Origin of the sequence: Pseudomonas sp. Ag1 (assembly GCF_000278565.1) — a bacterium.
Taxonomy (GTDB): domain Bacteria; phylum Pseudomonadota; class Gammaproteobacteria; order Pseudomonadales; family Pseudomonadaceae; genus Aquipseudomonas.
Window position 1 is genome coordinate 1 of record NZ_AKVH01000087.1, and the last position, 87,786, is coordinate 87,786.

The 87,786-nt window shown below is 61.2% G+C and carries 81 protein-coding genes, 1 tRNA gene and 1 pseudogene; 46 read left to right on the plus strand and 37 right to left on the minus strand.

Annotated elements, in window-relative coordinates; all coding sequences use genetic code 11:
• The 5 genes and pseudogenes from A462_RS22895 to A462_RS22875 all read right to left on the minus strand — a co-directional run.
• Positions 1-177 (minus strand): annotated as a pseudogene (locus A462_RS22895) (glutaredoxin); the annotation flags it as partial.
• 103 nt (positions 178-280) lie between these two features.
• On the minus strand, positions 281-826 hold the full coding sequence (gene folE / locus A462_RS22890; RefSeq protein ID WP_003204506.1) for a GTP cyclohydrolase I FolE: 546 nt from the start codon (positions 824-826) through the stop codon (positions 281-283).
• A gap of 79 nt (positions 827-905) precedes the next feature.
• The gene (locus A462_RS22885; protein ID WP_003213135.1) at positions 906-1,463 is read right to left on the minus strand and encodes a Smr/MutS family protein; all 558 of its coding nucleotides are present in this window, start codon (positions 1,461-1,463) and stop codon (positions 906-908) included.
• Between the two features lie 75 nt (positions 1,464-1,538).
• Positions 1,539-1,859, minus strand: a complete 321-nt coding sequence (locus tag A462_RS22880) for a hypothetical protein (protein WP_003213133.1) — start codon at positions 1,857-1,859, stop codon at positions 1,539-1,541.
• 130 nt (positions 1,860-1,989) lie between these two features.
• Positions 1,990-2,580: a cysteine hydrolase family protein gene (locus A462_RS22875; RefSeq protein ID WP_008433198.1), complete on the minus strand. Its 591-nt coding sequence runs from the start codon at positions 2,578-2,580 to the stop codon at positions 1,990-1,992.
• A 240-nt stretch (positions 2,581-2,820) separates the two neighbouring features.
• Here A462_RS22875 and prmB point away from each other — a divergent pair, with 240 nt between their 5' ends.
• A complete protein-coding gene (prmB, locus tag A462_RS22870; RefSeq protein WP_008433201.1) occupies positions 2,821-3,729 on the plus strand; it encodes a 50S ribosomal protein L3 N(5)-glutamine methyltransferase in 909 nt (302 codons plus the stop codon).
• A 147-nt stretch (positions 3,730-3,876) separates the two neighbouring features.
• On the opposite strand, the gene A462_RS22865 is transcribed toward prmB, so the two are convergent.
• Together A462_RS22865 and A462_RS22860 are read right to left on the minus strand one after the other, a co-directional pair.
• Positions 3,877-4,680 carry a hypothetical protein gene (locus A462_RS22865; protein WP_003213127.1) on the minus strand — a complete coding sequence of 268 codons (804 nt, stop codon included), beginning with the start codon at positions 4,678-4,680 and terminating at the stop codon, positions 3,877-3,879.
• A gap of 99 nt (positions 4,681-4,779) precedes the next feature.
• On the minus strand, positions 4,780-5,742 hold the full coding sequence (locus A462_RS22860; protein ID WP_003213124.1) for an alpha/beta hydrolase: 963 nt from the start codon (positions 5,740-5,742) through the stop codon (positions 4,780-4,782).
• Positions 5,743-5,885: 143 nt separating this feature from the next.
• Between A462_RS22860 and aroC the strand changes: the two genes are divergently transcribed.
• The 4 genes from aroC to A462_RS22840 all read left to right on the plus strand — a co-directional run bounded on the left by aroC (position 5,886) and on the right by A462_RS22840 (position 9,371).
• Positions 5,886-6,977, plus strand: a complete 1,092-nt coding sequence (gene aroC, locus A462_RS22855; RefSeq protein WP_003213122.1) for a chorismate synthase — start codon at positions 5,886-5,888, stop codon at positions 6,975-6,977.
• A gap of 148 nt (positions 6,978-7,125) precedes the next feature.
• Positions 7,126-8,277 carry an MFS transporter gene (locus tag A462_RS22850; RefSeq protein WP_173883069.1) on the plus strand — a complete coding sequence of 384 codons (1,152 nt, stop codon included), beginning with the start codon at positions 7,126-7,128 and terminating at the stop codon, positions 8,275-8,277.
• Between the two features lie 28 nt (positions 8,278-8,305).
• Positions 8,306-8,851 carry a 1,2-dihydroxy-3-keto-5-methylthiopentene dioxygenase gene (locus A462_RS22845; protein WP_008433207.1) on the plus strand — a complete coding sequence of 182 codons (546 nt, stop codon included), beginning with the start codon at positions 8,306-8,308 and terminating at the stop codon, positions 8,849-8,851.
• Positions 8,852-9,086: 235 nt separating this feature from the next.
• On the plus strand, positions 9,087-9,371 hold the full coding sequence (locus A462_RS22840) for a response regulator transcription factor (RefSeq protein ID WP_003216779.1): 285 nt from the start codon (positions 9,087-9,089) through the stop codon (positions 9,369-9,371).
• Positions 9,372-9,425: 54 nt separating this feature from the next.
• On the opposite strand, the gene A462_RS22835 is transcribed toward A462_RS22840, so the two are convergent.
• The gene (locus tag A462_RS22835) at positions 9,426-9,704 is read right to left on the minus strand and encodes a DUF3509 domain-containing protein (RefSeq protein WP_003216777.1); all 279 of its coding nucleotides are present in this window, start codon (positions 9,702-9,704) and stop codon (positions 9,426-9,428) included.
• A 398-nt stretch (positions 9,705-10,102) separates the two neighbouring features.
• Here A462_RS22835 and A462_RS22830 point away from each other — a divergent pair, with 398 nt between their 5' ends.
• The 5 genes from A462_RS22830 to A462_RS22810 all read left to right on the plus strand — a co-directional run bounded on the left by A462_RS22830 (position 10,103) and on the right by A462_RS22810 (position 15,857).
• Positions 10,103-11,929: a long-chain-acyl-CoA synthetase gene (locus A462_RS22830; protein WP_008433211.1), complete on the plus strand. Its 1,827-nt coding sequence runs from the start codon at positions 10,103-10,105 to the stop codon at positions 11,927-11,929.
• Between the two features lie 96 nt (positions 11,930-12,025).
• Positions 12,026-12,541, plus strand: coding sequence for an ankyrin repeat domain-containing protein (locus A462_RS22825; protein ID WP_003216773.1), 516 nt, complete (start codon positions 12,026-12,028; stop codon positions 12,539-12,541).
• A 41-nt stretch (positions 12,542-12,582) separates the two neighbouring features.
• On the plus strand, positions 12,583-13,113 hold the full coding sequence (locus tag A462_RS22820; RefSeq protein ID WP_008433213.1) for a hypothetical protein: 531 nt from the start codon (positions 12,583-12,585) through the stop codon (positions 13,111-13,113).
• A 68-nt stretch (positions 13,114-13,181) separates the two neighbouring features.
• Positions 13,182-13,373: a PLDc N-terminal domain-containing protein gene (locus A462_RS22815; RefSeq protein WP_003172956.1), complete on the plus strand. Its 192-nt coding sequence runs from the start codon at positions 13,182-13,184 to the stop codon at positions 13,371-13,373.
• A 396-nt stretch (positions 13,374-13,769) separates the two neighbouring features.
• A complete protein-coding gene (locus A462_RS22810; protein ID WP_008433215.1) occupies positions 13,770-15,857 on the plus strand; it encodes an LTA synthase family protein in 2,088 nt (695 codons plus the stop codon).
• A gap of 60 nt (positions 15,858-15,917) precedes the next feature.
• Here A462_RS22810 and A462_RS33205 read toward each other — a convergent pair whose 3' ends face one another.
• Positions 15,918-16,070: a DUF3309 family protein gene (locus A462_RS33205; protein ID WP_003216767.1), complete on the minus strand. Its 153-nt coding sequence runs from the start codon at positions 16,068-16,070 to the stop codon at positions 15,918-15,920.
• Positions 16,071-16,399: 329 nt separating this feature from the next.
• Here A462_RS33205 and A462_RS22800 point away from each other — a divergent pair, with 329 nt between their 5' ends.
• Both A462_RS22800 and csrA read left to right on the plus strand, forming a co-directional pair.
• Positions 16,400-17,221 carry an SDR family oxidoreductase gene (locus A462_RS22800; RefSeq protein ID WP_008433217.1) on the plus strand — a complete coding sequence of 274 codons (822 nt, stop codon included), beginning with the start codon at positions 16,400-16,402 and terminating at the stop codon, positions 17,219-17,221.
• 386 nt (positions 17,222-17,607) lie between these two features.
• On the plus strand, positions 17,608-17,817 hold the full coding sequence (csrA, locus tag A462_RS22795) for a carbon storage regulator CsrA (RefSeq protein ID WP_008433220.1): 210 nt from the start codon (positions 17,608-17,610) through the stop codon (positions 17,815-17,817).
• Positions 17,818-17,820: 3 nt separating this feature from the next.
• Here the strand turns inward: csrA and A462_RS22790 are convergent, their stop codons facing one another.
• The 5 genes from A462_RS22790 to mnmC form a co-directional block, all read right to left on the minus strand.
• Positions 17,821-18,048 (minus strand): YheU family protein, encoded by a 228-nt coding sequence (locus A462_RS22790; RefSeq protein WP_003192759.1) that lies wholly within the window; start codon positions 18,046-18,048, stop codon positions 17,821-17,823.
• A gap of 59 nt (positions 18,049-18,107) precedes the next feature.
• Complete coding sequence (locus tag A462_RS22785) at positions 18,108-19,292, minus strand: osmoprotectant NAGGN system M42 family peptidase (RefSeq protein WP_003216760.1); 1,185 nt, start codon at positions 19,290-19,292, stop codon at positions 18,108-18,110.
• 133 nt (positions 19,293-19,425) lie between these two features.
• Positions 19,426-21,171 carry an N-acetylglutaminylglutamine synthetase gene (gene ngg, locus A462_RS22780; protein WP_008433224.1) on the minus strand — a complete coding sequence of 582 codons (1,746 nt, stop codon included), beginning with the start codon at positions 21,169-21,171 and terminating at the stop codon, positions 19,426-19,428.
• A gap of 3 nt (positions 21,172-21,174) precedes the next feature.
• Positions 21,175-22,947, minus strand: coding sequence for an N-acetylglutaminylglutamine amidotransferase (locus A462_RS22775; protein ID WP_008433226.1), 1,773 nt, complete (start codon positions 22,945-22,947; stop codon positions 21,175-21,177).
• 154 nt (positions 22,948-23,101) lie between these two features.
• Positions 23,102-25,090, minus strand: coding sequence for a bifunctional tRNA (5-methylaminomethyl-2-thiouridine)(34)-methyltransferase MnmD/FAD-dependent 5-carboxymethylaminomethyl-2-thiouridine(34) oxidoreductase MnmC (gene mnmC / locus A462_RS22770; protein ID WP_008433228.1), 1,989 nt, complete (start codon positions 25,088-25,090; stop codon positions 23,102-23,104).
• A gap of 141 nt (positions 25,091-25,231) precedes the next feature.
• Here mnmC and pap point away from each other — a divergent pair, with 141 nt between their 5' ends.
• The 3 genes from pap to A462_RS22755 all read left to right on the plus strand — a co-directional run bounded on the left by pap (position 25,232) and on the right by A462_RS22755 (position 29,171).
• The gene (gene pap, locus A462_RS22765; protein ID WP_008433230.1) at positions 25,232-26,740 is read left to right on the plus strand and encodes a polyphosphate:AMP phosphotransferase; all 1,509 of its coding nucleotides are present in this window, start codon (positions 25,232-25,234) and stop codon (positions 26,738-26,740) included.
• Positions 26,741-26,842: 102 nt separating this feature from the next.
• On the plus strand, positions 26,843-28,027 hold the full coding sequence (locus A462_RS22760; protein WP_003216747.1) for a thiolase family protein: 1,185 nt from the start codon (positions 26,843-26,845) through the stop codon (positions 28,025-28,027).
• Positions 28,028-28,214: 187 nt separating this feature from the next.
• Positions 28,215-29,171, plus strand: a complete 957-nt coding sequence (locus tag A462_RS22755; RefSeq protein ID WP_003216745.1) for a DMT family transporter — start codon at positions 28,215-28,217, stop codon at positions 29,169-29,171.
• Here the strand turns inward: A462_RS22755 and A462_RS22750 are convergent.
• Positions 29,168-30,556, minus strand: coding sequence for a class II fumarate hydratase (locus tag A462_RS22750; protein ID WP_003216744.1), 1,389 nt, complete (start codon positions 30,554-30,556; stop codon positions 29,168-29,170). The genes A462_RS22755 and A462_RS22750 overlap by 4 nt on opposite strands.
• A 193-nt stretch (positions 30,557-30,749) precedes the next feature.
• Here A462_RS22750 and A462_RS22745 point away from each other — a divergent pair, with 193 nt between their 5' ends.
• The 7 genes from A462_RS22745 (at position 30,750) to A462_RS22715 (ending at position 38,618) form a co-directional block, all read left to right on the plus strand.
• Positions 30,750-31,268 carry a DUF2059 domain-containing protein gene (locus A462_RS22745; RefSeq protein ID WP_003216742.1) on the plus strand — a complete coding sequence of 173 codons (519 nt, stop codon included), beginning with the start codon at positions 30,750-30,752 and terminating at the stop codon, positions 31,266-31,268.
• 6 nt (positions 31,269-31,274) lie between these two features.
• Positions 31,275-31,568 (plus strand): BolA family protein, encoded by a 294-nt coding sequence (locus A462_RS22740; RefSeq protein ID WP_003216739.1) that lies wholly within the window; start codon positions 31,275-31,277, stop codon positions 31,566-31,568.
• Between the two features lie 274 nt (positions 31,569-31,842).
• Entirely contained in the window at positions 31,843-32,787 is a 945-nt protein-coding gene (gene trhO / locus A462_RS22735; RefSeq protein ID WP_003216738.1) for an oxygen-dependent tRNA uridine(34) hydroxylase TrhO, read from the plus strand.
• A gap of 3 nt (positions 32,788-32,790) precedes the next feature.
• Positions 32,791-33,426, plus strand: a complete 636-nt coding sequence (locus tag A462_RS22730) for a DsbA family protein (RefSeq protein WP_008433236.1) — start codon at positions 32,791-32,793, stop codon at positions 33,424-33,426.
• A complete protein-coding gene (locus A462_RS22725) occupies positions 33,419-35,239 on the plus strand; it encodes an ABC transporter ATP-binding protein (RefSeq protein ID WP_003216734.1) in 1,821 nt (606 codons plus the stop codon). The genes A462_RS22730 and A462_RS22725 overlap by 8 nt, the downstream gene beginning before the upstream one ends.
• A gap of 75 nt (positions 35,240-35,314) precedes the next feature.
• Positions 35,315-37,777, plus strand: coding sequence for an EAL domain-containing protein (locus A462_RS22720; RefSeq protein ID WP_008433239.1), 2,463 nt, complete (start codon positions 35,315-35,317; stop codon positions 37,775-37,777).
• A 79-nt stretch (positions 37,778-37,856) separates the two neighbouring features.
• A complete protein-coding gene (locus A462_RS22715; RefSeq protein WP_218166164.1) occupies positions 37,857-38,618 on the plus strand; it encodes a TenA family transcriptional regulator in 762 nt (253 codons plus the stop codon).
• Between the two features lie 21 nt (positions 38,619-38,639).
• Here the strand turns inward: A462_RS22715 and A462_RS22710 are convergent, their stop codons facing one another.
• From A462_RS22710 to A462_RS22695, 4 genes are all read right to left on the minus strand, one after another.
• Entirely contained in the window at positions 38,640-39,566 is a 927-nt protein-coding gene (locus tag A462_RS22710; RefSeq protein ID WP_003216729.1) for a GGDEF domain-containing protein, read from the minus strand.
• A 168-nt stretch (positions 39,567-39,734) separates the two neighbouring features.
• Entirely contained in the window at positions 39,735-41,009 is a 1,275-nt protein-coding gene (locus tag A462_RS22705) for an MFS transporter (protein WP_003216727.1), read from the minus strand.
• 182 nt (positions 41,010-41,191) lie between these two features.
• Positions 41,192-42,346: an acyl-CoA dehydrogenase family protein gene (locus A462_RS22700; RefSeq protein WP_008433243.1), complete on the minus strand. Its 1,155-nt coding sequence runs from the start codon at positions 42,344-42,346 to the stop codon at positions 41,192-41,194.
• A 69-nt stretch (positions 42,347-42,415) separates the two neighbouring features.
• Complete coding sequence (locus A462_RS22695; RefSeq protein ID WP_008433245.1) at positions 42,416-43,273, minus strand: IclR family transcriptional regulator; 858 nt, start codon at positions 43,271-43,273, stop codon at positions 42,416-42,418.
• 263 nt (positions 43,274-43,536) lie between these two features.
• On the opposite strand from A462_RS22695, the gene A462_RS22690 reads away from it, so the two are divergent.
• Genes A462_RS22690 through A462_RS22680 form a run of 3 tightly spaced genes read left to right on the plus strand, consistent with a single transcriptional unit; the run spans position 43,537 to position 47,119 of the window.
• On the plus strand, positions 43,537-44,322 hold the full coding sequence (locus tag A462_RS22690) for an enoyl-CoA hydratase (RefSeq protein ID WP_008433246.1): 786 nt from the start codon (positions 43,537-43,539) through the stop codon (positions 44,320-44,322).
• Positions 44,323-44,324: 2 nt separating this feature from the next.
• On the plus strand, positions 44,325-45,860 hold the full coding sequence (locus A462_RS22685) for a 3-hydroxyacyl-CoA dehydrogenase (RefSeq protein ID WP_008433249.1): 1,536 nt from the start codon (positions 44,325-44,327) through the stop codon (positions 45,858-45,860).
• A 26-nt stretch (positions 45,861-45,886) separates the two neighbouring features.
• On the plus strand, positions 45,887-47,119 hold the full coding sequence (locus tag A462_RS22680) for a CaiB/BaiF CoA transferase family protein (RefSeq protein ID WP_003216714.1): 1,233 nt from the start codon (positions 45,887-45,889) through the stop codon (positions 47,117-47,119).
• 42 nt (positions 47,120-47,161) lie between these two features.
• On the opposite strand, the gene A462_RS22675 is transcribed toward A462_RS22680, so the two are convergent.
• Complete coding sequence (locus tag A462_RS22675) at positions 47,162-48,544, minus strand: glycerophosphodiester phosphodiesterase family protein (protein WP_008433251.1); 1,383 nt, start codon at positions 48,542-48,544, stop codon at positions 47,162-47,164.
• A gap of 176 nt (positions 48,545-48,720) precedes the next feature.
• On the opposite strand from A462_RS22675, the gene A462_RS22670 reads away from it, so the two are divergent.
• Positions 48,721-48,796 (plus strand) — tRNA-Asn (locus A462_RS22670).
• 65 nt (positions 48,797-48,861) lie between these two features.
• Here A462_RS22670 and A462_RS22665 read toward each other — a convergent pair.
• Positions 48,862-49,125, minus strand: a complete 264-nt coding sequence (locus A462_RS22665) for an Ada metal-binding domain-containing protein (protein WP_008433253.1) — start codon at positions 49,123-49,125, stop codon at positions 48,862-48,864.
• 152 nt (positions 49,126-49,277) lie between these two features.
• On the opposite strand from A462_RS22665, the gene A462_RS22660 reads away from it, so the two are divergent.
• Positions 49,278-51,323: a prolyl oligopeptidase family serine peptidase gene (locus tag A462_RS22660; protein WP_008433255.1), complete on the plus strand. Its 2,046-nt coding sequence runs from the start codon at positions 49,278-49,280 to the stop codon at positions 51,321-51,323.
• Here the strand turns inward: A462_RS22660 and mug are convergent.
• Both mug and A462_RS22650 read right to left on the minus strand, forming a co-directional pair.
• Positions 51,310-51,825, minus strand: coding sequence for a G/U mismatch-specific DNA glycosylase (mug, locus tag A462_RS22655; protein ID WP_008433256.1), 516 nt, complete (start codon positions 51,823-51,825; stop codon positions 51,310-51,312). The genes A462_RS22660 and mug overlap by 14 nt on opposite strands.
• Positions 51,826-52,186: 361 nt before the next feature.
• Positions 52,187-52,573, minus strand: coding sequence for a MarR family winged helix-turn-helix transcriptional regulator (locus A462_RS22650; protein ID WP_003207888.1), 387 nt, complete (start codon positions 52,571-52,573; stop codon positions 52,187-52,189).
• A gap of 309 nt (positions 52,574-52,882) precedes the next feature.
• Here A462_RS22650 and A462_RS22645 point away from each other — a divergent pair, with 309 nt between their 5' ends.
• The 4 genes from A462_RS22645 (at position 52,883) to yghU (ending at position 59,650) form a co-directional block, all read left to right on the plus strand.
• Positions 52,883-56,071, plus strand: coding sequence for an efflux RND transporter permease subunit (locus A462_RS22645; protein ID WP_008433261.1), 3,189 nt, complete (start codon positions 52,883-52,885; stop codon positions 56,069-56,071).
• Position 56,072: 1 nt separating this feature from the next.
• On the plus strand, positions 56,073-57,254 hold the full coding sequence (locus A462_RS22640) for an efflux RND transporter periplasmic adaptor subunit (protein ID WP_008433264.1): 1,182 nt from the start codon (positions 56,073-56,075) through the stop codon (positions 57,252-57,254).
• Positions 57,247-58,674, plus strand: coding sequence for an efflux transporter outer membrane subunit (locus A462_RS22635; RefSeq protein WP_008433267.1), 1,428 nt, complete (start codon positions 57,247-57,249; stop codon positions 58,672-58,674). Before A462_RS22640 ends, A462_RS22635 begins: the two co-directional genes overlap by 8 nt.
• A gap of 133 nt (positions 58,675-58,807) precedes the next feature.
• Positions 58,808-59,650, plus strand: a complete 843-nt coding sequence (gene yghU, locus A462_RS22630) for a glutathione-dependent disulfide-bond oxidoreductase (protein ID WP_008433268.1) — start codon at positions 58,808-58,810, stop codon at positions 59,648-59,650.
• 71 nt (positions 59,651-59,721) lie between these two features.
• Here the strand turns inward: yghU and A462_RS22625 are convergent, their stop codons facing one another.
• The 3 genes from A462_RS22625 to A462_RS22615 form a co-directional block, all read right to left on the minus strand.
• Positions 59,722-61,050 (minus strand): cation:dicarboxylate symporter family transporter, encoded by a 1,329-nt coding sequence (locus A462_RS22625; protein WP_008433270.1) that lies wholly within the window; start codon positions 61,048-61,050, stop codon positions 59,722-59,724.
• Between the two features lie 91 nt (positions 61,051-61,141).
• A complete protein-coding gene (locus A462_RS22620; RefSeq protein WP_008433272.1) occupies positions 61,142-62,350 on the minus strand; it encodes a pyridoxal phosphate-dependent aminotransferase in 1,209 nt (402 codons plus the stop codon).
• Between the two features lie 11 nt (positions 62,351-62,361).
• Positions 62,362-63,027, minus strand: coding sequence for an RraA family protein (locus A462_RS22615; protein WP_003207901.1), 666 nt, complete (start codon positions 63,025-63,027; stop codon positions 62,362-62,364).
• A 117-nt stretch (positions 63,028-63,144) separates the two neighbouring features.
• Here A462_RS22615 and A462_RS22610 point away from each other — a divergent pair, with 117 nt between their 5' ends.
• Positions 63,145-64,041 carry a LysR family transcriptional regulator gene (locus A462_RS22610; protein ID WP_008433274.1) on the plus strand — a complete coding sequence of 299 codons (897 nt, stop codon included), beginning with the start codon at positions 63,145-63,147 and terminating at the stop codon, positions 64,039-64,041.
• A gap of 51 nt (positions 64,042-64,092) precedes the next feature.
• Positions 64,093-65,016 carry a LysR family transcriptional regulator gene (locus tag A462_RS22605; protein WP_008433275.1) on the plus strand — a complete coding sequence of 308 codons (924 nt, stop codon included), beginning with the start codon at positions 64,093-64,095 and terminating at the stop codon, positions 65,014-65,016.
• Here A462_RS22605 and A462_RS33220 read toward each other — a convergent pair.
• Complete coding sequence (locus A462_RS33220; RefSeq protein WP_008433276.1) at positions 64,919-65,623, minus strand: TetR/AcrR family transcriptional regulator; 705 nt, start codon at positions 65,621-65,623, stop codon at positions 64,919-64,921. The two genes, A462_RS22605 and A462_RS33220, sit on opposite strands and share 98 nt — an antisense overlap.
• A 124-nt stretch (positions 65,624-65,747) precedes the next feature.
• Between A462_RS33220 and A462_RS22600 the strand changes: the two genes are divergently transcribed.
• The 4 genes from A462_RS22600 to A462_RS22585 all read left to right on the plus strand — a co-directional run bounded on the left by A462_RS22600 (position 65,748) and on the right by A462_RS22585 (position 69,501).
• On the plus strand, positions 65,748-66,971 hold the full coding sequence (locus A462_RS22600; protein WP_008433277.1) for an MFS transporter: 1,224 nt from the start codon (positions 65,748-65,750) through the stop codon (positions 66,969-66,971).
• 112 nt (positions 66,972-67,083) lie between these two features.
• Positions 67,084-67,464: a type 1 fimbrial protein gene (locus A462_RS22595; RefSeq protein WP_003207908.1), complete on the plus strand. Its 381-nt coding sequence runs from the start codon at positions 67,084-67,086 to the stop codon at positions 67,462-67,464.
• A 22-nt stretch (positions 67,465-67,486) separates the two neighbouring features.
• Positions 67,487-68,392, plus strand: a complete 906-nt coding sequence (locus tag A462_RS22590; RefSeq protein WP_003207910.1) for a LysR family transcriptional regulator — start codon at positions 67,487-67,489, stop codon at positions 68,390-68,392.
• 116 nt (positions 68,393-68,508) lie between these two features.
• Positions 68,509-69,501, plus strand: a complete 993-nt coding sequence (locus A462_RS22585) for an MBL fold metallo-hydrolase (RefSeq protein WP_003207912.1) — start codon at positions 68,509-68,511, stop codon at positions 69,499-69,501.
• Between the two features lie 7 nt (positions 69,502-69,508).
• Here A462_RS22585 and A462_RS22580 read toward each other — a convergent pair whose 3' ends face one another.
• Positions 69,509-70,432 (minus strand): LysR substrate-binding domain-containing protein, encoded by a 924-nt coding sequence (locus A462_RS22580; protein ID WP_003207914.1) that lies wholly within the window; start codon positions 70,430-70,432, stop codon positions 69,509-69,511.
• Positions 70,433-70,628: 196 nt separating this feature from the next.
• Here A462_RS22580 and A462_RS22575 point away from each other — a divergent pair, with 196 nt between their 5' ends.
• The 5 genes from A462_RS22575 to A462_RS22555 all read left to right on the plus strand — a co-directional run bounded on the left by A462_RS22575 (position 70,629) and on the right by A462_RS22555 (position 77,409).
• A complete protein-coding gene (locus A462_RS22575; RefSeq protein WP_008433278.1) occupies positions 70,629-71,549 on the plus strand; it encodes an ABC transporter permease in 921 nt (306 codons plus the stop codon).
• A gap of 7 nt (positions 71,550-71,556) precedes the next feature.
• On the plus strand, positions 71,557-72,420 hold the full coding sequence (locus A462_RS22570; protein ID WP_008433279.1) for an ABC transporter permease: 864 nt from the start codon (positions 71,557-71,559) through the stop codon (positions 72,418-72,420).
• 62 nt (positions 72,421-72,482) lie between these two features.
• Entirely contained in the window at positions 72,483-74,063 is a 1,581-nt protein-coding gene (locus A462_RS22565) for an ABC transporter substrate-binding protein (RefSeq protein WP_008433280.1), read from the plus strand.
• A 5-nt stretch (positions 74,064-74,068) separates the two neighbouring features.
• Positions 74,069-75,574, plus strand: coding sequence for an argininosuccinate lyase (gene argH, locus A462_RS22560; protein ID WP_023659030.1), 1,506 nt, complete (start codon positions 74,069-74,071; stop codon positions 75,572-75,574).
• A gap of 11 nt (positions 75,575-75,585) precedes the next feature.
• Positions 75,586-77,409, plus strand: a complete 1,824-nt coding sequence (locus tag A462_RS22555; RefSeq protein WP_008433281.1) for an ABC transporter ATP-binding protein — start codon at positions 75,586-75,588, stop codon at positions 77,407-77,409.
• Positions 77,410-77,453: 44 nt separating this feature from the next.
• Here A462_RS22555 and A462_RS22550 read toward each other — a convergent pair whose 3' ends face one another.
• From A462_RS22550 to A462_RS22525, 6 genes are all read right to left on the minus strand, one after another.
• Positions 77,454-77,750: a DUF3144 domain-containing protein gene (locus A462_RS22550; protein WP_008433282.1), complete on the minus strand. Its 297-nt coding sequence runs from the start codon at positions 77,748-77,750 to the stop codon at positions 77,454-77,456.
• Between the two features lie 82 nt (positions 77,751-77,832).
• Entirely contained in the window at positions 77,833-79,125 is a 1,293-nt protein-coding gene (locus A462_RS22545; protein WP_008433284.1) for a PQQ-dependent sugar dehydrogenase, read from the minus strand.
• Positions 79,122-79,550, minus strand: a complete 429-nt coding sequence (locus tag A462_RS22540) for a DUF2231 domain-containing protein (RefSeq protein ID WP_003207924.1) — start codon at positions 79,548-79,550, stop codon at positions 79,122-79,124. Before A462_RS22540 ends, A462_RS22545 begins: the two co-directional genes overlap by 4 nt.
• A 123-nt stretch (positions 79,551-79,673) precedes the next feature.
• On the minus strand, positions 79,674-81,176 hold the full coding sequence (gene proP, locus A462_RS22535) for a glycine betaine/L-proline transporter ProP (protein ID WP_003207926.1): 1,503 nt from the start codon (positions 81,174-81,176) through the stop codon (positions 79,674-79,676).
• 128 nt (positions 81,177-81,304) lie between these two features.
• The gene (locus A462_RS22530) at positions 81,305-82,195 is read right to left on the minus strand and encodes a bestrophin family protein (RefSeq protein WP_008433288.1); all 891 of its coding nucleotides are present in this window, start codon (positions 82,193-82,195) and stop codon (positions 81,305-81,307) included.
• A gap of 86 nt (positions 82,196-82,281) precedes the next feature.
• Positions 82,282-82,788: a GNAT family N-acetyltransferase gene (locus A462_RS22525; RefSeq protein WP_008433290.1), complete on the minus strand. Its 507-nt coding sequence runs from the start codon at positions 82,786-82,788 to the stop codon at positions 82,282-82,284.
• Positions 82,789-82,889: 101 nt separating this feature from the next.
• Between A462_RS22525 and A462_RS22520 the strand changes: the two genes are divergently transcribed.
• On the plus strand, positions 82,890-83,798 hold the full coding sequence (locus A462_RS22520) for a DHH family phosphoesterase (protein WP_008433292.1): 909 nt from the start codon (positions 82,890-82,892) through the stop codon (positions 83,796-83,798).
• Positions 83,799-83,876: 78 nt separating this feature from the next.
• Positions 83,877-84,572 carry a tRNA (adenine(22)-N(1))-methyltransferase gene (locus A462_RS22515; protein WP_008433294.1) on the plus strand — a complete coding sequence of 232 codons (696 nt, stop codon included), beginning with the start codon at positions 83,877-83,879 and terminating at the stop codon, positions 84,570-84,572.
• 3 nt (positions 84,573-84,575) lie between these two features.
• Here A462_RS22515 and A462_RS22510 read toward each other — a convergent pair whose 3' ends face one another.
• Positions 84,576-85,430 carry an aldo/keto reductase family oxidoreductase gene (locus A462_RS22510; RefSeq protein WP_008433296.1) on the minus strand — a complete coding sequence of 285 codons (855 nt, stop codon included), beginning with the start codon at positions 85,428-85,430 and terminating at the stop codon, positions 84,576-84,578.
• A gap of 71 nt (positions 85,431-85,501) precedes the next feature.
• On the opposite strand from A462_RS22510, the gene A462_RS22505 reads away from it, so the two are divergent.
• The gene (locus A462_RS22505) at positions 85,502-86,134 is read left to right on the plus strand and encodes a TetR/AcrR family transcriptional regulator (RefSeq protein ID WP_023659027.1); all 633 of its coding nucleotides are present in this window, start codon (positions 85,502-85,504) and stop codon (positions 86,132-86,134) included.
• 92 nt (positions 86,135-86,226) lie between these two features.
• Positions 86,227-87,090, plus strand: a complete 864-nt coding sequence (locus A462_RS22500) for a DNA/RNA non-specific endonuclease (RefSeq protein WP_008433300.1) — start codon at positions 86,227-86,229, stop codon at positions 87,088-87,090.
• 19 nt (positions 87,091-87,109) lie between these two features.
• Here A462_RS22500 and A462_RS22495 read toward each other — a convergent pair whose 3' ends face one another.
• Both A462_RS22495 and A462_RS22490 read right to left on the minus strand, forming a co-directional pair.
• On the minus strand, positions 87,110-87,289 hold the full coding sequence (locus A462_RS22495) for a DUF1289 domain-containing protein (RefSeq protein ID WP_003207939.1): 180 nt from the start codon (positions 87,287-87,289) through the stop codon (positions 87,110-87,112).
• 4 nt (positions 87,290-87,293) lie between these two features.
• Positions 87,294-87,665 (minus strand): hypothetical protein, encoded by a 372-nt coding sequence (locus tag A462_RS22490; protein ID WP_008433303.1) that lies wholly within the window; start codon positions 87,663-87,665, stop codon positions 87,294-87,296.
• Positions 87,666-87,786 lie beyond the last annotated feature (121 nt).

Consider the following 87,786-nt stretch of genomic DNA (forward strand, 5'->3'; position numbering starts at 1 on the left):
GCGGCGGGTCTTCACGCAGAACGGGCAGGCGTGGAATTGATACAGGGTCAGGTCCTTGGCCGCTGCGTTCACCTGCGCCTGTTGTTCGGCAGGGCGCTGCTTTTTGCGCGGACGGGTCAGGAAGTCGCCGGCGATGATGACGTGGCCGAGGCCCACTCGAAGTGCTTTGACGAACATGGCTGAAACCTCTTGCCCTAGACTTAAGGGGGCGCAGCTTACCTGATTTTTCACAGGCGAAAAAAAACCGGCGATGAACGCCGGTTTTTCCAGGTGCCGCGTATTACTTGATCAGGCTGAGAAACTCGCTGCGGGTCGCCGCGTTTTCGCGGAACTCACCCAGCATCACCGACGTGATCATCGACGAATTCTGCTTCTCCACACCGCGCATCATCATGCACATGTGCTTGGCCTCGATCACCACTGCAACGCCCAGGGCGCCGGTGACCTGCTGGACCGCATCGGCGATCTGGCGGCTGAGGTTTTCCTGGATCTGCAGGCGGCGGGCATACATATCGACGATACGCGCGACCTTCGACAGGCCCAGCACTTTGCCGCTCGGGATATACGCGACGTGAGCCTTGCCGATGAACGGCAGCAGGTGGTGTTCGCACAGCGAGTACAACTCGATGTCCTTGACCAGCACCATTTCGCTGTTGTCAGAGCTGAACAAGGCACCGTTGGTGACTTCTTCGAGGGTCTGTTCATAACCGCGGCAGAGATACTGCATGGCCTTGGCGGCACGTTTTGGCGTGTCGAGCAGGCCCTCGCGGGAAACGTCCTCGCCGAGTTGGCCGAGAATCGCGGTGTAATTCTGTTCCAGGGACATGAAACTACCTAGTGGGATTTTCGCAAAGGGCAAGGGTACGGCGGCCAACACATCGCTGCAAGCCTGACGATGGCACTTGTTACTCGTCGCGGCCTTCCATCATGGTGCGCTTGAGCATCACATACACCGCGCCAGCGCCGCCGTGACGTGGCTGGCACGAGGTAAAACCCAGCACCTGGGAGTGCTGGCGCAACCAGGTGTTGACGTGGCTTTTGATCATCGGCCGCTTGCCGTCCAGGCGCACGGCCTTGCCGTGGGTGACGCGCACGCAGCGGATTTCGAATTTGGTGGCTTCGGCGAGGAACGCCCAGAGGGTTTCGCGGGCTTTTTCGACGGTCATGCCGTGCAGGTCGAGACTGCCCTCGAACGGGATCTGGCCGACCTTGAGCTTGCGCATCTGGCTTTCCTGCACGCCGTCGCGGGCCCACATCAACTCGTCTTCGGGACCTACATCGATAACGAATTGATCCGACAGGCCGTCCACGGTGGTGGCGTCCGTGCGCACGGTCGCGGCCTGGCGCAGCTTGGCGATCTGGGCGCGATCGGTCTTGGGTTTGCCGGTGTCGGCGCGATCATGCTTGATCGGCTTGACGCCGCGCAGCTCGTTCTTGAATAGGGAAAAATCGTCGTCTTGCATGTCAGCCTCCGCGAAGGGCGGGCAGTTTACCTAATCGCGGCGGCTTGATGCGCAACAAACGCTATCTGTACGCCATCAGTCGTGCTTTTTCATCAGGTGCGAAGCGATGTTCAGTGACAGCGGTTGGCGCATGCGCCGACGGCAACGGCGCCACAGCCATACGCCGAACCACAGCACCAGCAGGCCGATGACCAAGAGTATTGCAGAACCGCCAGGGCTGGCATTCAGCTCGCCCAGGGCCGGTGAGTGTCCAACCAAACCAGCGCCGCCAGCAATTGCCAGTAGTACGCCACCTATCGCCAACAGCGCGGCAAAGCCGGCGCCGATGCGCAGACGCCAGTTGCTCGGGCCCTTGGGGCGCAAGCGACGAGCATCAAAACCATCGGATATCTTCATTCCGACCTTTCCTCCAGGGTATCGGCCCTTCGACCGGAAGATACACAGGTTGTTCCGGGTACAGAGGCAATTGCAGCAAATGACAGGTATTTGCGGATGAGCGGGCGGCTACCCGCTCATCGAAGGTCGATCAGATCAGATCTTTGGTCAAGGCGAGGGTGGCGAAGTTGTCAGCCATGATGGCCATTTCAGTCTGCTGCACATGGTCGGCGCTGAGGATGCCGCCCTTGTAAGGCAGGTCGCGGGTGGCGCAGGCGTCTTCCACCAGGGTGCAGCGAAAGCCCAGGTTTTTTGCCGCACGCACCGTGGTGCTGACGCTGGAGTGGCTCATGAAGCCGCAGACGATCAGGTCCAGGGAACCGAGGTCTTGCAGGTGTTTCTCCAGGCCGGTGCCGTGGAAGGCGCTGGGCAGCAGCTTGCCGATGATGGTTTCGTCGGCCTGTGGCTCAAGGCCAGGAATGAACTCACCGCGCTCGCCCTGAGGGTCAAACAACCCGCCGACAGTGCCCAGGTGGCGCACATGCACGATCGGGCGCCCGGCGTTGCGCGCGGCAGCCGCCAGTTGCTTGATATTTTCGACAGCAGCGTCCATGCCCGAGAGGGCGAGGGGACCACTGAGGTATTCCTTCTGGGCGTCGATGATCACGAGGGTCGCATGGTTCAGGTTCGCCGCTGCGTAACCACGACCGCTGAGTTGAAACATCGTCTTTGGAACGGACATTCTGGGGCTCCTGTGAGTGGGGCTTTTGTGACATTGTCCTCTGGCTGAGCGCTTCTGTGAATCGCTACCATCGTAAGGTACGCCGTTGTTGGCGTGCAGCGATGTCAATAGGGCACTACGTTTAGGCAAAAACCACGTTTAAGATGAAATCCGACGTGCGGCAAAGGGTTTTTTCGTACATCGTCGGTACAGCTTAAGACTGTTAGAATCGCCGGTCGTTTTTTCCAGGAGCTTGCCCCCGTGATCACTTCCCGCCTGCGCACCTTGCGCGACCACATCCGATGGGCCGTCAGCCGTTTCCATGGGGAAGACCTGTTTTTTGGCCATGGCACCGACAACGCCTGGGACGAAGCCCGGCAACTGGTGCTCGGCGCCTTGCACCTGCCATGGGAAATTGCCGACAGTTACCTGGATTGCAACCTGGAAGAAGAGGAAATCTCCCACGTGCAACGGTTGCTGCACCGCCGTATCCACGAGCGTGTGCCGACCGCTTACCTGTTGAAGGAAGCCTGGTTCTGCGGCATGTCGTTTATCGTTGATGAGCGTGTATTGATTCCCCGCTCACCGATTGGCGAACTGATCGAAAACCGCTTCGAACCGTGGCTGGGCACACCGCCGGCGCGCATTCTGGACCTGTGCACCGGTTCCGGTTGCATCGGTATTGCCTGCGCCTACGAGTTCCAGGACGCCGAAGTGGTACTGGGCGACCTGTCCTTCGAAGCGCTGGAGGTTGCCAACCAGAACATCGAGCGCCATGGCGTCGATGAGCGCGTGTATACCGTTCAGGGCGACGGCTTTGATGGTTTGCCGGGCCAGCGTTTTGACCTGATCGTGTCCAACCCGCCGTATGTCGACGCCGAAGACTTTGCCGACATGCCGGATGAATACCAGCACGAGCCGGAGCTGGGCCTGGCCTGCGGTGACGACGGCTTGAACCTGGTTCGGCGGATGCTGGCCGAGGCGGCAGATCACTTGACCGAGAAGGGCTTGCTGATTGTCGAGGTGGGCAACAGCCAGGTTCACGTCGAGGCGTTGTACCCCGAAGTGGACTTCGCCTGGCTGGAGTTCCAGCGCGGCGGGCATGGCGTGTTCATGTTGACGGCCGAGCAGTGCCGGGCGCATCAGGCGGTGTTTGCCGCCAGGATTTAACCGCTTCCAAGTGGGTAACGCGGTCAGTGTGGGAGCGGGCTTGCTCGCGAATGCGGTGGCTCAGTCAAGATATCCGGTGACTGACACACCGCATTCGCGAGCAAGCCCGCTCCCACATTTTGATCCGGTTTCAATTGATAAACCGGATTACCGATGCGTCGCAATCCAGATCAACAACCCCGCCTGAAACACGGTAAACGCCACCAGGCACGTAATCGTGAAGCGCAACCCGCTGTCTTCGCGCTTGAACTTGGTGACTTTTTCCTCTTCCTTGCGCAGTTTCACTTCCTGTTCCGCCAGGTTCTGCTCGGCCTGTTGCAGCATCTGCGCCGCTTCCAGAATCTCCACGAACTGCAGCTTTTCGGTGTTCCAGCTGTCCAGCACATCGCTGACCTTGCCCGGCTGCACGTTGCCCTTCAAATGCTGGACATCGGCGTACGCCACATCAAAGCCCTGGATACGCAGGAAGTGATCCCGGCGCAGGCGCGTGGCTTCGTTGAGGGCGTCCTTGTTGGCCAGGTCGACGCCGTCGACGCGGTAGTGCGACCACTTCTTTTTCGCCCAGGCGGCGCCCTGGGCTACCAGGAAACGGCCGATGCCGCGGTTAGCCGGCTCGATCTCCAGGCTGTTGCCCGGGCCAAAGTGCACCCGATGGGTCGCGTGATCGACCCAGATATCCAAATGGTTCTGTTCCCGGCGCACCCGCTGGCCCGGCAACTGAATGACCATGCGCAGCAGGCTGTGGTCCTTGTTGTTGCGTTCGGCCCAGCCAAACTGCACAAAGCGCAGGGGCCGCACGCCCGTGGCACGGTCGGTGGCCAAAGGGGCCAGGCGCAGCATCTTGAAATGTTCGGCCTGCACCTCCGCCCACGGTAACGCGGCCGATGCGGCGGCCTCGGTGTCAGCCGTGGTGTCGGCGGTAGGTTCGGGTGTTGCTTCGGTGTTCGTCATTCGGCGCGATCCTGTCCAAGCTCTGCGGGCCGACAGGCTTTTTGCTGTCGACCCATGGCTTATCGGCCGTTTTGCTCAGGACTGGAGGGCAATACTCGCTTAACTGGCGCGAAGTCCGTCGATAAAGCGAACCAGGCGGGTGCCCAGTTCAGCCGCCAGCGGCAACTGCGGGTCGTTATAGGACTCCAGTTGCTGCTTCACGTTGTTGGGCACGATGCGCATCACGTGGTTCATGCCTTCGATCACCGTCAGCTCGGCGTCGGGCTTGGCCTTCTGCAGTTGTTGCGCATCGGCCACGCCGACCTGCAGGTCATTGGTGCCCTGGACGATCAGCGCCGGCATGGTCAATTTGGCAAAGGCCGCCGAAGGGTCGGCGCGGAACAGGCTGATCAGATAGGGCTGCACGCTGGGGCGGAAAATGCCCTCAAGGGGGGTGGGCACATCGGCGTCCACCTGGCCGGCCTTGAGGTGATCGAGAATCTGGTTGCTGCGCAGTAACAGCGCTGGAGGCATATGGTCGGCCAGTTGCTGGCGGATCACCTGGTCCACCGGGCGCGCACTGCCCGACAGGGAAATCACCCCGGCCGGGTTGAGCTGCGGGGCGGCGAGGGCGGCCACCAGCGCACCTTCGCTGTGGCCCAGCACAATCAGCGGGCCCATGCGTGGGTCGGCCTTGAGCAACTTGCCCCAGGCCACGGCGTCGGACACGTAGGCATCCAGGGTCAGGTTGCGTTCATCGGGGGTGGCGGCAAGGCTGGCGGCCACGCCGCGCTTGTCGTAGCGCACGCTGGCGATGTTGTGCCTGGCCAGCACCCAGGCCAGGCGCTTGAGGCTGTCGTTGCGTGCGCCGTCGGCGCTGTTGCCGTTGCGGTCGGTGGGCCCGGAGCCGGCGATGATCAGCACCACCGGCACCGGCTTGTCGGATTTGGGCAACAACAGCGAACCAAACAGCTCGCCACTGCCGGTGTCCAGGCTGATGGGCCGTTGCAGCACGACAGGGGAGGCGGCGAAGCCAAGGCTGGAAAACAGAGTGAGGGTCAAAAGCAGAACTCGCAGCATCATCGCGCCATCATGAGGAAGGTGCCGGTTGGACCAACGTCTACCGGTAAGGTTTCGAGGATGAACTAGTCGGTTAGCCTGCGTATACTGGCCGCCTTAAGTTATTACGGTTGACTTGATTCAACTGATTTCACGGAGCGCCCTGCATGTCCGGCAATACCTACGGCAAGCTGTTCACTGTTACCACCGCGGGCGAAAGCCATGGCCCGGCGTTGGTCGCCATTGTCGACGGCTGCCCGCCGGGCCTCGAGTTGTCCCTGGAAGACCTGCAGCGTGACCTCGACCGCCGCAAGCCCGGCACCAGCCGCCACACCACCCAGCGCCAGGAAGCCGACGAAGTCGAAATCCTCTCCGGCGTGTTCGAAGGCCGCACCACCGGCTGCGCCATCGGCCTGCTGATTCGCAACACCGACCAGAAGTCCAAGGACTACTCGGCGATCAAGGACCTGTTCCGCCCGGCCCACGCCGACTACACCTACCACCACAAATACGGCGAGCGCGACTACCGTGGCGGTGGCCGCAGCTCGGCGCGGGAAACCGCGATGCGCGTGGCGGCCGGTGCGATTGCCAAGAAGTTCCTGGCGACCCAGGGCATCGTGATCCGCGGCTACATGAGCCAGCTGGGCCCGATCGAAATCCCGTTCAAGACCTGGGACAGCGTCGAAGACAACGCTTTCTTCTGCCCAGACCCGGATAAAGTGCCGGAGCTGGAAGCCTATATGGACCAGTTGCGCCGCGACCAGGATTCCGTCGGCGCCAAGATCACCGTGGTTGCCGAAGGCGTGATGCCGGGCCTGGGCGAGCCGATCTTCGACCGCCTCGATGCCGAACTGGCCCACGCGCTGATGAGCATCAACGCGGTCAAGGGCGTGGAAATCGGCGCCGGGTTCGATTGTGTGGCCCAGCGTGGCACCGAGCACCGTGACGAGCTGACCCCGGAAGGTTTCCTCAGCAACAACGCCGGCGGCATTCTCGGCGGCATTTCCTCCGGCCAGCCGATCGTTGCGCACCTGGCCCTCAAGCCGACGTCCAGCATCACCACGCCAGGCCGTTCGATCGATGTGCACGGCAACCCGGTGGACGTGATCACCAAGGGCCGTCACGACCCTTGCGTCGGCATCCGCGCCACGCCGATTGCCGAAGCGATGATGGCCATCGTGTTGATGGACCACCTGCTGCGCCATCGTGGGCAAAACGCCGACGTAAAAGTCAGTACTCCGGTATTGGGCCAGCTGTGACCGTGTGTGGCGAGCGAGCTTGCTCGCGCTGGGCTGCGCAGCGGCCCCAAAGCCTGCAACCCGGTAGGACCTGGAGAACTGCGGCGCTTCGAGTGGGGGCGCTTCGCGCCCCAGCGCGAGCAAGCTCGCTCGCCACAAGTCACTTATGCTGACGCAAGGCCTTCCATACTGGCGACTCTCCAGCTTCTACCTGTTCTATTTCGCCCTGCTGGGGGCGACGGCGCCGTTCCTGGCGTTGTACTTCGATCACCTTGGGTTCTCCAGCGCGCGCATCGGCGAGCTGGTGGCCATCCCCATGCTGATGCGCTGCGTGGCACCCAACCTGTGGGGCTGGCTGGGGGATTACACCGGCCGGCGCCTGGCCATCGTGCGCTTTGGCGCGGTGTGCACCCTGGTGAGTTTCTCGTTGATCTTTGTCAGCAAGACCTACGCCTGGCTGGCGCTGGTGATGGCCTTGCACGCGTTCTTCTGGCACGCGGTCCTGCCGCAGTTTGAAGTCATCACCCTCGCGCACCTGCAAGGCCAGACCTCGCGCTACAGCCAGGTGCGGTTGTGGGGCTCCATCGGTTTTATCCTCACCGTGGTGATCATGGGCCGCTTGTTCGACTGGCTGAGCCTGGATATCTACCCGGTGGTGGTCGTGGTGATCATGGCCGGCATCATCGGCGCCAGCCTCTGGGTGCCGAATGCGCAGCCCCTGAGCCAGGGGAATCGCCTGGCCGGTGACGGCTTTTTGCGGCAACTGCGCAGCCCCGGCGTGCTGGCGTTCTATGCGTGTGTGGCGCTGATGCAGATGAGCCATGGTCCGTACTACACCTTCCTCACCCTGCACCTTGAACACCTCGGTTACAGCCGTGGCGTGATCGGCATGTTGTGGGCGCTGGGCGTGGTGGCGGAAGTCTTGATGTTCCTGGCCATGAGCCGGATTCTCACGCGCTTTTCGGTACGCCGGGTGTTGATGGCGAGTTTCCTGCTGGCCGCACTGCGCTGGTTGCTGCTGGGCTCCTTTGCCGAATTCTTCTGGGTGCTGTTGCTGGCGCAGGTGATGCACGCGGCGACCTTCGGCAGCTTCCACGCGGCGGCCATCCAGTTCGTGCAACGCAGCTTTGGTGCTCGCCAGCAAGGGCAGGGCCAGGCACTGTATGCGGCACTGGCCGGTACCGGCGGTGCGCTGGGCGCACTCTATTCAGGTTACAGCTGGAACCTGCTGGGGCCGACCCTGACCTTCAGCATTGCCAGCGTCGCGGCCCTGGCCGCCGCCCTAATCATTGGCATTCGATTGCAAGAGGAGCGGCCATGAGCGGCTCCCGTGACAGAGGAAGAGTTTGATGAGCTATCTCGCGGTTTACCACGTCTGCACCCCCGACACCCCGAACAAGGTCCTGACTCACCAGGACGATATCGCCTCGACCCTGGCCGAGCTGGGTGTGGGGTTCGATCGCTGGCAGGCGACTACCCGACTTGAGCCCGGGGCCAGCGAGGTTGAGATTATCGCCGCCTACCAGGCGCCCATCGACAAGCTGATGACCGAGCGCGGCTACACCACCGTTGATGTGCTCCGCGTCAGCAACGATCACCCGCAGAAAGCCCAATTGCGCGCCGAGCGACTCGACGAACACCGCATGGCCCAAGACCACGTGCGTTTTTTCGTAGCGGGTCGTGGGCTGTTTACCTTGCACATCGAAGATTATGTGTACGCGGTGTTCTGCGAGAAAAACGACCTGATCTTGGTGCCGAGCGGCATCCCGCACTGGTTTGATATGGGGGAGAACCCGCACTTTGTGGCGATCCGCCTGTTCAGTGATCCTGAAGGGCTGGCGGTCATGCTGACGGGCGACGCGATCGCCGAGGGTTTTCCTCGGCTTGATGACTAAGTTCGTCCGGCAATGCCTCCTGAACAGGGGGCATTTTTTTAACTTCAATTCCTTCAGGTTGGAAATCGCTGTAGGAATAAACTTGAAGTTTTGTGGGTAACAGCTGTTTATCGTTGACCTTACTTGTTACTTCCACTCTTTGTGTAACTCTCTCTGGTCTCAATATTTATTCGCCTGTCAATAGGAGTAATCCGACTTCGGGCGTTACAAGACCTATATGAAGAGAGGGGCCTGCATGAGCGGTTCGGAGCCACAGGAACAACCGTCCACGCAAACGGACAGCGCGCCGGTTGCCAACCGCAAGGCGCGTGCGATGTTGTCGGGTAAACCCCTGACCCCAAAGGAACGGGAAATCCTGCATTGGGCGGTCGAGGGCAAGACGGTGTGGGAAATCAGCAGGATTCGCTCCATCTCCCAGGCCACGGTGAAGTTTCACCTGCGCAACATCTACGGCAAGTTGCAGGTGACTAACCGGGTCCAGGCCGTGAACGAGGCGGTGAAACAGGGATTGTGCAAATAAAAAAAGGCCGTGGTGCGCAACGGCACCACGACCTGTTCGGGTCCTGCATGACGGTCAAGCCGAATGGTAGGTCGGCAGGGCAAAGCGGTTCTGGCTTTGCAGCATCGAAATCTGTGGCAGGTCGCTGGCTTGTTCAGCCAGGTCGCGGCGAATGGCGCTGATGACCCACGTCAGTTGGTCGGCCGTGTGCAGTTGCTGATAAGAGATCGAACGTTTGATCTGCTTGCCTTCGCTGTTACGCAAGGTCAGCAGGATGCCGCCATCAGGACGCGCCTGGGTGGTGACGTCGAAATTGGAGAACACAGAAGAAAATTTATCTTGGATCAGGCTCATGTCTATCAGCTCCGTTAGCTCATGTTTTGCAGCGTGGAGTGATAGGTGCAGTGATTGTGCCAGTACTGACTATCTTAAAAAATCCTTATAAATCAAATAGTTATAAAATTTTAAGAATTTCAGTTTCGTGCAATTTGCATGAATGGCCATCGTGCATCCTGCATTTTGCGGGGTTTTGCCAAGTGTTTCACCGCTGGCACGCAAGGCAGGTCTTCCATAGTGACCACCTGGCGGTGCGCAAAATTCCTTTTCCTTTCGGGATACAAAACTTTTCAAATCCTGCGTGTACAGCCGAAGAACGGCTGGCGTATTTTCCTGCAAGGCATTCGGCGCGGGTCTTACAGTGCGATGGGTGCCTTGAGGGTCATACGAACAATAAGAAAAAGGACGTTCCCGCCATGAACCACCCGCCAAGTGACATGATCACCTGGGGCATGATGCTGCGTAAGGTGCCCACCATTGTCCGTGCACTGCCGCGCCTGGTGCGCGGAATCCGCGTTGCCAACATCACCGATCCCGACCAGCCGTGCGGCCTGGGCTGGACCTTTGAACAAGCCACCCAACGCAACCCCGACGGCGCCGCGCTGCTGTATGGCGACACGGTGCTGAGCTACCGCCAGGCCAACCAGCAGGCCAACCGCATGGCTCACTACCTGCAGCAGCAGGGGATCGGCAAGGGCGACGTGGTGGCGTTGTTTATCGAGAACCGCCCCGAGTTGTTGCTCAGCGTACTGGCCGTGGCCAAGGTGGGCGGCATTTGCGCGATGCTCAATACCTCGCAAACCCAGGCGGCGCTGGTACATAGCCTCAACCTGGTGGCACCGGCGGCCATCGTGGTGGGAGCCGAGTTGGTAGGGGCCTACGAGGCCGTGCGCAGCCAGGTGGCCATCGAGGCGGATAAAACCTGGTTTATTGCCGATCAGCAGCACAGCCATGTGCCGCCGGATTACGTCGACCTGATGGCTGCCAGCGCCGACTGCCCGGTGGAAAACCCCGCCAGCACCCAGCAGATTTTTTTCAACGACCCTTGCTTCTATATCTACACCTCCGGCACCACCGGCTTGCCCAAGGCCGGCATTTTCAAGCATGGCCGCTGGATGAAGTCCTCGGCCAGTTTCGGCACCATCGCCCTGGATATGGGGCCCGAGGATGTCGTCTATTGCACCTTGCCGCTGTATCACGCCACTGGCCTGTGCGTGTGCTGGGGTTCGGCGATTGCCGGGGCGTCGGGGTTCGCGATTCGCCGCAAGTTCAGCGCCAGCCAGTTCTGGGACGATGTGCGCAAATTCAATGCGACCACCCTGGGTTATGTCGGCGAGCTGTGCCGCTACCTGATCGACCAGCCCGCGAGCGAGCAGGATCGTGATAACCGTGTGACAAAGATGATCGGCAACGGCCTGCGCCCTGGGGTTTGGGCTGAGTTCAAGCAGCGCTTTGGCGTTGATCATATCTGCGAGCTGTACGCCGCCAGTGACGGCAACATCGGCTTCACCAATGTGCTGAACTTCGACAACACCATCGGCTTTTCCCTGATGCACTGGGCACTGGTGGACTACGCCCATGACAGCTGTGAGCCGATTCGCGGCGCCGACGGTTTCATGCGCGAAGTGCCCAAGGGGGGCCAGGGGCTGCTGCTGGCCAGGATCGATGACAAGGCACCGTTCGACGGCTACACCGACCCCGAGAAGAACCGCAAGGTGGTGCTCAGCGACGTGTTCGAGAAGGGCGACCGTTATTTCAACACCGGCGACCTGTTGCGCAATATCGGCTTTGGCCACGCCCAATTCGTTGACCGGCTGGGGGACACCTACCGCTGGAAAGGTGAAAACGTCTCCACCACCGAAGTCGAGAACATCTTCCTGCAGCACCCGCAGATTTCCGAAGTGGTGGCCTACGGCGTGGAGATTGAAAACACCAACGGCCGCGCGGGCATGGCGGCCATTACGCCTGCCGAATCCCTGGCTTCCCTGGACATGCGCGAGTTGCTGACCTTCGCCCACGGGCAATTGCCCGCGTATGCGGTGCCGTTGTTCCTGCGGATCAAGGTGAAGATGGAAACCACGGGCACCTTCAAATACCAGAAGGTGAAACTCAAGGAGGAAGCGTTCGACCCGGGCAAGGCCGGTGATGATCCGATCTTTGCCTGGCTGCCTGGGTCGGACAGTTATGTGCCGGTCACCGGGCAACTGTTGGCGGATATCCAGGCGGGCAAGTTCCGTTATTGATTCTGCCTATCGCCGCTTTTGGGAAAAAAGGCATGACAGTGGGGAACTCCATCGCGAGACTGGGCGCCTTATGAAACACCAGACAAGGAGCCCCACATGTCAGACCAAGCCAAACAAATGACCGAAGACGAAGCCGCCGAATTTGCCGAGCAGGTGTTCGATGTGGCGCGCAAGGGCGATGCCGCGATGCTGGCGGCGTTGCTGGCCAAGGGCTTGCCGCCGAACCTGCGCAACCACAATGGCGATACGCTGTTGATGCTGTCGGCCTACCATGGCCATGTGGACGCGGTGAAAGTGCTGCTGGAATTCAAGGCCGACCCCCAGATTGCCAACGACAAGAACCAACTGCCGATTGCCGGCGCGGCGTTCAAGGGCAACCTGCCGGTGGTCAAGGCGTTGATCGAAGGCGGAGCGTTGGTCGAAGGCGCATCCTCTGATGGTCGCACCGCCTTGATGATGGCGGCGATGTTCAACCGTACCGAAATGGTGGACTACCTGATCAGCCAGGGCGCCAATCCCAAGGCCACCGATGCCCAGGGCGTGACCGCGCTGGCAGCCGCGCAGACCATGGGGGCGGTGGATACGGCGGCGCAGTTGGAAAAACTGGTGTAGGCTTTGCGCCCTCAAAATCAGCCCCGCCACAGGACCACCCCATGAAAACCGCACTCGTCGAACTCATCAGCAAAATCAGCTCCGGCTGCATGAGCGAACCCGAGATCGCCAAGGTGGCTGACGAAGCGGCCCAGGCCTACGCCGATCCCGACGCTTTCCTGGCCGCCAACCCGGACATCAACTACGACGACACTTTCCCGATTTCCCTGGGCGAGTGGATCGTTGTTGGCAGTCTGCCAGACACCGTGCTGTTCCAGGCCGACACTTACCAGGACCTGTTCGCCCAGATCGTCGCCTCCTTTGGCCCCGGCGTGGCGTTCAACCTCAAGCCCAAGCAACTGGCCAAGACCGAAGCCCTGACCGCGCTGAACCGCATCCAGATCCAGATGAGCGCCCTCAACCCGGAGAACGGCGGCTACGTGCTGATGAACTTCAGCCAGTTGCTGGACGACGAGATCCAGGCTGTGCTGGTCTACGGCAACGACGTGCCACGGGTGCTGGAGTTGTGTGCCGAAACCGGCATAAAGGGCGAACCATCGCTGGAAGCCCTGCGGGTTGCGGTACACGTCTGAAATAAAACGGAACCCCCGGCCACGGCTGACTATCCTAAGCAGGCAAGCCCTCACTTAGGAGCGACACCATGGGTTCCACTTTTAATGGTCTGATCGGGTTGATCATCCTCGCGCTGGATATCTGGGCGATCATCAACGTGTTCAAAAGCGGCGCGAGTACCGGCGCCAAAGTGTTGTGGATCCTGTTGATCCTGCTGCTGCCGGTACTGGGCTTGATCATCTGGGCGATCGCCGGGCCGCGCGGTAACGTGCGGATCTGATCCAAACAACGCTATCCAGAGCGGGCACAGTAAGTGTGGGAGCGGGCTTGCTCGCGAATACGGTGTAACAGTCACCTGATGTATCGACTGATTTACCGTATTCGCGAGCAAGCCCGCTCCCACATCTGTTTCCGTACGCCCGTTATTGTGTTTCGAGATATTCGCTGTACAAAATTTTCACATTCCATCCAAGACAATTCGCCGGCTATTTCCCCTGTCGAGTGCTCTAAAACGAGTGCCCACCTACTGCAGGAGTGAGTAATCAATGGCGTTGCCGGCGTTGATCGGGCACCATTTGCGCCATTGCGTTCACCGTCTACCCCAGCCTGTCTGGGCGAGGGCGGGGCGCCGCTGTATTCATTCGCAACTTAAACTTCCAATGGGTCCTAAAACGACATGGCAAACCCGGACGCCCTGAATCAGCAGCGAGCTTCTAATCGCTTGCTGCAACCGACCGTCAAATCCCATCTGGCGTACACGCTGCTTTGTGCCTTGATCATGATGGTGATGTTCTCCCTGCTGCGCCTGGCGCTGCTGGTCTACAACCGCGAGATGATCCTCGACACACCGGCCTCGACTTTCCTTGAAGCGTTCGCCAACGGCCTGCGCCTGGATATCCGCCTGGTGATGTACGTGCTGGTGCCGCTGCTGCTGGCGTTGTTCAGCGTACGGGCCATGGCGGCGCGCGGGTTCTTCCGCTTGTGGCTGACGGTCGCGTCCAGCATCGCGCTGTTCCTGGGCCTGATGGAAATGGACTTCTACCGCGAGTTCCACCAGCGCCTCAACGGCCTGGTCTTCCAGTACGTGAAGGAAGACCCGAAAACCGTGATGAGCATGCTCTGGTACGGTTTCCCGGTGGTGCGCTACCTGCTGGCCTGGGCCGTGGGTACGCTGATCCTGAGCATCGCCTTCAAAGGCGCCGACCGTGCAACGCGCCCACGCGGCCCGTTCAGCGGTGGCAGCATCGGCACTCGCCAGGTAGCGCCGTGGTACACGCGCATCGCGGTGTTCGTGGTCTGCCTGCTGGTCGCCGTGGTCGCCATCCGTGGCACCCTGCGCCAGGGCCCGCCACTGCGTTGGGGCGACGTGTACACCACCGACTCGAACTTCGCCAACCAGTTGGGCCTCAACGGTACCTTGTCGCTGATTGCGGCGGCGAAATCGCGCTTCTCCGAGGAGCGTTCGAACATCTGGAAAGCCACCCTGGAGCAGCCGCTGGCCACCCAGACCGTGCGCGACATGCTGGTATTGCCGACCGAGAAACTGGTCGACACCGACACCGCCGCGGTACGCCGTGACTTCACGCCGCCGGCCGAGAAGACCCTGCCGATCAAGAACGTCGTGGTTATCCTGATGGAAAGCTTCGCCGGTCACTCGGTGGGCGCCCTGGGCCGCCCGGGCAATATCACGCCGTACTTCGACAAACTGTCCAAGGAAGGCCTGCTGTTCGACCGCTTCTTCTCCAACGGCACCCACACCCACCAGGGTATGTTCGCCACCATGGCCTGCTTCCCGAACCTGCCGGGTTTCGAATACCTGATGCAGACCCCGGAAGGCAGCCACAAGCTGTCGGGCCTGCCGCAGTTGCTCAGCGCCCGCAAGTTTGACGACGTGTACGTCTACAACGGCGATTTCGCCTGGGACAACCAGTCGGGCTTCTTCAGCAACCAGGGCATGACCAACTTCATCGGGCGTAATGACTTCGTCAACCCGGTGTTCTCGGATCCAACCTGGGGCGTGTCCGACCAGGACATGTTCAGCCGTGGCCTGGAAGAGTTGAAGGCACGTGAAGGCGGCAAGCCGTTCTATGCGCTGCTGCAAACCCTGTCCAACCACACGCCGTACGCGTTGCCGACGCCATTGCCGGTCGAGAAGGTCACCGACCGTGGCAGCCTCAACGAGCATTTGACGGCCATGCGTTACTCCGACTGGGCCTTGGGCCAGTTCTTTGAAAAGGCCCGCAAGGAGCCGTACTTCAAGGAAACCCTGTTCGTGATCGTGGGCGACCACGGCTTCGGCAACGAGCAGCAGATCACCGAGATGGACCTGGGCCGCTTCAACGTGCCGATGCTGATGATCGCACCGGGCATGCAGGAGAAGTTCGGCGAGCGTGACCACACCGTGGGCACCCAGATCGACATCGTGCCGACCATCATGGGCCGTCTCGGCGGTGACACCCTGCACCAGTGCTGGGGCCGCGACCTGCTCAACCTGCCGGAAGGTGACAAGGGCTTTGGCGTGATCAAGCCGTCGGGCAGCGACCAGACCGTCGCCTTGCTCACCGGTGACCGCGTGCTGGTACTGCCCAAGGAAATGCCGCCGAAGTTGTGGGAATACGAACTGGGCGCCAACCCGACCGGGAAAGTGATTCCAGAGTCGCCGGACGAGGCTGCGTTGAAGCAGAAGCTCGAATCGTTCCTGCAGACCGCTACCAAGAGCCTGCTGGACAACACCGCCGGTGTAGTGGACGGCAAGCCGGACTAAACACCCGCGCATAAAAAAAGAGGCCTTTCAAGGCCTCTTTTTTTTGCACGCTGGAACGCGTTATATCTTGCCGAGCAACAACAGAATCAACAGCACTACCAACACAGTACCGAGAATACCCGATGGCCCGTAACCCCAGTTACGTGAGTGAGGGAACACTGGAAGACCGCCGACCAGCAGGAGGATCAGAATAATGATAAGAATGAGGCTCATGTTTTATTTTCCTTATTGTCTTCTGAAAAGACCTGTTATTTAACGAATAGGCCCGACAACTGATACGGACGCCTTAATAACTCCGACCCATGTGTTTGGCAGAAAATTCCGTGTTTTTTTAAAGCTTTTCGCTAACTTGCTTATTTCCTTTAACCCCGTTGCAAATAACTGTCCTTAGTTCAAATAAATGGAACTTGGCGGGTTTCCCGCTATCCGACCCGGCCCACGGTTTGCCTGGGGCATTCAGCAGTCTGATGGTGCGTGGGTGCGGGAAAAACCTTCGCTACACTGCGGCTCACTTCTTCCGTGAACCACAAGGCTACTTTCCTATGCAAAATCGCATGATGATCACCGGCGCCGGTTCTGGCCTGGGTCGCGAAATCGCTCTGCGCTGGGCCCGCGAGGGTTGGCAACTGGCCTTGTCGGACGTCAGCGAAGCGGGCCTGCAAGAAACCCTCAAGCTTGTACGCCAGGCCGGCGGTGACGGTTTCACCCAGCGCTGCGACGTGCGCGACTACAGCCAGCTCACCGCGTTCGCACAGGCCTGTGAGGAAAAGTTCGGTGGCATCGACGTGATCGTCAACAACGCCGGTGTGGCGTCGGGCGGGTTCTTCAGCGAACTGTCCCTGGAAGACTGGGACTGGCAGATCGCGATCAACCTGATGGGCGTGGTCAAGGGCTGCAAAGCCTTCCTGCCGCTGCTGGAAAAGAGCAAGGGCCGCATCATCAACATCGCGTCCATGGCCGCCCTGATGCAGGGCCCGGCCATGAGCAACTACAACGTGGCCAAGGCCGGCGTGGTGGCACTTTCGGAAAGCCTGCTGGTGGAACTCAAGCAACAGGAAGTCGGCGTGCATGTGGTGTGCCCATCCTTCTTCCAGACGAACCTGCTGGACTCGTTCCGCGGGCCGACGCCGGCGATGAAGGCCCAGGTGGGCAAGCTGCTGGAAAGCTCGCCGATTACCGCCGCACAGATCGCCGACTACATCTACCAGCAGGTGGCTGAAGGGCAATTCATGATCCTGCCCCACGAGCAGGGGCGCATGGCCTGGGCATTGAAACAGAAGAACCCGCAACTGCTGTATGACGAGATGACCGTGATGGCGGACAAGATGCGGGCGAAAGCTCAGTCGCAGGCGGTAAAAGGTTGAATTTCAGGTGAGCACCTGATGTGGCGAGGGCTTGTTGTGGCGAGGGAGCTTGCTCCCGCTGGGGTGCGAAGCAGCCCCAAAACAAGCCGCCCAAGTCTTCCTGAAAGAATGCATTGACCTTATTGGGGGCTGCTTCGCAACCCAGCGGGAGCAAGCTCCCTTGCCACAGCAAGCTCCTCGCCACAACAAGCTCTCTAGCCACAGAGAGCGCCTGCAAATTTGAACATATCGTTTGGTTCTTGGGTGTAATTCGAGATTATTCACTGCCTGTCTGTAGGGTAATTTACCCTGATGTGTAAGGCATGCCTGTTTAACCTGAAGGCCATTGATGGTGCCAGGCAGGGAGCGCATGGTCGGGGTTCGGTAACTTAAAAAGGACGAACCCCATGCTGGTATTAAGCCGCGCGGTAGGTGAAATAATTTCGGTGGGTGACCAGATCACTTTGCGCATTCTGGAAGTGAACGGCACCCAAGTGAAGCTGGGTGTGGAAGCGCCGGTGGGGGTCAATGTGCACCGGGCGGAGGTCTATCAGAAGATCCTCAGTCGCCACGGGCAGCAGGCCAACACCCATCCAGTGCCTGTGCCCAATCCTTGAGTCTCAGTCGAACAGGTGCTTGGGCACATCGTGCTTGAGCATCAACTGGCACTGCTCGCTCTCGGGGTCGAAAACAATCAGCGCCTGGCCCTTGGTCAGCGCCTGGCGTACCCGCAGCACCCGTGTTTCCAGGGGTGTGTCGTCACCATTGTCGGTGCCGTCGCGGGTCACGAAGTCTTCGATGAGGCGTGTCAGGGTGTCGACTTCAAGTGCATCGTAGGGAATCAGCATACAAGCCTCGGCTAGGGAATCCCGGCGATGCTACTGCGCCGGGATCCGAGTTGCCAGTCTCAGGTTTTTTGGCCCACCAGGCTGTCCACCGACGGCACGCGGGTATCACTCTCCATTTGTGTGTCGTGTTCGATCTGGTGACTGAACCGGTCGAGGGAGCCCTTGGCCGGCTGTGCATCGCTGGCGAACACCGGCGGGCTGAGGATGTACGCGCCCAGCAGGCGACTCAGCGCGGCGAGGCTGTCGATGTGCGTGCGCTCATAACCATGGGTGGCATCGCAACCAAACGCCAGCAGTGCGGTACGAATGTCGTGGCCGGCGGTCACCGCCGAATGCGCGTCGCTGAAGTAGTAGCGAAACAGGTCGCGGCGCACCGGCAACTCATTCTCCGCCGCCAGGCGCAGCAGGTGGCGGGACAGGTGATAGTCATACGGCCCGCCGGAATCCTGCATCGCCACACTCACCGCGTGCTCGCTGGAGTGCTGCTCGTGGGCTACCGGAGCGATATCGATCCCGACGAACTCACTCACATCCCACGGCAATGCCGCCGCCGCACCACTGCCGGTTTCTTCGGTGATGGTGAACAGCGGGTGGCAGTCGATCAGCAGCGGCTGGCCGCTGTCGACAATCGCCTTGAGCGCCGCCAGCAGTGCGGCAACCCCGGCTTTATCGTCCAGGTGACGGGCGCTGATATGCCCGCTCTCGGTGAATTCCGGCAGCGGGTCGAAGGCGACGAAATCGCCGACGCTGATACCCAGGGAGTCACAGTCGGCGCGGGTGGCGCAGTAGGCATCCAGGCGCAGTTCGATGTGGTCCCAACTGATGGGCATTTCATCCACGGCCGTATTGAACGCGTGACCGGAGGCCATCAACGGCAACACGCTGCCACGGATCACGCCGTTATCGGTGAACAGGCTGACGCGGCTGCCTTCGGCAAAACGGCTGGACCAGCAGCCGACCGGCGCGAGGGTCAGGCGGCCATTGTCCTTGATCGCCCGCACGGCGGCGCCGATGGTGTCCAGGTGCGCGGAAACGGCGCGGTCGGGGCTGTTTTTCTGGCCCTTGAGGGTGGCGCGGATGGTGCCGCGCCGGGTCATTTCAAAGGGAATGCCCAGCTCTTCGAGGCGCTCGGCAACGTAGCGCACGATGGTGTCGGTAAACCCGGTGGGGCTGGGAATAGCGAGCATTTCCAGCAGCACTTTTTGCAGGTAAGCGAGATCCGGTTCGGGGATGGTTCGGGTCATAAAGACTCCTGATGAGTTGAGGATGATCGTTCCCACGCTCTGCGTGGGAATGCCTCATGGGACGCTCTGCGTCCTCTCTTGTGACGCGGAGCGTCACGGGCTGCGTTCCCACGCAGAGCGTGGGAACGATCATTCACGCCGTCGGTTGGCTATGCGGGAACAACAGGTCCACGAACTTTTCAGCCGTCGGCTGCGGTTCATGGTTGGCCAGCCCGGCCCGTTCGTTGGCTTCGATAAACACGTAGTCCGGTTGGTCGGCGGCCGGCACCATCAGGTCCAGGCCCACCATGGGAATGTCGAGGGCACGGGCGGCGCGCACGGCGGCGTCCACCAGGGTCGGGTGGAGGATGGCGGTGACGTCTTCCAGGCAACCGCCGGTGTGCAGGTTGGCGGTACGTCGCACCGCCAGGCGTTCGCCACGGGGCAGGATGCTGTTGTAGTCGTAGCCGGCCGCCTGCAGGGTGCGTTGGGTTTCATGGTCCAGGGGGATTTTGCTTTCGCCATCGGTGGCGGCCTGGCGTCGGCGGCTCTGGGCTTCGATCAACGCGCCAATGGAATGCTGGCCATCGCCGGTGACTTCCGCCGGGCGGCGAATGGCGGCGGCGACCACTTCGAAACCGATCACCAGAATCCGCAGGTCGAGGCCTTCGTGGAAGCTTTCCAGCAGTACGCGCGAGTCGAACTGGCGGGCCGCTTCAATGGCTTTTTGCACGTCTTCAATGGTCTGCAAATCCACCGCCACGCCCTGGCCCTGTTCACCATCCAGCGGCTTGACCACAATGCGCTGGTGCTCGTCGAGAAACTCCAGGTTGTCATCGGCACTGCCGGCCAATTGCTGGGCCGGAAGGTTCAGGCCTGCGGCCTTGAACACCTTGTGGGTCAGGCTCTTGTCCTGGCACAAAGTCATGCTGATGGCGCTGGTCAGGTCGCTGAGGGATTCGCGGCAGCGCACCCGGCGGCCACCGTGGCTCAGGGTGAACAAGCCGGCATCGGCATCGTCCACTTGCACGTCGATCCCGCGCCGATGGGCTTCCTCGACAATGATCCGCGCATAGGGATTGAACTCCGCCTGCGGGCCAGGGCCGAGGAACAGCGGCTGGTTGATCCCGTTCTTGCGCTTGATGGCGAAGGTGGTCAGCGCGCGAAAGCCAAGCTTGGCGTAGAGACTTTTCGCCTGGCGGTTGTCGTGCAGCACCGACAGGTCGAGGTAGCTCAGGCCACGGCTCATGAAGTGTTCGATCAAGTGGCGCACCAGCACTTCACCCACCCCGGGGCGGGTACATTGCGGGTCGACCGCCAGGCACCAGAGGCTGCAGCCGTTCTCCGGATCGTGAAAGGCCTTCTGGTGGTTCAGGCCCATCACGCTGCCGATCACCGCGCCGCTGTCTTCGTCCTCGGCGAGCCAATACACCGGGCCGCCTTGATGGCGTGGCGTGAGCAGCGCCGGGTCCACCGGCAACATGCCGCGCCCCTGGTACAGCTGGTTCACCGCCTGCCAGTCCGCCTCGGTTTGTACCCGGCGAATCCGGAACCCGCGAAACACTCGGGTCGCCGGACGATAGTCGGTGAACCACAGGCGCAGGGTATCGGACGGGTCGAGAAACAACTGCTGGGGATCAATCCCGAGGATCTGCTGCGGCGCCGCCACATACAGCGCGATATCCCGCTCGCCGGGCTGCTCGTTGAGCAACTCCAGGGCCAGGCTCGCCGGGTCCGGGAAGGTGTGGCCGATCAACAGCCGGCCCCAACCGCAATGCACGGCAATCGGCGTGGGGTCCAGTTCGCTGCCGTCTTCGGCGAAGCGGGCTTGCAGGCGCTCGTAGGAGGGCGCCTGGCCTCGCAGCAAGCGTTGGCTGTAAGCCGTGGCATGAGGTTTCATGAATCAGATTCCTTGTTCGCTGAGCCACAGGTTCAGCGCCGCCAGTTGCCACAGCTTGGAGCCGCGCAACGGGGTCAGTTGGCCTTGGGGATCGGTGAGCAGGCGGTCGAGCATGGCCGGGTTGAACAGGCCGCGGTCCTGGCTTGGGTCCAGCAGCAGCTCACGCACCCAGTTCAAGGTGTCACCCTGCAAATGCTTGAGGCCGGGCACCGGGAAGTAGCCTTTCTTGCGGTCGATGACCTCGCTCGGGATCACCCGGCGCGCCGCTTCCTTGAGCACTTGTTTGCCGCCGTCCGGCAGTTTGAATTTGCCCGGCACGCGGGCCGACAGTTCTACCAGGCGATAGTCGAGAAACGGCGTGCGCGCTTCCAGGCCCCAGGCCATGGTCATGTTGTCGACGCGCTTGACCGGGTCATCCACCAGCATCACGGTGCTGTCCAGGCGCAGGGCTTTGTCCACCGCCGCATCGGCGCCGGGCTGGGCGAAATGCTCGCGCACGAAGTCACCGGCGGCGTCATTCGCGGTCAACCATTTCGGCGCGACGGTAGCGGCATAGTCGTCGTAGCTGCGGTCGAAAAATGCGTCGCGGTAGGCCGCGTACGGGTCGCTTGCGCCATCCACCTGCGGGTACCAGTGGTAACCGGCGAACAGTTCATCGGCGCCCTGGCCGCTTTGCACCACCTTGCAGTGCTTGGCCACTTCCCGGGACAGCAGGTAGAAGGCAATGCAGTCATGGCTGACCATCGGCTCGCTCATGGCGCGGAACGCCGCCGGCAATTGCTCGATGATTTCGCTTTCGGCGATACGCAGTTGGTGGTGACGGGTGCCGTAATGCTTGGCGATCAAGTCTGAATACTGGAACTCGTCGCCGCGCTCGCCACCCGCGTCTTCAAAACCGATGGAGAAGGTCGACAGGTCCTGCACGCCGACTTCCCGCAACAGGCCCACCAGCAAGCTGGAATCGACACCGCCGGAAAGCAGCACGCCCACATCCACCGCCGCCCGCTGACGAATCGCCACGGCTTCGCGGGTGCTGTCGAGCACGCGGTCGGTCCAGTCTTCCAGGGTCAGGTTGGCTTCATCGGCGTGGGGGCCGTAGGGCAGGGTCCACCAGGTTTTCTGTTCTGTCTTGCCATCGGCGTCGATGCGCATCCAGGAGGCGGGCGGCAGCTTTTCAATGCCCGCCAGCAGGGTGCGCGGCGCCGGCACCACGGCGTGGAAGTTCAGGTAGTGATTGAGCGCCACCGGATCGAGGATCGGGTTGATATCGCCACCCTTGAGCAGCGCCGGCAAGGCCGAGGCAAAACGCAGGCGCTGGCCGGTGCGCGACAGGTACAGCGGCTTCACGCCGAGGCGGTCACGGGCGATGAACAGGCGCTGGGCATCGCGCTCCCAGATGGCGAAGGCGAACATCCCGTTGAGCTTGGGCAGCAGGGCTTCGCCCCAGGCGTGGTAGCCCTTGAGCAGCACTTCGGTGTCGCCACCGGAATAGAAGGCGTAGCCCAGGGCTTCCAGCTCTTCACGCAATTCCGGGAAGTTATAGATCGCGCCGTTGAACGCCAGGGACAGGCCCAACTGGGCGTCGACCATCGGTTGGGCGGAGCCATCCGACAGGTCCATGATTTTCAGGCGTCGATGGCCCAGGGCAATCGGCCCCTGGGCATGGAAGCCCCACGCGTCAGGACCGCGTGGTGCCAAGTGATGGGTGATTCGTTCCACCGCTGCCAGGTCGGCAGGTTGGTGATCGAAACGTAACTCTCCAGCTAATCCGCACATAAATTCCTTACCGGTTTTTCCGTTGGGGAGGGATAGAAATGCAGCCCGCCAAAACGGCGGGTACCCAGAGACTGACCCGGGTAAATTGTGGGAGTTTTAGAACAATACGTTATAAGGCAAAGAGCCTTGACGGGTTGCAAGCCCGTCGTGGCCCTCAGGATTTGCCTGGGTTACCGCGGATCAGGGCACGCAGCGCGAAGCGATTGGGGTGACAGGCTTCGCTGACACTGCGCGGCAGCGGCAGGGGCTCATTGTCGAGCCAGGCGGCCAGCAGCTCTGCACAGAGTGGCGCGGTGACCAGCCCCCGTGAGCCATGGCCACTGTTGATATACACGCCGTGCAACCACGGGCACGGCGCATCAGGGACCTGCCGGGCGTCTTTGCCGAGGGCGGCGTAGGTGTGATCAAACGCCTCTCGCTGCGCCAGCGGCCCGACGATCGGCAGGTAGTCCGGGCTGGTGCAACGGAAGGCGGCGCGGCCTTCAAGCTGTTCGGGTGCCAGGCTGTCGGCGCCCAGGCGTTGCAGCAAATCGAGGGAGATTTCCCGCAGCATCTGCAGATTGCCCGCGTGCTCGGCCACCGTGGGCGTAAGGTCATCGCTCTTGAAGTCGAAGCTGGCACCGAGGGTGTGCTCGCCCAGGCGTGGCGGGGCGACGTAGCCCTCGGCGCACACCACCGTGGCCAACGCCTGGCTTTGCGCCGTTTGCGGCAGGCGAGTGATTTGCCCGCGGATGCGCTTGAGGGGCAAGTCAGCGCTGAAGGAAAACCGCTTGATCTCGGCGGCGCCGGCCAGCACGACCACACTGGCTTGAGCCAGAACCGTATCGCCCTGCAACGCCTGCCACTGACCGTCGACCTGCTTGAGCTCAAGGGCGTCGTGGTGCTGGAGCACTTCGATCAGCGGGTGCCTGGCTTGCCATTCGCACAGCGCCGGCGGGTGAACCCAGCCGCCCTCGGGGAAGAACAACCCACCTTGCTCCAGCGTTATCCCGGCGCACGCCTGTGCCTGCTCTTTATCCAGCAGGTGCAACAGGTCTGGGGCAAAAGCGCCGGCCAGTTGTGCCTGGCGCTCGGCTTCCTTGGCGTTGAAGGCCAGTTGCAGCACGCCGCAGCCATCCCAGTCCACGCCACGTTGCAGGTGTTCCAGCAGGCGCCGGGTGTGGCCGAAACCGCTGAGAATCAACTGCGAAAGTGCCGTGCCATGGGCGGAAAGCTTGAGGTACAACACCCCTTGCGGGTTGCCGGAAGCTTCCTGTGCGAGCGCTGCGTGGCGTTCCAGCAAACTGACGCGCCAGCCGCGTGCCGCCAGGCTGGCCGCCGTGGCGCAACCGGCCAGGCCACCACCGATGACCAGTGCATGGCGTTCACCGGAAACCGCAGGTGGGCGCGCAAACCAGGGTTTTGCCGCGGCAGGCGCAGGCGTTTCAGCGGGCCAGCCGAGAAACTCACCCCGCAGGATTTCCCACTTGTGGCCGATGCCGGGCGTGCGCTTCATCTTGAACCCGGCGGCGTTGATCAACCGCCGTACCCAGCCGGTGCTGGTAAAGGTGCTGATGGTCGAGCCCGGCGCCGCCAGCCGCGCCAGTTCGGCGAACAGCTCGGCAGTCCACATGTCGGGGTTCTTGGCCGGGGCGAAACCGTCGAGGAACCAGGCGTCGACCTGTGCGTCCAGTTGCGGCAATTGCTCCAGGGCGTCGCCGATCAGCAACGTCAGGGTGACTCGACCGTTATCCAGTACCAGCCGCTGGAAGCCTTGGTGAATCGCGATGTATTGCGCCAACAGCTGCTCGGCGAACGGTGCCAGTTCCGGCCAGAGGGCGAGGGCGCGCTGCAGGTCGGCGTGGCTCAGCGGGTACTTTTCCACGCTGACAAAATGCAGGCGTGCACCCGCCACCGCGTGTTGATCAAACAACTGCCAGGCGCACAAAAAATTCAGGCCGGTGCCGAAGCCCGTCTCACCAATCACCAAGCGCCCGCCCATCGGCAGCGCCGCAAAGCGTTCCTGCAAACGGTTCTGTTCGAGGAACACGTAGCGGGTTTCTTCAAGGCCCGACTTGTCGGAGAAGTACACGTCATCGAAGACCCGCGAGTGCGGGCGACCTTGGTCATCCCAGTCAAGCTGGGCGTGGGATACGGGGTTCATGAGCGGCTCGGCAAAGGCAAGGCGGCCATTCTAGCTGATCAACAGGGTTGTCATTGATCCATGGCAAGCCGCTGTGGAATTTCCTGCCACGTGTTGTTGCCCAATCCGCTAGTCTTGATCACTTCTGGAACGGAGCCGCCCATGTTCGAATCTGCCGAAATCGGTCACGCCATCGACAAAGACACCTACGACGCCGAAGTGCCGGCCCTGCGTGAAGCCTTGCTGGAAGTGCAGTACGAACTGCAACAGCAGAAGCGCTTCCCGGTGATCATCCTGATCAATGGCATCGAAGGTGCGGGCAAGGGTGAAACCGTCAAATTGCTGAATGAATGGATGGACCCGCGCCTGATCGAGGTGCGCACCTTCGACCAGCAGACCGACGAAGAACTGGCCCGCCCGCCGGCCTGGCGCTACTGGCGCCAGCTGCCGGCGAAAGGTCGCATGGGGGTCTTTTTTGGTAACTGGTACAGCCAGATGCTGCAGAGTCGCGTCCATGGCGAGATCAAGGATGCGCGGCTCGACCAGGCCATCGCCGGTGCCGAGCGCCTGGAAAAGATGCTGTGTGACGAAGGCGCGCTGATCTTCAAGTTCTGGTTTCACCTCTCCAAGAAGCAAATGAAATCCCGGCTCAAGGCCTTGCAGGACGACCCACTGCACAGCTGGCGCATCAGCCCGCTGGACTGGCAGCAGTCCAAGACCTACGACAAGTTTGTGCATTTTGGTGAGCGGATCCTGCGCCGCACCAGTCGTGACTATGCGCCTTGGTATGTGATCGAGGGTGTCGATGCGCACTACCGCGGGCTGACCGTCGGCAAGATCCTGCTCGAAGGCCTGCAAAACGCCTTGAAAGTGCCCAAGGGTAAAGCCAGCGGCATGAACCCGGCGCCGCTGCCATCGGCGGTTGACCAGATGAGCCTGCTGAACAGCCTGGACATGAGCCTGAGCCTTGAAAAGGACGATTACGAAGAACAACTGATTACCGAGCAGGCACGGTTCTCCGGGCTGATGCGCGACAAACGCATGCGCAAGCACGCGTTGGTGACGGTGTTTGAAGGCAACGACGCGGCGGGCAAGGGTGGGGCCATCCGGCGTGTGGCGGCAGCCCTCGATCCCCGGCAGTACCACATCGTGCCGATCGCCGCGCCCAGTGAAGACGAGCGCGCCCAGCCTTACCTGTGGCGTTTCTGGCAGAAGATTCCGGCGCGGGGCATGTTCACCGTGTTCGACCGCTCCTGGTATGGCCGGGTGCTGGTGGAACGCATCGAAGGCTTCTGCACGCCGACGGACTGGATGCGCGCCTACGGCGAGATCAACGACTTCGAAGAGCAACTGCGCGACGCCGGGGTGATCGTGGTCAAGTTCTGGCTGGCGATCGACAAGCAGACGCAGCTGGAGCGGTTCCAGGCCCGCGAGGAAATTCCGTTCAAACGCTTCAAGATCACCGAGGACGACTGGCGTAACCGCGAGAAGTGGGACGACTACCGGGCGGCGGTGGGCGACATGGTAGACCGCACCAGCACCGAGATTGCGCCGTGGACGCTGGTTGAAGCCAACGACAAGCGCTGGGCGCGGGTGAAGGTACTGCGCACCATCAACCGGGCGCTGGAGGAAGCGTTCGACAAGACCGACAAGCATGACAAGAAGAAGTAACGCCATGCTTTTGCATACGCGGGGTGAATGATTGTCGCGGTTGAAGAGGGCGGGATCTATGCTCGATCCATCTCTCAACAACCACAACAATTGAGGTAGCCCATGCGTGAAGTAGTGATCGTCGACAGCGTGCGAACCGGCCTGGCCAAGTCCTTTCGCGGCAAGTTCAACCAGACCCGTCCCGATGACATGGCTGCCCATTGCGTGAACGCGTTGCTGACCCGCAACGGCATCGACCCGGCCACGGTCGAGGACTGCATCGTCGGCGCCGGTTCCAACGAAGGTGCCCAGGGCTACAACATCGGCCGCAATGTGGCGGTGTTGTCGCAACTGGGTACCGGTACGGCGGGCATGACCCTCAACCGTTTCTGTTCCTCGGGGTTGCAGGCGATTGCGATCGCCGCCAACCAGATTGCTTCCGGTTGCAGCGAGATCATTGTCGCCGGTGGGGTCGAGTCCATCAGCCTGACCATGAAGAGCGTCAACACCGATAACCTGATCAATCCGTTGCTCAAGGAGCAGGTGCCGGGCATTTACTTTCCCATGGGGCAGACGGCGGAAATCGTTGCGCGGCGGTATCACGTCAGTCGTGAAGAGCAGGATCTGTATGCGCTGCAAAGCCAGCAGCGTACGGCTCAGGCCCAGGCTGACGGGTTGTTCGATGATGAAATCGTTCCGATGGCGGTGAAGTACAAGGTTGAGGACAAGAACACTGGCGCGGTGCAGGTGTTGGAGGGGGTGGTGGATCGGGATGATTGCAATCGTCCGGATACGACGTTGGCCAGTCTTGCGGGATTGAAGCCGGTGTTTGCGGAGGATGGGTCGGTGACGGCGGGGAATTCGTCGCAGTTGTCTGATGGGGCTTCCATGACACTGGTGATGAGCCTGGAAAAAGCGCTGGAACTGGGGCTTAAGCCCAAGGCGTTTTTTCGCGGGTTTACGGTGGCGGGGTGTGAGCCGGATGAGATGGGGATCGGGCCGGTGTTTTCGGTGCCCAAGTTGCTCAAGGCCCGTGGGCTGGCGGTGGCGGATATTGATTTGTGGGAGTTGAATGAGGCGTTTGCCTCGCAGTGCCTTTATGCGCGTAATCGGCTGGAAATTGATAACGCCAAGTACAACGTCAACGGCGGGTCGATTTCCATCGGGCATCCGTTTGGGATGACGGGGTCGCGGCAGGTGGGGCATCTGGTGCGTGAGTTGCAGCGGCGCAAGTTGCGTTACGGCATTGTCACTATGTGTGTGGGCGGCGGCATGGGGGCCACCGGCTTGTTCGAAGCCGTACGCTGACTCAGTGTGGGAGTGGCGGTGCGACGATTCGACTTGCTCGCGAATGCGGCGGGGCAGTCGATGAAAATGTTGGCTGATAGACCGCCTTCGCGAGCAAGCCCGCTCCCACATTTGATCAGCACCGTATCCCAATCCGTTCACATCCCCCTAGAATGCACCTCCTCCACCTCAGGCATTCGGGGCACTCATGCACATCTCATCGGGCCGTTGGGTCTACGGTTTATCCCTGGCCCTGCTGACCGCGCTGCTCTGGGGCATTCTGCCGATCAAACTCAAACAGGTCTTGCAGGTGATGGACCCCGTCACCGTCACCTGGTTTCGCCTGGTCGTCTCCGGCAGTTGTCTGTTTATCTATCTCGCCGCCGTAAGGCGCCTGCCCAGTTGGCGCTCCCTCGGACCAAAAGGTGGCTGGCTGGTAGCAATCGCCGTGTGCGGCCTGATGGGCAACTACGTGCTCTACCTGGTCGGCCTCAAACTGCTGAGCCCCGGCACCGCGCAACTGGTGGTACAGGTGGGCCCGATCTTCCTGATGATCGCCAGCGTCTTCGTGTTCAAGGAACGCTTCAGCCTCGGGCAGGGCATGGGCCTGCTGGTGCTGATCATCGGCTTCGGCCTGTTCTTCAACCAGCGCCTGACCGAGTTGTTGACCTCCCTGGGCAGCTACACCGCCGGGGTGCTGACGATTCTCCTGGCCACCACCATCTGGACCTTCTACGCCTTGGGCCAGAAGCAGTTGCTGACGGTATGGAATTCGTTGCAGGTGATGATGGTGATCTACCTGTCCTGCGCGCTCTTGCTGACGCCATGGGCGCACCCGATGGAAGCGCTGCAACTGAGCCCGCTGCAAGGCTGGCTGCTGCTGGCCTGCTGTTTCAATACGCTGATTGCCTACGGCGCATTCGCCGAAGCCCTGGCCCACTGGGAAGCCTCGCGGGTCAGCGCCACCCTGGCGCTGACGCCATTGGTGACTTTCGTCGCGGTGGCGCTGGCCGCCTGGATGTGGCCCGAGTATGTGCACGCCGAAGACATCAATGCCCTCGGCTACGGCGGTGCCGTGTTGGTGGTGCTGGGGTCTGCGACCGTGGCGTTGGCGCCGTCGCTGTTCGCCGGGCTCAGGGCCCGGCGTGCACGATTGGCGTCTTAATGACCGGCTTCCAGCATGTTTTCCGGACGCACCCACTGGTCGAACTCTTCGTCCGTGAGATAGCCCAGCTTCAGCGCCGCTTCCCGTAGGGTCAGCCCTTCGGCATAGGCCTTCTTGGCAATCTCGGCGGACTTGTCGTAGCCGATGTGCGGGTTCAGCGCAGTCACCAGCATCAGGCCACGCTCAAGGTGCGCGGCCATTTGCTCGGCGTCGGGTTCCAGGCCGGCGATGCAGTGCTCCTGGAAGTTGCTGCAACCGTCGGCCAGCAGGCGGATCGATTCCAGCAGGTTGTGGATGATCACCGGCTTGTACACGTTCAACTGCAAGTGGCCCTGGCTGGCGGCGAAGCCAATGGTCACGTCATTGCCCAGCACCTGGCAAGCCAGCATCGACAGCGCTTCGCACTGGGTCGGGTTGACCTTGCCGGGCATGATCGAGCTGCCCGGTTCATTCGCCGGCAACTTGACTTCCGCCAGCCCGGCACGCGGGCCGGAGCCCAGCAGGCGCAGGTCGTTGGCGATTTTCATCAGGGCCACGGCCAGGGTCTTCAAGGCGCCGTGCAGGGTGGTCAACGGCTCATGGCCCGACAGCGCGGCGAATTTGTTCGGTGCGGTGACAAACGGCAGGCCCGACAGCGCGGCCAATTCCGAGGCAATCGCCTCGCCAAAACCGTGGGGCGAATTGAGCCCGGTGCCGACGGCAGTACCACCCTGGGCCAGTTCACACACGGCGGGCAGGGCGCTGCGGATCGCGCGTTCGGCGTAGTCGAGTTGCGCTATAAAGGCCGAGACTTCCTGGCCGAAGGTGATGGGCGTCGCATCCATCATGTGGGTGCGGCCGGTTTTCACCAGCTTCATGTGGCGCGCCGACAACTCTGCCAAACCACCAGACAGTTCACGGATCGCCGGCAACAGCTTCTCGGTGACGGCCTGCACGGCGGCGATGCTCATGGCGGTGGGGAAGCAGTCGTTGGAGCTCTGGGAACGGTTGACGTGGTCGTTGGGATGCACCGGGCTCTTGCCTCCACGGGGCTTGCCCGCCAGCTCGTTGGCACGGCCGGCGATCACTTCGTTGGCGTTCATGTTGCTCTGGGTGCCGCTGCCGGTCTGCCACACCACCAGGGGAAACTGGTCGTCGTGTTCGCCGGCGAGCACTTCGTCGGCGGCCTGTTCGATCAACCGGGCAATGTCGGCGGGCAGGTCGCCATTGCGGTCGTTGACCCGGGCCGCAGCCTTCTTGATCAGGGCCAGGGCGTGCAACACAGCCAGGGGCATGCGCTGGTCGCCGATGGCGAAGTTCACCAGCGAGCGTTGGGTCTGCGCACCCCAGTAAGCGTCATCCGGGACTTGCACTTCTCCCAGGCTGTCGGTTTCGATACGGCTCATCGGGCACACTCCTTCAGGTTCGTTTGCGCAGTTTAGGCCCTGATCGCCCGGTGGGGTTCCCTTAAAAGACTTTTCATCGGATTAAGCCCCGCAAAACCAGGCCCCACAAGGCGTGGGGTTGAGCCGCGGCGTTTTTTAGGCGCAGAATGGGCGCCCTTGGGGTCTTACCTCGCCTGCTAGAAAAGGAAACTCGATGACTCGTCTTCGTGCCATCTGTACCGCGGTTGCTCTGGTATGTGCCAGCGGCCAGGTTTTTGCCGATACCGCCAGCCACAACGCCAGTGCCGAAGCCTTCCTTACCCTGGCCCATGCCGACAAGCTGGGTACCCCGGTGTACATGCAAGTGCAACAAATGTTCGCCCAGCGTTTCGAGCAGACCAAGGCGCCTGCTTCCAAGCAAACCGTCCTGGACACCTACCAGGCCAAGGCCAACACCGCCCTGGACCAGGCCATCGGCTGGAACAAGCTCAAGCCGGACATGATCAAGCTCTACACCGACAACTTCAGCGAATCCGAGCTCAAGGACCTGGTTGCGTTCTACCAGTCGCCACTGGGCAAGAAAGTCCTGGAGAAAATGCCCCAGCTGACCCAGCAATCGGCCCAGATGACCCAGGCCAAGCTGGAAAGCGCGGTACCTGTGGTGAACAAGCTGCTGGAAGACATGACCAACGAGCTGACGCCAAAAGCCCCGGCCCCGGCCAAGAAGAAGTAAACAGGAATGACCATGCAACAGCGTATCGAATCGGCACTCGTCGCCCTGAGCCCGGAACACTTGAGCGTGCTGGATGAAAGCCATATGCACAGCCGTGGGTTGCAGACCCACTTCAAGGCCGTGCTGGTCAGCCAGCAGTTCGAGGGCCTCAACCGCGTCAAGCGCCACCAGAAGGTCTATGCCACGTTGGGTGACCTGATGAGCGAATTCCATGCGTTGGCGCTGCATACCTACACGCCTGAAGAATGGGCGAAAATCGACGCAGCCCCGGCCTCGCCGACCTGCGCCGGCGGTCACTGACACTGTGGCACATCAGCGTGATGTGGCGAGGGAGCTTGCTCCCGCTGGGCTGCGCAGCAGCCCTTCTGCCAATCACCGCGAGCTTTCTGAAAGGTTGCAACTGCCTGGTTGGGGCCGCTCCGCAGCCCAGCGGGAGCAAGCTCCCTCGCCACAGTAAGAGGCGGTCCATAATCGTCGCCATTTTTGTTAGAATCCGCAACGCGCCGCTCAGTCGGCGCGTTTTTTTTGCATCCGGTTCACCCTTTACGAGGGTAGCCACCTGGAGAGAACACCCATGACTCAACCGATTGTCGTGGCGGCACTGTATAAGTTCGTCACCCTCGAAGATTACGTCGCCCTGCGCGAGCCACTGCTGCAGGCGATGGTCGACAACGGCATCAAAGGCACCTTGCTGATTGCCGAAGAAGGCATCAACGGCACCGTTTCCGGCAGCCGCGAAGGCATTGATGGCTTGATGGCCTGGCTCAAGAACGACCCGCGCATGGACGACATCGACCATAAAGAGTCGTACTGCGACGAGCAGCCGTTCTACCGCACCAAGGTCAAGCTCAAGAAAGAGATCGTGACCTTGGGCGTCGAAGGCGTCGACCCGAACAAGAAAGTCGGCACCTACGTCGAGCCGCAGGACTGGAATGCGCTGATCAGCGACCCTGAAGTGCTGCTGATCGATACCCGCAACGACTACGAAGTGTCCATCGGCACCTTTGAAGGCGCGATCGACCCGAAGACCACCAGCTTCCGCGAATTTCCCGACTACATCAAAGCCAACTTCGACCCGGCCAAACACAAGAAAGTCGCCATGTTCTGCACCGGCGGCATTCGTTGCGAAAAGGCCTCGAGCTATATGCTCAGCGAGGGTTTCGACGAGGTGTATCACCTCAAGGGCGGCATCCTGAAGTACCTCGAAGAGGTGCCGCAGGAAGAAACCAAGTGGCAGGGCGACTGCTTTGTGTTCGACAATCGCGTGACCGTGCGCCACGACTTGAGCGAAGGCGACTACGATCAATGTCATGCCTGCCGCACACCGGTCAGCGTCGAGGACCGTGCATCCGAACACTATGTAGCTGGCATCAGTTGCCCGCATTGCTGGGATAAGCTTTCAGAGAAGACCCGTCGCAGCGCGATCGACCGGCAAAAGCAGATTGAACTGGCCAAGGCCCGCAATATGCCGCACCCGATTGGCTACAACTACAAGCAATCCCCATCCTCCGAGGCCTGAGCCATGTCCGCACGCCTGCTCTATGTAATGGATCCGATGTGCTCCTGGTGCTGGGGTTTCGCCCCGGTGGCCAAGGCGCTGGTTGAGCAGGCCCAGGCCGCAGGCGTGGAGCTGCACCTGGTGGTGGGCGGCTTGCGCACCGGCAGTGGCGCGGCGCTGGAGCCGACGACCCGGCGCTATATTCTTGAGCATTGGCAGGCCGTGACCGACGCTACCGGCCAGCCGTTCAAGCGTGAAGGTGCACTGCCTGATGGTTTTGTCTACGACACCGAGCCGGCTTGCCGCGCCGTGGTCACTGCCCGCAGCCTGGCGCCGGATTGCGCGTGGAAACTGCTGGGCCTGATCCAGCAGGCGTTCTACGTCGAAGGGCGCGACGTGACCCGCGCCGACGTATTGGTGGAACTGGCCGAGACCGCCGGCGTGCCGCGTATCGAGTTCGCCGAAGCTTTCGACCGCGCCGACCAGCACGCGGCCACCGCGGCGGATTTCACCTGGGTCCAGGACCTGGGCATCGCCGGTTTCCCGACCTTGCTGGCGGAGCGTAATGGGCAACTGGCGCTGCTGACCAACGGCTATCAGCCGCTGTCCGAATTGGCGCCGCTGCTGAGCCGCTGGCTGGAGCGAGCTGCCTGTGCATGATCAGCCCGATCCCGTTGAGCAACCCAAGCGTGTCGACCGGCTGACCTGGGCGGAAGTCCGCCGCCTGGCGCTGCATCACAAGAAATCCCTGTGGATCGCCAATGGCGTCGCCGTGCTGGCAACCTTGTGCAGCGTGCCGATTCCATTGCTGCTGCCGTTGCTGGTGGACGAAGTGCTGTTGGGCCATGGCGATGCGGCACTGAAGGTGATGAACCACGCATTGCCCCTGGGTTGGCAGAAGGCCGCCGGCTATATCGGCCTGATGTTGCTGGTGACGTTGCTGTTGCGCTGCGGCGCCCTGGTGTTCAACGTGCTGCAGGCGCGGTTGTTTGCGCGGCTGGCCAAGGACATCGTCTATCGCATTCGCGTGCGGCTGATCGAGCGCCTCAAGCGCATTTCCCTCAGCGAATACGAAAGCCTGGGCAGCGGCACGGTGACCACGCACCTGGTCACCGACCTGGACACGGTGGACAAATTCGTCGGTGAAACCCTCAGCCGGTTCCTGGTGGCGATGCTCACCCTGGTAGGCACCTCCGGGATCCTGATGTGGATGCACTGGAAGCTGGCGCTGTTGATCCTGCTGTTCAACCCGCTGGTGATCTACGCCACGGTGCAGTTGGGCAAGCGGGTCAAGCACCTGAAGAAGCTGGAAAACGACAGCACATCGCGGTTCACCCAGGCGCTCACCGAAACCCTCGATGCGATCCAGGAAGTGCGTGCCGGCAATCGCCAGGGCTTTTTCCTCGGTCGCCTGGGCCAGCGGGCCCAGGAAGTGCGGGATTTTGCGGTCAATTCCCAGTGGAAAAGCGACGCCTCCAGCCGCGCCAGTGGCTTGCTGTTCCAGTTCGGTATCGACATCTTCCGTGCGGCGGCGATGCTGACGGTGCTGTTTTCCGACCTGTCCATCGGCCAGATGCTCGCGGTGTTCAGTTACCTGTGGTTCATGATCAGCCCGGTGGAACAGTTGCTGAACCTGCAATACGCCTACTACGCGGCGGGCGGGGCGCTGACGCGGATCAACGAACTGCTGGCCCGCGCCGATGAACCGCAATACGCGGGCGGTGCCGATCCGTTTACCGGACGCGAGACCGTCGGCATCGAAGTGCGCGGCCTGAATTTCGGCTACGGCGAGGAACTGGTGCTGGACCAGTTGAACCTGAACATCGCCCCGGGTGAAAAAGTCGCGATTGTCGGCGCCAGCGGCGGCGGCAAAAGTACCCTGGTGCAACTGTTGCTGGGGCTGTATACGCCGCAGGCCGGCAGCATTCGCTTCGGTGGTTCGACCCAGCAGGAAATCGGCCTGGAGACGATTCGCGAGAATGTCTCCGTGGTGCTGCAGCACCCGGCATTGTTCAATGATACGGTGCGCGCCAACCTGACCATGGGCCGCGAGCGCAGCGACCAGGCCTGTTGGCAGGCGCTGGAAATTGCCCAGCTGGATGCGACCGTCAAGGCGCTGCCGCTGGGCCTGGACAGCGTGGTCGGACGCTCCGGCGTGCGCTTTTCCGGTGGGCAGCGTCAACGCCTGGCCATTGCACGGATGGTGCTGGCGGAGCCGAAAGTGGTAATACTCGACGAGGCCACCTCGGCCCTGGATGCGGCAACCGAATACAACCTGCACCAGGCGCTGGCGCGGTTTCTCAGTGGCCGTACCACGTTGATCATCGCCCACAGGCTGTCGGCGGTGAAACAGGCGGATCGGGTATTGGTGTTTGATGGCGGCCATATTGCCGAAGATGGCGACCATCAGCAGTTGATTGCTGATGGTGGCTTGTACGCCAAACTTTACGGACACTTGCAACAAGTGCGGTGATTTAGCCTACGCTGAGCTATCAGGAGCGGTTTTCACTCGCGTGCGTATTTTAGTTGTGCATGTGCAAGGGACCTCATGAAGCAAAAGCAGACTCTCGGAACCCCTCGGTTATTGGGCATTGTGTGGCCTTTTATCGCCGTCGTGCTGTTCCAGGCATTGTTAGGCTGCGTCAGTCTCTACGTACTCTCGGCGGTGCGCGGTTATGTGGCGGGCGAAAGCCTGTGGTCCAAGGGCCAGAAAGACGCGATCTTTTACCTGACGCTCTACGCCGACAGCCGCGACGAAGCCACCTACCTCAAATACCAGAACGCGATTGCCGTACCCCAGGGCGGGCATGAGCTGCGGCTGGCCCTGGACCGCCCGACGCCGGACCTGCCTGCCGCGCGCCAGGGCATCCTCAAGGGCGGTAACCACCCTGACGACGTTTCCAGCCTGATCTGGCTGTACCTCAACTTCCGCCATTTCAGTTACCTGGAAAAAGCCATTGAACTGTGGACGGTGGGCGATGGCTACCTGGTGCAACTGGACGACCTGGCCCAGGAGATGCACCGAGCGATCATGGCCAATCAGGTCAGCGGCAGCGACGTACACCGCTGGAAGCAGCGGATCTTCGCGATCAACGACGGGGTGACGCCGGCCGCGAAAGCTTTCAGCGATGCCCTGGGTGAAGGCTCGCGGATGATTCTGCGCCTGCTGCTGGTGACCAACCTGGCCACGGCACTGGGCTTGATCGTGCTGGCGCTGTTGCGCACCCACAAGCTGCTGGCCCAGCGGCATGCGTTTGCCGACGCGCTCCAGTTGGAGAAGGAGCGGGCGCAGATCACCCTGGAGTCGATTGGCGACGGAGTGATCACCACCGATGTCGACGGCGCCATTGCGTATATGAACCCGGCCGCCGAAGCCCTGACCCATTGGAAAGCCGCCCAGGCCCAGGGGCTGCCGCTGGCGGCGCTGTTCAACCTGCTGGACGAAAATGCCCAGGCCGACGGCTTTACCCTGATCGAACACATATTGGGCGGCCAGCTCGGTGGGGGCAGCGAGCACTCCAAGCTGATCCAGCGCCTGGATGGCACCACCGTGTCCGTCACCCTGGTGGGCGCGCCGATCCGCAGTGCCGGCAAAGTCGTCGGCGCGGTGCTGGTGTTGCACGACATGACACAGGAACGCCAGTACATCGCCAACCTGTCCTGGCAGGCCACCCACGACGCCTTGACCGGCCTGGCCAACCGCCGCGAGTTCGAGTTCCGCCTGGAGCAGGTGCTGCACAACGTCGGGCGCCAGCAAACCGGGCGCCATGCCTTGATGTTCCTCGACTTGGACCAGTTCAAGCTGGTCAACGACACCTGCGGGCATGCCGCGGGGGATGAACTGTTGCGGCATATCTGCGCGCTCTTGCAGTCCGACCTGCGTGAAGGTGACACCCTGGCCCGGCTGGGGGGCGACGAGTTCGGCATCCTGCTGGAGAACTGCCCGGCGCCGGTGGCGGAAAAAATCGCCGAAAGCCTGCGCCACACCGTGCAGAGCCTGCACTTTGTGTGGAAGGGCAGGCCGTTTGTCACCACCGTGAGCATTGGCCTGGTGCACATCACGCACGCCCCGACCACCCTGGAGACTTCCCTGCGAGCCGCCGACATGGCGTGCTACATGGCCAAGGAAAAGGGCCGCAACCGGGTGCAGGTGTATCACGCCGATGACTCGGAATTGTCCCTGCGCTTTGGCGAGATGGCCTGGGTGCAACGCCTGCACATGGCGCTGGAAGAGAACCGTTTTTGCCTGTACGCCCAGGAAATCGCGCCCCTTGGGCACACCGAACAGGGGGATGGGCATATCGAAATCCTGCTGCGCCTGCATGACGAGGCGGGGCGGATCATCCTGCCGGACAGTTTTATCCCGGCCGCCGAGCGTTACGGCTTGATGACCTCCCTGGACCGTTGGGTGGTGGAGAACGTGTTCAAGATCATCGCGGGCTGCATGCGTGAGCGCCCGGGCCGGCCCATGGCCATGTGTGCGATCAATCTGTCAGGCACTACCATCGGCGATGAGGACTTTCTTGGGTTCCTGCGTGAGCAATTCATTGCCTATGGCATTCCACCGGAAATGATTTGTTTTGAAATTACAGAAACCAGCGCTATAGCGAATTTGGGTAGTGCGATTCGTTTTATCAACGAGCTCAAAGAGTTAGGGTGCCATTTCTCCCTGGATGACTTCTGCGCCGGGATGTCCTCGTTCGCATATCTTAAACATTTACCTGTAGACTTCTTGAAGATCGATGGAAGTTTCGTAAAGGATATGCTGGACGACCCGATTAACCGCGCTATGGTCGAAGTGATCAATCACATCGGTCATGTCATGGGTAAGCGCACAATTGCCGAATTTGTCGAGACACCCCAGATCGAACAAGCCTTGCTTGAGATCGGGGTCGACTACGCTCAGGGATACCTGATCGAGCGACCGCAGTTGTTTACCTTTGATAGTTTGCAGTGTCGACCTGTGCGACCGCAGCCTCTGTTATTCAAGGCGCCTGGCACGTTCCGATGAAACATTTGCTGGTCTGTACATATCACAAATCAAAAGGAGCCCGACAGTGATCGACACATTCAACAGAACCGGCCCGCTTATGGAAGCCTCAAGTTACCCCGCCTGGGCGCAACAGCTGATCCAGGACTGTAGCGAGAGCAAGCGTCGCGTTGTCGAACACGAACTGTACCAGCGCATGCGCGATAACAAGCTCAGCGCCAAGACCATGCGCCACTACCTGATTGGTGGCTGGCCGGTGGTTGAACAGTTTGCGTTGTACATGGCACAGAACCTCACCAAGACCAAATTTGCCCGCCATCCTGGGGAGGACATGGCGCGCCGCTGGCTGATGCGCAATATTCGCGTGGAACTCAACCACGCCGATTATTGGGTGCATTGGGCCCGCGCCCATGGTGTCAGCCTGGAAGAATTGCAGGCACAGGAAGTGCCGCCGGAGCTGCATGCACTGAGCCACTGGTGCTGGCACACCAGCTCGGCCGATTCGCTGATTGTCGCGATTGCCGCCACCAACTACGCCATCGAGGGGGCCACTGGGGAGTGGTCCGCCGTGGTGTGTTCCACCGGCGTCTATGCCGCGGCTTTCCCTGAGGAAGACCGCAAGCGCGCGATGAAGTGGCTGAAGATGCATGCCCAGTACGATGACGCACATCCCTGGGAAGCCCTGGAAATCATCTGCACCCTGGCCGGCATGAACCCGACCAAGGAACTGCAGGTAGAGCTGCGCCAGGCGGTCTGCAAGAGCTACGACTACATGTACCTGTTCCTGGAACGTTGCATGCAGCTGGAAAAGTCGGTGGCCGCCCCCCGCAAACAACCGGCCCTGGTTGCCAGCGAGGCGTAAACGGGGTGATGGCGGGGTAAATTACCCCGCCATTGCCAGCCGATTGCGGCCTTCACGCTTGGCCACATACAAGGCGCTGTCCGCCCGGCGCAACAGGCTCTCGGCGGACTCTCCCGCCAGCAAGGTCGAGCAGCCCAGGCTCACCGTCAATTCGATCCGCTCATCATCCGCCCAATAATCCTGGGCCTGTGCCGCCTGGCGCAGGCGCTCGCCGACCATCGACGCCGCGTCCCGGCCGGTGTTGGACAGCAGGATCAGAAACTCTTCCCCGCCAAACCGGAACACCATGTCCACATTGCGCAGCTGGCTCTTGATCGAGGCGGCGACCGCCTTGAGCACCTTGTCGCCCGTGGCATGGCCGTGGCTGTCGTTGATGTGCTTGAAGTGGTCGATGTCCAGCATCAGCAAGGACAGGGGTTGCAGGTGCCGGCGAGCCATGTCGATTTCCCGTTGCAGGGTCTGGTCCATGGCGATGCGGTTACCGGTTTCGGTCAGTGGGTCGCGCAGGGCACTGCGAGTCGCCGCACGGTAGAGCAGGGCATTGCGCATCGGGTAGAGCAAGGTGGCCAGCAGCGATTCCAGGTTGGCCAGTTCGTCTTCGAGAAAGCGTTGGTTGCGCCGAAACACCAGTTCGCCAAGGTGCTCGCCTTCATGGCTGAGGGCATAGCTCACCGAATGATGGCCGCGGTGACCGTACTCCAGGCGCAGGTCGCTGGCTTCGTGGCGGTATTGCAGGGCGTCCAGCGGCACCAGGCGTTGGATCTCGCGGAAGAACAACGCAAGGATATGCTCCGGCTCCAGGCTGGTTTGCAATTGCATGCCCAGTTGCTGGCGAAGTTGCTCAACCGTCGCGGGGCGTCGTGTAAGAAGGGAAGGCTGACCAAAGCCCAGGCGTTGCAATTTGGCGCTGTCGAAGTCAATTGCGTTGGTCTGGGTCGGTGTTTTCATAAGCGAATGAGCCTCTAAGCACAAAACTGTCTTACAGGCTGGGTGAGAGCGTCGTACTGTTCCTTCAGTTCCGTAGGACTGACGTACAGTCTAGCCCGGTTTGTCTAAGGGTATAACTGCCGCACGTCTTATAGCCGGGGCCGCGTCGCCGCGGGCCCCGGGTTGGGCTTATTGTTTTTGCGGGTCGAACTGCTTGTCACGGATAAACAGCGCTGGAATTACGCCGCAGATAAAGTACGCGCCGCCCATGACCAGGAATCCCACGCCAATCGAGCCATGGGACGCCAGGAAACCAATGGCTGCCGGTGCCACCGCCGCGCCGATTCGGCCAATGTTGTAGGCGCCGCCCACTGCCGAGCCGCGAAATTTCGCTTCGAAGCTTTCGGTCATGTAGGTCGCATTCACGCCGTAGGGGATGCCGTACAGGAAACCGAACACAATCAGCATCCACAGGATGTTGTCCGGGCTCTGGAACAGCACGATCACCGGCAGGAAAATCGCCGTGCCCAGCGCGCCGACGGCGAACACCAGGCGCCGGCCCAGGCGGTCTGCCGCGAGCCCGGCGAGGATCTTGCCGAAAATCATCGCCGCGTAGGTGCCGACCATGTAGCTGGTCATCGACTTGAAGTTCATCCCCAGCTCGCCTTCCAGGTACGACGGCATCCAGTTGTTCACGCCGTAGTAGCCGAACTGCAGGAAGCCTGCGGTCAGTGCCCAGAGGATAAACATGCGGCTGGCTTTCGGGTCGCTGAAGATCAGCTTGAACATGCCGTCGGGTTTCTTCGCCGACACGCGCTTGATGCCTTCGGCCTTTTCCCGGGCACGTTCGGCCTGGGCCTTGATCCAGGCTTGCGGCTCCGGCACCAGGCGTTGCATCAGTACGGCGAGGATCACCGGGATGATCGCCACGTAGAACAACCAGCGCCAGCCGTGGTTCGGCAGGATCCAGCCGGCGAGCAGGGTGGCGACGATATAGCCCACCGACCAACCGGCCTGCAAGGTGCCGAGCACGGTGGTGCGATAGCGGGTCGGCACGTATTCGGCCATCAGGGTGTTGCACGCGACATACAGCGCGCCGAGGCCCAGGGACGCGAAGAAACGGGTGCTCGCGAACTGCCAATAGCTGTGGGTCATGCCCAGGATCGCCGTGCCGGCGGAGAACAGCACGATGCTCCAGACCACGGTTTTCACCCGGCCAAAACGGTCACAGGCCCAACCGCCGTAAATCCCGCCGATGGCCATCCCGGCCAGGGTGAAGCTGCCCAGGCTGCCGGCTTCGACGCTGGTCAGGCCGAACTCGGCCTTGAGGCTGCTGAGGCTGTAGGACAGCAGCATCAAGTCGGCACCGTCGATCAGCAGGCCGAGGAAGCAGAAGATGAATACGATGATCCACAGTTTGTTTTGCGCGGGCGACAACGCACCCGCCGAAGCGGCGACTTCCATAGCGATACCTTGTTGTAGTTGTTAGGGCACAAGTTATGGGTGTTGCGGTAATGCGGTTGGAACACGGTCACTGTAGGAGCTGGCTTGCCTGCGATGGCATCGCCGCGGTGTTACTGCCAGACCGAGTTGTCTGCATCGCAGGCAAGCCAGCTCCCACATGGATTTGGTGTTGTTCCCGGGGTTCAGTGCTTGGCCTCGCGAATCATGTTGCGGGCGATCACCAATTGCTGGATCTGCGTAGTGCCTTCATACAGCCGGAACAAGCGCACATCGCGATAGAACCGCTCGATGGCGTACTCGCTCACATACCCGGCACCGCCGTGAATCTGCACACAACGGTCGGCCACCCGGCCGCACATCTCCGTGGCGAACATTTTCGAGCAGGACGCTTCGGTGCCGATGTTCAGGCCTTCGTCACGCTTGCGCGCAGCGTCCACCACCATGCAGCGGGCGGCGTAGATCTCGGCCTTGCTGTCGGCGAGCATCGCCTGGATCAGCTGGAACTCGGCGATCGGCTGGCCGAACTGCTTGCGCTCCAGGGCGTAGTTCAGGGCATCGTTGAGCATGCGCTCGGCGGCCCCGACGCTGACGGCGGCAATGTGCAGGCGGCCCTTGTCGAGCACCTTCATTGCGGTCTTGAACCCCACGCCTTCGACGCCACCGATCAGTTGGTCGGCCGGTACGCGCACGTTGTCGAATATCACGTCGCAAGTGTGGGCGCCTTTCTGGCCCATCTTGTGGTCGCGCTTGCCCAGGGACAGGCCGGGGGTGTTGCGCTCGACAATGAATGCACTGATGCCGCCCGCGCCCTTGATGTCCGGGTTGGTACGGGCCATCACCGTGTAGATCCCGGCGTGGGGGGCGTTGGTGATAAAGCGCTTGGTGCCGTTGATGACATAGTGGTCACCGTCGCGCACCGCCGTGGTTTTCAGCGAGGCGGCGTCGGAGCCGGAGTCCGGCTCGGTCAGGCAGAACGAACTGAGCAGTTCACCGCTGGCGAGTTTTGGCAGGTAGTGCTGCTTCTGCGCCTCGGTGCCGTCCAGCAGGATGCCGATGGAGCCGATGCCGTTGTTGGTGCCGAAGTAGGAGCGGAATGCCGGCGAGGTGCGGCCCAGTTCAAAGGCCACGTTGACCTCTTCTTCCATGGTCAGCCCGAGGCCGCCGTAGGCTTCAGGCAAGGTCAGGCCAAACAGGCCCAGATCGCGGAACTGGCTGACGATATCCGCCGGGACGTCATCGGTCTCGGCCAGTTCGTTTTCCCGGGGGATCAGCGCCTCGTTGACGAACTGCTGCAGGGTTTCCAGCAACAGATGAAGCGTTTCGGGGTCTCGGATCATGTGCATTCCTCAGCGGCCCGTTCGGCGGGCCTGTTGTCGTCAATCTGCCGAGGCCTTGCACCGATCTGTCTAGCGGGCGGCGGCCTCGATGTTGTTCACCATGTGCTTGAGACGGGGCCCGATGTCGTCCTCGAGTTTCTCCCGGGAAAGGTGAAAACTCGGTCCGCCACAGTTGAACGTCAGCAGCCCATGTTGTGCATGCAGCAGCGGTACGGCGATGGCGTTTACATCGCGGTGCCACTCACCGATCGACATGCAGTAGCCGAAGTCGGTGTAATCCCGGAAGGCACGTTCCAGACCCTTCCTGATGCCCGGCCAATCCTCCAGATGACGCTGGCGGATATGGTCGAGGATAAATTCCCGCTCGTTTTCCGGCATCGCTGCCAGGCAGGCGCGGCCTGCGGAACTCAAATGCAACGGCAACCGTGTGCCGACCTGGCGGCGCATGGTCATGTTGGCTTCACCCTGGACCACGTCCAGGTAAACCATGTCCAGGCGGTCCCGCGTGGCCATCGCCACCGCGGCCTGGGCGTACTTGGCCATCGTCTCCATCAGCGGATGGGCCACGGCCCGCACCGACAGGTTCGACAGCATTGCGTAACCGAATGCCATCACGCCCACATCCAGCTGATACCGGCCTGACTGCGGCAGGTGCTTGAGATAGCCCAAGCGGGTCAGCGTATGGGTCATCCGCGTAATCGTCGGCTTTGGCAGCCCGGTCTTGCGCGCCAGCTCCTGGTTACCCAGCACGCTTTCGCTGGGGGTGAAGCAGCGCAGCAATTCCAGGCCACGGGCCAGGGCGGTGACGAACTGGCGGTCCTTGTCTTCTTCCTCGTCGGCATTCATCGGATCGATCAGCAAGTGCTCGAAGGCGTGGTTGCCGGCAGGTGTTTCGGGTGTGTTCGGGTCCAGGTTTCGACGGCGCATGTTAGTCCCCCTTTTTTTAGAAAATCAACAAAACAAAATTGTATTCCGCACAGCGAAACTAATCAACTTTGCGTGGCGTTGTCTTTTTGTTTAATAAAACTCGTCTAAACAACGAGTTATAGCCCGATTTATCGGAGGTTCAGGTTTTTACGTTTACATCACGGCAACTCGGTCCTTATGATTATCGCTAAATACGGAATGTTGTTTCGCATAGCGAAACTGGCGATATCCGAACTAACAAGAACATTGCAGCAGGAGAATTTGTGGCCAGCCTCGACCAACCCGTAGTGCACCTCGACGTCCAGGACAATGGCGTCGCCGTGGTACGCATCCACCGTCCCGAAGTGAAAAACGCCTTGAACGCCCAGGTTCGCGAAGAGCTGGCCGAGCACTTTCGTGCCCTGGCCAAACGCCGTGATGTGCGCGCCATCGTGCTCACCGGCGGCGACCAGTTCTTCGTGGCCGGTGCCGACATCAAGGAATTCGCCAGCGCCAGCCCGATCGAGATGTATCGCCGCCACACTGAATACCTGTGGGAAGCCATCAGCCGCTGCCCCAAGCCGGTGATCGCCGCGGTGAACGGGTTTGCCCTGGGCGGCGGTTGTGAGCTGGCCATGCATTGCGACCTGATCGTCGCCGGGGAATCGGCGCGCTTCGCCCAGCCCGAGGTCAAGCTGGGCCTGATGCCGGGCGCCGGTGGCACCCAGCGCCTGGTACGCGCCGTGGGTAAGTTCCAGGCCATGCGCATCGCGTTGACCGGCTGCATGGTCAAGGCCCCGGAAGCCCTGGCCATGGGCATGCTCAGCGAAGTGGTGGACGATGACCAGACCATCCCCCGCGCCCTGGAACTGGCCGCGCAGATCGCCGCCTTGCCGCCACTGGCGGTGGAGCAGATCAAGGAAGTGATGCTGGCTGGCGCCGACCTGCCGCTGGAAAGCGCGCTGGTGTTGGAGCGCAAGGCCTTTCAACTGCTGTTCGATTCGGCAGACCAGAAGGAGGGCGCCGCGGCGTTCTTCGAAAAACGCACCGCGAACTACCTGGGGGAATGACAATGGCTGATTCAATCAAGATCATGGGCCTGGTAGGCACCGGCGTGATGGGCGCCGGGATTGCACAGATTGCCGCTCAGGCGGGCGTGTTGGTGCGCTTGTTCGATGCCCGCGATGGTGCGGCGCAAACCGCTCGGGATAACCTCGGCGCCACGCTCTCGAAGCTGGCCGCCAAGGGCAAGATCACCCAGGCAGCGGTGGACGCTGCGCTTGCGAACCTGCAAGTCGCCGCCACCATTGAGGCGCTGCACGACTGCGACCTGGTGGTGGAAGCCATTGTCGAAAACCTCGACGCCAAGCGCGGCCTGTTGCAGCAGCTGGAAGGTGTGGTCAGCGCGGCGTGCATCCTCGCCACCAACACCTCGTCGCTGTCGGTCACGGCCATCGCCACCGGCTGCCGACACCCTGGACGGGTCGCCGGGCTGCACTTTTTCAACCCGGTACCGTTGATGCGCGTCGTCGAAGTGATCGACGGCCTGGCCACCGCACCGAAGGTCGGCGATGACCTGTTGGCCTTCGTCGCCCGTACCGGCCATCGCGGCGTGCGCGCCAAGGACACTCCGGGTTTCATCGTCAACCACGCCGGCCGTGCGTACGGCACCGAAGCCTTGAAGATGCTCGATGAAGGCATTGCCGAGCGCGGCGACATCGACCGTATCCTGCGTGAAGGCGCAGGCTTTCGCATGGGGCCGCTGGAACTGCTGGACCTCACCGGGCTCGACGTTTCCCACCCGGTGATGGAGTCGATCTACAACCAGTTCTATCAGGACCCGCGCTACAAACCATCGCCCCTGACCCGCCAGATGCTGGTGGGCGGACGCTTCGGGCGCAAGAGCGGGCAGGGCTTCTACCGCTATGAAAATGGCCAGGTGGTCGACGGCCCGCAGCCGCAGCCGCAGCCGGTGCCTTCCATCAAGCAATTCCCGCCGGTATGGATCGCCACCGAAAACGCCGAAGACTACGAGCGCCTCAGCGCCCTGGTGATCGAGTTGGGCGCACACCTTGAAAGCGCGGCGCAGCCTTCGCCTGAAGCGTTGTGCCTGCTGGCGCCCTACGGCCTCGACGCCACCTCGGCCAGCGAGCGCTTCCACACTGACCCGGCACGCACCCTGTGCATCGACCTGCTGACCGACCTGTCGCGCCACCGCACCCTGATGCAAAACCCGCTGACGTCCACCGCCACCCGCGATGCCGCCCACGCGTTGCTCGCCAATGACGGTGTAGGTGTGACAGTGATCAGCGACAGCGTCGGCTTCGTTGCCCAGCGCACCCTGGCGATGGTGGTCAACCTGGCCTGCGACATTGCCCAGCAACGCATCGCCAGCGTCGACGACATTGACCAGGCCGTACAACTCGGCCTGGGTTATCCACAAGGCCCGCTCGCCTGGGGCGATGCCCTCGGGCCACGGCGCATCCTCACGATTTTGCAACGCATGAGCGAACTCACCCACGACCCACGTTATCGCCCCAGCCCCTGGCTGCGGCGGCGTGCCGTGCTGGGGATTTCCCTGCGTCATGAAGAGCCGGCAGTCGGCTGATTTCGATTCATCACAGGACAAGAATAATGGGTGCATTGACAGGTTTGCGGGTGCTGGATTTAAGCCGGGTATTGGCCGGGCCCTGGTGTGGCCAGGTGTTGGCCGACCTGGGCGCGGAAGTGATCAAGATCGAACGGCCACAGAGTGGCGACGATACCCGCGGCTGGGGCCCGCCGTGGATGAAGACCGACACCGGCGAGTCGTCCGGGCAGGCGTCTTATTACCAGTCCACCAACCGCGGCAAACTATCCGTGGCCATTGACCTGGCCACCAGCGAAGGCCAGGAACTGGTGCGGGCCCTGGCGGCCAGCTCCGACGTACTGATCGAAAACTACAAGGCCGGTTCCCTGGCGCGTTATGGCCTGGATTACGCGACCCTGGCCGAGATCAATCCACGGTTGGTGTACTGCTCCATCACCGGCTTCGGCCAGACCGGCCCGCGCGCCGAAGAACCCGGCTACGACTTCATCATCCAGGGCATCGGCGGCCTGATGAGCATCACCGGCGAACGCGACGACCTGCCCGGCGGCGGCCCGCAAAAAGTCGGCGTGGCGTTCTCCGACCTGATGACCGGCCTGTATTCCACCGTCGCGATCCAGGCCGCGCTGCTCAGCCGCGAACGCACCGGCGTTGGCCAACACATCGACATGGCGCTGCTGGACGTACAAGTGGCAACCCTGGCCAACCAGAGCATGAACTACCTGGCCTCGGGCAAGGTGCCGCAGCGTTTCGGCAACGCCCACGCCAACATCGTGCCGTACCAGGTATTCCGCGCCGCCGACCGCGACTTCATTATTGCCTGCGGCAACGACAGCCAGTTTGTAGCGCTGTGCCACAGCATCGGTTTGCCGCACCTGCCGGAAGACCCGCGCTTTCGGCGCAATGCCGATCGGGTTGCGCATCGGGCGGAGATTGTCGAACTGTTGTCGGCGCACTTCCTGGGGCGCACGGCGGACGAGTGGGTGGCGAGTATTCACGCCTCGAAAGTACCGGTGGGGGCGATCAACAACATCGCGCAATCCCTGGAAGAGCCGCAGGTGATTGCCCGTGGGTTGATGGTGAAGATCCCGCATCCCAGGAATCCGCAGTTCGAGATGGTCGGCAGCCCGATCAAGATGTCAGGCACGCCGGTAGAGTATGTAAGGCCGGCGCCGATGTTGGGGCAGCATACCGATGAGGTACTGGGCGAGCGCCTCGGGTTGTCGGCAGAGCAGCTGGGGCAGCTCAAGGCAGGAGGGGTGATTGAGCAACTCGACTGAAGGATGGCGGCCCATAAGGCCGCCATCTTTGCGCACGACTTTTTAGCGCGCGACTTCTTTAAGGTAGGCAGTTCGGGCCGCAACGGCAGTCGGCGTGAAATCCGTAAACACACCGTCGACACCGGCGCGGAAAAAGGCCATGTATTCCGCCGCCGGGTTGCCCTTGTAGGCACCTGCCAGGTATTTGGCTTCGTTGCGGAAGGTGAAAATATGCACGAACAGGCCGGCCTTGTGCGCATCGCTGATCAGGCTGGTGGGCTTGAAGGTATCGACCTCGGGCAAGCCGGGGTTTTGCGCTGAAGCGGCGGTCAGCGACATCGCTTGCGGCTTCCATGGCCCGATGCCGTCGGCGTAGGTCTTGACCTCGGCCAGCCCGGCCGGGGTCAGCATCGCACCAAAGGCGCGTGGGTCGCCGGCGACGGTCCAGCTGTAGGGGCGGCCGCTGACGAAGGTGTTGGGTTTGTCGGTGATGAAAATGGTCTCGCCGGTCTTGAAGTTCACCCCGTTCCCATCCACCAGTTGAACCGCCCTGGATTGCAGGCCGATGGAGCGCAGGTATTTCAGGCTGTTCGGGTCGAAGCTCTGCACGAACACCGGCGCGTCTTTGCGATTGAGGTTGTTGTCTTCAAGGGTCTTGAGAAACGCCGCTTCGAACGGATGACTGCCCGGCGAGCCGCAGCCGTTGGCGATGGCCTGGGCATTGTTCCAGATCGGGTTCTTGCTTTCCGGGTAGGTGGTAATCACGCGGCCCGTGGCGGCGCTTTTGGCTTTCGCGATGTCGATCACTTCCTGGAAACTCAGGATCGGCAGCTTGCCGTTGAGTTCGGTCGGGCGCTCGTCGCGGGCATCATACGTCGTGCCGCCGATCCATTGCTTGAGTTCGGCCAGGGTGAAATCGCTGATTGACCAGTCGTTGGTATGGTCTTCGCCATCCACGATCAAGGACTTCAACACGGATTTTGGATCGTTGGGGTCAGTCAGATCACTCAGGTACTGGGCCGGGCCATTTTCTGCAGTGGCCGGATACCTGACGTTAACCAGTACACCCGGCACCGTGCGCTTGCGGCGTGCAACTTCGGGATTGGTCTTCGCGACGTCGCTGATGTTGGTGTTGTCGCTCAACCAGGGATTGTGCCGGGCCACCAATACACAGTCCTTGGTCATGTGCAGGTCCAGCTCCAGCGAATCCGCACCAGCGTCGGCTGCATGCTCGTAGGAGGCCCGGGTTTCTTCCGGGTACAGTCCTGGCAGGCCGCGATGGCCGATAACCAGCGGCGGTGCACCGTCCAGGGTTTTGAACGAAGCAGGCGCGACAGGCGTGCTCCTGGTCACACTGTCACACGCGCTCACCGTCAGGCTGCATCCGATAACGATAAAACGGGCAAGCAGGGTTTTTACCGCTGGCGGGCCTGAGCGAGTGTGCATGTGTCGTCCTTCAAGAAGAGGGTAGGGGCGGGGTATCTGCGGATGTTGGCGTTGACGTATGACAGCGTCGTGACAGGAAGTGGCGTGGTGATTTTCCAGCGCGGCGCACCTGGGGTGAAGCAGAAATCTCACTGAATGCTTGACTTCTCCTTTTCAATCAGTAACATACGGCGCATTCCGCGATAGCTCAGTTGGTAGAGCAAATGACTGTTAATCATTGGGTCCCTGGTTCGAGTCCAGGTCGTGGAGCCAGATAGTAAAAAAGCCTGCAGCGATGCAGGCTTTTTTTTGCCTGGAATTTGTCCCGGACACTCGATTCAGGCGTGCCCTCGAAACAGGCGATATTCGGCTGGCATGCACACCGCACAAGGACGAAATCCCGCGGCGACAGCCGTCGCTTCATCGAGAAAAAACACGCGATTTTTCACGTAGCCGCCACGCGCAATGGCTCCCAGCGCCGCACGACAGTCGAGCTTTCCATAGCGCTTGCCGCGACGGTGACCGCCCAGCGTTCCCGGCTCGGGGCTTGGGAAGGGGCTTGCGTCTGCGCCCATCAGCATCCACACGTTTTTGTCAGCCATCGCCTGTCCTCCTGCCGTAGCAGCCTGCGGTACCTCCGCCATGTATCGCTGATTAGATCGGCTGGCACACCCGGTTTCTTGCTTTTTTTATCGCTCAGAAAGGCTCAAAGTCGGGCACGCTATCCATTTCTGCTTTTCGACAGGATTCGAACATGTCAAAACTTCCCGAAACGTCCAACGATCCCTACCAATGGCTTGAAGACGTCGACGGCACGCGTTCACTGGACTGGGTACGCGCCCAGAACCTCAGGACCGAAGACCGGCTCGCCCGCTCCGACAGCTTCAAGCAGATCAAGGCCGATGTGCTGGAGATACTGGACTCGGACAGCAACATCCCCTACGTCGATAAGGTCGGCGCCTATTACTACAACTTCTGGATGGACGCCGCCCACCCGCGGGGCCTGTGGCGTCGCACCACGCTGGCGGAGTACCGCAAGCCTCAACCTGCCTGGGAAACGTTGCTGGACCTTGACGCACTGAACGCCGCCGAAGGCGAAAACTGGGTGTGGCACGGTGCTGATTTCTTGCGCCCGGACTACCAGCGCTGCCTGCTGGCGCTGTCCCGTGGCGGCGCCGATGCGAATGTCACCCGCGAGTTTGATCTGGCCAGCAAGACCTGGGTCGAAGACGGCTTCCAGTTGCCCGAGTCCAAGGGCGGCCTGGGCTGGATCGACCGTGACAACGTCTATGTCTATACCGATTTTGGTGAAGGGTCGATGACCCGTTCCGGTTACCCGCGCATCGTCAAGCAGTGGCAGCGCGGTACGCCGCTGAGTGCCGCCAGTCTTGTCTATGAAGGCGCGCTGGATGATATGTACATCGCGGCGATGCACGACGACACGCCCGGCTACGAGCGTGACTTCGTCAGCCGCACGCTGGCGTTCTACAACAACGAGCTGTACCTGCGGGGCAGCGACAACCAATTAAGCAAAATCGACGCGCCGAACTCAGCGGAAAAGTCGGTGTACAAAGACTGGCTGCTGCTGGAACTGCGGGAGGACTGGACGCTTGATGAAGTGTTTGTGGCCGGCTCGTTGCTGGCGATCCGGTTTGATCGCTTCATGGCAGGCCAGCGGGATTTCGAGGTGCTGTTCACCCCTACGGACAGCACCTCGCTGGCAGGGTTTTTCTGGACGTTGAATCACCTGGTGCTGAACGTACTGGATCACGTCAAGAACCGCCTCAGCGTCCTCACTCCCGGCGCGAACGGCTGGCAGCACAGCCCGTTCACCGGGGCGCCGAGCATGGGGACGGTGGATGCCAGCGCAGTGGACAGCGACGACAGTGATGCCGTCTGGCTGGTGACCACTGACTACCTGACGCCGACCACCTTGTCGCTGGCCGAGATCGGTCATCCGCCCGAGGTACTGAAAACCCTGCCGGCCTTTTTCGATTCCAGCCAGCACGTGATCGAGCAGCACTTTGCGGTCTCCAGGGACGGCACTCGTGTGCCGTATTTCCTGGTGCTCGGCAAAGACCTGCCGCGCAACGGCACAGCGCCGACCTTGCTCTATGGTTACGGCGGCTTTGAATACTCCCTGACCCCGTATTACTCCGGTAAGGCAGGCCGCGCCTGGCTTTCGAAGGGCGGGGTGTACGTGGTTGCCAACATTCGCGGTGGCGGTGAATACGGCCCACGCTGGCACCAGGCCGCACTCAAGCAGAACCGTCCGCGTGCCTACGAAGATTTTGCCGCAGTGGCCCGTGACCTGATCGACCGTGGAATTACTTCGCCCCGACATCTGGGCGCGGAGGGTGGCAGCAACGGTGGTCTGTTGGTCGGCAATATGCTTACTCAATACCCGGAACTGTTCGGTGCAATCGTCTCCCAGGTGCCCTTGCTCGACATGCAGCGCTATCACCTCCTGTTGGCCGGGGCGTCGTGGATGGGGGAATACGGCAACCCGGACGTACCTGAAGAGTGGGCGTACATCCAGACGTTTTCTCCATACCACCTGTTCGATCCGGCGAAGGCCTACCCACCGGTGTTTTTCCTGACCTCGACCCGCGATGACCGGGTGCATCCAGCCCACGCCCGCAAGCTGGCGGCGAAGATGATCGAGGCCGGCAAGGACGTGACGTGCTACGAAAATATCGAAGGTGGGCACGGCGGGGCGGCAGACAATGCACAGGCTGCGCATATGAGTGCGCTGGTCTACAGCTTTTTGTGGGAGAAGTTGAGTTCTAATCGGGACTGAGTGTTGCCAGCCTTAATTGCTGGTACGCCTGCACCAATTGGTCGAGCGTAAACCCAAGGTTTCTGCCGCTGGGATTGGGCAGAACCCACACCGCCGCACACCCCAGGGTGTGCGGTTGAAGCCCCCAGGTAATCTGCTTCTGCCCGCTCAACGCGCTATAGGCGGCCTTTCCCAGAAACGCCACATACCGTGGCGCATAACGTGCGATCTTGCGTTCAAAACCCGCCGCCGCCGCCCTGAATTCATCCGCCGACAACTGGTCCGCCCGGGCCGTAGGCCGCTCCACCACCGTGGTCAGTCCACACTGGTATTGCAGGATCGTGCGGTCGTTCTCCGGCTGCACTTCATGGGGCGTAAACCCGGCCAGGTGCAGCGTGCGCCAGAACCGATTGCTCCTGCCCATGAAGTGATGCCCGGTGGTGGCGGCCTTCAGCCCCGGGTTTATGCCGCAGAAAATCACGGCCAGGTCTTTGGTCAGAATGTCTTCGAGTGTTTCGTTCATGCTGAGTCTCAGGCAAGTGTCTTTCACGACGTTGGGAAAAACACAGGGGCGGTCTGGCGTATCGCGTTAGTCGGGATACCCTGTGAACCTGTTCAGGCTATCTTTACAGCGGCCATCATGGTTAACGGGGCCCGCAGGTCAACAGCAGAGCTGCTTTATGTGGGAGCGGGCTTGCTCGCGAAAAAACCGAGAACGCCGCGTTGAATCAGGATGCCAGCGTCATCGTTGACGACCTTCGCGAGCAAGCCCGCTCCCACATTTGACTGTGCCCGCTCTTGATTTTGATCTTGGGCGGCCCGCGGAGTAATGCCGGCAAGAGCGGAACCAATATCAGCCATTACCTAAATAACCGATATGCCCCCTAACCCAACAACGCCCGAGCAAACTCATCAGACGCAATAAAGTCCATGGCCTTACGCAACTCGCAAGCCGCCTCAGCCCCAAACACCTCATCAAACCGCACCGCCATCTGCCTGGACACCACCCGCGCCTCTTCGTATTTACGCTGCCCCGCGTCGGTCAACAGCACCCGCCGGCTGCGACGGTCCAACTCATCCACCCGCAACACCACAAGCCCATCCCGCACCAGCGGCTTGAGCGTATGCCCCAGGGCCGACAAATCCATCACCAACGACTGCGCCAGGTCGCGCATCTTCGGAGCGTCCCCGTTGGCGATGTGGTTCATCAGCGAATACTGGGTGGCCTTCAGACCAAACGGCGCAAACGCCTCGTCATAGATCTGCGCCATACGACGGGACGCGCGCCGCACGGCTCCGTTGGAACAGGTGCTCGGGCTATTCAGGACAGGCGGTGCGCATTTCACAGGCTGATCACTCGCTACAGATCAAGGGTTAACCGAACGTTAATCCGGCAAGATGAATATTGACACATGCTGCAACAAATTAGTTGCGTATGCCACTAAACGCTATATCGTGGCATATGCCTCTATTTTGACCGGATGTCAGTGCAGTTGGCCCGGAACACAGACGGGCGGGGCAGGAGGGAAGCGCTGTTCGGTACCTCCTTCAGTCATCAACTTCCTGTCTGGATCACATCTATGCTCAACCTCGTGCGCATCGCATTGCGGCGCCCCTATACCTTCCTGGTATTGGCTATTTTCATTCTGATTGTGGGCCCGCTCGCGGCCTGGCGTACTCCGACCGACATCTTCCCCGAAATTCGCATCCCCGTGATTGCCGTGATCTGGCAGTACACCGGCTTGCCGCCCGACCAGATGGCCGGCCGCATCACCTCGCCGTTCGAGCGGGTGCTGACCACCACGGTCAACGACATCCGCCATATCGAGGCGCAATCGCTGAACGGCTACGGCATCGTCAAGGTGTTCTTCCAGCCGGGAGTCAACATCAGTACGGCCAACGCGCAGATGACTTCGGTGTCCCAGGCCATCCTGCGTCAACTGCCGCCGGGCACCACGCCGCCGCTGATCCTCAACTACAGCGCCTCGACAGTGCCGATCGTGCAGTTGGCCTTGTCCGGCAAAGGCCTCAGCGAACAGAAACTCGGTGACCTGGGCCTCAACACCGTGCGCCTGATGCTGACCACGGTGCCCGGTGCCGCACTGCCATACCCCTTCGGCGGCAAGACCCGCCAGGTGCAGATCGACCTCGACTCCGCACGCATGCAGGCCCGTGGTCTCTCGGCGCAGGACGTGGCCACTGCCCTGGCCACGCAGAACCTGATCACCCCGGTGGGCACGCAAAAGATCGGCAGCTACGAGTTCAACCTGCAACTGAACAACTCGCCGACGGACTTCCACGACCTGGAAAACCTGCCGATCAAGACCGCCGACGGCACCACCGTGTTGATTCGTGACGTGGCCACGGTGCGTGACGGCAACCCGCCGCAGACCAACATCGTGCACGTCAACGGCAACCGCTCCGTGCTGCTGCCGGTGCTCAAGACCGGTTCGGCGTCGACCCTCGGGGTGATCGCCGGGATCAAGGACAAACTGGCCGACAACAAAGGCGCCTTGCCGCCCAACCTGAATATCGACCTGATCGGCGACCAGTCGCTGTTCGTGCGCTCGGCCATCAGCGGCGTCGCCCGGGAAGGGATCATTGCCGCCGCGTTGACCAGCCTGATGATCCTGCTGTTCCTCGGCAGTTGGCGCTCCACGGTGATCATCGCCACGTCGATCCCGCTGGCCATCCTGTCGTCGATTGCCACGCTGTCGGCGCTCGGCGAAACCCTCAACATCATGACCCTCGGCGGCCTGGCATTGGCCGTGGGGATCCTGGTGGATGACGCTACGGTGACCATCGAAAACATCAACTGGCACCTGGAACAGGGCAAGCCGGTGGAGACGGCGATCCTCGACGGCGCGGCGCAGATCGTCACGCCGGCGTTCGTGTCGCTGCTGTGTATCTGCATCGTGTTTGTGCCGATGTTTTTCCTGGAAGGCGTGGCGCGCTTCCTGTTTGTGCCGATGGCCGAAGCGGTGATCTTCGCGATGATCGCCTCGTTCATCCTCTCGCGAACCCTGGTGCCGACCCTCGCCAATTACCTGCTCAAGCCTCACGAACATCATGCGGACGGTACGCCGGTGGTGGCGCCGTCGAGCAACCCGCTGGTGAAATTCCAGCGCGGGTTCGAGCGCCAGTTCGAGGCGTTTCGCGGGGTTTACCACGGGGCATTGGAGAGTGCCTTGCACCACCGTCGTATCGCGGTGATCGCGATGCTGGCGTTCGTCGCCGTGTCGTTTGCGCTGGTGCCATTCCTGGGTCGCAACTTCTTCCCCGACGTCGACTCCGGGCAGATCCTGTTGCATGTGCGTGCACCGATCGGCACGCGGGTCGAGAGCAATGCGCGGCTGGTCTCGCAGATCGAGAACACCATTCATAACGTGATCGAGCCCCGGGAGCTGGCGGCCATCGTCGACAATATCGGCCTGGCCATCAGCGGGATCAACGTGGCCTACAACAACACCGGCACCGTGGGTTCACAGGACAGCGACATCCAGATCAGCCTGAAAGAAGGCCATCGTCCCACCGCCGAATACATGCGCGAACTGCGGGAGCGGCTGCCCCGTGAATTCCCGAATGCGGTGTTCTCGTTCCCGGCTTCGGACATCGTCGGGCAGATCCTCAACTTCGGTTCTTCGGCGCCGGTGGATGTGCAAGTCAGCGGCAATAACCTGCCCGCCAACTTCACCTACGCCAGCACGTTGCTGCGGGAAATCCGGCGGGTGCCGGGTGTGGTGGATGCGCGTATCCAGCAGTCGCGGCAACTGCCCACGTTCAAGATCGATGTGGACCGTACCCAGGCCCAACTGGTGGGCCTGAACGAGCGCGATGTGACCAACAGCCTGGTGGTCAACCTGGCGGGTTCCAGCCAGGTGGCGCCGACGTTCTGGCTCAACCCGGCCAACGGCGTGTCTTATCCGATTGTGATGCAAACCCCGCAGTACGGCCTCGACACCCTGGCCGCCCTGCATAACCTGCCGTTGAGCGGCAGCCCCGGTTCGGCGCAAGACCAGACCCTCGGCGGCCTGGCGTCCATCGAACGCAGCCACGCGAACTCGGTGGTGACCCAGTCGGACATCCAGCCGGTGGTCGAGGTGCTGACCGCAATCCAGGGCCGCGACCTCGGTGCCGTCGCCGCCGACATCCAGAAGATCATCGCCGCCCACGCCAGCGAAGTGCCCACCGGCTCCAAGGTGCTGTTGCAGGGTCAGGTGCAAACCATGAACGCGGCCTTCAGTGGCTTGCTGTTTGGCCTGCTTGGCGCGGTGGTGCTGATCTACCTGCTGATCGTGGTCAACTTCCAGTCCTGGGCTGACCCGTTCGTGATCATCACCGCCTTGCCGGCGGCGCTCGCGGGCATCGTGTGGATGCTGTTCATTACCCACACGCCGCTGTCGGTACCGGCGCTGACCGGGGCGATCATGTGCATGGGCGTGGCCACCGCCAACGCCATCCTCGTGGTGAGCTTTTGCCGCGAACGCCTCGCGGTGCACGGGGATGCGGTGCAGGCGGCGCTTGAAGCCGGCTTTACCCGTCTGCGCCCGGTATTGATGACCGCGATTTCGATGATCATCGGCATGGCGCCGATGGCGCTGAGCCTGGGGGAGGGCGGCGAACAGAATGCCCCGCTGGGCCGTGCGGTCATCGGCGGGCTGGCCTTTGCCACCATTGCCACGTTGTTCCTGGTTCCGCTGATTTTCAGTCTTGTGCACGGGCGGCGTCAGCACGCCACGCTTGCGACCACCGCCACTCAAGGGGTTTGACATGTCTGCTTCCGTTTCCAATTCGGGTTCGCCCCGCCGTAAATCCCGTGGTCTGCTCTGGCTGGTGCTGGGGCTGGTGGTCCTGGTTGCCGTGGTGGTATTCGGCATCGGCGTGCGCGCCAGCGAATCCCATGACCTGAAAACCTGGACCGATGCCCAGGCGTTGCCCAGCGTGATCCTGATCACCCCGAGCGTGCAGCCCCAGGGTCCGATCCTGAACCTGCCGGGGCGCCTTGAGGCGTACTCCCGGGCGTCGATCTTTGCCCGGGTCAATGGCTACCTCAAGACCTGGAACGTCGACATCGGCGACCACGTGAAGGCCGGGCAACTGCTGGCCGAAATCGACACGCCGGAGCTCGATCAGCAACTGCTGCAAGCCAAGGCCGTGCTGGCTTCGGCCCAGGCCGACGAGTCGCTGGCACAGACCACCGCCAAGCGCTGGCAGGCAATGCTTTCGTCGGACTCGGTGTCGCGCCAGGACGTGGATGAGCGCACCGGCGACCTGACTGCCAAGCAGGCCAAAGTGGTCGCGGCCAGGGCCAACGTCGACCAGTTGGTTGCCACCAAGGGCTTCCAGCGCTTGACTGCGCCGTTCGCCGGCGTGGTCACTGCACGCTCCACCGATGTGGGGGCGCTGATCAGTGCCGGTGGTGCCACCGGCAAAGAGCTGTTCGCGGTCTCCGACGTCAGCCGCCTGCGGGTGTATGTGCAGGTGCCGCAGTCGTCGGCGCCGCAGATCCAGGTGGGTACCGTGGCACGTCTGAGCGTGCCGGAATATCGCGGTGAAACCTTCAACGCCAAGGTGATCGCCACCGCCGATGCGGTGAACGCCGCGTCCGGCAGCACCCTGGTGCAACTGTTGGTGGAGAACCCCGGCAGCCGCCTGTTGCCGGGCGGCTACACCAGCGTGCAGTTCACCTTGCCGGTGCAGACCGACGTGCTGCGCCTGCCTGCCAGCGCCCTGGTGTTCGATGACAAGGGCATGCGCGTGGCCACCCTCGACGCGAATAATCATGTGCACTTCAAGACCGTGACCATCGCCCGGGACTTCGGTGACAGCGTGGAAATCGGCAGCGGCCTGGTCGCCACCGACCGCGTGATCGACACCCCGCCCGACGGCCTGGCCGACGACGATTCGGTGCAGCTGGCCGCCAATCCCGTGGAGGCCAAACCCCATGGCTAAGCGCACTTGCCTGGTATTGGTCGCGACCCTGGGCCTGGGCGCCTGCCATCTTGCGCCGCCGCTGGACGTGCCGGAGGTACCCATTGCCGCGCAGTTCCATACCCAGGGACCGTGGACCGTCGGCACGCCGAACGACCAAGCAAGTCGCGACGGTTGGTGGCACATCTACAAGGACCCGCAACTGGACGCGATGGAGCAGCAGTTGCTACAAAGCAACCCGGACTTGAGCGCGGCACTGGCTCACTATTCCCAGGCCCAGGCGTTTTTGGCCCAGGCGCAATCCGGGCTGTTTCCAAAGCTGATCGGTTCCAGCAATGCCCAGCGCATTCGCCAGTCGGACACCCGCCCACTGCGCTCTGCCAGCCCGCCGAATGTTTACGATTCCGGGACAGTGGGGGTCGAACTGGACTATGAAGTCGACCTCTGGGGCCGTGTGCGCGACACCGTTGCCGCCGGCACCAGCGACGCCCAGGCCGCCAAGGCCGACCTGGCCTCAGTGCGTCTGAGTTTGCAGGCGCAATTGGCCGACAGCTACATCCGCCTGCGTGGCATCGACCGGCAAGACCAGTTGCTGCAGGAAACCAGCGATGCCTATGCCAAGGCTTTGAGCCTGACCGAAGGCTTGCACGGCGGCGGTATCGTCTCCGGGCTGGACGTGGCGCGGGCGCGTACCCAACTGTCGACGGTCAAGTCGCAGCTGAGCCAGAATTTGGTGCAGCGTGCAGTGCTTGAACACTCGATAGCGGCGATGCTGGGTGAGTCCGCATCGACCTACACGATTGCCCCAAGCGTCGCGGATATCGCCTTGCCCGGGGTGCCTACCGGTGTACCGTCTACGCTGTTGCAGCGTCGGCCGGACATCGCCGCTGCCGAGCGCCGGATTGCCTCGGCCAATGCACGCATAGGGGTGGCGAAAGCCGCCTGGTTCCCGGCCCTTACCCTGAGTGCCCAGGGTGGTTTCCAGAGTGATGAGTTCGCGCACTTGTTGAGCGCGCCCAACATTTTCTGGGCAATTGGCCCGTCGCTGGTGGGGACGATTTTTGACGGCGGCGCGCGCCAGGCCGGGGTGGACAGTGCCAAGGCGGCAACCGATGAAGCCGCAGCCAAGTATCGTGGTGTAGTGTTGACCGCGTTCGAGCAGGTGGAGAACAACCTCTCGATCATCTCCGGGCTCGACACCGCCCTGGTTGACCAGCGCGATGCGGCGGCAGCCGCGCAGTACGCCGAGGACTTGTCCCTGGCACGCTATCGCCAGGGTGGCGCGGCGTACCTGGACGTGGTGACGGCGCAGGTAGCGTCGTTGCAGGCACAGCGCACGGTGCTGGATCTGCAGACTCAACAGTTAAGCGCCAACGTAGGGCTGATCAAGGCACTGGGTGGCGGCTGGAATATGGCCCAACTGGCCCAAAAGAACCTGTAGGAGCGAGCGTGCTCGCGAAGGTCGTCGACCACACCGCGGGCATCCTGAAAGAACACGGCGCCCTCGAGTTTTTCGCGAGCAAGCTCGCTCCTGCCGTTAGTTGTTGTGAACATTGAATCCAAGGAGTAGTGGCATGACTGATTACGTACCGCCAAAAGTCTGGACCTGGAAGACCCAAAACGGCGGCACCTTCGCCAGCATCAACCGGCCCATTGCCGGCGCGACCCACGACAAGGAATTGCCGGTAGGCCGTCATCCGTTGCAGCTGTATTCATTGGCAACGCCCAATGGCCAGAAGGTCACGATCCTGCTGGAAGAGCTGCTGGCCCTGGGTCACAAGGGTGCCGAATACGATGCGTGGTTGATCAGGATCGGTGACGGCGACCAGTTCGGCAGCGGCTTCGTCGGCGTGAACCCGAACTCGAAGATTCCCGCGCTGCTGGACCGCAGCGGGCCCAAGCCGATTCGGGTGTTCGAGTCGGGTGCGATCCTGCAGTACCTGGCCGAGAAGTTCGGCGCGTTCCTGCCCACCGAACCGGCGGCCCGTGCCGAATGCCTGTCGTGGTTGTTCTGGCAGATGGGCAGCGCGCCGTACCTGGGCGGTGGTTTCGGGCATTTCTATGCCTACGCGCCGACCAAGATCGAATACGCCATCGACCGCTTCGCCATGGAAACCAAGCGCCAACTGGACGTACTGGACAAGCAATTGGCCGAGCACGAATACATTGCCGGGGATGAGTACACCATCGCCGACATGGCGATCTGGCCGTGGTACGGCGGCCTGGTGAAAGGCCGCTTGTATGAGGCGGGGGAGTTTCTCTCGGTGCAGGATTACAAGCACGTCGTGCGCTGGGCCAATGCCATCGAAGCGCGGCCGGCGGTGCAGCGTGGGCGCCGGGTCAACCGTGTGTCGGGCGAGCCGTCAGAGCAACTGCGCGAGCGGCATGAGGCGTCGGACCTCGACCTGCACCGTTGATAGAGCTGGCAACCCACACCTTGTGGCGAGGGGGCTTGTCCCCCGTTGGGCTGCGCAGCAGCCCTGAAAATTCACCGCGTTTTTTCAGGAAAATTCGGTGAGCTTATTGGGGCTGCTGCGCAGCCCAACGGGGGACAAGCCCCCTCGCCACAGGTTTCAGCGGTGCCTTCACGGCGTTCCCACTTGGCAATCACCAGCGGTGCCAGGGCATTGCCCAGCACGTTCAACGCGGTGGTCGGCATTTCCATCAGGCGATACACCCCGGCGATGAAGGCGATGCCCTCCAACGGCAAGCCCGCACTCGCCAGGGTCGCCGACAGAATCACGAACATGAACCCCGGCACCCCGGCCGCGCCCTTGGATGTCAGCACCATGGTCACCACCAGCAGGGCCTGGTCGCCCAGGCTCAGGTCGATGCCATACAGCTGCGCCACAAACAGCGTGCCGATCCCCAGGAACAGCGACGCACCGTCCAGGTTGAACGAATACCCCACCGGCACCACAAAGCTCACCAGTGAAGGCGGCACGCCGTAGGTTTCGAGCTTCTTCATCAGTTGCGGCATCACCGCCGCCGAACTGGCGGTGGAGAACGCCAGGATCAGTTCATCCTTGATATGTCGCATCAACGCAAACAGGTTGATCCCCCACAGCCGCGCCACCAGGTTGAGCACCACCAGCACGAAGAATGCAATCGACACGTAGCTGACCAGGATCAGCTTGGCCAACGGCAACAGCGAGCTGAACCCGAAGTTGGCCACGGTCACTGCGATCATCCCGAACACGCCGATGGGCGAGTAGGCCATGATCATCGACGTGACCTTGAACATCGCCTCCGACACCCCGCGCAGCAGGGCAATCACCGGGTCCTTGCGCTCGGCGGGCAAGCGCGAAACCCCGAGGCCAAACATCACCGCGAAGAACAGCACCGACAGCAGGCTGCCCTGGGCCATGGCGTTGATGACGTTGTCCGGAATGATCCCGACAATGATCTGCCCCAGGCTGTGGCCGCCGCCGGCGCTGCTGGTGGGCAAGCTCACGGCACTCGCTTGCAGGCTGGCCAGTTCGGTACCGGCACCCGGCTTGAGCAGGTTGCCCATCACCAGCCCGACGATGATCGCCAGGGTGGTGATGCAGAAGAAATAGCCCAGGGACTTGACCCCGATGCGTCCCAGGGATTTACCGTCACCGTGCCCGGCAATGCCCACCACCATGCAGGCAAACACGATGGGCACGACGATCATCTTCATCAGCTTGATAAAGATATCGCCCGCCGGTTGCAGCAGGTTGTCCACCAGCCACGGCCGGGATTCGGGAAAACGGTGCAGCAGGGCGCCGATGGCGATGCCGGCGAGCAAGCCGATCAGGATTTGCCAGACCAGCGCGATGCGGGGCTTGTGCATGGGAATGCCTCATTTATATCAATGATTATGAGTGTTGTTCTAGGCAGTCAATGAGCGGCCATCCCTGGCCGCCGGGTGGGGCGGGAATCCGTCAGCGCAATCGATGGCACGCTTCATTCAGGCGACGGCAACCTTCTTCAATCACGTCAAGCGAGCTGGCGAAAGACAGGCGGATATACGGCGACATGCCGTACGCCGCGCCGCTTACGGTGGCCAGGCCGTGTTCCCGCAGCAGGTGCTCGGCCAGTTGGGTGTCACTGTCGATCCGCTCGCCGTGGGCGGTGGTCTTGCCCATCAGCCCGGCGACGTTGGCGAACACGTAGAACGCGCCATCCGGTGGCGTGAAGCTCACGCCGGGAATGTCTTCGAGCAGGCCCAGCATGCGTTCGCGGCGTTGCTGGTACACCTCGCGCATCCCGGCGATGGGCGCCTGATCGCCAGCGAAGGCGGCAACTGCGGCAGCCTGGCTGAGGGAACTGGGGCAGGTGGTGGTTTGCGAAAGCAGCTTGGCAATGGCCGCGATCAGCCAGGCCGGGCCGGCACCGAAACCCAGGCGCCAGCCGGTCATGGCGTAGCCCTTGGAGGCGCCGTTGACGATCAGCGTGCGCGGCTTCAGGTCCGGTGCGAGTCGGGTCAGGGAAACGTGGCGGGCATCGTCGTAGACGAAGTGCTCGTAGATCTCGTCCGCCATGATCAGCACATGGGGATGGCGCCGCAGCACCGCGGCCAGGGCCAGCAGTTCGGCCTCGTTGTACACCGCGCCGCTGGGGTTGTTCGGGCTGTTGAGGATCACCCATTTGCTGCGCTGGGTGATCGCTTGTTCCAGGGCCTGAGGCGACAGCTTGAACCCCAGTGACTCGTCGCCGGGAATGATCACCGGCGTCGCGTCATTCAGCCGTGCGATGTCCGGGTACGACACCCAATACGGCGTGTGCACGATGACTTCGTCGCCGCGATTCAGGGTCGCCGCCAGGGCGTGATAAATGATGTGCTTGCCACCGCACCCGGCGATCACTTCGTCCAGCCCATAGTCCAGCTGGTTATCGCGCTTGAGCTTGAGGCAGATCGCCTGGCGCAGGGCGAGGGTGCCGCTGGTGGCGGTGTAGTGGGTGTCGCCACCGTGCATCGCGGCGCTGGCTGCTTCGAGGATATGCGCGGGTGTATCGAAGTCCGGCTCGCCCACGGTGAAGTTGACGATGTCCCGGCCCTGGGCGCGCAGTTCGCTGACCAGTGCATTGGCGGCGATGCTCGGGGAGGGCGCGATGCCCAGCACCCGGTCGGACAGAAAGGCAGTGCTCATGATGACTCTCCTCAGCCTGCCAGTCCGGCCTGTTGCAACACCTTGTCGATCCAGCTCTGGCGCACTGCACCGCTGGCGATTTCGGCTTTGACTTGCTCTTCATGGGCCGCGTGTTGCGCGGCCTTGCGCAGCACTTCGGCGGCGTCGGCCTGGGAGAAGGCGACCAGGCCGTCTTCGTCACCCACCAGCACATCCCCCGGGTTGATCAGCATGCCGCCGATGGACACCGGCACATTCACCTCGCCCGGGCCGGTCTTGTAGGGGCCGCAATGCACCACGCTGCGGGCGTAGCAAGGGGTGTCCTCGAAGCTCGCGACATCGCGAATCGCCCCGTCAATCACAAACCCCACGCAGCCGCGTTGCTGGGCGTAGAGCTTGACCAGTTCGCCGATCACCGCGTTGTTGGTGTCGCCCTGGGCGTCCACCACCAGCACGTGGCCCGGCTCCAGCATGCTCAAGGCCTTGTAGATCAGCAGGTTGTCGCCGGGGCGGGTTTTCACCGTGAGCGCGGTGCCCACCAGCTTGCCGGTGCGGTTGTAGCGGTTCAGCCCACGGGCGCCGATGTGCCGGCCGAGGTTGTCGCTGATGTGCGGGGTGACCACGTGAGTGAAGGCTTCAAGCACTTCGGCGCAAGCCAGAGGTGGGTTGGGGAGGATGCGGGAACCGGGCAAGGACATGGCTGTAACTCCGATTGATCTTATGGGTCTGTGGCTAGATCTTAGGAGTGATGAACATACAGTTTTAGCGATATTTTATTATCTGATAGGATCGATTTTTCTCATGGGAGGTGGCCGATGATCACGTTCAAGCAAATCGACGCGTTGTACTGGATTGCCGAGCTGGGCAGTTTCGAGGCCGCGGCGAACAAGCTGAACATGTCGCAGTCGGCGATTTCCAAGCGCATCCAGGAGTTGGAAGAAACCTTCGATGTGGAGATTTTCGACCGCAGCAAACGCAATGCGCGGTTGACGGAAAAGGGCGCCGAGTTGCTCGACTACGCCAAGGACCTGCTGGAGCGTCGTGACTACATGCTGGAGCGGGTCAGCACCCGTGAAGTGCTGGTGCGCAGGTTTCGCCTGGGGGTGACGGAATTGACGGCTTTCACCTGGTTGCCGGCGCTGGTGGAGGCGTTGCGCGAGGCCTATCCCAAGGTGCAGATCGAGCCGTCGGTGGAGTTGAGCAGTGAGCTGTTTCGCAAGCTGGAGAGTGATGAGCTGGACCTGGTGATCGTGCCTGATGCCTACAGTGATTCGCGCTTCCTGAGTACGCCGCTGGGCAGTGTGGAAAACGCCTGGATGTGCGCACCGGGGTTGGTCAGCGAGGCTGATCCGGTGGGGCTTGAGGCATTGGCCGGGTATACGGTGTTGACCCAGGGTTCGCACTCGGGGACGGGGCTGATTTATGAGCGCTGGTTGGCAGCGCATGCTGTGCAGATGCCGCGCAAGTTGACCAGTCATAACCTGTTGGTGCAGGTCGGGCTGGCGCTGTCGGGGGTGGGGGTGAGTTATTTGCCCAAGGGGTGTTTGTCGCATTTGATCGAGCGCGGGGAGCTGCGCGCGCTGGTGACGGAACCGGCGCTACCGAGGGTCGGGTATGTGGCGTTGCATCGCGGGGATCGGCAGTTTGGCTTGAACCAGAATGTGGCGCAGTTGGCGGTGCAGTGTTGTGATTTTTCGCGGTTGTTGTTTTAGTTTTTCGAAGCAGTGAGCGAGTCCTTAAAGACCTACCCGGTGTAATCCATCATGAAACGCCATTTCGAAGATTTGCAGCTGGGCAGCATCGAGCTGTTCTGCCTGGCCGCCGAGGCCAGCAGCTTTACCGCCGCCGCCCAGGTGGCAGGCGTGACCCCGGCGGCGGTGAGCCGCAGCATCTCGCGGTTGGAAGAGCGCCTGGGCTCCCGGCTGTTTGTGCGCACCACCCGCAGCATCCGCCTGACCGATGGCGGCCGGACATTTTTCGAGCAATGCCGCCAGGCGCTGACGCAACTGGTGGAAGCCCAGCAGGAAATGATGGGCGCGCAATCGGTGCCGTCCGGGCTGTTGCGCATCAGCATCCCGACCACCTACGGCCATCACCGGATCCTGCCGCTGCTGCCGAAATTCCGTGCGCTGTACCCGCAAGTCAGCGTGGATATCCACATCAGCAACCGCAACATCGATTTCGTCGCCGAAGGTTATGACCTGGCCATTCGCGTGCGGGCCCAGCCGGACTCGACGCTGATTGCGCGGTTGCTGGAAGACGCCAGGCTGGTGGTGGTCGCGACGCCGTCATACCTGAAGCGTGCCGGCACGCCCCAGGCCCTGGAGGATTTGCCGAACCATGAGTGCATCCAGTACGAATTGCCGAGCAACGGGCGGCGCATTTCCTGGCTGTTCCAGGTGGACGGCAAGGAGCGGGAGTTTGCCGGGGAAGCAGGCTACAGCTGCTCTGACGACGTGCTGGGTGGCGTAACCCTGGCCAAGCACGGCGCGGGGTTATTCCAGACCTACAAGTTCATCGTCGAGGAGGAGTTGGCCAACGGCAGCCTGGTGGAAGTGTTGCAGCCTTACGGTGGTCGCTCACGGCCGTTTACCTTGCTGTATCCCCATGGCCGCTATGTACCGCATCGGGTGCGGGCGTTTGTGGATTTTCTGCTGGAGCATCGCGCCGAATGGGCGGCGCTGTAGCGGCGGATACATCCCAGGTCAGCATCAGTTGGCCGATGGCAGTATCGATGGCATCAGCGTCGACGCCATCCCGGGCCAGGATCGACACGCCTTGCAGAAAACTGTCGTAGACCGTGGCCATGGCACGGGCGTTGGTCTCGGCCGGTAACTGGCCTGCGCGGATGCCGCGCTCGACACAATGCACGATGCCCGCCCGTGTGCGCTCTCGCGAATGGGTCAGCCCATGGGTGACTTGTGCGTTCTCGGGGGAGGGCGCGCTCATCACGCCCAGGGCTACCATGCAGCCTTTGGGATGCCCCTCTTCACACTGCATGCGTGCCGATTGGCGCAACGCCGTCTCGATGGCCTGGCGCGGTGGCAGGCTGTCATCCCAGAGGCATTCGGTGACCTGGGCGAACGTCGCCAGATAACGCTGCACGCACTCCTGGAACAGCGCGTCCTTGGAGCCGAACGCCGCGTAGAAACTCGGCGCGGAGATGCCACCGCCCAATCCGGCTTTCAACTGGCTCAGGGACGTCGCGTCGTAACCGTGCTGCCAGAACAGGTGCATGGCCTGTTCCACGGCCTTATCGCGGTCGAAGGTGCGGGGGCGGCCCATCTGTGCCATGTGGAAATCCTCTCGGGTGATGAGATAAATACTAGTCGATACATAAGTCGTTGACAACGCTGCGCGGGGCGCCCAACATTTATATCGATCGGTATTTAAGTCCTCTCGCTCAAGGAGTTTCCCTGTGACCCCCTCAACCACTTTATCGGCAGACGCCGTTCCCGACCGCTTGCCCATCGGCGCCTTGCTCGCCCTGGCCATGACCGGTTTTATCTGCATCGTCACCGAAACCCTGCCGGCGGGCCTGTTGCCGCTGATCAGCGATGGGCTGGGAGTTTCAGCCTCCATGGCCGGGCAGATGGTCACCGCGTATGCGCTGGGCTCGGTGCTGGCGGTGATCCCGCTGACCATCGCGACTCGCGGCTGGCGTAGACGCAATGTGCTGCTGCTGACCATCGTCGGTTTTCTGCTGTTCAATTCGATCACCGCGCTGTCGTCCCACTACGGGCTGACGCTGCTGGCGCGATTCCTTGCGGGGATGGCAGCGGGGCTGGCCTGGAGTTTGTTGGCCGGCTATGCGCGGCGCATGGTTGAGCCACATCAGCAGGGCAAGGCGTTGGCGCTGGCCATGGTAGGAACGCCGATTGCCCTGTCACTTGGCGTACCGCTGGGCACCTGGCTGGGTGGGCTGGTGGGCTGGCGCACCACGTTCGGGATCATGTCGGCACTGACCCTGGTGTTGATTGTCTGGGTACTGGTGAAAGTGCCGGATTATCCCGGCCAGTCGGCCCATCAGCGCATGCCGTTGCGCAAGGTGCTGACCACGCCGGGCGTACGGCCAGTGCTGGCGGTGGTGATCTCATGGATGCTCGCCCACAACATTCTCTATACCTACATCGCGCCGTTTGTGGCCCCGGCGGGCTTGGTGGACCGTGTGGATCTGGTGTTGTTGGTGTTTGGTATAGCGGCGCTGCTCGGGATTTGGGTGACTGCCCGGTTGGTGGATGTGGCGTTGCGCAAGACGGTGCTGGTCAGCCTGGCGGGCTTTGCGGCGACGTGCCTGGCGTTCGGTTTTCTCGCGCAAGTGCCGGGCGTTATTTACCTCGGCGTGGCGGTCTGGGGCTTGAGTTTTGGTGGCGCTGCAACGCTGTTGCAAACCGCGTTGGCGGACGCAGCCGGGGATGGTGCGGACGTGGCGCTGTCGCTGAATGTGGTGGCCTGGAACAGCGCGATTGCCGGAAGCGGCGTGGTGGGTGGCGTGTTGCTGGATACCTGGGGCGTGGCGTCTTTCCCCTGGGCAATGTTCGTGTTGCTGGCGGTGGGCTTCGCGATTGTGTGGTGCGCGCGATTCCATGGCTTCAAGCCGGGACACAGGGCCCACGGTAAACCTGTGGTTGGCGGGCACTGATATTTCCAAAGTCTTTGGAAAAACCGCTTCTAACATCAGACAAATCTTAAAATAACCTGCTGCTCGGCCGATATCCCGGGGCATAGGCTTTATCACCCCCGGGAGTATCGGCATGCGCATCAAGAGAATGTCTGCAATCCATGTTGGCCTGTTGTTCAGCCTGTCCGGTGCCTGCATGGCCGCGAGCCCGGTGGGGCAGGGAGTCATCTCGTTTCACGGCAGCATCGTCGAAGCGTCTTGCACACCGCTCGCCGTGGCCAACGGGATGAAACTCAACAATTGCCCTACGTCCGCACGCGGCAGCGCCATCAGCGTGCGCAGTGTGCAACCGGTGGGCTCGGTCACGGCCCTCGACCACAGCGCCGTGAACGTGAAGCTGGTCGCCGACAGTGGCCGGGGAGACCGCTATTACCAGCAGCAATATGCGTTGGTGGATGGCCAAGGGAGGCCTGTGACGTCGGGGCAGTATCTGATTACATTAACGTCACCTTGAGAGATGGCAGTGGATCAACCCGATGAACCTGACTGGACACAACCTCGCGCTCCTGACTTCCCTCAGCGTCTTGCTTGAGGAGAGGAACGTCACGCGGGCGGCGGCGAAGCTCAACCTGACGCAGTCGGCGTTATCCGCGCAGTTGTCGCGGTTGCGTGACCTGTTCGGCGACCCTTTATTGATGCCTGCTCAGTCCGGAAAAGGCATGGTGCTGACAGCACGTGCCGAACATTTGCGTCAGCCGTTGCGCCAGGCGTTGCAGGTACTGGGGACGGTGGTCGGTGACCTTCCATGCTTTGATCCTGCCAAGTCGGACCGGACCTTTGTGATTGGCGCGAACGATAACGCCGCTGCGATCGTCGCGCCCCGGCTGGTGCAGCTTGTGCAGGCTGCGAGTCCTGGGGGCATCCGGGTTTCGATACGTGCGATCGACCAGGTGTTGCTTGGCGATCAGTTGGAAAGCGGCGAGATTGACGTCGCGCTGGTATCACACAGCCGTATCGGGAACCTGTCGCACGAGTTGCTGCTGCAGGAAGAATTCAAGATGGCCCAGCGCGCCGATCACCCTCGCGGATCCGCGCCACCAACGCTGGAGGAATACCTGGGCCTGGAGCATGTGGTGGTGTCGGGTGCCGTGAACAGCTTTCACGGTTTTATTGATGATGTGCTCGCGCAGAAGGGGCGTGCGCGCCGTGTCGCGGTGTCGGTGCCTTACTACAGCATCGTTCCATTGCTGCTGCAGAACAGCGACTGTGTAAGTGTGCTTCCGTCCCGTTTCCTGAGCCGTTATGAGCGCTCGCTGGCGGCCCTTGCTCTGCCCCTCGAGGTGCGCGACTTCAGTTTGTTCTCTGCCTGGCATCCACGGTTCGACAAGGACCTGGCACATCTCTGGTTGCGCGAACAACTCAAGCTCTGCGTGCTTTCCTGACGACATCAGGCCCTGGCAGGTATCTACGCCACACATACCTGGCATGCGGAGTTTCGATTTCAACTATAAAAAACGCTTGAATAGGATGCCGCCGATTCCAACTGGAGAGCTGCACCATGACCAAGCTGACATTTACCCGCGTGTTGAATTACACGGCCCTTGCTGCTGCCCTGGCACTGGGAGCCATCGCGGCACCGGCGGTGGCAGTTGCCGCCGCGCCCCAAGTCAAAACCCAGGCCCCTGGTTACTATCGCACGATGCTTGGAGATTTTGAGGTCACCGCGCTGAGTGACGGCACCATCGATGCACCGTTCGACAAATTGCTGAATGAGCCGGCTGCCAAGACCACTACCGCACTGCGCAAGGCGTTCCTCGGGGTGCCCACCGAGACCTCGACGAACGCGTATCTCGTCAATACCGGCACTCGGCTCATCCTGATCGATACCGGCGCTGGTGCGCTCTTCGGGCCGACCCTGGGCAAGCTCGCGGCCAACCTGCAGGCAGCCGGCTACAAGCCGGAGCAGGTCGATGACATCCTTCTCACGCACATGCACCCGGACCACGTGGGTGGGCTGGTTGCCGAAGGGGTGATGGTGTTTCCGAACGCCACGGTACACGCCGACAAGCGTGACGCCGATTACTGGCTCTCGCCGGCGAGGCTGGAGCCTGCCTCGGCCGACGCCAACAGCTTCGTACCCGAGTTCGCGAAGGGTGCAATGGCTTCCTTGAACCCGTATATCGCGCTTGGAAAGTTCCAGCCTTTCCAGGGCAGCGGGGAGATCCTGCCGGGGTTCAAGGCGCTGTCCAGCTATGGCCATACCCTGGGGCACACCAGCTACCTGGTTGAGAGCAAAGGCCAGAAGATGATTGTCGCCGGTGATCTGATCCACGCCGGTGCCGTGCAGTTTGCCGACCCGTCGGTGACTATCGAGTTTGATACGGACAAGAAAGCCGCCACCACTGCCCGCGAGACCGTGTTCAGCCTGGCTGCGAAAGAGGGCGCGCTGGTCGGCGCGGCGCACCTCTCGTTTCCCGGCCTGGGGCATTTGCGTGGTCAGGGCGCCGCGTGGCAATGGGTGCCGCTGAATTACTCAACCGAACTGAAGTGACTCGCGATTAGTACGCTTCACGGGGAATCATGGAAATAAACTCCGACCTGAAGATACCTTCCATGACCTGCATGAAATCCGAGGCGAGCTTGGAGCGCTGCTGGTGACCCGGAAATACCATCGAAACCTCGAAGGGTATGTCCTGGTCCAGCGGTCTGAACGTAAGGCCCGGGTATTTCGAGTAGGAGGCGGTGAATGGATCACACACGGTGATGCCGAGCCCCCCGGACACCATTCCGCAGGCGGAGTGCGCAGCGGTGGTTTCAACGCTGGAGACGCCTGCAACACCCCGAGCCTCCATGGCTGATGTGATGCGTCGCTGCAAAGGATTGTTGGCGTTCAGGGTAATCAGGCGTCGCCCGTGCAAATCCTCCAGGGTCACCACGTCTTTGGTGGCCAACATATCGTTGGCCGGCATCACGCACACCGCGCTGATGGGTGGCAGGTTGATCACCTGGATCCCGGGATATTCCCCTGAAGGAATCTGCACAAAACCAATATCGATCTGGTTGGCAGACGTCAGTTCCAGGATGCCCACCGAGTTGCGCACATCCAACGAGGTTCTGACCTCGGGGTGCTTTCGCGCGAATCGGCATACCCCCTCAGCCACCACACTGAGCCCCAGCGTGCTCATTGAACTGATCCTCAATGTGCCGGTGCGCAGCGTCACAAGGTCCTCTGCAACCCGCTCGATGCGTTCTATGCCTTGATAAAACTTGTCCACCTCCGCGTACAACACCTGTGCTTCCGCCCCGGGAATGAGGCGATTGCCTTCACGGCGAAACAGTCGAAGGGAAAGGACCATTTCGAGGTCGCGGATGAGCCGGCTGATGGCCGGTTGACTGACCTGAAGTGCCTCGGCGGCGATAGTCATGCTTCCGGTGAGCATGACCGCCCTGAAAGCTTCCAATTGGCGAGGATTGAGTTTCATTGTGGCTCTCGATCGAATGTTGGAGGGCGCATTTTTGCGAGCGTATAACATTTTGTTATGTGCGTCCAACCTGTTACCGGTTTGCTATAAGCATGTAACGGCGCGATGATTTAGTTGCGTGGTTTTACCAAAGAAAAGCCGTTCCCGTTATTAATATCGGGTGCCGCTTAAGTAAAAATAAAAAAGAGGATAGCGCGTGCTGAATTATACCGTCCGCAGGTTGTTACTTCTGCTTCCGATGCTGCTGGGAGTCTCCATTGTGGTCTTCCTGGTCATGCACTTTATTCCGGGAGATCCTGCGCAGCTGGCAGCAGGTCCGGATGCAACAGCGGAAGATGTTGCGCAAATAAGGCAAAACTACGGATTGGATAAGCCGCTAATCAATCAATACCTTATTTATGTCAGGAAAGTTTTCGTGGGTGATTTTGGCGAGTCATTCCAGACATTCACGCCCGTGCTCGAAGGTATAGCCAGAACTCTTCCCGCCACGATTGAACTGACCGCTGCCGGAATGTTGCTTGCCGTCATCATTGGTGTTCCCCTCGGTATTGCGGCCGCTTTGAAGCCCAGAGGCTTCCTTGATAGTTCGCTGACCACCGTTGCAGTTCTGGGCATATCAATGCCTGGCTTCTTTCTGGGACTGATACTGATGCTGATCTTTTCAGCCAACCTCGGATGGTTGCCGCCGACCGGCAGAGGCGGGCTGCAACACCTGATATTACCGGCCTTGACACTTGGTTTGCCGTATGTTGCAACTTTTTCACGGCTGGCCCGATCCACCATGATGGATGTGCTGAGGGAAGATTATATTCATACTGCCTATGCGAAAGGCGTACCGAGTTACAAGGTAGTACTCAAGCATGCACTTTCCAATGCGGCCATTCCATTGGTGACAGTATTCGGTATGGACTTCGGCCGGTTACTGGGTGGCGCGGTTATTGTCGAGACAGTATTTGCCTGGCCGGGAATGGGGCGGCTCTTGATTGATGCAATCATGGCTCGGGATATTTATGTCGTCCAAGGCACAGTTCTTGTGTTTGCCGCGGTGGTGGTAATTATCAACTTAATGGTGGATTTGGTTTATGGCGTCCTCGACCCTCGCGTCACTTACAACTGAGGCCGATATGAAACTTCCGAAAAAATATCGGTTGGGCTTTGTCAGTTTCCTTATTTCCAATAAGCGCTGGTTCGCGTTTGCTTCATTGATCGTGATCCTGGTGATGGTTGCTGCGGCGATAGCTGCCCCTTTGTTGTTTGATTGGGATTCGGTCACCAAGATCAACTTATCAACGTCCCTTGTCGAGCCCGGTGCAAGTTCCTGGCTCGGCACGGACCAATTGGGCCGTGACTTGTTGGGTCGAGTCGTGTGGGGGGCACGAATTACGCTCACCGTCGCAGTTTCAAGTGTCAGCATTGCGATGGTCATTGGCATCGCTTTAGGTGCGGCGTGTGGCTATTACAACGGCGCCATCGCCGGGGTGGTGATGCGGGTCATGGACTCGATGATTGCATTTCCCCGGACACTGGTTGCCATTCTGGTCATCACGGTGGCGGGCAACAGCATAGTAAGCCTGACACTGGCCATCGCCATTTCAACGATCCCGATTTACGTGCGTTTCTTTGCCGGGCCGGTCATGGCATTGAGAAACCGCGAGTTTGTATTGGCCTCCAAGTCGATTGGCGTCAGCGATCTGCGGCTGCTGCTGATACATATCCTGCCGAATATCGGTTCGCTGGTCATTATCCAGGCCACCGTCTCGCTGGCTGAAGCAATCCTCATTGGTTCCGGGCTCAGCTTTCTGGGGCTTGGCCCGCCGCCGCCCACCCCGGAGTGGGGCTCGATGATTGCCGAGTCGCGGCCGTTATTGACCACCCATCCCTACGTATTGATTGCGCCCGGATTTGCACTGGTTTTGACCATATTGAGTTTCAACATTGTGGGGGATGCGTTGCGAGACTACATCGACCCGAAATCACGTAACGCATAAATGAGTTCGGCGCGGTTAAACACGCCCTGTGTGTCCACCAGAATTATCAAGCGAGAAAGATTATGCGGCGTCTGAATTGCCTGGAAGTATTGATACGGAGTTTCGCTGTTGTCGGCATCCTTGGACTGTCGGCGGGCCTATCGTTTGTTGCCAACGCCAAAGACCTGAAGAAGCTGACATTCGTTCAAGGCGCTGATATCGATACCCTGGACCCAGCGATTTCGCGCAGTGTGCCTTCCTATAACGTGATTAATCACCTGTTTAATCGGTTGGTCGCATGGGACGGTCACGGGCATAACACGTTTGTAGCTGATTTGGCGCAGTCATGGTCAAGGTCCGAGGATGGACGGCAATGGATTTTTATCCTGAAACCGGGAATTACCTTTCATGACGGCACGGCGTTTGATGCTGCAGCGGTGAAGTTTAACCTGGACCGAATCATGAACCCCAAGCTCGGTTCTCCGCACCGGTCCTACTATGCGGATATAGCTTCGGTGGATGCGCTAGCGCCGAATGAGTTACGCATCACCACAAAAAATCCGTCACCCACAATGTTGGAGTTACTGGCAAAAGAATCTTCGTCAATCAGCAGTCCGGCCGCTGTCGTTAAATATGGACGGGCTTATGGGCACCATCCCGTCGGTACCGGGCCCTACGTATTTGATAGTTGGATACCCAACGACCAGGCCGTTATTCATAAGAACAACGCTTTTTATGGAACAACGGCAAAACCGGAAACCATCGTGTTCCGTCCGGTCAGGGAAGATTCTTCCCGAGTCATAGAGCTGCGAACGAAAAACGCGGATATCGCGGCAAATTTATCGCCCGAGGCGGCTATTGAATTAAAGGAACTGAATAAATCCACCTTGCTGCGGGTACCCAGCACATTCCAGGTGTTCTTTGAAATGAACCTGACCAAACCGCCCTTTGATGACCCGCGCATACGGAGGGCGGTGAGTATGGCGATTGATCGCCAGGCATTGGTCGACAAAGTGTTGTTGGGATATGGAAAAGTACCCACTGGCCCATTTCCGGAGGGTACGCAAGCCCGACGTGAATTCCCTCCGGTGAAGTACGACCCTGATGCGGCAAGAAAAATAATTAACGAGGTATATCCAGGCGGTTATCCAGGCACCGTAGTTATATGGACCCCGGCGGGACGCTATACCAAAGATCGCCAGGTCTCGGAAGTTGTCCAAGGCTATCTTAACGCCGTGGGGCTGAAGACCGAGTTTAAGGTATGGGAATGGGCAACGTATCAAAAGAACTTGTATCGCCCCGAGCCGGGCAAGGGCACGGGCAAAGGTAGCAATGACGCAAACATGTGGTTACTGGGAACGGGCATATCTGACGCGGATATTCGTTTGCGTCGAAAGTTGTCCAGCGGCGACCCGCAGAATCTCACGGGTTACAGCAACCCTCAGGTAGACAAATTACTTCAGTTGGCCTCGCGTGAACTGGATGAAAAAACACGCATGTCCTATTACGGCCAGATTCAGCAGATTCTATGGGAACAAGACCCGGACAATCTGCCGCTGTTTGACCAGGAGCAAATAATTGGTGTGCGTAAAGCGTTGAATGGCCTGGATGTCGATTATGAAGGGACCATCGATTTGACGAATGTAGAACTTATTGAGCGGTGATTTAAATGTCGAATTTACATGCCAACGAAACACTGTTAACCGACGCTCGCCTGAGTGCTCCTCCCGCTGAACGCATGGTCAAGTACCATGATATTCCGGCACTTGAGACCGAGAAACGTCAGTTTCACGAGTTTGTCGAAGTGGACCTGGCGCACACCGTGATGCTGGTTGAACAGCAGATTCTTTCTGTGTCGGTCGGGCAAGCCATCCTCGCGGAGCTGCGGTTGATTCGGGACATGGTTCCCGCCGACTTCCCGTTTGATGTAAAGAAAGGCAGCTTCCTGCTTCAGGTTGAATCGTACCTTTTCTCCCGGATCGGCGAAGACTCGGCCGGGCAGATGCACACCGGCCGCAGCCGGATAGACCAAGGGGCAACGGTACGCCGCCTGTACGACCGCAAGCGCATCCTGGCGGTGCTGGACCGTATCAATGAGTTCCAGGTGGCGTTGATTCAGAAGGCCTCCACGCATTCGGGCACCATCATGCCCGGCTACACCCATATGCAGCATGCCCAGCCCTGGGTGTTCGGCCACTACCTTTTGAGTTTTACGTCGAGGCTGCACGACAGCTTCAGCCGCTTGATGCACGCTTACACCCGGGTCAATCGCAACCCCCTTGGTGCCGTCGGCCTGGCCGGCACGTCCTGGCCGCTGGACCGTGGGCGCACCACGCACCTGTTGGGGTTCGACAGCCTGGTAGAAAACTCCAAGCTGGGCCGCGAAGCATGGTACGCAGCAGAGACGATTGGCGCATTGTCCTTTGTCATGGCCGACCTGAACGACCTGGCAACCGACCTGCATATCTGGTCGAGCGTCGAATTTGGAACGGTGGAAAGCCACGACGGCTATTGCGGCACCAGCAGTATTTTCCCGCAGAAGAAAAACCCCAGCGGCTTGGAAACCATCAAGAAAGCTGCAGGTGGATCGGTGACCTGGCTCAGCACGGCCCTGGCCACTTTCCGGTCCGAAGGCACCGGCGACCAGGCGATGCGCGACCTGCCGTTGATCCATGATGCGCTGGCCACCACCGAAGGCATGTTGGACCTGTTTACCGGCATCATTGAAACCCTGGTGGTGCATGAGGACCGGATGACAGCCCTGCTCTCCGGGAGTTGGTGCACCGCCAGCAACCTCGCCGATGTGATCGTTCGGGACCGGGGCATCTCTTTCCGCCAGGTCCACCACATCGTGGCCCGCCTGGTGCGTAACTGCCTGTACGAGGGCGTGGCTCCTGCCGGGGTGACCGGCGCCGCACTGGATCAAGCCAGCGTGGAAACTGTCGGCTCAACCCTGGGCTACTCGGATGCCCAGGTCCGCGATGCTTTGAACCCGCGCCGTTTTGTCGAGACCCGCACTTCCGCGGGCGGCGTCGGCCCGGACGAGGTCCGGCGATTATTGTCGATCGCCCAGAACGAACTGGAGCAGGACCGTGAGTGGGTTGCGCAGAGCCGGCGCAAGGTCGATCAATCCCGTGCCGACCTTGACGCGGCCATCTCGGCGATCGTCGATTAAAGGAGCGCCCCATGAACGAGAATTTGGTAGCCCGGGTGAAAAACCTGAGTGTCGGCTTCGGCACCAGAGGGCGCGAGACGCCGGTGGTGCGCGATGTGTCCTTCGAGGTGATGCGCGGTCAGACGCTGGCGATCGTGGGTGAGTCCGGCTCCGGCAAGTCCGTCACCTCAATGGCGATGATGGGCCTGATCAAGCGCGCCGGCGGACGGGTGCTTTCGGGCTCGATGGAGCTGCAAACCAGGAATAACCAGATTGTCGACCTGGTGGCGGCGCCCGAGTCTGTCATGCGCACACTGCGGGGCTCGTCCATGTCGATGATCTTTCAGGAGCCTATGACTTCGCTGAATCCGGTCTTCAAGATCAGCGCGCAACTCATCGAAGGCATCTTGCTGCATCAGCGGTGCAGCCGTGCGCAAGCCGAAGCCCAGGCATTACGCATGCTGGACCTGGTGCGTATTCCGGATGCGAAGCAGGTCATGAACCGGTTTCCCCATGAGCTTTCCGGCGGCATGCGCCAACGGATCATGATTGCGATGTCGCTGGTCTGCGAGCCCACACTGCTGATCGCCGACGAGCCGACCACAGCGTTGGATGTGACGGTGCAGGCGCAGATCCTGCGGATTATCAAGGAGCTGCAAGATAGCCTGGCCATGGGTGTGATCTTTATCACCCACGATATGGGCGTGGTGGCGGAAGTCGCAGACCATGTGATGGTGATGAAGAAAGGCGAGACCGTTGAGCAAGGTCCGGCAAGGGCAGTGCTGCAGGAGCCCAGGCAGCCCTACACCCGGGCATTGCTGGCGGCTGTTCCAAAAATCGGCTCAATGCGTGGCACTCAACTTCCCGCAAAATTTGCCTTGATCGATGATGACGTCGCAGCGGGTGCAGAACCTGCGCCTGGCGTGGCCCCGGACTACCAGAGTCCGCCGGTGCTCAGAGTCGAGTCGTTGTCCATTCGGTACGACCTCAAAGGTGGTCTCCTCGGGAAGGTCCGGCGCCGTGTGCATGCCGTCGAAGGCATCGACTTTGATATCTACTCAGGTGAAACGCTGGCCCTGGTGGGCGAGTCCGGGTGCGGGAAATCCACCAGCGCTCGTGCGATTGCCGGGCTGATGCCGATACAGGGCGGGAATATCGTTTTCGGTGGCAAGAACCTTACGACGTTGAACAAGAGCGATATGAACTCGCTGCGCCGCGATATCCAGATGGTCTTCCAGGATCCCTATGCATCCCTGAACCCGCGTCTCACGATCGAGAACAGCCTGCTGGAGCCGCTGCATGTTCATGGCATTGCACATGGCGCGCAAGCACGAAAGCAGGTGCGAATATTGCTGGAGAAGGTGGGGCTGTCGGCGGAGCATGCACAACGCTATCCGCACGAGTTCTCGGGTGGGCAGCGACAGCGGATCTGCATCGCGCGGGCGCTGACTCTGTCTCCGAAGCTGATCATCGCCGATGAAGCCGTCTCGGCGCTGGACGTGTCCATTCAAGCCCAGGTGATTAATCTCCTGCAGGACCTGCAGCGCGAGATGGGCATTTCATTCCTGTTTATTTCCCATGACCTGGCGGTGGTCGAGCGGGTCAGCCACCGGGTCGGGGTGATGTACCACGGACGCATCGTTGAGATCGGGCCACGCCAGTCAGTGTTCGAGCAGCCTCAGCACCCTTACACCCAAAGGTTGCTGAGCGCGGTGCCCTCGGCGGACCTGAACGTGCCCAGAAAGCCGTTCAGCCTGATGGAGGAGAGCGTGCCCAGCAGGATTTACGAGGTGGGCTACAAGGCTCCGCCGATCAGTTACCGCGAGGTCGCCGCGGGCCACTTCGTTGCAATTTGAGCGCCGGGTATCACAGGTCGACACACCGCCCTGTGCGGGCGGGTTCAACTGCCCTTAACGAGCATGTACTTGCTGAAATTGTTGATGTGATCATCAAGATTATCCTCAAGCATCATCCGGTACTGATCACAGAAATACTTCAGCATCGCCTCACGCGCCTGGGCCATTTCTTCGCCGGATTTAAAGCTGCGTGCGCTGACCCAGGCATTGAAGCGTGTGGTGCCGAACATCATCGAGGCGCTGACTTTGCCCAGGTCGGCGAACGCCCTGAACTGCTCGTTGGACAGCTCGATGTGCGCGTCCGCGCGATCATAGAAGCCTTTGTCGGTGGTGTCTGGCATTGCGGTTACCTTCCTGTTCGTGAGTGCGGCGAAGGTACCGCCGCGCTCCACAGGAAGGCAACCACATCGGCCGCTTCAGGCCTTATTTATTGCGCGTCACCCTCCACACCGTGTTGGCCAGGTCATCGGCAATGATCAGCGCACCCTTCGGATCAACCGTGACCCCCACCGGCCGCCCGCGAGTCTTGCCATCGTCCCCGCGGAAACCCGTGGCGAAGTCCAGCGGCTCACCGGCAGGCCGGCCATTGCTGAACGGCACGAAGATCACCTTGTAGCCCACCGGATTGTCCCGGTTCCAGCTGCCGTGCTCGCCGACGAAGACGCCGTCGGCATATTTCTCGCCCATGGCCGGGATGGAAAAATCGACGCCCAGCGCGGCGACGTGGGAACCCAGGCTGTAATCCGGCTTGATCGCGGCGGCGACCTTGGCCGGGTTCTGCGGTTGGGCGCGGGTGTCGACGTTCTGGCCCCAATAGCTGTAGGGCCAGCCGTAGAATTCGCCTTCGCGCACCGAGGTCAGGTAATCCGGCACCAGGTCCGGCCCCAGTTCATCCCGCTCGTTGACCACCGCCCACACCTGCCCGGAGCCCGGTTGAATGGTCAATGCCGTCGGGTTGCGCAAACCGGTTGCATAAGGCTTGTGGGCACCGGTGGCGGCGTCGATCTGCCAGACCATCGCCCGGTCGATCTCGACCTCCATGCCGCGTTCGGTGATGTTGCTGTTGGACCCGATGCCCACATACAGCGAGCGGCCGTCGGGGCTGATCGCCAGGGATTTGGTCCAGTGGTGATTGATCGCGGCGGGCAGCTCGGTGACGGTGGTGGGCGGGCCACCGGCCTTGGTCTGGCCGTCTTCGTAGTCGAAGCGCACCAGCGCATCCTGGTTCGCCACGTACAGCTTGCCGTCGGCAAAGGCCAGGCCGTAGGGCGCGTTGAGGTTTTCGGCGAATACGGTTTTCAACTCGTAGGTGCCGTCACCGTCGGCATCGCGCAGCAGGGTCAGGCGATTGCCGCCCTTGACCTTGGTGTTGCCCTCGGCCTTGATCACGCTGGCGATCACATCCTTGGGCTTGAGTTTCGCTGCGTTGCCGCCCCGGCCTTCGGCGACGAGAATGTCGCCGTTGGGCAGCACCAGGGTCTGGCGCGGGATCCGCAGGTCGGTGGCGATGGCCGTGATGCTGAAACCCTCGGGCACCGTAGGTTTCTGCTCGGCCCAGGCCACCGGTTCGGCGATCTTCATGCTGGGCAACAGGCCGCGCTGGGGTTCCGGCAGCCTGGGGTCGGGGCCGCGAGCCTGAGTGCTGTCGGCTTCGCCACCGCAGGCGCTCAACAACATCGCCATGCTTAAAACGGTCAGCGTGCTGGAAGGCTTCATTGGGCACCTCCCGAGCGCAGGTTGGTCAGCCCGACCCACGTGGTCACGCAGGCCAGCAGGGTCACGACGGCAGACAACACCAGGCCCGAAGGCATCACGGCCCAGGCATCCTTCGCATGCTCAAAGGCATTCACCAGGCCCAGCGCCCAGGTCACCAGCAACAGCAGGAAGTACACCGTGGGGCGCCCGGCCTTGCGGTCGGCACGCAGCAGGTTGACCAGTGCAAACAACCCCGCCAGCCCGCAGAACAGCAGGGCGCCGGCGATCAGCCAGGCGGCGAAGTTGCTCCATTGGATCTGGTAGGTCTGGTAGTAGGCAATGTCGCTCAGCAGGGCGCCGAGAAACAGCGGGACGGTACCGGCCAGCAAGGTCGCGTGAAGCGGACCAGGCGTGCAGCGGTAGGTGAGGGTGGTGGTGTCGGTCACGGGCGGCTCCTTATCGTTGAGCGGCCCTGATGAGGCTCATCAGGGCCGCGCTGACTGCGCTTAAGGAAGGAGCGTGCTGCTTGCGCGTTAGTTCACCCGCTATTCGTTTCCAAATATGTTGCGTCAGTTGATGCGTGGATGTTGCTGCACCAGGTTTTCACGCTTGGCTTCCAGCTCGGCGATTTGCGCGTCGATATCTTCGATCTTCTGCTCGATATTGTCTTCGTGCTCCTGCAGCAGCTCCTTGGCTTCCTCGATATCCGACGCCGCCGGTGCCGCGCCGCGCAGGGGTTTGTTGGCGGTTTCCTTCATGGTCAGGGCGGTGAAAAGCCCCAGTACGGCGAATACCATCAGGTAATAGGCCGGCATGTACAGGTTGTTGGTGGTCTCCACCAGCCAGGCCATGGCGGTTGGCGTGAGGCCGGCAATCAGGATCGAGATGTTGAAGGCGCTGGCGAGCGCGCTGTAGCGGATGTGGGTAGGGAACATCGCCGGCAGGGTGGACGCCATCACGCCGATAAAGAAGTTGAGCACCACCGCAATGATCAGCAGCCCCGAGAAAATCAGCCCGAGCTTGCCGCTGTTGATCAGCATGAACGCCGGAATGGCGAGAAAGAACAGCGCGATGCTGCCGAACAGAATGAAGGGTTTGCGCCCGATCTTGTCGCTGACAAAGCCAATCATCGGCTGCACGAACAACATGCCGACCATGATCGCGATGATGATCAACACGCCGTGGTTTTCGCTGTAGTGCAGGTTGTGCGACAGGTAGCTCGGCATGTAGGTGAGCAGCATGTAGTACGTGACGTTGGTCACCACCACCACGCCGACACAGGTCATCAGGCTGCGCCAGTGCTTGGTGGCGACTTCCTTGAACGAGACTTTCGGGCCGCCCGCCAGGCCTTCGCGGTCACCTTGTTCGAGTTGCTCCACGTGCTGTTGAAAGGCCGGTGTTTCTTCCAGGGCATGACGCAAGTAGAGCCCGATCATGCCCAGCGGCAGGGCGAGGAAGAACGGCAGGCGCCAGCCCCAGGACTGGAAGGCGTCTTCGCCGATTACCGCCGAAATCAACACCACCACGCCCGCGCCGAGCACGAAGCCGGCGATGGAGCCGAAGTCCAGCCAACTGCCGAGGAAGCCGCGCTTGCGGTCCGGGGCGTATTCGGCGACGAAGATCGAGGCCCCGGTGTACTCACCGCCCACCGAGAAGCCCTGGGCCATCTTGGCCAGCAGCAACAGGATCGGCGCCCAGATGCCGATCGAGTCATAGGAGGGGATCAGTCCGATGGCGAAAGTGCTCAGGGACATGATCACGATGGTCGCCGCCAGGACCTTTTGCCGGCCGTATTTGTCCCCCAGCCGGCCAAAGAACAGGCCGCCCAGCGGGCGAATCAGGAACGGCACCGAGAAGGTCGCCAGGGCCGCGATCATCTGTACGCTGGGAGACGCTTCGGGGAAGAACACCTTGCCCAGCACATAGGCGACAAAGCCATACACCCCGAAGTCGAACCATTCCATGGCATTGCCCAGCGCAGCGGCGGTGATCGCCTTGCGCATCTTGGCGTCGTCGACGATGGTGATGTCATCCAATCCAATCGGATTGACGGTTTTCTTGCGTGATTTCATGGGAATACTCAGCCGCAGGTCCATTTCGATGCCACTGTTTTGGTGGCATGCGCTTAATGGGTCAGATACATGCGGACACTGAATAATTCACCACTGGCTGGATTTTTTTGTTAACGGCCCGGCAAGGATTAACTGATCCGCTCGCCCCCCAGGGAATCACGCTGCATCGACTGCAGGTTTTTCTCGATGGTTTCGCAAAGGGCTTCCATCTGGATCTGGTGCTCGCTGTCGCGGAACGGGCTTTGCAAATCGGTGCCGATGCGTTCGATGGCCAGCAGCATGAAGCCCACCACCGTGGACGCCAGCGGGGTGAACCAGCCCAGGGATTCCACCAGGCCCACCGGCACGATCAGGCAGAACAGCGAGATGAACAGCCGTGGGAAATACACGTAAGGGTAGGGCAGCGGCGTATTGGCGATGCGCTCCATGCCGCCCTGGCTGTTGGACAAATCCACCAGGGTCGACTCCAACCGTGCCAGGCGAATGCTGTCCAGGCGCCCGGCCTTGTATTCCTGGGCCAGCAGGGCTGCGGAGCCGTTGATGATGTCGTTGGAAAAGTTATTGGTACTGGTGCTGCGGGCGAACTCGTTGGCCGGCAGGAAGGCGCGGATTTCTTCCGGGCAAGGCTGGCCCCGCAAGTGCGCCGCCAGGCAGTTCACATACGCCACGTGACGGCGCAGCAAGGTCGCCTTTATCGGGTTGACCTCATTGTCCGGGTCATCCAGCAGCGTCAGCACTTGCCGGGCGAAGCTGCGGGAATTGTTGACCATCGCCCCCCACAACGTGCGTGCCTCCCACCAGCGGTTGTAGGCGCTGCTGTTGCGGAAACTGATCAGCACCACCAGCGCCGAGCCGAGCAGGGTGAGGGGCATCAGCGGCAGGTTGATCTTGCTGTTGAGGAACAGCATGAAGTCCACGGTGACGGCGATATCCCAGAGCAGCAGCCAGAACAGCGCCCAGCCTACATAGCCCATGGTCTTGATGATCAGGCGGTATTTTTTGATGATGGCAGCTTTCAAACGGAAACCTCGCGGCGAGCGGTAAGCATCAATGCCCTAGCTCGGACGGTGTTTACCGGGTAAAGGTTCGCCGGGGGGCCGGGTCTTCAGGCCTGGAATGTCAGGACAAAGCGGTTTTCGCCCTGGGGCTTGCCGTCCGGTGCGGGCTGGTCGGGCACGAAACCGCAGCGGGTGAGGACTTTTTGTGAGCCCACATTCTCGGGGTACACGTACGCCACCAGGTGGGTCAGTGCCCAGCGCGTCTGTGCCTCGCGGATCAGATGGTTCAGCGCCAGGGTTGCCAGCCCTTGCCCGCACGAGCGCTCACCCACGCGGTAGCCGACTTCGGCAGAGCCCTTTGGCGAGTCGATGCTTTTCAGGTTGGCGCGACCGACGATTTCGCCGTTGGCGTCTTCGATCACGAACGGGTGCCATGTGCCGGTGGCCAGGCCTGATAGATAACCGTCAATATGCTCGGCGACGCCCTGCACCGAGTAAAACGATGGGTCGCGCGCCTCGATATGCGACTCGAACCAGTCACGGTTACGGGCTTCGAAGGCCAGCAATGCTTCAGTGTCCGTACTGCTCAGCTCGCGAACGCGAAATGACGTCATTGCTCGAATCTCCAGGGTTGTTCTGTCCATTTAGTCATGTTTTCGTCATAAAGGCGTGTGAAATTTGCCTGCCAAAAATATGAAATCATGGAGTTTTTCCGATGAGGGTAGTCACCTCCGGCTCGGCGTATCTGGACATCGATGCATACGCCTGCTGCATTGCGTATGCCGAGTTGTTGAATCGTCAGGGAATCGAGGCGCGTGCCGTCAGCAGTGCTCCACTGAATGCCAGCATCTCCAGGACCGTGCTCGGCTGGCTATCATCACTGGATGATTACCGACCCGGGCCCGGCGATGAGTTTGTGATGGTGGATATCTCGGACTTCCACCACTTCGACCCGGTGGTCGTGCTCGATCAGGTGGTGGAGGTGATTGACCATCACCCGGGGTTTGAAACCTATTGGGCGCAGAGGCTGGGAAGTGCCGCAGACATCCGTTTGATCGGTGCAGCAGCGACGCAGGTTTTCCTGCGTTGGGAAGCGGCCGGTTTGTTGCCGCTGATCAGTGAGCACAGTGCCGCGCTGCTGGCCACGGCAATCCTGGACAATACCCTGAATTTTACCGGGCAGTTGACATCCGCGGCGGATATTCGGGCTTATGAAACCCTCGCGCTGCTGGCCGAACTCGCGGCAGACTGGCCTGAGCGGTATTTCTCCGAGTGCCAGGCCACTATCGAGTCAGACCTTGCAGGCGCGTTGGCGGGTGACCTGAAGTGGCTGAAAGCCGACAGCAACCTGCCGCAGGTTTTTGCGCAGATGACGGTGTGGGATGCCGGTGCGCTGATCCGAAAGCATCGCTCGACCATCGCTGATTGGCTGGCGGCGCAGGGGGAGGACTGGCTGGTGAATCTCATCAGTATCCGCGAGTGCAGAAGTTATTTCCTGGCTGAGCCCAAGGTCAGCCAGGAAAAACTGAGCCAGTTGCTTTCCATCGACTGGCAGGCCGGGATGGCGGTGCTGGATCGTTCGCTGTTGCGCAAGGAACTGCTAAGACTGGCGGCCACTGATTGACGGCGCTCACCAAAGTGACGTTCCTCTTTGATGAACCCGCAATACAATGGCCAGGGTATTACCGAAAAGGAACGGCAGTTGAACGAACACACATTGTCCATGCGCCTTGAGCGCGTGGCGACGCACGTCCCCGCCGGGGCGCGCCTGGCGGATATCGGCTCCGACCACGGCTACCTGCCGGTGGCATTGATGCGCCGCGGCGCCATCGTGGCGGCGGTGGCGGGCGAGGTGGCCCTGACGCCGTTTCGCGCAGCCGAGCGCACGGTGCGCGAGAACGAGCTGGAGCAACACATCACCGTACGCCTGGCCAGTGGCCTGGCGGCGATCGAGCCGGGAGACGGGATCACCGCGATCAGCATCTGCGGCATGGGCGGCGAGACCATCCGCGACATCCTCGACAGCGACAAGGCGCGCCTCAACGGCCGGGAGCGCCTGGTGCTGCAGCCCAACGGCGGCGAGCAACCGTTGCGCCAATGGCTGATGGAAAACGGCTACCGCATCGTGTGCGAAGAGCTGCTGCGGGAGAACCGATTCTTCTACGAAATCATCGTTGCCGAGCACGCCGGGCCTGTGACCTACACCGCCGAAGAACTGTACTTCGGCCCGCTGCAAATGCAGGCCCGCAGCCCGGAATTCCTGCTCAAGTGGCAGCGCATCCTGCGCCACAAACAGCAGACCCTGAGCGACTTCGCCCAGGCGCGGCAAGCGGTGCCCGAGGACAAGATGCAAGAGGTCGCCCAGCAGGCGCGGTGGATCGCAGAACTGCTGGCGTGAGGGTCAGCCTGCGAGGGTGTTCAGCTCTGCGAGTACCTCGTCCGAAAGATCCAGCTCGCCCACCGCGATGTTTTCCCGTAGATGGGTGACCGAGGACGTTCCCGGGATCAGCAGGATATTCGGGGAACGGCGCAGCAGCCATGCCAGGGCCAGTTGCATCGGGGTGACGCCGAGGCGCTGTGCGACGTTCGACAACACCGCTGACTGCACTGGCGAGAACCCGCCCAGCGGGAAGAATGGCACATAGGCGATGCCGTCCCGGGCCAATTCGTCGAGCATCGCGTTATCGTGCTGGTGGGCGATGTTGTACAGGTTCTGGACGCACACGAAGCGCACGATTTTTCGCGCCTCGGCGACCTGCGTCGGGGTAACGTTGCTGATGCCGATATGGCGTATCAGGCCCTGTTGTTGCAGCTCGGCAATGGCACTCAGGGGTTCCTCGATCGAGCCTTCGGCAGTGCCCATCACGCCGTGCATGGCCCGCACATTCACCACGTCCAGCACATCCAGGCCCAGGTTGCGCAGGTTGTCGTGCACGGCCTGGGTCAGCTCGGCCTTCGACGAAGCGTTGAACCAGGCGCCATCGTCGCCACGGCGGGCGCCTACCTTGGTGACGATCGTAAGATCGTCTTTATACGGGTGCAGTGCCTCACGAATAATCTGATTGGTGACATGCGGCCCGTAGAAGTCGCTGGTGTCGATATGGTTCACGCCGCAAGCGACGGCCTCGCGCAGTACGGCCAGCGCTGCATCACGGTCCTTGGGCGGGCCAAACACGCCTGGGCCGGCCAGTTGCATGGCGCCGTAGCCGATGCGGTTGACGGTGCGATCGCCGAGATTGAATGTGCTGGTGGTCATGGTCGGAGCTCTTGCTTGACGGGAGGAAGCCTATAATATGAAGGATCCTTCAGGTTTAGAATTCGCATTCCATGAGCCCTCTCAAAGCGTCGTTAAAGCCAAGAAAATCAGCGGTCCAGGCCCGGTCGGCGGCGACGGTGGAAGCGCTGCACACGGCAACCCTTCAGGTTTTGACCGCTCAGGGCCTGGTCCGCTGCACCACGACCCGCGTGGCCGAGCGGGCGGGCATGTCGGTGGGCAGTCTCTATCAGTACTATCCGAACCGCGATGCACTGCTTGCTGCGGTATTGGAGAAGCATCTGGTGCAGGTGGCCGAGACCGTCGAGCAGGCGTGCGATCAACACCAGGGCACCACGGTGGCGGAAATGGCATCGGGGTTTGTCACGGCTTTTCTCGCCGTGAAGCTGATGGACCCGACGGCGTCCAAAGCCCTGTATGCCATCGCAGGTGAGCGGGGCGGTGCGGAGCTTGTGGCGCGGATCAACAAGCGGGTGGTGGCCGCGATTGCAGCGATGTTGGCGACGGCGTCGGATGCCCGTTTTGAAGACCCATCCCTTACCGCCGCCATCTCGCTCAGCGCGGTGGTGGGACCGGTTCGGGCGTTGCTTGAAGGCAATGCATCTGCGGCCTTTGAAGCCGGCCTGGAACAGCAGGTGACCCGCATGCTGCGAGCTTATCTTCAAACCTATCAGTCACTTACGTAAACCGTGTTCAGGGTATTTCGCGGTGCTGCTTCGCACTAAAGTCAGATCCATGGGTCCATAAGCCCCGCAATCGAACTTTGAAGATTTAACCCATGCACTTACGCAAAATTGCAGTTGGGCTGTCGGCCCTTGTTTTGCTCTCCACCGGGGCGCAAGCCCGTGGCCTGCTGGACCTCATCACACCACCTCAATCCCATACCTCCCGCTCGGGCTCCATCAGCCAGGGCGCGGCCCTGGATCTGTATTCAAGCCAACAGAAAAAGCCATCGTTCGACAGTTGCGCCGACCTGTTCCCGGCCGCACAACCGATCAACACGGCCACCGTACCGGCCACCATGAAACCCCTGGCGCTGTGTTCCGATAATTTCGCGGTGCTGTACTCGCAAACCAGCAAGACCCCGCTGGTGGTGGTCGAACGCCTGAATGCCGGCCAGTTGAAGGATGCCAAAGGCGAAGAACGCACCAACCAGTTCTACCCCGACCCGCGTATTCCCAAAGGCGCGCGCGCCGAGTTGAGCGACTACCGTGGCCAACACCCGGCCGTGGACCGTGGCCATCAATCCCCGGCGGCGGATGCGCCGAGCACCAACGCCATGGCCCAGTCCTTTGCGCTGTCGAACATGGTCCCGCAAGACCCGACCAACAACCGCAAGATCTGGAGCAAGGTCGAGGCGGACGTGCGCAAGTTTGCCAAGCGCGCCGACGGCAACGTGTTCGTGTTCACCGGGCCGTTGTTTGACCCGGGCTACAGCACCATTGGCGACAACAAGGTCTGGGTGCCGACTCGCCTGTTCAAGCTGGTTTACGACGTGTCGTCCAAGCGCGCCTGGGCGTATGTTCTGCCCAACGCTGAAACCCGTATCGAGAAGCCGATGGACTACGCGACGTTTGTGAAAACCACCGGGCTCAAGTTGCTCGGGAATTTGCCTGTGACGGGGTCAGTCGGGCGTACTTGACGGCCTGAAACCGGGTGCGTCACTTGCCCTTTTTCAACGTCTTCAAGCGCAACGTTGCGCGCTGCACAGCGGCCATCTTCTCTGGCCGCTTCATCTTTTTCCATTTGCGAATATCGTCCTTGGTGCGTCCACAACTCACGCACAGCTCACCACTGAGCTGGCAGGTTGAGACGCACGGGTTCTCGATATCTTTAGCCAAGGCTTTACCCCTTTACCGCATACAGTTTGAGCAGGCGCAGGCGCCAATTGCCGCCATGCTGCAGGTGGCATTCTTCCTCGGAGTCGAAGCGCACGTAGCGGTGCGAAGAAGGGCGATCCACCCCGGCATCCTCCAGCGCGGTGGCCGTCAGCTCGCGCATGCGCAGGTCCAGTCCGGTAGAAAGGGCCAGTTCCCGGTTCGCCCTGGTATCGAATACCCAGATGACCAGCAGGCTTTGGGCAAAGGCCTGGTAGTCGACTTCGTGGGTCAGCCAGTCGAAGCCGGTGATTTCGGCTTTCGCGATCTCACAGGCATCGGTCAGGGTCGCGACCAGGCGACGTTCGATGCGTGCGCTGTCGCGTTTGCTTGAAGACATGGGGAGTCCTTGGGGAGCGAGGAGGGTGATGATACGCGAGAGATCCACTGTAGGAGCTGTCGAGCTTTAGCGAGGCTGCGATGGCGGACTGGCAGGCGACATCTTTATTGCCTGACAGGAC

What these genes read in the sequence shown, in the direction of transcription:
- folE (WP_003204506.1), bottom strand. Translation starts at nt 826, where the DNA reads ATGTCCCTGGAACAGAATTACACCGCGATTCTCGGCCAACTCGGCGAG.
- A462_RS22885 (WP_003213135.1), bottom strand. Translation starts at nt 1,463, where the DNA reads ATGCAAGACGACGATTTTTCCCTATTCAAGAACGAGCTGCGCGGCGTC.
- A462_RS22880 (WP_003213133.1), bottom strand. Translation starts at nt 1,859, where the DNA reads ATGAAGATATCCGATGGTTTTGATGCTCGTCGCTTGCGCCCCAAGGGC.
- A462_RS22875 (WP_008433198.1), bottom strand. Translation starts at nt 2,580, where the DNA reads ATGTCCGTTCCAAAGACGATGTTTCAACTCAGCGGTCGTGGTTACGCA.
- A462_RS22865 (WP_003213127.1), bottom strand. Translation starts at nt 4,680, where the DNA reads ATGACGAACACCGAAGCAACACCCGAACCTACCGCCGACACCACGGCT.
- A462_RS22860 (WP_003213124.1), bottom strand. Translation starts at nt 5,742, where the DNA reads ATGATGCTGCGAGTTCTGCTTTTGACCCTCACTCTGTTTTCCAGCCTT.
- aroC (WP_003213122.1), top strand. Translation starts at nt 5,886, where the DNA reads ATGTCCGGCAATACCTACGGCAAGCTGTTCACTGTTACCACCGCGGGC.
- A462_RS22845 (WP_008433207.1), top strand. Translation starts at nt 8,306, where the DNA reads ATGAGCTATCTCGCGGTTTACCACGTCTGCACCCCCGACACCCCGAAC.
- A462_RS22840 (WP_003216779.1), top strand. Translation starts at nt 9,087, where the DNA reads ATGAGCGGTTCGGAGCCACAGGAACAACCGTCCACGCAAACGGACAGC.
- A462_RS22835 (WP_003216777.1), bottom strand. Translation starts at nt 9,704, where the DNA reads ATGAGCCTGATCCAAGATAAATTTTCTTCTGTGTTCTCCAATTTCGAC.
- A462_RS22830 (WP_008433211.1), top strand. Translation starts at nt 10,103, where the DNA reads ATGAACCACCCGCCAAGTGACATGATCACCTGGGGCATGATGCTGCGT.
- A462_RS22825 (WP_003216773.1), top strand. Translation starts at nt 12,026, where the DNA reads ATGTCAGACCAAGCCAAACAAATGACCGAAGACGAAGCCGCCGAATTT.
- A462_RS22820 (WP_008433213.1), top strand. Translation starts at nt 12,583, where the DNA reads ATGAAAACCGCACTCGTCGAACTCATCAGCAAAATCAGCTCCGGCTGC.
- A462_RS22815 (WP_003172956.1), top strand. Translation starts at nt 13,182, where the DNA reads ATGGGTTCCACTTTTAATGGTCTGATCGGGTTGATCATCCTCGCGCTG.
- A462_RS22810 (WP_008433215.1), top strand. Translation starts at nt 13,770, where the DNA reads ATGGCAAACCCGGACGCCCTGAATCAGCAGCGAGCTTCTAATCGCTTG.
- A462_RS33205 (WP_003216767.1), bottom strand. Translation starts at nt 16,070, where the DNA reads ATGAGCCTCATTCTTATCATTATTCTGATCCTCCTGCTGGTCGGCGGT.
- A462_RS22800 (WP_008433217.1), top strand. Translation starts at nt 16,400, where the DNA reads ATGCAAAATCGCATGATGATCACCGGCGCCGGTTCTGGCCTGGGTCGC.
- csrA (WP_008433220.1), top strand. Translation starts at nt 17,608, where the DNA reads ATGCTGGTATTAAGCCGCGCGGTAGGTGAAATAATTTCGGTGGGTGAC.
- A462_RS22790 (WP_003192759.1), bottom strand. Translation starts at nt 18,048, where the DNA reads ATGCTGATTCCCTACGATGCACTTGAAGTCGACACCCTGACACGCCTC.
- A462_RS22785 (WP_003216760.1), bottom strand. Translation starts at nt 19,292, where the DNA reads ATGACCCGAACCATCCCCGAACCGGATCTCGCTTACCTGCAAAAAGTG.
- ngg (WP_008433224.1), bottom strand. Translation starts at nt 21,171, where the DNA reads ATGAAACCTCATGCCACGGCTTACAGCCAACGCTTGCTGCGAGGCCAG.
- A462_RS22775 (WP_008433226.1), bottom strand. Translation starts at nt 22,947, where the DNA reads ATGTGCGGATTAGCTGGAGAGTTACGTTTCGATCACCAACCTGCCGAC.
- mnmC (WP_008433228.1), bottom strand. Translation starts at nt 25,090, where the DNA reads ATGAACCCCGTATCCCACGCCCAGCTTGACTGGGATGACCAAGGTCGC.
- pap (WP_008433230.1), top strand. Translation starts at nt 25,232, where the DNA reads ATGTTCGAATCTGCCGAAATCGGTCACGCCATCGACAAAGACACCTAC.
- A462_RS22760 (WP_003216747.1), top strand. Translation starts at nt 26,843, where the DNA reads ATGCGTGAAGTAGTGATCGTCGACAGCGTGCGAACCGGCCTGGCCAAG.
- A462_RS22755 (WP_003216745.1), top strand. Translation starts at nt 28,215, where the DNA reads ATGCACATCTCATCGGGCCGTTGGGTCTACGGTTTATCCCTGGCCCTG.
- A462_RS22750 (WP_003216744.1), bottom strand. Translation starts at nt 30,556, where the DNA reads ATGAGCCGTATCGAAACCGACAGCCTGGGAGAAGTGCAAGTCCCGGAT.
- A462_RS22745 (WP_003216742.1), top strand. Translation starts at nt 30,750, where the DNA reads ATGACTCGTCTTCGTGCCATCTGTACCGCGGTTGCTCTGGTATGTGCC.
- A462_RS22740 (WP_003216739.1), top strand. Translation starts at nt 31,275, where the DNA reads ATGACCATGCAACAGCGTATCGAATCGGCACTCGTCGCCCTGAGCCCG.
- trhO (WP_003216738.1), top strand. Translation starts at nt 31,843, where the DNA reads ATGACTCAACCGATTGTCGTGGCGGCACTGTATAAGTTCGTCACCCTC.
- A462_RS22730 (WP_008433236.1), top strand. Translation starts at nt 32,791, where the DNA reads ATGTCCGCACGCCTGCTCTATGTAATGGATCCGATGTGCTCCTGGTGC.
- A462_RS22720 (WP_008433239.1), top strand. Translation starts at nt 35,315, where the DNA reads ATGAAGCAAAAGCAGACTCTCGGAACCCCTCGGTTATTGGGCATTGTG.
- A462_RS22715 (WP_218166164.1), top strand. Translation starts at nt 37,857, where the DNA reads ATGGAAGCCTCAAGTTACCCCGCCTGGGCGCAACAGCTGATCCAGGAC.
- A462_RS22710 (WP_003216729.1), bottom strand. Translation starts at nt 39,566, where the DNA reads ATGAAAACACCGACCCAGACCAACGCAATTGACTTCGACAGCGCCAAA.
- A462_RS22705 (WP_003216727.1), bottom strand. Translation starts at nt 41,009, where the DNA reads ATGGAAGTCGCCGCTTCGGCGGGTGCGTTGTCGCCCGCGCAAAACAAA.
- A462_RS22700 (WP_008433243.1), bottom strand. Translation starts at nt 42,346, where the DNA reads ATGATCCGAGACCCCGAAACGCTTCATCTGTTGCTGGAAACCCTGCAG.
- A462_RS22695 (WP_008433245.1), bottom strand. Translation starts at nt 43,273, where the DNA reads ATGCGCCGTCGAAACCTGGACCCGAACACACCCGAAACACCTGCCGGC.
- A462_RS22685 (WP_008433249.1), top strand. Translation starts at nt 44,325, where the DNA reads ATGGCTGATTCAATCAAGATCATGGGCCTGGTAGGCACCGGCGTGATG.
- A462_RS22680 (WP_003216714.1), top strand. Translation starts at nt 45,887, where the DNA reads ATGGGTGCATTGACAGGTTTGCGGGTGCTGGATTTAAGCCGGGTATTG.
- A462_RS22675 (WP_008433251.1), bottom strand. Translation starts at nt 48,544, where the DNA reads ATGCACACTCGCTCAGGCCCGCCAGCGGTAAAAACCCTGCTTGCCCGT.
- A462_RS22665 (WP_008433253.1), bottom strand. Translation starts at nt 49,125, where the DNA reads ATGGCTGACAAAAACGTGTGGATGCTGATGGGCGCAGACGCAAGCCCC.
- A462_RS22660 (WP_008433255.1), top strand. Translation starts at nt 49,278, where the DNA reads ATGTCAAAACTTCCCGAAACGTCCAACGATCCCTACCAATGGCTTGAA.
- mug (WP_008433256.1), bottom strand. Translation starts at nt 51,825, where the DNA reads ATGAACGAAACACTCGAAGACATTCTGACCAAAGACCTGGCCGTGATT.
- A462_RS22650 (WP_003207888.1), bottom strand. Translation starts at nt 52,573, where the DNA reads ATGGCGCAGATCTATGACGAGGCGTTTGCGCCGTTTGGTCTGAAGGCC.
- A462_RS22645 (WP_008433261.1), top strand. Translation starts at nt 52,883, where the DNA reads ATGCTCAACCTCGTGCGCATCGCATTGCGGCGCCCCTATACCTTCCTG.
- A462_RS22640 (WP_008433264.1), top strand. Translation starts at nt 56,073, where the DNA reads ATGTCTGCTTCCGTTTCCAATTCGGGTTCGCCCCGCCGTAAATCCCGT.
- A462_RS22635 (WP_008433267.1), top strand. Translation starts at nt 57,247, where the DNA reads ATGGCTAAGCGCACTTGCCTGGTATTGGTCGCGACCCTGGGCCTGGGC.
- yghU (WP_008433268.1), top strand. Translation starts at nt 58,808, where the DNA reads ATGACTGATTACGTACCGCCAAAAGTCTGGACCTGGAAGACCCAAAAC.
- A462_RS22625 (WP_008433270.1), bottom strand. Translation starts at nt 61,050, where the DNA reads ATGCACAAGCCCCGCATCGCGCTGGTCTGGCAAATCCTGATCGGCTTG.
- A462_RS22620 (WP_008433272.1), bottom strand. Translation starts at nt 62,350, where the DNA reads ATGAGCACTGCCTTTCTGTCCGACCGGGTGCTGGGCATCGCGCCCTCC.
- A462_RS22615 (WP_003207901.1), bottom strand. Translation starts at nt 63,027, where the DNA reads ATGTCCTTGCCCGGTTCCCGCATCCTCCCCAACCCACCTCTGGCTTGC.
- A462_RS22610 (WP_008433274.1), top strand. Translation starts at nt 63,145, where the DNA reads ATGATCACGTTCAAGCAAATCGACGCGTTGTACTGGATTGCCGAGCTG.
- A462_RS22605 (WP_008433275.1), top strand. Translation starts at nt 64,093, where the DNA reads ATGAAACGCCATTTCGAAGATTTGCAGCTGGGCAGCATCGAGCTGTTC.
- A462_RS33220 (WP_008433276.1), bottom strand. Translation starts at nt 65,623, where the DNA reads ATGGCACAGATGGGCCGCCCCCGCACCTTCGACCGCGATAAGGCCGTG.
- A462_RS22595 (WP_003207908.1), top strand. Translation starts at nt 67,084, where the DNA reads ATGCGCATCAAGAGAATGTCTGCAATCCATGTTGGCCTGTTGTTCAGC.
- A462_RS22590 (WP_003207910.1), top strand. Translation starts at nt 67,487, where the DNA reads ATGAACCTGACTGGACACAACCTCGCGCTCCTGACTTCCCTCAGCGTC.
- A462_RS22585 (WP_003207912.1), top strand. Translation starts at nt 68,509, where the DNA reads ATGACCAAGCTGACATTTACCCGCGTGTTGAATTACACGGCCCTTGCT.
- A462_RS22580 (WP_003207914.1), bottom strand. Translation starts at nt 70,432, where the DNA reads ATGAAACTCAATCCTCGCCAATTGGAAGCTTTCAGGGCGGTCATGCTC.
- A462_RS22570 (WP_008433279.1), top strand. Translation starts at nt 71,557, where the DNA reads ATGAAACTTCCGAAAAAATATCGGTTGGGCTTTGTCAGTTTCCTTATT.
- A462_RS22565 (WP_008433280.1), top strand. Translation starts at nt 72,483, where the DNA reads ATGCGGCGTCTGAATTGCCTGGAAGTATTGATACGGAGTTTCGCTGTT.
- argH (WP_023659030.1), top strand. Translation starts at nt 74,069, where the DNA reads ATGTCGAATTTACATGCCAACGAAACACTGTTAACCGACGCTCGCCTG.
- A462_RS22555 (WP_008433281.1), top strand. Translation starts at nt 75,586, where the DNA reads ATGAACGAGAATTTGGTAGCCCGGGTGAAAAACCTGAGTGTCGGCTTC.
- A462_RS22550 (WP_008433282.1), bottom strand. Translation starts at nt 77,750, where the DNA reads ATGCCAGACACCACCGACAAAGGCTTCTATGATCGCGCGGACGCGCAC.
- A462_RS22545 (WP_008433284.1), bottom strand. Translation starts at nt 79,125, where the DNA reads ATGAAGCCTTCCAGCACGCTGACCGTTTTAAGCATGGCGATGTTGTTG.
- proP (WP_003207926.1), bottom strand. Translation starts at nt 81,176, where the DNA reads ATGAAATCACGCAAGAAAACCGTCAATCCGATTGGATTGGATGACATC.
- A462_RS22525 (WP_008433290.1), bottom strand. Translation starts at nt 82,788, where the DNA reads ATGACGTCATTTCGCGTTCGCGAGCTGAGCAGTACGGACACTGAAGCA.
- A462_RS22520 (WP_008433292.1), top strand. Translation starts at nt 82,890, where the DNA reads ATGAGGGTAGTCACCTCCGGCTCGGCGTATCTGGACATCGATGCATAC.
- A462_RS22510 (WP_008433296.1), bottom strand. Translation starts at nt 85,430, where the DNA reads ATGACCACCAGCACATTCAATCTCGGCGATCGCACCGTCAACCGCATC.
- A462_RS22505 (WP_023659027.1), top strand. Translation starts at nt 85,502, where the DNA reads ATGAGCCCTCTCAAAGCGTCGTTAAAGCCAAGAAAATCAGCGGTCCAG.
- A462_RS22500 (WP_008433300.1), top strand. Translation starts at nt 86,227, where the DNA reads ATGCACTTACGCAAAATTGCAGTTGGGCTGTCGGCCCTTGTTTTGCTC.
- A462_RS22490 (WP_008433303.1), bottom strand. Translation starts at nt 87,665, where the DNA reads ATGTCTTCAAGCAAACGCGACAGCGCACGCATCGAACGTCGCCTGGTC.